The 115,343-nt window shown below is 54.9% G+C and carries 107 protein-coding genes, 3 tRNA genes and 4 rRNA genes (1 of these 114 cut by a window edge); 56 read left to right on the plus strand and 58 right to left on the minus strand.

The genetic code is table 11. From position 1 onward, the window contains the following. Window positions 1-62: 62 nt before the first annotated feature. Window positions 63-689 (minus strand): 23S rRNA (uridine(2552)-2'-O)-methyltransferase RlmE, encoded by a 627-nt coding sequence (rlmE, locus tag NB069_RS19410; RefSeq protein WP_103177173.1) that lies wholly within the window; start codon window positions 687-689, stop codon window positions 63-65. Window positions 690-811: 122 nt separating this feature from the next. Between rlmE and yhbY the strand changes: the two genes are divergently transcribed. Continuing rightward, window positions 812-1,105: a ribosome assembly RNA-binding protein YhbY gene (gene yhbY / locus NB069_RS19415; protein WP_032614629.1), complete on the plus strand. Its 294-nt coding sequence runs from the start codon at window positions 812-814 to the stop codon at window positions 1,103-1,105. Between the two features lie 152 nt (window positions 1,106-1,257). Here yhbY and greA read toward each other — a convergent pair whose 3' ends face one another. After that, window positions 1,258-1,734, minus strand: a complete 477-nt coding sequence (greA, locus tag NB069_RS19420) for a transcription elongation factor GreA (protein ID WP_103177174.1) — start codon at window positions 1,732-1,734, stop codon at window positions 1,258-1,260. Between the two features lie 246 nt (window positions 1,735-1,980). Here greA and dacB point away from each other — a divergent pair, with 246 nt between their 5' ends. From dacB to pmrB, 3 genes are read left to right on the plus strand one after another with little or no spacing between them, the layout of a single operon-like run. Then, entirely contained in the window at window positions 1,981-3,414 is a 1,434-nt protein-coding gene (dacB, locus tag NB069_RS19425) for a serine-type D-Ala-D-Ala carboxypeptidase (protein ID WP_250586237.1), read from the plus strand. Between the two features lie 2 nt (window positions 3,415-3,416). Beyond that, a complete protein-coding gene (gene pmrA, locus NB069_RS19430) occupies window positions 3,417-4,079 on the plus strand; it encodes a two-component system response regulator PmrA (protein WP_039031643.1) in 663 nt (220 codons plus the stop codon). Next, window positions 4,076-5,119, plus strand: a complete 1,044-nt coding sequence (gene pmrB, locus NB069_RS19435) for a two-component system sensor histidine kinase PmrB (RefSeq protein ID WP_250586239.1) — start codon at window positions 4,076-4,078, stop codon at window positions 5,117-5,119. Before pmrA ends, pmrB begins: the two co-directional genes overlap by 4 nt. 34 nt (window positions 5,120-5,153) lie before the next feature. On the opposite strand, the gene cgtA is transcribed toward pmrB, so the two are convergent. From cgtA to rplU, 4 genes are all read right to left on the minus strand, one after another. Then, entirely contained in the window at window positions 5,154-6,329 is a 1,176-nt protein-coding gene (gene cgtA, locus NB069_RS19440; RefSeq protein ID WP_250586241.1) for an Obg family GTPase CgtA, read from the minus strand. Beyond that, window positions 6,326-7,309 carry a DMT family transporter gene (locus NB069_RS19445; RefSeq protein ID WP_250586243.1) on the minus strand — a complete coding sequence of 328 codons (984 nt, stop codon included), beginning with the start codon at window positions 7,307-7,309 and terminating at the stop codon, window positions 6,326-6,328. The genes cgtA and NB069_RS19445 overlap by 4 nt, the downstream gene beginning before the upstream one ends. A 96-nt stretch (window positions 7,310-7,405) precedes the next feature. Continuing rightward, the gene (rpmA, locus tag NB069_RS19450; protein ID WP_007673187.1) at window positions 7,406-7,663 is read right to left on the minus strand and encodes a 50S ribosomal protein L27; all 258 of its coding nucleotides are present in this window, start codon (window positions 7,661-7,663) and stop codon (window positions 7,406-7,408) included. A gap of 19 nt (window positions 7,664-7,682) precedes the next feature. Further along, window positions 7,683-7,994 (minus strand): 50S ribosomal protein L21, encoded by a 312-nt coding sequence (rplU, locus tag NB069_RS19455; RefSeq protein ID WP_003025032.1) that lies wholly within the window; start codon window positions 7,992-7,994, stop codon window positions 7,683-7,685. A gap of 256 nt (window positions 7,995-8,250) precedes the next feature. Between rplU and ispB the strand changes: the two genes are divergently transcribed. After that, window positions 8,251-9,222 carry an octaprenyl diphosphate synthase gene (ispB, locus tag NB069_RS19460; RefSeq protein ID WP_250586245.1) on the plus strand — a complete coding sequence of 324 codons (972 nt, stop codon included), beginning with the start codon at window positions 8,251-8,253 and terminating at the stop codon, window positions 9,220-9,222. Window positions 9,223-9,452: 230 nt separating this feature from the next. Then, window positions 9,453-9,740: a DNA-binding transcriptional regulator SfsB gene (gene sfsB / locus NB069_RS19465; protein ID WP_250586247.1), complete on the plus strand. Its 288-nt coding sequence runs from the start codon at window positions 9,453-9,455 to the stop codon at window positions 9,738-9,740. Between the two features lie 60 nt (window positions 9,741-9,800). Here the strand turns inward: sfsB and murA are convergent, their stop codons facing one another. The 7 genes from murA to mlaF form a co-directional block, all read right to left on the minus strand. Next, window positions 9,801-11,060 carry a UDP-N-acetylglucosamine 1-carboxyvinyltransferase gene (murA, locus tag NB069_RS19470; protein WP_250586249.1) on the minus strand — a complete coding sequence of 420 codons (1,260 nt, stop codon included), beginning with the start codon at window positions 11,058-11,060 and terminating at the stop codon, window positions 9,801-9,803. 52 nt (window positions 11,061-11,112) lie between these two features. Then, complete coding sequence (gene ibaG / locus NB069_RS19475; RefSeq protein ID WP_032614457.1) at window positions 11,113-11,367, minus strand: BolA family iron metabolism protein IbaG; 255 nt, start codon at window positions 11,365-11,367, stop codon at window positions 11,113-11,115. Between the two features lie 126 nt (window positions 11,368-11,493). Continuing rightward, window positions 11,494-11,784: a lipid asymmetry maintenance protein MlaB gene (gene mlaB, locus NB069_RS19480; protein WP_250586251.1), complete on the minus strand. Its 291-nt coding sequence runs from the start codon at window positions 11,782-11,784 to the stop codon at window positions 11,494-11,496. 1 nt (window position 11,785) lies between these two features. Further along, window positions 11,786-12,421, minus strand: a complete 636-nt coding sequence (gene mlaC, locus NB069_RS19485; RefSeq protein WP_250586253.1) for a phospholipid-binding protein MlaC — start codon at window positions 12,419-12,421, stop codon at window positions 11,786-11,788. 3 nt (window positions 12,422-12,424) lie between these two features. Continuing rightward, a complete protein-coding gene (gene mlaD / locus NB069_RS19490; protein ID WP_106994830.1) occupies window positions 12,425-12,985 on the minus strand; it encodes an outer membrane lipid asymmetry maintenance protein MlaD in 561 nt (186 codons plus the stop codon). A gap of 4 nt (window positions 12,986-12,989) precedes the next feature. Beyond that, on the minus strand, window positions 12,990-13,772 hold the full coding sequence (gene mlaE / locus NB069_RS19495; RefSeq protein WP_103824932.1) for a lipid asymmetry maintenance ABC transporter permease subunit MlaE: 783 nt from the start codon (window positions 13,770-13,772) through the stop codon (window positions 12,990-12,992). Window positions 13,773-13,779: 7 nt separating this feature from the next. Continuing rightward, the gene (gene mlaF / locus NB069_RS19500) at window positions 13,780-14,592 is read right to left on the minus strand and encodes a phospholipid ABC transporter ATP-binding protein MlaF (RefSeq protein ID WP_250586255.1); all 813 of its coding nucleotides are present in this window, start codon (window positions 14,590-14,592) and stop codon (window positions 13,780-13,782) included. Window positions 14,593-14,821: 229 nt separating this feature from the next. On the opposite strand from mlaF, the gene NB069_RS19505 reads away from it, so the two are divergent. From NB069_RS19505 to npr, 11 genes are all read left to right on the plus strand, one after another. Then, window positions 14,822-15,799: a calcium/sodium antiporter gene (locus NB069_RS19505; protein WP_250586257.1), complete on the plus strand. Its 978-nt coding sequence runs from the start codon at window positions 14,822-14,824 to the stop codon at window positions 15,797-15,799. 13 nt (window positions 15,800-15,812) lie between these two features. Then, window positions 15,813-16,799 (plus strand): arabinose-5-phosphate isomerase KdsD, encoded by a 987-nt coding sequence (gene kdsD / locus NB069_RS19510; protein ID WP_250586259.1) that lies wholly within the window; start codon window positions 15,813-15,815, stop codon window positions 16,797-16,799. A 14-nt stretch (window positions 16,800-16,813) separates the two neighbouring features. Next, window positions 16,814-17,380 carry a 3-deoxy-manno-octulosonate-8-phosphatase KdsC gene (gene kdsC, locus NB069_RS19515; RefSeq protein ID WP_250589546.1) on the plus strand — a complete coding sequence of 189 codons (567 nt, stop codon included), beginning with the start codon at window positions 16,814-16,816 and terminating at the stop codon, window positions 17,378-17,380. After that, window positions 17,377-17,952 (plus strand): LPS export ABC transporter periplasmic protein LptC, encoded by a 576-nt coding sequence (gene lptC / locus NB069_RS19520; RefSeq protein WP_250586261.1) that lies wholly within the window; start codon window positions 17,377-17,379, stop codon window positions 17,950-17,952. Before kdsC ends, lptC begins: the two co-directional genes overlap by 4 nt. Continuing rightward, window positions 17,921-18,475: a lipopolysaccharide ABC transporter substrate-binding protein LptA gene (gene lptA, locus NB069_RS19525; protein ID WP_250586263.1), complete on the plus strand. Its 555-nt coding sequence runs from the start codon at window positions 17,921-17,923 to the stop codon at window positions 18,473-18,475. The genes lptC and lptA overlap by 32 nt, the downstream gene beginning before the upstream one ends. Before the next feature lie 6 nt (window positions 18,476-18,481). Then, window positions 18,482-19,207 (plus strand): LPS export ABC transporter ATP-binding protein, encoded by a 726-nt coding sequence (lptB, locus tag NB069_RS19530; protein WP_250586265.1) that lies wholly within the window; start codon window positions 18,482-18,484, stop codon window positions 19,205-19,207. A 47-nt stretch (window positions 19,208-19,254) separates the two neighbouring features. Continuing rightward, the gene (gene rpoN / locus NB069_RS19535; RefSeq protein ID WP_250586267.1) at window positions 19,255-20,688 is read left to right on the plus strand and encodes an RNA polymerase factor sigma-54; all 1,434 of its coding nucleotides are present in this window, start codon (window positions 19,255-19,257) and stop codon (window positions 20,686-20,688) included. A 22-nt stretch (window positions 20,689-20,710) separates the two neighbouring features. Further along, window positions 20,711-20,998 (plus strand): ribosome hibernation promoting factor, encoded by a 288-nt coding sequence (gene hpf, locus NB069_RS19540; RefSeq protein WP_039031626.1) that lies wholly within the window; start codon window positions 20,711-20,713, stop codon window positions 20,996-20,998. 82 nt (window positions 20,999-21,080) lie between these two features. Next, a complete protein-coding gene (ptsN, locus tag NB069_RS19545; protein ID WP_032614485.1) occupies window positions 21,081-21,572 on the plus strand; it encodes a PTS IIA-like nitrogen regulatory protein PtsN in 492 nt (163 codons plus the stop codon). Between the two features lie 45 nt (window positions 21,573-21,617). After that, a complete protein-coding gene (rapZ, locus tag NB069_RS19550) occupies window positions 21,618-22,472 on the plus strand; it encodes an RNase adapter RapZ (RefSeq protein WP_250586269.1) in 855 nt (284 codons plus the stop codon). Beyond that, the gene (npr, locus tag NB069_RS19555) at window positions 22,469-22,741 is read left to right on the plus strand and encodes a PTS phosphocarrier protein NPr (protein ID WP_032614489.1); all 273 of its coding nucleotides are present in this window, start codon (window positions 22,469-22,471) and stop codon (window positions 22,739-22,741) included. The genes rapZ and npr overlap by 4 nt, the downstream gene beginning before the upstream one ends. On the opposite strand, the gene mtgA is transcribed toward npr, so the two are convergent. From mtgA to lptF, 5 genes are all read right to left on the minus strand, one after another. Continuing rightward, complete coding sequence (mtgA, locus tag NB069_RS19560) at window positions 22,738-23,463, minus strand: monofunctional biosynthetic peptidoglycan transglycosylase (RefSeq protein WP_250586271.1); 726 nt, start codon at window positions 23,461-23,463, stop codon at window positions 22,738-22,740. The two genes, npr and mtgA, sit on opposite strands and share 4 nt — an antisense overlap. Beyond that, entirely contained in the window at window positions 23,460-24,113 is a 654-nt protein-coding gene (gene elbB / locus NB069_RS19565; RefSeq protein WP_250589547.1) for an isoprenoid biosynthesis glyoxalase ElbB, read from the minus strand. Before elbB ends, mtgA begins: the two co-directional genes overlap by 4 nt. A 233-nt stretch (window positions 24,114-24,346) precedes the next feature. Next, window positions 24,347-26,680, minus strand: a complete 2,334-nt coding sequence (arcB, locus tag NB069_RS19570) for an aerobic respiration two-component sensor histidine kinase ArcB (protein WP_250586273.1) — start codon at window positions 26,678-26,680, stop codon at window positions 24,347-24,349. 134 nt (window positions 26,681-26,814) lie between these two features. Continuing rightward, a complete protein-coding gene (lptG, locus tag NB069_RS19575; protein ID WP_250586274.1) occupies window positions 26,815-27,897 on the minus strand; it encodes an LPS export ABC transporter permease LptG in 1,083 nt (360 codons plus the stop codon). Next, the gene (gene lptF, locus NB069_RS19580; RefSeq protein WP_250586276.1) at window positions 27,897-28,997 is read right to left on the minus strand and encodes an LPS export ABC transporter permease LptF; all 1,101 of its coding nucleotides are present in this window, start codon (window positions 28,995-28,997) and stop codon (window positions 27,897-27,899) included. Before lptF ends, lptG begins: the two co-directional genes overlap by 1 nt. Window positions 28,998-29,263: 266 nt before the next feature. Between lptF and pepA the strand changes: the two genes are divergently transcribed. The 5 genes from pepA to ahr all read left to right on the plus strand — a co-directional run bounded on the left by pepA (window position 29,264) and on the right by ahr (window position 35,812). Continuing rightward, a complete protein-coding gene (gene pepA, locus NB069_RS19585; RefSeq protein WP_250586278.1) occupies window positions 29,264-30,775 on the plus strand; it encodes a leucyl aminopeptidase in 1,512 nt (503 codons plus the stop codon). Between the two features lie 120 nt (window positions 30,776-30,895). Beyond that, window positions 30,896-31,339, plus strand: a complete 444-nt coding sequence (gene holC, locus NB069_RS19590; RefSeq protein WP_250586280.1) for a DNA polymerase III subunit chi — start codon at window positions 30,896-30,898, stop codon at window positions 31,337-31,339. Then, window positions 31,339-34,194: a valine--tRNA ligase gene (locus tag NB069_RS19595; RefSeq protein ID WP_250586282.1), complete on the plus strand. Its 2,856-nt coding sequence runs from the start codon at window positions 31,339-31,341 to the stop codon at window positions 34,192-34,194. Before holC ends, NB069_RS19595 begins: the two co-directional genes overlap by 1 nt. A gap of 11 nt (window positions 34,195-34,205) precedes the next feature. Next, on the plus strand, window positions 34,206-34,709 hold the full coding sequence (locus NB069_RS19600; protein ID WP_434543593.1) for a GNAT family N-acetyltransferase: 504 nt from the start codon (window positions 34,206-34,208) through the stop codon (window positions 34,707-34,709). Window positions 34,710-34,792: 83 nt separating this feature from the next. Continuing rightward, a complete protein-coding gene (gene ahr, locus NB069_RS19605) occupies window positions 34,793-35,812 on the plus strand; it encodes an NADPH-dependent aldehyde reductase Ahr (protein ID WP_250586286.1) in 1,020 nt (339 codons plus the stop codon). A 78-nt stretch (window positions 35,813-35,890) separates the two neighbouring features. Here the strand turns inward: ahr and NB069_RS19610 are convergent, their stop codons facing one another. Beyond that, a complete protein-coding gene (locus NB069_RS19610; RefSeq protein WP_250586288.1) occupies window positions 35,891-37,528 on the minus strand; it encodes a dihydroxyacetone kinase subunit DhaK in 1,638 nt (545 codons plus the stop codon). A 137-nt stretch (window positions 37,529-37,665) separates the two neighbouring features. Here NB069_RS19610 and NB069_RS19615 point away from each other — a divergent pair, with 137 nt between their 5' ends. After that, window positions 37,666-39,168: a helicase HerA-like C-terminal domain-containing protein gene (locus NB069_RS19615; protein ID WP_250586290.1), complete on the plus strand. Its 1,503-nt coding sequence runs from the start codon at window positions 37,666-37,668 to the stop codon at window positions 39,166-39,168. On the opposite strand, the gene NB069_RS19620 is transcribed toward NB069_RS19615, so the two are convergent. Beyond that, window positions 39,145-40,089 (minus strand): TIGR01212 family radical SAM protein, encoded by a 945-nt coding sequence (locus NB069_RS19620; RefSeq protein ID WP_250586292.1) that lies wholly within the window; start codon window positions 40,087-40,089, stop codon window positions 39,145-39,147. The genes NB069_RS19615 and NB069_RS19620 overlap by 24 nt on opposite strands. Window positions 40,090-40,770: 681 nt before the next feature. On the opposite strand from NB069_RS19620, the gene gltB reads away from it, so the two are divergent. Then, window positions 40,771-45,231, plus strand: a complete 4,461-nt coding sequence (gene gltB, locus NB069_RS19625) for a glutamate synthase large subunit (protein ID WP_250586294.1) — start codon at window positions 40,771-40,773, stop codon at window positions 45,229-45,231. 9 nt (window positions 45,232-45,240) lie between these two features. Then, window positions 45,241-46,659, plus strand: coding sequence for a glutamate synthase subunit GltD (gltD, locus tag NB069_RS19630; protein WP_250586296.1), 1,419 nt, complete (start codon window positions 45,241-45,243; stop codon window positions 46,657-46,659). A gap of 61 nt (window positions 46,660-46,720) precedes the next feature. Here the strand turns inward: gltD and NB069_RS19635 are convergent, their stop codons facing one another. The 10 genes from NB069_RS19635 to zapE all read right to left on the minus strand — a co-directional run bounded on the left by NB069_RS19635 (window position 46,721) and on the right by zapE (window position 56,061). After that, on the minus strand, window positions 46,721-47,422 hold the full coding sequence (locus NB069_RS19635; protein ID WP_250586298.1) for a DUF1120 domain-containing protein: 702 nt from the start codon (window positions 47,420-47,422) through the stop codon (window positions 46,721-46,723). Beyond that, entirely contained in the window at window positions 47,419-47,949 is a 531-nt protein-coding gene (locus NB069_RS19640; RefSeq protein WP_250586300.1) for a hypothetical protein, read from the minus strand. Before NB069_RS19640 ends, NB069_RS19635 begins: the two co-directional genes overlap by 4 nt. Then, entirely contained in the window at window positions 47,946-50,294 is a 2,349-nt protein-coding gene (locus NB069_RS19645) for a fimbrial biogenesis usher protein (protein WP_250586302.1), read from the minus strand. Before NB069_RS19645 ends, NB069_RS19640 begins: the two co-directional genes overlap by 4 nt. Window positions 50,295-50,344: 50 nt before the next feature. Then, window positions 50,345-51,016: a fimbria/pilus chaperone family protein gene (locus NB069_RS19650; protein WP_250586304.1), complete on the minus strand. Its 672-nt coding sequence runs from the start codon at window positions 51,014-51,016 to the stop codon at window positions 50,345-50,347. A gap of 153 nt (window positions 51,017-51,169) precedes the next feature. Continuing rightward, window positions 51,170-51,883, minus strand: a complete 714-nt coding sequence (locus NB069_RS19655; protein WP_250586306.1) for a DUF1120 domain-containing protein — start codon at window positions 51,881-51,883, stop codon at window positions 51,170-51,172. A 430-nt stretch (window positions 51,884-52,313) separates the two neighbouring features. Next, window positions 52,314-52,805 carry a ClpXP protease specificity-enhancing factor gene (gene sspB, locus NB069_RS19660; RefSeq protein ID WP_250589548.1) on the minus strand — a complete coding sequence of 164 codons (492 nt, stop codon included), beginning with the start codon at window positions 52,803-52,805 and terminating at the stop codon, window positions 52,314-52,316. Window positions 52,806-52,810: 5 nt separating this feature from the next. Beyond that, the gene (gene sspA / locus NB069_RS19665; protein WP_250586308.1) at window positions 52,811-53,449 is read right to left on the minus strand and encodes a stringent starvation protein SspA; all 639 of its coding nucleotides are present in this window, start codon (window positions 53,447-53,449) and stop codon (window positions 52,811-52,813) included. Window positions 53,450-53,761: 312 nt separating this feature from the next. Then, a complete protein-coding gene (rpsI, locus tag NB069_RS19670; protein WP_003025138.1) occupies window positions 53,762-54,154 on the minus strand; it encodes a 30S ribosomal protein S9 in 393 nt (130 codons plus the stop codon). Window positions 54,155-54,169: 15 nt separating this feature from the next. After that, window positions 54,170-54,598, minus strand: a complete 429-nt coding sequence (rplM, locus tag NB069_RS19675; protein ID WP_024551131.1) for a 50S ribosomal protein L13 — start codon at window positions 54,596-54,598, stop codon at window positions 54,170-54,172. A gap of 338 nt (window positions 54,599-54,936) precedes the next feature. After that, entirely contained in the window at window positions 54,937-56,061 is a 1,125-nt protein-coding gene (gene zapE, locus NB069_RS19680; protein ID WP_250586310.1) for a cell division protein ZapE, read from the minus strand. A gap of 190 nt (window positions 56,062-56,251) precedes the next feature. Between zapE and zapG the strand changes: the two genes are divergently transcribed. The 3 genes from zapG (at window position 56,252) to degS (ending at window position 59,341) form a co-directional block, all read left to right on the plus strand. Continuing rightward, entirely contained in the window at window positions 56,252-56,650 is a 399-nt protein-coding gene (gene zapG / locus NB069_RS19685) for a Z-ring associated protein ZapG (protein WP_250586312.1), read from the plus strand. A 170-nt stretch (window positions 56,651-56,820) separates the two neighbouring features. Next, window positions 56,821-58,185 (plus strand): serine endoprotease DegQ, encoded by a 1,365-nt coding sequence (degQ, locus tag NB069_RS19690; RefSeq protein WP_250586314.1) that lies wholly within the window; start codon window positions 56,821-56,823, stop codon window positions 58,183-58,185. 88 nt (window positions 58,186-58,273) lie between these two features. After that, window positions 58,274-59,341, plus strand: coding sequence for an outer membrane-stress sensor serine endopeptidase DegS (gene degS, locus NB069_RS19695; protein ID WP_250586316.1), 1,068 nt, complete (start codon window positions 58,274-58,276; stop codon window positions 59,339-59,341). 68 nt (window positions 59,342-59,409) lie between these two features. On the opposite strand, the gene mdh is transcribed toward degS, so the two are convergent. Then, window positions 59,410-60,348 (minus strand): malate dehydrogenase, encoded by a 939-nt coding sequence (gene mdh, locus NB069_RS19700; RefSeq protein ID WP_103177218.1) that lies wholly within the window; start codon window positions 60,346-60,348, stop codon window positions 59,410-59,412. A 404-nt stretch (window positions 60,349-60,752) separates the two neighbouring features. Here mdh and argR point away from each other — a divergent pair, with 404 nt between their 5' ends. The 3 genes from argR (at window position 60,753) to yhcN (NB069_RS19715) (ending at window position 62,241) form a co-directional block, all read left to right on the plus strand. Further along, entirely contained in the window at window positions 60,753-61,223 is a 471-nt protein-coding gene (gene argR / locus NB069_RS19705; protein WP_032614540.1) for a transcriptional regulator ArgR, read from the plus strand. A 377-nt stretch (window positions 61,224-61,600) separates the two neighbouring features. Further along, a complete protein-coding gene (gene yhcN / locus NB069_RS19710) occupies window positions 61,601-61,864 on the plus strand; it encodes a peroxide/acid stress response protein YhcN (RefSeq protein ID WP_250586318.1) in 264 nt (87 codons plus the stop codon). A 113-nt stretch (window positions 61,865-61,977) separates the two neighbouring features. Further along, window positions 61,978-62,241 carry a peroxide/acid stress response protein YhcN gene (gene yhcN / locus NB069_RS19715; RefSeq protein WP_250586320.1) on the plus strand — a complete coding sequence of 88 codons (264 nt, stop codon included), beginning with the start codon at window positions 61,978-61,980 and terminating at the stop codon, window positions 62,239-62,241. Between the two features lie 60 nt (window positions 62,242-62,301). Here yhcN (NB069_RS19715) and NB069_RS19720 read toward each other — a convergent pair whose 3' ends face one another. From NB069_RS19720 to aaeX, 5 genes are all read right to left on the minus strand, one after another. Beyond that, a complete protein-coding gene (locus NB069_RS19720) occupies window positions 62,302-62,571 on the minus strand; it encodes a barstar family protein (protein WP_250586322.1) in 270 nt (89 codons plus the stop codon). Window positions 62,572-62,616: 45 nt separating this feature from the next. After that, window positions 62,617-64,071, minus strand: a complete 1,455-nt coding sequence (locus NB069_RS19725) for an NAD-dependent succinate-semialdehyde dehydrogenase (protein ID WP_250586323.1) — start codon at window positions 64,069-64,071, stop codon at window positions 62,617-62,619. Between the two features lie 87 nt (window positions 64,072-64,158). Beyond that, on the minus strand, window positions 64,159-66,126 hold the full coding sequence (gene aaeB, locus NB069_RS19730) for a p-hydroxybenzoic acid efflux pump subunit AaeB (protein ID WP_250586325.1): 1,968 nt from the start codon (window positions 66,124-66,126) through the stop codon (window positions 64,159-64,161). A 5-nt stretch (window positions 66,127-66,131) separates the two neighbouring features. Continuing rightward, the gene (gene aaeA / locus NB069_RS19735; RefSeq protein ID WP_250586327.1) at window positions 66,132-67,064 is read right to left on the minus strand and encodes a p-hydroxybenzoic acid efflux pump subunit AaeA; all 933 of its coding nucleotides are present in this window, start codon (window positions 67,062-67,064) and stop codon (window positions 66,132-66,134) included. Between the two features lie 7 nt (window positions 67,065-67,071). Then, window positions 67,072-67,275, minus strand: a complete 204-nt coding sequence (gene aaeX / locus NB069_RS19740) for a p-hydroxybenzoic acid efflux pump operon protein AaeX (protein ID WP_032614553.1) — start codon at window positions 67,273-67,275, stop codon at window positions 67,072-67,074. Between the two features lie 177 nt (window positions 67,276-67,452). On the opposite strand from aaeX, the gene aaeR reads away from it, so the two are divergent. Then, a complete protein-coding gene (gene aaeR, locus NB069_RS19745) occupies window positions 67,453-68,376 on the plus strand; it encodes an HTH-type transcriptional activator AaeR (protein WP_250586329.1) in 924 nt (307 codons plus the stop codon). A 42-nt stretch (window positions 68,377-68,418) separates the two neighbouring features. Here aaeR and tldD read toward each other — a convergent pair whose 3' ends face one another. From tldD to csrD, 8 genes are all read right to left on the minus strand, one after another. Next, window positions 68,419-69,864, minus strand: coding sequence for a metalloprotease TldD (gene tldD, locus NB069_RS19750; protein ID WP_250586331.1), 1,446 nt, complete (start codon window positions 69,862-69,864; stop codon window positions 68,419-68,421). A gap of 86 nt (window positions 69,865-69,950) precedes the next feature. Further along, window positions 69,951-73,748: an AsmA2 domain-containing protein YhdP gene (gene yhdP, locus NB069_RS19755; protein ID WP_250586333.1), complete on the minus strand. Its 3,798-nt coding sequence runs from the start codon at window positions 73,746-73,748 to the stop codon at window positions 69,951-69,953. A gap of 41 nt (window positions 73,749-73,789) precedes the next feature. Next, complete coding sequence (gene rng, locus NB069_RS19760; RefSeq protein WP_039030638.1) at window positions 73,790-75,259, minus strand: ribonuclease G; 1,470 nt, start codon at window positions 75,257-75,259, stop codon at window positions 73,790-73,792. Beyond that, the gene (locus NB069_RS19765; protein ID WP_250586335.1) at window positions 75,249-75,842 is read right to left on the minus strand and encodes a Maf family protein; all 594 of its coding nucleotides are present in this window, start codon (window positions 75,840-75,842) and stop codon (window positions 75,249-75,251) included. The genes rng and NB069_RS19765 overlap by 11 nt, the downstream gene beginning before the upstream one ends. A gap of 9 nt (window positions 75,843-75,851) precedes the next feature. Continuing rightward, window positions 75,852-76,340: a rod shape-determining protein MreD gene (gene mreD / locus NB069_RS19770; RefSeq protein ID WP_250586337.1), complete on the minus strand. Its 489-nt coding sequence runs from the start codon at window positions 76,338-76,340 to the stop codon at window positions 75,852-75,854. Then, window positions 76,340-77,356 carry a rod shape-determining protein MreC gene (mreC, locus tag NB069_RS19775; protein ID WP_250586339.1) on the minus strand — a complete coding sequence of 339 codons (1,017 nt, stop codon included), beginning with the start codon at window positions 77,354-77,356 and terminating at the stop codon, window positions 76,340-76,342. The genes mreD and mreC overlap by 1 nt, the downstream gene beginning before the upstream one ends. Window positions 77,357-77,418: 62 nt before the next feature. Further along, the gene (gene mreB, locus NB069_RS19780) at window positions 77,419-78,462 is read right to left on the minus strand and encodes a rod shape-determining protein MreB (RefSeq protein WP_000913396.1); all 1,044 of its coding nucleotides are present in this window, start codon (window positions 78,460-78,462) and stop codon (window positions 77,419-77,421) included. A 279-nt stretch (window positions 78,463-78,741) separates the two neighbouring features. Next, window positions 78,742-80,682, minus strand: a complete 1,941-nt coding sequence (csrD, locus tag NB069_RS19785; protein WP_250586341.1) for an RNase E specificity factor CsrD — start codon at window positions 80,680-80,682, stop codon at window positions 78,742-78,744. A 184-nt stretch (window positions 80,683-80,866) separates the two neighbouring features. On the opposite strand from csrD, the gene acuI reads away from it, so the two are divergent. The 13 genes from acuI to NB069_RS19850 all read left to right on the plus strand — a co-directional run bounded on the left by acuI (window position 80,867) and on the right by NB069_RS19850 (window position 92,984). Continuing rightward, complete coding sequence (acuI, locus tag NB069_RS19790; protein ID WP_250586343.1) at window positions 80,867-81,841, plus strand: acrylyl-CoA reductase (NADPH); 975 nt, start codon at window positions 80,867-80,869, stop codon at window positions 81,839-81,841. A 77-nt stretch (window positions 81,842-81,918) separates the two neighbouring features. Further along, a complete protein-coding gene (gene msrP, locus NB069_RS19795; protein ID WP_250586345.1) occupies window positions 81,919-82,920 on the plus strand; it encodes a protein-methionine-sulfoxide reductase catalytic subunit MsrP in 1,002 nt (333 codons plus the stop codon). Then, window positions 82,921-83,520: a protein-methionine-sulfoxide reductase heme-binding subunit MsrQ gene (gene msrQ, locus NB069_RS19800; RefSeq protein WP_250586347.1), complete on the plus strand. Its 600-nt coding sequence runs from the start codon at window positions 82,921-82,923 to the stop codon at window positions 83,518-83,520. Window positions 83,521-83,753: 233 nt separating this feature from the next. Continuing rightward, a complete protein-coding gene (aroQ, locus tag NB069_RS19805) occupies window positions 83,754-84,206 on the plus strand; it encodes a type II 3-dehydroquinate dehydratase (protein ID WP_250586349.1) in 453 nt (150 codons plus the stop codon). Window positions 84,207-84,228: 22 nt separating this feature from the next. Then, on the plus strand, window positions 84,229-84,699 hold the full coding sequence (accB, locus tag NB069_RS19810; protein WP_142487299.1) for an acetyl-CoA carboxylase biotin carboxyl carrier protein: 471 nt from the start codon (window positions 84,229-84,231) through the stop codon (window positions 84,697-84,699). Window positions 84,700-84,709: 10 nt separating this feature from the next. After that, window positions 84,710-86,059, plus strand: coding sequence for an acetyl-CoA carboxylase biotin carboxylase subunit (gene accC, locus NB069_RS19815; protein WP_250586351.1), 1,350 nt, complete (start codon window positions 84,710-84,712; stop codon window positions 86,057-86,059). 108 nt (window positions 86,060-86,167) lie between these two features. Then, window positions 86,168-86,413, plus strand: coding sequence for a YhdT family protein (locus NB069_RS19820; RefSeq protein WP_250586353.1), 246 nt, complete (start codon window positions 86,168-86,170; stop codon window positions 86,411-86,413). Next, the gene (gene panF, locus NB069_RS19825) at window positions 86,403-87,854 is read left to right on the plus strand and encodes a sodium/pantothenate symporter (RefSeq protein WP_250586355.1); all 1,452 of its coding nucleotides are present in this window, start codon (window positions 86,403-86,405) and stop codon (window positions 87,852-87,854) included. The genes NB069_RS19820 and panF overlap by 11 nt, the downstream gene beginning before the upstream one ends. 11 nt (window positions 87,855-87,865) lie before the next feature. Further along, window positions 87,866-88,747, plus strand: a complete 882-nt coding sequence (gene prmA / locus NB069_RS19830; RefSeq protein WP_250586357.1) for a 50S ribosomal protein L11 methyltransferase — start codon at window positions 87,866-87,868, stop codon at window positions 88,745-88,747. Between the two features lie 377 nt (window positions 88,748-89,124). Beyond that, entirely contained in the window at window positions 89,125-90,090 is a 966-nt protein-coding gene (dusB, locus tag NB069_RS19835) for a tRNA dihydrouridine synthase DusB (protein ID WP_250586359.1), read from the plus strand. Between the two features lie 23 nt (window positions 90,091-90,113). Further along, the gene (gene fis, locus NB069_RS19840; protein ID WP_000462905.1) at window positions 90,114-90,410 is read left to right on the plus strand and encodes a DNA-binding transcriptional regulator Fis; all 297 of its coding nucleotides are present in this window, start codon (window positions 90,114-90,116) and stop codon (window positions 90,408-90,410) included. Window positions 90,411-90,610: 200 nt separating this feature from the next. Beyond that, window positions 90,611-90,775, plus strand: coding sequence for a DUF2556 family protein (locus tag NB069_RS19845; protein WP_250586361.1), 165 nt, complete (start codon window positions 90,611-90,613; stop codon window positions 90,773-90,775). A gap of 127 nt (window positions 90,776-90,902) precedes the next feature. After that, window positions 90,903-92,984: a putative bifunctional diguanylate cyclase/phosphodiesterase gene (locus NB069_RS19850; RefSeq protein WP_250586362.1), complete on the plus strand. Its 2,082-nt coding sequence runs from the start codon at window positions 90,903-90,905 to the stop codon at window positions 92,982-92,984. Between the two features lie 10 nt (window positions 92,985-92,994). Here the strand turns inward: NB069_RS19850 and envR are convergent, their stop codons facing one another. Next, window positions 92,995-93,642 carry an acrEF/envCD operon transcriptional regulator gene (gene envR, locus NB069_RS19855; RefSeq protein ID WP_250586363.1) on the minus strand — a complete coding sequence of 216 codons (648 nt, stop codon included), beginning with the start codon at window positions 93,640-93,642 and terminating at the stop codon, window positions 92,995-92,997. A gap of 391 nt (window positions 93,643-94,033) precedes the next feature. Between envR and NB069_RS19860 the strand changes: the two genes are divergently transcribed. The 7 genes from NB069_RS19860 (at window position 94,034) to NB069_RS19890 (ending at window position 103,368) form a co-directional block, all read left to right on the plus strand. Beyond that, window positions 94,034-95,173 (plus strand): efflux RND transporter periplasmic adaptor subunit, encoded by a 1,140-nt coding sequence (locus tag NB069_RS19860; protein ID WP_250586364.1) that lies wholly within the window; start codon window positions 94,034-94,036, stop codon window positions 95,171-95,173. 10 nt (window positions 95,174-95,183) lie between these two features. Then, a complete protein-coding gene (locus NB069_RS19865) occupies window positions 95,184-98,297 on the plus strand; it encodes an efflux RND transporter permease subunit (protein WP_250586365.1) in 3,114 nt (1,037 codons plus the stop codon). A 319-nt stretch (window positions 98,298-98,616) separates the two neighbouring features. Then, a complete protein-coding gene (locus tag NB069_RS19870; RefSeq protein ID WP_039030657.1) occupies window positions 98,617-98,838 on the plus strand; it encodes a lipoprotein in 222 nt (73 codons plus the stop codon). 375 nt (window positions 98,839-99,213) lie between these two features. Further along, a complete protein-coding gene (locus NB069_RS19875; RefSeq protein ID WP_250586366.1) occupies window positions 99,214-100,239 on the plus strand; it encodes an amino acid ABC transporter substrate-binding protein in 1,026 nt (341 codons plus the stop codon). A 68-nt stretch (window positions 100,240-100,307) separates the two neighbouring features. Next, window positions 100,308-101,489 carry an amino acid ABC transporter permease gene (locus NB069_RS19880; protein ID WP_250586367.1) on the plus strand — a complete coding sequence of 394 codons (1,182 nt, stop codon included), beginning with the start codon at window positions 100,308-100,310 and terminating at the stop codon, window positions 101,487-101,489. A gap of 9 nt (window positions 101,490-101,498) precedes the next feature. Beyond that, on the plus strand, window positions 101,499-102,602 hold the full coding sequence (locus NB069_RS19885) for an amino acid ABC transporter permease (RefSeq protein ID WP_250586368.1): 1,104 nt from the start codon (window positions 101,499-101,501) through the stop codon (window positions 102,600-102,602). A gap of 7 nt (window positions 102,603-102,609) precedes the next feature. Continuing rightward, window positions 102,610-103,368 carry an amino acid ABC transporter ATP-binding protein gene (locus NB069_RS19890; protein ID WP_250586369.1) on the plus strand — a complete coding sequence of 253 codons (759 nt, stop codon included), beginning with the start codon at window positions 102,610-102,612 and terminating at the stop codon, window positions 103,366-103,368. A 101-nt stretch (window positions 103,369-103,469) separates the two neighbouring features. On the opposite strand, the gene rrf (NB069_RS19895) is transcribed toward NB069_RS19890, so the two are convergent. The 7 genes from rrf (NB069_RS19895) to NB069_RS19925 form a co-directional block, all read right to left on the minus strand. Continuing rightward, window positions 103,470-103,585 (minus strand): 5S ribosomal RNA (gene rrf / locus NB069_RS19895). A 43-nt stretch (window positions 103,586-103,628) separates the two neighbouring features. After that, window positions 103,629-103,704 (minus strand) — tRNA-Thr (locus NB069_RS19900). Between the two features lie 14 nt (window positions 103,705-103,718). Then, window positions 103,719-103,834: ribosomal RNA gene (gene rrf / locus NB069_RS19905) — 5S ribosomal RNA — on the minus strand. Between the two features lie 66 nt (window positions 103,835-103,900). Further along, window positions 103,901-106,805 (minus strand): 23S ribosomal RNA (locus NB069_RS19910). A 206-nt stretch (window positions 106,806-107,011) separates the two neighbouring features. Further along, window positions 107,012-107,087: transfer RNA gene (locus NB069_RS19915), tRNA-Ala, on the minus strand. A 36-nt stretch (window positions 107,088-107,123) separates the two neighbouring features. After that, a tRNA-Ile gene (locus NB069_RS19920) sits at window positions 107,124-107,200 on the minus strand. 69 nt (window positions 107,201-107,269) lie between these two features. Further along, window positions 107,270-108,809 (minus strand): 16S ribosomal RNA (locus tag NB069_RS19925). The 16S, 23S and 5S rRNA genes sit together here with 3 tRNA genes alongside, the layout of an rRNA operon. A 472-nt stretch (window positions 108,810-109,281) precedes the next feature. On the opposite strand from NB069_RS19925, the gene NB069_RS19930 reads away from it, so the two are divergent. After that, window positions 109,282-109,836, plus strand: a complete 555-nt coding sequence (locus tag NB069_RS19930) for a gamma carbonic anhydrase family protein (protein ID WP_250586370.1) — start codon at window positions 109,282-109,284, stop codon at window positions 109,834-109,836. Here NB069_RS19930 and NB069_RS19935 read toward each other — a convergent pair. Genes NB069_RS19935 through dprA form a run of 6 tightly spaced genes read right to left on the minus strand, consistent with a single transcriptional unit; the run spans window position 109,812 to window position 113,595 of the window. Further along, the gene (locus NB069_RS19935) at window positions 109,812-110,060 is read right to left on the minus strand and encodes a DUF1488 domain-containing protein (RefSeq protein WP_250586371.1); all 249 of its coding nucleotides are present in this window, start codon (window positions 110,058-110,060) and stop codon (window positions 109,812-109,814) included. The genes NB069_RS19930 and NB069_RS19935 overlap by 25 nt on opposite strands. Continuing rightward, complete coding sequence (gene aroE, locus NB069_RS19940; RefSeq protein WP_250586372.1) at window positions 110,057-110,875, minus strand: shikimate dehydrogenase; 819 nt, start codon at window positions 110,873-110,875, stop codon at window positions 110,057-110,059. The genes NB069_RS19935 and aroE overlap by 4 nt, the downstream gene beginning before the upstream one ends. A 4-nt stretch (window positions 110,876-110,879) precedes the next feature. Then, window positions 110,880-111,452 (minus strand): L-threonylcarbamoyladenylate synthase type 1 TsaC, encoded by a 573-nt coding sequence (gene tsaC, locus NB069_RS19945; protein ID WP_250586373.1) that lies wholly within the window; start codon window positions 111,450-111,452, stop codon window positions 110,880-110,882. Window positions 111,453-111,456: 4 nt separating this feature from the next. Further along, window positions 111,457-111,999 carry a DNA topoisomerase family protein gene (locus NB069_RS19950; protein WP_250586374.1) on the minus strand — a complete coding sequence of 181 codons (543 nt, stop codon included), beginning with the start codon at window positions 111,997-111,999 and terminating at the stop codon, window positions 111,457-111,459. 26 nt (window positions 112,000-112,025) lie between these two features. Then, entirely contained in the window at window positions 112,026-112,499 is a 474-nt protein-coding gene (gene smg, locus NB069_RS19955) for a DUF494 family protein Smg (protein ID WP_039032055.1), read from the minus strand. Beyond that, complete coding sequence (gene dprA, locus NB069_RS19960) at window positions 112,471-113,595, minus strand: DNA-protecting protein DprA (RefSeq protein WP_250586375.1); 1,125 nt, start codon at window positions 113,593-113,595, stop codon at window positions 112,471-112,473. The genes smg and dprA overlap by 29 nt, the downstream gene beginning before the upstream one ends. Before the next feature lie 127 nt (window positions 113,596-113,722). On the opposite strand from dprA, the gene def reads away from it, so the two are divergent. The 3 genes in view from def to rsmB are tightly spaced (at most 52 nt apart) and all read left to right on the plus strand, a layout consistent with a single transcriptional unit that may run on beyond the window. Then, window positions 113,723-114,232 carry a peptide deformylase gene (gene def, locus NB069_RS19965; protein ID WP_250586376.1) on the plus strand — a complete coding sequence of 170 codons (510 nt, stop codon included), beginning with the start codon at window positions 113,723-113,725 and terminating at the stop codon, window positions 114,230-114,232. Window positions 114,233-114,264: 32 nt separating this feature from the next. Beyond that, window positions 114,265-115,212: a methionyl-tRNA formyltransferase gene (gene fmt, locus NB069_RS19970; protein WP_250586377.1), complete on the plus strand. Its 948-nt coding sequence runs from the start codon at window positions 114,265-114,267 to the stop codon at window positions 115,210-115,212. A 52-nt stretch (window positions 115,213-115,264) separates the two neighbouring features. Then, window positions 115,265-115,343 carry the start of a 16S rRNA (cytosine(967)-C(5))-methyltransferase RsmB gene (gene rsmB, locus NB069_RS19975; RefSeq protein ID WP_250586378.1) on the plus strand. It continues 1,208 nt past the right edge of the window, so 79 of the gene's 1,287 nt are visible here — the first part of the coding sequence; its start codon is at window positions 115,265-115,267; its stop codon lies off the right edge, out of view.

A 115,343-nucleotide genomic window follows, 5' to 3' on the forward strand; every position in this document is an offset into this window, starting at 1 on the left:
AACAGCGTCAGGATACTCTGTATCCGATTTATTTCAAACTTTCGCCTGAAATTCACCGGCTATCATTTTCGCCCGGTCGCTACAATATACACTTCACGTGAACGCGCACGCGAAGAGTCCGGCTTACGAACTTTGACCTTCGTAAACAGGGAGCGAATTTCCTTCAGATACTCTTCGAAACCTTCGCCCTGGAACACCTTCACTAAAAAACTACCACCCGGCGCTAATACATCACGACACATTTCTAACGCCAGTTCTACCAGATACATGGAGCGGGGGATATCCACCGCCGGTGTTCCGCACATATTTGGCGCCATATCGGACATGACAACCTGAACTTTACTGTCACCAACCCGTTCAAGTAACGCTTTCAGTACTAATTCATCACGAAAATCGCCCTGAAGGAAGTCCACACCAACGATGGGATCCATAGGTAAAAGATCGCAGGCGATAATTCGGCCCGTTCCGCCGATTTGTGTTACCGCATACTGCGACCATCCACCGGGCGCTGCACCGAGGTCGACAACCGTCATCCCCGGCTTAAAGAGTTTGTCACTTTGCTGTATTTCATCAAGTTTAAACCAGGCACGGGAACGTAACCCCTTTTTCTGTGCCTGTTGAACATATTTATCGCTAAAGTGTTCCTGGAGCCAGCGGCTCGAGCTAGCAGAACGCTTTTTACCTGTCATTTAACTTTCCGTCCTGGTTCATCGTAGCCTGTGGTGTAAATTTCCACTCAGCAATTTGGCGATATTAGGGAGATGGCGGTAGAATGAACCGTTTTCAATCCCAACGTAAGCAAAAATATACGATGAATCTGAGTACTAAACAAAAACAGCACCTTAAAGGTCTGGCACATCCGCTCAAGCCTGTAGTTATGCTTGGCAACAATGGTTTGACCGAAGGGGTACTGGCCGAGATTGAACAAGCGCTGGAGCACCACGAATTAATCAAGGTGAAAATCGCCTCTGAAGACAGAGACACCAAGACCTTGATCGTGGAAGCAATCGTGCGCGAGACCGGCGCCTGTAATGTACAGGTCATCGGTAAAACGCTGGTGCTCTACCGCCCTTCTAAAGAGCGTAAAATCTCGCTGCCACGCTAAGATTATCCTGAATTGAACACATTTACTGTGTAAAACGAGGGGTTTTTCGTTAGCAGGTGAGCAAAATGCCATGCTCCTTGAGTTGATAAAAGGCCGCTATGCGGCCTTTTTCCTATCTTTACAATGTATCAACATCCGCCCGGAGATGCGAATTACAGGTAATCAACCTTAGTAATTTCGAATTCCACTTCGCCGCCTGGCGTACGGATGGTGACAACATCGTCCTGCTCTTTACCTACCAGACCGCGTGCGATTGGCGAGTTTACTGAGATCAGATTCTGCTTAAAGTCAGCTTCGTCATCGCCAACGATGCGGTAGGAGACCTCTTCATCGGTATCCAGATTGATCACGGTGACGGTTGAGCCAAAAATCACACGCCCGTTATTTGGCATTTTTGTGATATCAATCACCTGCGCATTCGACAGCTTGGCTTCGATATCTTTAATTCGCCCTTCGCAGAACCCCTGCTGCTCACGCGCGGCGTGATACTCAGCATTCTCTTTCAGATCGCCATGCTCACGCGCCTCAGCGATCGCAGCAATGATTTCAGGGCGGCGAACAGACTTCAGAAAATCCAGCTCTTCACGCAGTTTTTCAGCGCCACGTAAGGTCATCGGAATAGCTTGCATTTGTTATACCTCTTTGACATTCCTGTTGGGTACGGGTAACCGACCCGACGACTGGCCCCGCAGGCATCACAGCCTGGCACAGGTCAGAAGCAAAAGAAAACTGACCCGGAAGCAAAGTTCCAGGTCAGCAGCAATTTTTCAATTTGATACGTATTTTACCGCGAAGTTCAGTATGGGTCATCGTTTACTTTACAGGGCGTTGGGCCGTAGTATGACGGTTTGTTTCCGGGTTGTTAGCGCGAGATTATGCGATTTTCCAGATTTATCATCGGATTGACCACCACTATTGCGTTCACTGTCCAGGCAGCGAACGTTGACGAGTACATTAATCAACTGCCCGATGGCGCCAATCTTGCCCTGGTCGTGCAAAAGGTAGGCGCCCAGGCGCCTGAGATTGATTATCACAGCCAGCAGATGGCCCTGCCTGCCAGTACGCAAAAGGTGATTACGGCGCTGGCTGCCCTGCTGCAGCTGGGTCCAGATTTTCGTTTTACGACCACGCTTGAAAGCAAAGGCAACATTGAGAGTGGCGTACTGAAGGGCGATCTTATCGCCCGCTTTGGCGGCGATCCGACGTTTAAACGTCAGGATATACGCAACATGGTCGCCGTGCTAAAGAAGTCTGGCGTACAGCGTATTGAAGGTAATGTGCTCATTGATACGTCCATTTTCGCCAGTCATGATAAAGCGCCCGGCTGGCCGTGGAACGACATGACCCAATGCTTCAGCGCCCCGCCTGCGGCAGCGATCGTCGATCGCAACTGCTTCTCCATTTCGTTATACAGCGCACCAAAACCCAATGATTTAGCTTTTATTCGGGTGGCGTCTTACTATCCGGTCAACATGTTCAGCCAGGTGCGTACGCTGGCGAAAGGTTCTCCGGAAGCGCAGTACTGCGAGCTGGATGTGGTGCCGGGCGATCTGAACCGCTTTACCCTGACCGGTTGCCTGACGCAACGGGCCGATCCGCTGCCGCTGGCCTTCGCCATTCAGGACGGGGCAAGCTACGCCGGCGCGATCCTCAAAGATGAGCTGAAGCAGGCCAACATTACCTACAGTGGTACCCTGCTGCGCCAGACGCAGAGCAACGAGCCCGGCACCGTGATTGCCAGTAAGCAATCGGCGCCGCTGCACGATCTGCTGAAGATCATGCTGAAAAAATCGGACAACATGATCGCCGATACCGTATTTCGCATGATTGGCCATGCCCGCTTCGGCGTACCGGGCACCTGGCGCGCCGGTTCAGATGCGGTGCGTCAGATCCTCCGCCAACAGGCCGGCATCGATCTCGGCAATACCATCGCGGTGGATGGTTCTGGTCTGTCGCGTCATAATCTGATCTCCCCTGCCACTATGATGCAGGTGCTACAGTACATTGCTCAGCACGACACTGAACTAAACTTCATTTCAATGCTGCCGCTCGCCGGTTATGACGGCTCACTGCAGTACCGTGCGGGCCTGCACGCAGCGGGCGTCGATGGCAAAGTCTCCGCCAAAACGGGGTCTTTGCAGGGTGTCTATAACCTTGCCGGGTTTATCACTACTGCCAGCGGACAGCGAATGGCATTTGTACAGTACCTTTCTGGCTATGCGGTTGAACCTGCTGACCAACGTAACCGCCGTATCCCGCTGGTGCGCTTTGAGAGCCGGCTTTACAAGGACATTTATCAGAATAACTAGCGATGAAATTACTCATTGTTGAAGACGATCTGCTGCTGCAGGAAGGGCTGGCTCTGGCGCTCTCAGCCGAGGGTTATACCCTTGATTGCGCGGGTACCGCCGCCGAGGCTGATGGCCTCATCCAGAGCGGCGAGTACAGCCTGGTGATCCTCGATCTTGGCCTGCCGGATAAAGACGGTGCCACCCTGCTGAGCCAGTGGCGCCGCCGGGGATTCGATAATCCGGTACTGATCCTGACCGCCCGCGACGCGCTGGAAGACCGGATTAACGGCCTGGACTCCGGCGCCGACGACTATCTGGTTAAGCCTTTTGCGCTGGCTGAGCTCCAGGCGCGCGCCAGAGCCTTGATACGTCGCTATCAGGGGCACAGTGATAACCTGCTCAGCGACGGCGATCTCACGCTGAACCTGCAAACGCAGCAGGTTTTACAGCACTCCCGGCCAGTCGAAGTTACCCCTAAAGAGTTCGCCCTGCTAACGCGGCTGATCATGCGTACCGGACAGACCGTCCACCGGGAAACCTTGCAGCAGGATATCTACTCCTGGCAAGACGATCCGGGCTCCAACACGCTGGAAGTTCATATCCATAATCTGCGGCGTAAGCTGGGTAAAGACCGGATCAAAACGGTGCGCGGCGTGGGATATCGCCTTGAGAGTCAAAAATGAACAGTATGCGCCGTCGTCTGATGGTGCTGTTGGCAGTTATTCTGCTGTTCTTTCAACTGGTTAGCGTCATCTGGCTCTGGCATGAGAGCCGGGAGCAGATCGGCTTTCTGGTGAACGAGACGCTCTCCGCAAAAGCCCGTAACCAGCACGTAGAGAAAGAGATCCGGGAGGCGATCGCCTCGTTACTGGTCCCTTCGCTGGTGATGGTCGGGTTTACGCTGCTGTTCTCCTTCTGGGCCGTCAGTTGGATCACCCGTCCGCTCAATCAGCTCCGCTCCAGCCTGGCGAATCGTTCTGCCGATAATCTCACTCCGCTGCCGATGTTCTCCGATATGGAAGAGATTGGCGCCGTCACCACTGCACTCAATCAGCTTCTTGCCAGACTGGATCAAACCATACAGCAGGAGCGCCTGTTCACCGCCGATGCCGCACACGAGCTCCGTACGCCGCTGGCGGGTATTCGCCTGCATCTGGAGCTGATGGCGCAGTCAGGCTCGCCCCAGGCGACGACGCTGGTTGCCCGCATCGATCAGCTAATGCATACGGTAGAACAACTGCTGATGCTGGCCCGCGCAGGTCAGGCTCTGGCCAGTGGCCACTACGATACGGTTAACTGGAGCGAGGCAATTTTTGCGCCGCTGGCGCTGGAGAATGAGACAAAAAGCCATACCCTCATCTGGCCGCAGGCGGGCCCGCAGAGCGTACAGGGTGACGCCACCTTGCTACGACTGATGCTGCGTAATTTGCTGGAAAATGCGGTGCGATACAGCCCGGCAGGAACCACCGTTGAAGTCGGAATGCAGGAGGTCGATGGCGGTACGTGGGTGAGCGTCTGCGATCAGGGGCCAGGCATTGATGAAGCCCATCGCCAGTCAATTACCGAGCCGTTTCGCCGTATCGATCAACGCTATGGCGGGAGCGGGCTGGGATTAAGCATCGTTCAGCGTATTGTACAGCTACATCGCGGTAAGCTTACGCTGGAGAACCGCCCTGAAGGGGGATTGGTAGTCGCCTGCTGGCTGCCTGAAAAACTGAATTAAAAAAGCCCCCTTGATAAGGGGGCTCCTGAGGGTCTTAACGCTTATAGATGAACTCGACGCCTTCTTCGTCGTCTTCATCCCAGTCGTCATCCCAGTCTTCGTCGTCTTCTTCTTCCGCCTGCTCTTCGAGCTGCTGACGGTGGTAGTCATCCCACATGAATTCGACTTTTTCAGGCTGTTTCGCTTCTTCTGCCTGCGTAACCGGATTCTCGATAATAAAGGTCATCACATCCCAGCACAGGTCTTTCACGCCCATCTGGCTGGCTGCAGAGATGAGATAATACTTATCTTCCCAGCCCATCGCTTCAGCGATGGCTTTCGCCTTCGCTTCGGCTTCAGCTTTGTCCATCAGGTCGATCTTGTTAAAGACCAGCCAGCGCGGCTTGGCAGCCAGTTTGTCGCTGTACTTTTCCAGCTCGCCAATAATGATACGGGCGTTTTCTACCGGATCGGAACCGTCGATCGGATCGATATCGATGAGATGCAGCAGAACGCGGCAACGCTCAAGGTGCTTCAGGAAGCGAATACCTAAGCCCGCGCCTTCGGCAGCGCCTTCGATCAGGCCCGGGATGTCGGCCACCACGAAGCTCTTCTCGTTATCCATACGCACCACGCCGAGGCTTGGTACCAGGGTTGTAAACGGATAGTCAGCCACTTTTGGTTTGGCTGCAGAGACGGCACGGATGAAGGTAGATTTACCGGCATTCGGCATCCCCAGCATACCGACGTCAGCCAGCAGCATCAGCTCCAGCTGCAGATCGCGCTTATCACCCGGCGTACCCATCGTTTTCTGACGCGGAGTACGGTTAACGGAAGATTTGAAGCGGGTATTGCCCAGACCATGCCAGCCGCCTTTAGCCACCATCAGGCGCTGACCGTGTTTGGTCATGTCGCCCATGGTTTCGCCAGTGCCCTGATCGACGACACGCGTCCCGACAGGAACTTTAACCGTGACGTCTTTACCACGTTTGCCGGTACAGTCACGACTCTGGCCGTTCTGGCCCCGCTCAGCACGGAAAGATTTTTCAAAACGGTAGTCGATCAGGGTGTTGAGGTTCTCGTCAGCTTCAAGCCATACGTCACCGCCGTCACCGCCGTCACCGCCGTCAGGGCCGCCTCTCGGGATATATTTTTCGCGGCGGAAGCTAACGCAACCATTACCGCCATCACCTGCCACGACCAGGATCGTTGCTTCATCAACAAACTTCATTTTACTCTCCGTAAATCATTCGCCTGAGCGGGGGACACTACTACCGCTTCACTTTTGCGCCAACGTCCCCAAAGACGATGACCAATGGCGGAATACATCGCGCCCGCAACCACGACAAACGCACCGAGATAAGCCAACAGGTTTAACATCGGTTTGACGAAGAAATCGGGCCAGGCCATTGATAATAAATCTGAAAATAACAGTGTAAAAAGTGGCGTCAGGGTTATCAGCGCGCTCACCTGCGCTGCCTGCCAGCGCGCCATCGCTTCTGCCAAGGCACCATAGCCCACCAACGTGTTCAGACCACAAAAGATCAGACACGCCAGCTGCCAGTCGCTAAGCTGGGTAATTACGCCCGGCTTCGCCAGCGGCAACAGTGCAATAGTACATAAAGTGTACAGCAAAAACAGGATCTGCTGTGACGCCAGACGGCGCAATAACACCTTTTGCGCGACGCCATAACTCACCCACACCGCCGCCGCACCCACGCCGAAAATCACACCCCAGGTGTAATCCGTCAGGCGGGTAAAAATCTCTATCAGACTGGTATTGAAGAACAACACCAGACCGCAGAGAAGCATCAGCGCCCCGATAATCTGCGTGCCGCGCATCTTCTCTTTCAGGATGAAGACGCTGGCAACCATCATGCCTACCGGTGAAAGCTGGCCAATAACCTGCGAGGCCGTGGGACTGAGGTACTGCAGGGAAGAACTGAACAAAATAAAGTTGCCGAACAGGCCACCTGTCGCAATCGCCAGCAATACCAGCCAGCGCGGTTTACGAAAGATGCGCAAAGGGGGAAGCTTGCCTTTTATCGCCAGGATAGTCCCTAACCCAATACCGGCCATCAGGAAGCGGTAGAACACCACCGTTGGCGGCTCCATCACTTCCAGTACCTGCTTCATTGCAATTGGCAGCGCACCCCAGCACATTGCGGTAGTGAGCGCCAAAAGAATACCAATGCCGGCCTGCTGCTTCATGCCCGTTTTCCCTACAGAAAAAATTACCGGGTTTCCAATGTAAAAAGCCCCGCAACACGTTGCGGGGCTTTAATCCGTTACCGGACCGAGAAAACCTTACTCAGCAACAATGCTGATGTATTTACGGTTGTTCGGGCCTTTAACTTCAAATTTCACTTTACCGTCTGCTTTAGCAAACAGAGTGTGGTCACGACCGCAACCTACGTTGTTACCAGCGTGGAATTTGGTGCCACGCTGACGAACGATGATGCTACCCGCCAGAACGGTTTCGCCACCGAAACGCTTAACGCCAAGGCGTTTAGCTTCTGAATCGCGACCGTTACGTGTGGAGCCGCCAGCCTTTTTATGTGCCATTTAAATCTCTCCTCAGGTCTTAGGCGCTGATGCCAGTAATTTTCACATCAGTGAACCACTGACGGTGGCCCTGCTGCTTACGGTAGTGTTTACGACGACGAAACTTAACGATTTTAACTTTCTCGCCACGACCATGAGCAACAACTTCAGCTTTGATAACGCCGCCATCAACGAAAGGAACGCCGATTTTGACTTCTTCACCGTTTGCGATCATCAGAACTTCAGCGAATTCAACAGATTCGCCAGTTGCGATGTCCAGCTTTTCCAGGCGAACGGTCTGACCTTCGCTTACTCGGTGTTGTTTACCACCACTTTGGAAAACCGCGTACATATAAACTCCGCTTCCGCGCACATCCTCGTGTGATTCAGAGTGCGCTATAAATATTCACAATAGGGCGCGAATATTACGCAAAACGCGAGCCTTTGACAAGTGCTACAGTCAATACATGAAGAAAAAAAACACAACGCGTACGGTAACGTTTATCTGCCGCGTTTTTTCAGTACAATCAGCGCTACTATTGATAAACCGAACCCTTCGTTAGCCCATTTGATATGTGGTAAACAGGACTACAAGCCCGGCTTTTGCGATGAATTTAGAAAAAATCAATGAGTTAACCGCGCAAGATATGGCGGGTGTGAATGCAGCAATCCTGGAACAGCTCGATTCTGACGTTTCCCTAATCAATCAGTTGGGTTATTACATCGTCAGCGGCGGGGGCAAACGCATCCGTCCGATGATCGCTGTGCTGGCCGCTCGCGCGGTCGGCTATCAGGACAATGCCCACGTCACGATCGCGGCGCTAATCGAATTTATTCATACCGCCACGTTGCTGCATGATGACGTCGTCGATGAGTCCGACATGCGTCGAGGCAAGGCGACCGCCAACGCCGCGTTTGGTAATGCCGCCAGCGTGCTGGTAGGCGATTTTATCTATACGCGCGCCTTCCAGATGATGACCAGCCTGGGATCCCTGAAGATCCTTGAAGTGATGTCCAAAGCGGTGAACGTCATCGCAGAAGGCGAAGTTCTGCAGTTGATGAACGTCAACGATCCGGACATCACCGAAGAGAACTACATGCGGGTGATCTACAGCAAAACCGCGCGTCTGTTCGAGGCCGCTGCGCAGTGCTCCGGGATTCTTGCTGGCTGTACCGACGAGCAGGAACGCGGGCTGCAGGATTACGGGCGCTACCTTGGCACCGCCTTCCAGCTGATTGACGATCTGCTCGACTACAGCGCCGATGGCGAGACGCTCGGCAAAAACGTTGGTGATGACCTCAACGAAGGCAAACCGACGCTGCCGTTGCTGCACGCCATGCGTAACGGCAACCCTGAGCAGGCAAAGCTGATCCGCGAAGCCATTGAGCAAGGAAACGGTCGACATCTTCTGGAACCGGTACTGGAAGCAATGGCAACCTGTGGTTCTCTGGAGTGGACGCGCCAGCGTGCGGAGGAAGAGGCTGATAAAGCTATCGCCGCCCTTCAGGTTATCCCTGACAGCCCATGGCGAGATGCCCTGATTGGCCTGGCACATATCGCCGTTCAGCGCGATCGATAACGTCAAACGGACTCTCTTTTTTATAAAAAGAGAGTTCTCATAAGTTCCAATTCTTAATCCAGTAAATTGTTAAATAATTCGCTTACAGGCCGCATGAATAAAGCCCTGGCATAATCCGAATGTGGCTTCGTGTAATGCGAACTTTTTAGAACCGATGTTCGAAGAAGGTATAGTAACACTGTCATTTAAGAGGAAATGACATACTCATACCAGAACAGAGGGATTGCTGAATGGATAAGAAATTTACCGACTGGCACTCGGCTGACATTATCGCCGCGCTGCGTAAAAAGGGAACATCACTGGCTGCAGAATCCCGCCGAAATGGTCTTAGCTCTTCTACCCTGGCAAATGCGCTGACGCGTCCCTGGCCGAAGGGAGAGTTGATCATTGCAACGGCGCTCGGAACCGACCCCTGGATCATTTGGCCATCACGCTACCACGACCCTATCACCCACGAATTTGTCGACAGAACGCGCATGATGCGCCAGAAAAGACAAGGAGAAGAGCCTCAGGAATGACGCTCTGTTAAACGGGAATAGCAACCCCCCGGTCGATGCGGCAGGGGGCTGCCAGGTCGATTACTCGCCCTTTACACGCTCAATATTTGCACCCAGTGCACGCAGTTTATCTTCGATGCGCTCATAGCCGCGATCGATGTGATAAATACGATCCACCAGCGTAGTCCCTTCCGCAATACAACCCGCCAGCACCAGGCTCGCAGACGCACGCAGATCCGTTGCCATTACCTGAGCACCGGACAGTTTTTCCACGCCGTGACAGATCACGGTATTGCTTTCGATTTCAGCGTGCGCGCCCATACGAATCAGTTCCGGCACGTGCATAAAGCGGTTTTCGAAGATGGTTTCGGTGATCACGCCCGTCCCTTCTGCAACCAGGTTCAGCAGCGTGAATTGCGCCTGCATGTCGGTCGGGAATGCCGGATGCGGGGAAGTGCGCACGTTGACCGCCTTCGGACGCTTACCATGCATGTCCAGGCTGATCCAGTCTTCGCCGGTTTCGACGTCGGCACCCGCTTCACGCAGCTTGGCCAGAACCGCATCCAGAGTATCAGGCTGGGCGTTACGGCAGACAATTTTACCGCCGGAGATCGCCGCTGCGACCAGGAAGGTCCCGGTTTCGATACGGTCAGGCAGCACGCGATATACGCCGCCGCCCAGGCGCGCGACGCCTTCAATGGTGATACGGTCGGTACCCTGGCCGGTGATCTTCGCGCCGAGCGTATTCAGGAAGTTCGCGGTATCCACGATTTCCGGCTCGCGCGCGGCGTTCTCGATGATGGTGGTACCTTCAGCCAGCGTGGCCGCAGACATGATGGTGACAGTAGCGCCAACGCTAACCTTGTCCATCACAATGTGCGCACCCTTCAGACGACCATTGACGGAGGCTTTGACGTAACCCTCTTCCAGCTTAATTTCTGCGCCCAGCTTCTCCAGGCCAAAAATATGCAGGTCGACCGGACGCGCGCCAATCGCGCAACCGCCCGGCAGAGAGACCTGACCCTGACCAAAACGTGCTACCAGTGGACCCAGGGCCCAGATAGAGGCGCGCATGGTCTTCACCAGGTCGTACGGTGCAGAGAAGTTGTTCACATTGCTGGCATCGATCCACACGGATCCGTTACGCTCAACCTTGGTACCCAGCTGGCCGAGCAGCTTCATAGTGGTATCAATGTCTTTCAGCCTGGGGACGTTCTGGATCTCTACCGGCTCTTCCGCAAGCAGTGCGGCGAAGAGGATTGGCAGCGCGGCGTTTTTAGCGCCGGAAATTGTGACTTCGCCCTGGAGACGCGTAGGCCCCTGTACACGAAATTTGTCCATGTGATTACTCTCTGTATGAATTCAACCGTGCTGCGGGCAAACCACCCTCAGCTCAAAAACCGTTTAGTTTGCGATCGCGTGCCCACTCAGTTGGGGTAAACGCCTTGATCGACAGGGCATGGATACGATTATCCGCGATATATTCCATCAGCGGCGCATAGACAGCCTGCTGCTTCTTAACGCGGCTCATGCCGTCAAAAATCTCACCCACAGCAATAACCTGAAAGTGGCTGCCGTCGCCGGAGACGTGGGCTTCCTGAAGGGCGAGTGCGTTCATCAGCACTGTCTGGATTTCATGATTTTCCATGGGTTCTATATCATCTGGTAGTGAAAACAAGCCCAACATCTTAGAGCAAAGTGACGCGGTCTTAAACAAGCAAAAAGCCCCGACGATGAAACTGTCAGGGCTTTTGATAGTAACGTACTGAAAAAATTAGCGAGGCAATACGTCTGCCGGCAGATTATAGAGCTGGGCCAGCGTGGCGACGTTATCGCTGACGCCTGAAAGCGTCACCTGTGCGCCCTGCCGCTTGCCCGTAGACACCAGGTGTACCAGCAGCGCCACACCCGCCGTATCCACGCGAGAGATACCGCTCAGGTCGATACAGGAGACTCCCTTCATAGCTTCTTCACGCGCATCCCACAGAGGATTCAGATAATCCTGATCCAACTCGCCTGAGAGTAATAACGTCTCACCCTCACGGGTCCAGCTCAGCTGCGACATATTACTTGTTCCCTTCCAGGGTAATTTTCTGACGTGAGATACTGTTCAGCTGCGCAGTCAGACCATCAATACCTTTAGTACGCAACAGATCGCTCCATTCGTTCTGCTTGGTGGTAATCATGCTGACGCCTTCTGCAATCATGTCGTAAGCCTGCCAGTTACCGGTCTGGGTGTTCTTACGCCACTGGAAATCCAGACGCACTGGCGGGCGACCGTTCGGATCGACGATGGTCACGCGGATAGGCAGGATGGTGGCGGAACCTAACGGCTGTTCTGGTGCAATCTGATACGTCTGGCCGTGGTACATCGCCAGAGCCTGACCGTAGGCCTGCTTCAGATATTCACGGAACGCAGTGAAATAGGCTTCACGCTGCGCTGGTGTCGCGTCTTTGTAGTAACGGCCCAGCACCAGAGCACCGGCATATTTCACCTGTACATACGGCAGCAGCTCCTGATCAACCACATCACGCAGGTAATCGGGGTTGGAGCGGATCTTCGGCTGCTCGTTTTTGAGGCGATCGAAGGTTTTCTTTGCTGCCTCATTCATCTGTTGATAAGGATTGCTCTGATCGGCTGCGTTAGCTGCAGTCAGAGGGGCAATCATCAGCATGGCAACCATTAACAGTCGTTTAATCATGAATTACTTCTCCTGAGATGAATTCGTCGTGCCAACAGGCGGCGTAATGTCACTCTGCGCAGGGGTTTGCGCAGCCTGATTCTCGTCACCCCCTTTACTGTTACTGTTGTAAAGGAACTGACCAATCATATCTTCCAGCACCATGGCTGATTTCGTATCCTGAATTACACCACCGTCTTTCAGGATAGTCGTTCCCAGCTCAGGATCTTCAAAACCGATGTTCAGGGCCAGATATTGTTCACCTAACAGGCCGGATGTACGGATAGAAAGGGAGCTGGTGTCCGGGATGTGGTTGTAGCGCTCTTCAATATCCAGCGCGACGCGCGGCAGATAGGTTTTCTCATCCAGCGTGATATCGGCAACGCGTCCGACTACCACCCCACCAATACGCACCGGTGAGCGGCTTTTCAGGCCACCGATGTTATCGAAAGTGGCATAAATGCGGTATGTCGGCTCGGTACGTATGGTCGTCACATCGGCCACTTTAAAGCTTAAAAACAGCGCTGCCAGCAGTGCCAGCAACACAAATACGCCTACCCAAATTTCTACTTTTTTCGTTTGCATGAACTCATTTCCCAAACATCAGTGCGGTGAGCACAAAATCCAGAGCCAGTATGGCCAGCGACGAGTGAACAACGGTGCGTGTGGTTGCACGGCTGATACCGGCAGACGTCGGGATCGCATCGTAACCATTGAACAGCGCAATCCAGGTAATCGTCACGGCAAATACCGCACTTTTAATCAGGCAGTTAACCAGATCCAGACGCCAGTCAACGGCGCCTTGCATTGCTGACCAGAAGAAACCGGCATCGATCCCTTTCCACTGAACGCCCACCATCGAGCCGCCCCAGATCCCGACAGCCACAAACAGGATAGTCAGCAACGGCAGCGAAATCATACCCGCCCAGAAGCGCGGAGAAATAACCCGGCGCAGCGGATCCACGGCCATCATCTCCATACTGGAGAGCTGCTCGGTGGCCCGCATCAGGCCGATTTCCGCCGTCAGCGCAGAACCAGCGCGCCCTGCGAACAACAGCGCAGCGACCACCGGCCCCAACTCACGAAGAAGGGAGAGCGCCACCAGCATACCGAGGCTGGTTTCCGCGCTGTAGGTGGTGAGAACCAGATACCCCTGCAGCCCCAGCACCATCCCGATGAACACCCCGGAAACAATGATAATGAGCATCGACAGCACGCCGACATTATACAGCTGGCGTACCAGCAAAGGGGCATGTTTACGGAATTCCGGTTTCCCGACCAGCGCATTGAATAACATCAACCCGGCACGCCCGAACGTCCTGATGGTTTTTATGCCACGGTGTCCGAGAGCGGCCAACGCATTTAACAGCATGAGTGGCTTAACTCCCTATTCCCAATAAATCTTTATGATAATCACCCGCCGGATAACGGAACGGCACGGGGCCATCTGCAATGCCGTCAAGGAACTGACGGACGCGTGCATCGCTGTTGGTCTGCAATGACTGGGCGCTACCGTGCGCCACAATTTTCTTGTCCGCTACGATATAGGCGTAGTCGGCAATGCTCAGCACCTCGGGTACGTCGTGAGAGACCACAATACAGGTTACACCCAGCGCGCTGTTCAGCTCAGAAATCAGTTTTACCAGCACCCCCATCGTGATGGGATCCTGCCCGACGAACGGCTCGTCAAACATAATTAAATCGGGTTCCAGCGCAATGGCACGCGCCAGGGCGGCACGGCGGGCCATACCGCCAGAGAGTTCGGAAGGCATCAGTTTCGCCGCGCCCCGCAGACCAACGGCTTCAAGCTTCATCATGACGGTGCTTTTTAACAGCTCCGGCGGCAGGTGCGTATGCTCACGCAGCGGGTAGGCGACATTATCGAAGACGTTCATGTCAGTAAATAGCGCCCCGGACTGAAACAGCATGCTCATGCGTTTACGTACGGTATACAGGCGCGAGCGTGACATCGCCGGGATGTTTTCGCCATCAAAGAGTATTTCGCCCTCGGATGGCGGGATCTGACCACCAATCAGGCGCAATAATGTCGTTTTACCAATGCCGGAGGGGCCCATGATGGCGGTGATTTTACCGCGCGGCACGGTGAGAGAGATGTTGTCAAAAATGACCCGGCTGCTGCGCGTGAAGCTGACGCCACGGACATCGACTAAATTCGCCTCATTCAGGCTCATGTACATTTCCTTTCTGTTGCCGGTTCAGGATCGGCTTGATGCCTGATTTCGCTGCAAACCCAACATTTTTACAGAATATTACCTCTGGGGGTAAGCGAAAGCTGGCATTTGTTTTACTTTTACAGCGCATAAAGTCAAAATTAGGAATTCGTTACGCCCACAGACAGTATGCAGCGGCAGAGATTTTTTCTCGGTGGACCGGCGAGTATACCTGAAGAAAGGACTTTTGATGCTTCTTGCAACGGCACTGTTAATAATTGGTTTACTTTTGGTGGTCTACAGTGCCGACCGTCTGGTGTTCTCCGCATCAATCCTCTGTCGTTTATTGGGTATTCCCCCGCTAATTATTGGGATGACGGTGGTCAGCGTCGGCACCTCCCTGCCCGAGATCATCGTCTCTGTTGCCGCCTCGATGCACGATCAGGTCGATCTTGCCGTAGGAACGGCCATTGGCTCCAATATCGTCAACATTTTGCTCATCCTGGGCCTTGCTGCGCTACTGCATTCATTTCGCGTGCATTCTGATGTTCTGCGGCGTGAATTACCGCTAATGTTAATTGTCAGCCTGCTGGCGGGTTACGTGTTATATGACGGGCAGTTAACTCTCAGCGACGGCATCTTCCTGCTGGCGCTGGCGATCGTCTGGCTGGTCTATATCGTCAAGCTTGCCCGGGCCGCAGAAAAACAGGGCTGCGACACGTTAACCCAGGAACAGGTGGCAGAGCTACCGCGTGAGGGAAACTTACCTGTCGCGCTGCTTTGGCTGGGTGTGGCGTTAATCATTATGCCCATGGCGACGCAGATGATTGTCGATAACGCCACGGTGCTGGCCAACTATTTCGCCATGAGCGAATTGACTATCGGCCTGACGGTGATTGCCATTGGTACCAGCCTGCCCGAACTTGCCACGGCTATCGCCGGGGCGCGTAAAGGTGAAGATGACATCGCGATTGGTAACATCATCGGTGCCAATATTTTCAACATTGCTATTGTGCTGGGCCTGCCTGCCCTGATCGCCCCTGGCGCGTTCAATCCGCTCGCGTTCAGCCGTGACTACGGGGTGATGGTGGTCGTCAGCGCAATATTCGCCCTGCTCTGCTGGCGGCGAAAAAGGCAGATTGGTCAGGGTGCTGGCGCGCTGCTGACGGTGGGATTTGTCGTATGGATGGCGATGCTGTACTGGCTCTCGCCGCTTCTCTCTGGGTAAACGGAAACGCATTATGTCGCAAATAGAATTGCAGCCGGGTTTTGACTTTCAGAAAGCAGGAAAACAGGTTCTGGAGATTGAACGTGAAGGTCTGGCGCAGTTAGATCAATATATCAATCAGGATTTTAGCCTGGCGTGTGAGAAACTTTTCCACTGCACCGGCAAAGTCGTGGTGATGGGGATGGGCAAATCCGGCCACATTGGCCGTAAAATGGCCGCCACCTTCGCCAGTACCGGTACGACTGCGTTTTTCGTCCATCCCGGCGAAGCGGCGCATGGCGACCTGGGTATGGTTTCATCGCAGGATATCGTTATTGCGTTATCCAACTCCGGTGAATCGAATGAGATCCTGGCGCTGATCCCGGTGCTGAAGCGTCTGCAGGTTCCGCTCATCTGCATCACCAGCCGTCCGGAAAGCAGCATGGCGCGCGCCGCGGATATCCATCTTTGCGTCAAGGTGCCAAAAGAAGCCTGTCCTCTGGGGCTGGCACCCACCTCCAGCACCACTGCCGCACTGGTGATGGGTGATGCACTGGCCGTCGCCCTGCTTGAAGCGCGCGGCTTTACCGCTGAAGATTTCGCCCTCTCCCACCCGGGCGGTGCGCTGGGACGTAAATTGCTGCTGCGCGTGAATGACATCATGCATACTGGCGATGAAATTCCACACGTCAGTAAAGACGCCTCCCTGCGCGATGCGTTGCTGGAAATTACCCGTAAAAATTTGGGCATGACCGTCATCTGTAATGACCAGTGGAAGATTGACGGGATCTTCACCGACGGGGATTTGCGTCGCGTATTTGATATGGGTGTCGATGTCCGCAAGTTGGGTATCGCCGATGTCATGACCACAGGCGGTATTCGGGTGCGTTCCGGCACGCTTGCCGTCGAGGTCCTGAACCTGATGCAGTCCCGCCATATCACCTCCGTTATGGTTGCCGATGGCGACCAGTTGCTGGGTGTGGTACATATGCATGATCTTCTGCGCGCAGGCGTAGTGTAATGAAGGATAAGACAATGATGAATGCGGGTGCATCCCTTGCAACCTGTTATGGCCCGGTAAGTGCGCAAATGATGTCGCAGGCTGAAAAGATTCGCCTGCTGATCCTGGATGTGGATGGCGTACTGTCTGATGGCCTGATTTATATGGGCAACAACGGCGAAGAGCTGAAAGCGTTCAACGTGCGTGATGGCTACGGTATTCGCTGTGCCCTGACTTCTGGCATAGAAGTTGCCATCATTACCGGACGTAAGGCTAAACTGGTAGAAGATCGGTGCGAAACGCTGGGCATTACGCATCTCTATCAGGGGCAATCAGATAAGATGGTCGCTTTCAGGGACTTACTTGGTAAACTTGCCATCGATCCGGAAAACGTCGCCTATGTCGGAGACGATCTTATTGACTGGCCAGTGATGGCAGAAGTGGGACTCAGCATCGCCGTGGCCGATGCCCATCCGCTTTTGATCCCGCGCGCTGACTATGTCACCCGTATTAACGGTGGCCGTGGCGCAGTACGAGAAGTCTGCGACCTGTTGCTGCTGGCGCAAGGTAAGCTTGATGAGGCCAAAGGGCAATCGATATGAGTAAAACCAGACGTTGGGTTATTATTCTGCTAACGCTTGTCGCACTGGTACTGATTGGCGTGAATCTCGCTGACCGGGACGACGAACAAGCGCCGACGGTCAACACGAACGATCCGACATATAAAAGCGATCACAGCGATACCGTCGTTTACAGCCCCGAAGGGGCGCTGAACTATCGCCTTATCGCTCAGCACGTTGAGTATTTTTCCGAACAGGGCGTTTCATGGTTTACCCAACCGGTGATGACCACGTTTGATACCGATAAAATTCCAACATGGTCGATTAAATCAGACCGGGCAAAACTGACGAATGACCGTATGCTTTATCTGTATGGTCACGTTGAAGTGAACGCGCTGACCGCCGATTCGCAGCTGCGCAAAATCACAACCGATAACGCACAGATAAACCTTGTGACGCAGGACGTAACCTCGCAGGATCTGGTTACGTTATACGGCACAACATTTAATTCCAGCGGTCTGAGAATGCGCGGGAACTTACGCAGCAAGAACGCAGAGCTGATTGAAAAGGTTAGAACCTCCTATGAAATTCCAAGCAAACAAACTCAGCCTTAATGGTGTAATAGCCGGCGCGCTGCTGGCCCTTAGCCTGCCTGCGCTTGCTGTGACGGGTGATACCGAGCAGCCGATCCATATCGAATCTGATACGCAATCACTCGATATGCAGGGCAACGTCGTGACCTTTACCGGCAATGTGGTTGTGACTCAGGGCACCATCAAAATCAACGCGGATAAAGTCGTGGTGACGCGTCCGGGCGGCGAAGACGGGAAAGAGATTATCGATGGCTACGGCAATCCGGCCACCTTCTACCAGATGCAGGATAACGGCAAGCCGGTTAAAGGCCACGCCTCCCAGATGCACTATGAGCTGGCGAAAGATTTTGTAGTCCTGACCGGTAATGCGTTCCTGGAGCAGCTCGACAGCAACATTAAGGGCGACAAGATCACCTACCTGGTCAAAGAGCAAAAAATGCAGGCCTTCAGCGAAAAAGGCAAACGCGTGACCACCGTACTGGTTCCATCGCAGCTGCAGGACAAAAATAGCACTCAGGCCCCGGCACAGAAAAAGAGTAACTAATTCGTTATGGCAACATTAACTGCAAAGAATCTCGCCAAAGCCTATAAGGGCCGCCGCGTAGTGGAAGATGTCAGTTTGACCGTTAACTCCGGCGAGATTGTCGGTTTGTTGGGTCCTAACGGTGCGGGTAAAACCACCACATTTTACATGGTCGTGGGCATTGTCCCGCGCGATGCGGGTAACATCATTATTGATGATGAAGATATCAGCCTGCTGCCTCTGCACGCCCGTGCCCGCCGCGGCATCGGCTATCTGCCGCAGGAAGCCTCGATTTTTCGCCGTCTGAGCGTTTTCGACAACCTGATGGCTGTGCTGCAGATCCGCGATGATTTGACCTCTGAGCAGCGTCAGGATCGCGCCAACGAGCTGATGGAAGAGTTCCATATCGAACACCTGCGCGACAGCCTGGGTCAGGCCCTTTCCGGTGGTGAACGTCGCCGCGTGGAAATTGCCCGTGCGCTGGCCGCGAATCCAAAATTTATCCTGCTTGATGAACCTTTTGCGGGCGTTGACCCTATTTCGGTCATTGATATCAAACGTATTATTGAGCATCTGCGCGACAGTGGCCTTGGGGTTCTCATCACTGACCACAACGTCCGTGAGACGCTGGCGGTGTGTGAGCGTGCCTATATCGTCAGCCAGGGCCATCTTATCGCCCATGGTACCCCGCAGCAGATCCTCGAAGACGAGCATGTTAAGCGCGTGTATCTTGGGGAAGACTTCAGACTCTGATAGGGTAGAAGTTAAGTCTCGCCTAAACGGAGAAAAATGCTCTGAACATGAAGCAAGGTTTGCAATTAAGGCTCAGCCAACAGCTGGCAATGACGCCGCAGTTACAACAGGCCATTCGCCTGTTGCAGCTGTCGACGCTGGAACTTCAGCAGGAGCTCCAGCAAGCGCTGGACAGTAACCCCCTGCTTGAGCAAACCGATCTTCACGATGAGGTAGAAACTCAGCAAACCCAGGATAACGAAACCCTCGACACGGTTGATGCGTTAGAGCAGAAAGAGATGCCTGACGAGCTACCGCTCGATGCCAGCTGGGATGAGATCTACACCGCCGGAACGCCATCCGGCACGCGGGCTGACTATCAGGATGACGAGTTACCGGTGTATCAGGGTGAAACCACCCAGTCGCTGCAGGATTACCTGATGTGGCAGGTGGAGCTGACGCCGTTTTCCGATACCGATCGCGCCATCGCCACCTCCATTGTGGATGCCGTCGATGAGACCGGCTATTTGACCGTGTCGCTGGACGACATCCTGGAGAGCATCGGCGATGATGAGATTGAGCCTGAAGAGGTCGAAGCGGTTCTGAAGCGCGTTCAGCGTTTCGACCCGATCGGCGTCGCGGCGCGCGATTTACGCGACTGCCTGCTTATACAGCTTTCGCAGTTTGTGAAAGAGACTCCGTGGCTGGAAGAGGCCCGGCTTATCATCAGCGAACATCTGGATCTGCTGGCCAACCACGACTTCCGTACGTTGATGCGTGTGACGCGACTGAAAGAAGAGGTCCTGAAAGAAGCGGTCAATCTGATTCAGTCGCTGGATCCGCGCCCGGGCCAGTCCATCCAGACCAGTGAGCCTGAGTACGTCATTCCTGATGTGCTGGTGCGCAAGCATAACGGTCTGTGGACCGTGGAGCTGAATTCCGACAGCATTCCACGCCTGCAAATCAATCAGCAATACGCCTCAATGTGCACCAGTTCCCGCAACGACTCGGATAACCAGTTTATCCGCAGCAATCTGCAGGAAGCGCGCTGGTTGATCAAAAGCCTTGAGAGCCGCAATGATACACTGCTGCGCGTCAGCCGCTGCATCGTCGAGCAGCAGCAGGCGTTTTTTGAGCAGGGTGAAGAGTTCATGAAGCCGATGGTGCTGGCCGATATCGCCCAGGCCGTCGAGATGCACGAGTCGACAATTTCTCGCGTGACGACGCAGAAGTATCTGCACAGCCCGCGCGGTATTTTTGAGCTTAAATATTTTTTCTCCAGCCATGTCAACACCGAAGGCGGCGGCGAAGCCTCGTCGACGGCGATCAGGGCGCTGGTGAAAAAATTAATCGCCGCGGAAAACCCCGCGAAACCGCTGAGCGACAGTAAGTTAACCACCATGCTGTCCGAACAAGGTATCATGGTGGCACGCCGCACTGTTGCGAAGTATCGAGAGTCTTTATCCATTCCGCCGTCAAACCAGCGTAAACAACTGGTCTGACACAACCGATAAGGAAGACACTATGCAGCTCAACATCACTGGACATAACGTCGAGATCACTGAGGCCCTGCGCGATTTTGTGAATACTAAATTCGCCAAGCTCGAGCAGTATTTCGAGAGGATCAATCAGGTCTACGTTGTGTTAAAAGTGGAAAAAGTGACTCATATCTCGGATGCCACCCTGCACGTTAATGGGGGCGAAATCCATGCCAGTGCGGAAGGGCAGGACATGTACGCGGCTATCGACGGCTTGATCGACAAGCTGGCACGACAGCTAAACAAACATAAAGATAAACTGAAACAACACTAATTGTCCGGGCAGTTAACGGGTGCAGGATGGCCTGTTGTGAAACACAACGGGCCCTTTGTACAGTTAGCGCTTAGGTGAAATTATGATGAATAACGATTCCACTCTACAACTGAGCAGTGTCCTTAATCAGGAATGTACCCGCAGTGCCGTTCACTGCCAGAGCAAAAAACGTGCGCTGGAGATCATCAGTGAACTGGCCGCAAAACAGCTGAGCCTGCCGCCACAAGTGGTCTTTGAAGCGATCCTGACCCGCGAAAAGATGGGCAGTACCGGCATCGGCAACGGCATCGCCATTCCCCATGGCAAACTGGAAGAGGATACTCTGCGTGCTGTAGGGGTGTTTGTTCAACTGGAAACACCTATCGCCTTTGATGCCATTGATAACCAGCCTGTCGATCTGCTGTTTGCCCTGCTGGTGCCAGCCGATCAGACTAAAACGCATCTGCATACGCTCTCGCTGGTGGCTAAACGTCTGGCGGATAAAACCATCTGTCGCCGTTTGCGTGCGGCGCAGAGCGACGAAGAGCTCTATCAAATTATTACGGAAACGGAAGGCAGTCAGGATGATGCGTAATCGGGTGATGGCTTTGACATCTGCAGTCCTGAGGAGAAACGGTACATGGTGCTGATGATCGTCAGCGGGCGTTCGGGATCCGGGAAATCGGTCGCCCTGCGTGCGCTGGAAGATATGGGCTTTTACTGCGTGGATAACCTGCCGGTGGTGCTGCTGCCCGAGCTGGCGCGTTCGCTGGCGGATCGGCAGATTTCTGCCGCGGTCAGCATCGATGTGCGTAACATGCCTGAATCACCGGAGATCTTTGAGCAGGCGATGAGCAGCTTGCCGGAAGCATTTTCACCTCAGCTTCTGTTCCTCGACGCCGATCGTAACACGCTGATCCGTCGCTACAGCGATACCCGTCGTCTGCATCCGCTCTCGAGTAAAAACCTTTCGCTGGAAAGCGCTATCGACCAGGAGAGCGATCTGCTGGAGCCGCTGCGTTCCCGCGCCGATCTCATCGTCGATACCTCAGAAATGTCCGTCCATGAACTGGCGGAGATGCTGCGTACCCGCCTGCTGGGCAAACGCGAGCGCGAGCTGACGATGGTCTTTGAATCCTTCGGCTTTAAGCACGGCATTCCAATCGATGCAGACTACGTGTTCGACGTGCGCTTCTTACCGAACCCGCACTGGGATCCGAAGCTGCGTCCGATGACCGGCCTCGATAAGCCCGTCGCCGCGTTCCTTGACAGACATACGGAAGTGCATAACTTTATCTATCAGACGCGCAGCTACCTTGAACTTTGGTTGCCGATGCTGGAGACAAACAATCGCAGCTACTTAACGGTGGCGATTGGCTGTACCGGGGGCAAACACCGTTCGGTCTATATTGCTGAGCAACTGGCTGACTATTTCCGCTCACGCGGTAAAAACGTGCAGTCCCGTCATCGTACGCTGGAAAAACGTAAAACATGACCGTAAAGCAGACCGTTGAAATCACCAATAAGCTGGGCATGCACGCACGCCCGGCGATGAAGTTATTTGAACTGATGCAGGGGTTTGACGCGGAAGTTCTGCTGCGTAATGACGAAGGCACCGAAGCCGAAGCCAACAGCGTGATTGCTCTGCTGATGCTGGATTCGGCGAAGGGCCGACAGATCGAAATCGAAGCTACCGGCCCACAGGAAGTTGAGGCGCTGGCAGCGGTGATTGCGCTGTTCAACGCCGGATTTGATGAAGATTAATGCAGCTTATGGGCCTGCATAAAGCCTTCGCCACCCAACTGGCGCATCTGGCGCAGGATCCACGCCTGACGGCTGCGTACATAGCCTGATGGCGCGCTGGCCTTAAAGCGTATCGGATTCGGTAATACGGCCGCCAGCAGCGCCGCCTCTGCTGCCGTCAGACGGCTGGCTGGTTTGTTGAAATAGCGCTGCGACGCGGCTTCAACCCCAAACACCCCCTCGCCAAACTCCGCGATATTCAGATAGACCGTCAGGATCCGTTTTTTACTCCACACCGTTTCGATACCCAGCGTCAGCCCGGCTTCAAAGCCCTTTCTCATCCAGCTGCGCCCATCCCATAAAAACAGGTTTTTCGCCGTCTGCTGTGAAAGCGTGGATGCCCCGCGGATGCGGCTCTCGTTGCGTTCGTTATGCGCCAGCGCCTTCTCTATCGCCCCGACGTCGAATCCCCAGTGTTCCGGGAATTTTTGATCTTCGGCGGCGATAACGGCCAGCCCCATCCAGGGGGAGATCTCATCCATACTCACCCAGTCAGAATGGGCGACATAGCTGAAATCGCCGCCCAGCCAGTGACTTAACTGACGTTCTACCATTACCGCTGAAAACGGCACCGGCAGGAAGCTGAACAGGGCAATACCCCCGCCCCAGAAGACCGCCATGACCAGCAGAATGCGAATGACGATCCGTCTTAACCAGCCAGCTTTGGGACGTCTGAACCTCATTCAGCGAGCACCAGCACGCGCGTGACCAGCTTCTCGATACCCGTCGCGGCTTCCGCGATTGTTTGCGCCAGCATGTAAGCGGGCGTGGTAACGATCCTGTTCTCCTCGTCGACCACGATATCGTCCACCGGACAAGGGATATGCTCACCGCCCATATCCTCAATGGCCTCGGCGGTATCGATATCTGTCCCGATGGTCAGGCGTAGCGGTATATCAAAAATGGCAGGCAGCATCGCGGGAGCGATACAGATAAAGCCCAGCGGCTTGCCTGCCTCATGCAGCTGTAGCGCCAGCGCTTTTAAATCACTGTCTACCCGGCAGGCATTTCCCTGAAGGGCAAAATCACTCAGATTCTTTGCCGCACCAAAACCGCCAGGCACGATCAGCGCATCCAGTTCTGCGGCCTGTGCCTCGCTGAGGGGACGAACCTCTCCACGCGCGATCCGCGCTGCCTCAACGAGTACGTTACGGCTTTCGGTCATCGCTTCGCCGGTCAGGTGGTTGATCACGTCTGACTGAGCTTTGTCCGGTGCAAAACAGACCGCCTCGGCGCCGTTACGCGCCAGAGCCAGCAGCGTCAAAACGGCTTCATGGATTTCAGAACCATCGTAAACACCGCAGCCGCTCAGTACTACACCCACCTTTTTCATCATGCGATCCCTCTCGAAAAATGTTAAATGTGAATTAAAAATTCTGATTAAAACGGTGTGCTTCACACATTTAACTGATTCATGTAACAAAGTATTTAAGATTTGCTATCTTAACTGCGTGCGGCCTAAATTTTCCGGCTACGCCATTCACTATAAAAACATATGACTCTTCAGGCGCAGCCAAGATTTCCCTGGTGTTGGCGCAGTATTCGCGCACCCCGGTTTAGCCGGGGTCATTTTTTTCTGCTCTCCACCCAGGCTTTCAGCACGGCCACATCGTTCTGCCACTCCTGTTTCATCTCTTCAACCCATTCACCAACATTGTCTTCCCACGCTGGTAAATCCGGGGACTGAATCTGTTGACCGAGCTGTTGCAGATGACGCAAGCCCACGGATCCGGCCGCACCTTTGATCTTATGGCCTTCTTCCACGATGCCTTTCTGATCCCGCGCCGTCAGGTTCGACTCCAGCACGTTCAAATAGCCCGGCATCATCTTCTCGAAGATCGCCAGACCGTCGGTGATCAACTTCGGACCAACCAGATCGATGTACTGCTCAAGCATGTCGATATCCAGCAAAGACGTTGCTTTCTCTGTATCTACCGTCGTCATGGTGCTCTCCTCTTCGTCACAGGTGTCCCAGAACTTCTTGATCATGGCGGTTAAGGCAGGTACCGCCAGCGGTTTGCTCAGTACGTCGTCCATACCGGCATCGAGATACTCTTTTTTGTCTTTCAGCACGTTAGCGGTGAGCGCCACCAGCGGCGGCAGTTCATCGCTGGCATAACGGCTCGTCAGCTCTCGCGAGATATCCAGCCCGGTCATGTCCGGCAGCTGAATGTCCAGCAGCACCAGGTCGTACTCGCCCGGCGTGAACATCTCCAGCGCGGCTTTACCGGTCATGGCAACGTCGACGCTGCTGCCAAGTTTCTCCAGCACCGAGCGCGCCACAATCACGTTCAACTCGATATCTTCCACCAGCAGCACGTGCAGAGCGGGCAACGGCATATCGTCGCGGGCAAAGGTATCTTCAACCTCTTCCGCCACGGCCGGGGCACGTACGCTCAGTTTAAACACGGAGCCATGGCCCGGGTTGCTGGACACCGTAATGTCGCCCCCCATGCTCTTCGCCAGCCGGCGCGATACCGCCAGGCCAATGCCGGTGCCGGTGGCAGGCTTGCCCCCCTGGCTGTCTTTAACCTGATAATACATGGCGAAGATTTTGTCCTGCTCCTCCTGGGGAATACCGATCCCGGAATCTTCCACCTCGAAATGCAGCATTTCGCCCTCGCCGTAGCGCACGCGAACCGCCACCTGACCGTTCTGGGTAAATTTGACCGCGTTACTGATCAGGTTCCACAGGATCTGACGCAGGCGCGTGCCGTCGGTGATCACCTTATGCGGCAGCGGCAAGGTCGGCTCCAGCACAAAGCGTAGCCCTTTCTGCTGCGCCTGCAGGCCGGAAAGGTTCTCCAGATCGGCGAGGAAGCTGGTGAAGTCCACCGGCTGGTTATCCAGCTGGACTTTACGTCGCTCCATCTTATCCATATCAATAATATCGTTGAAGATATTGCCGAGCGTCACCGCTGAAACATGGATGGTTTTAAGATATTTCTCCTGCTCGCTGGTCAGCTCGGTGTCGAGCAGAATGCGGCTTAACCCTACGATGCCGTTAAGCGGCGTACGCAGCTCATGGCTGATGGTGGAGATAAAGGTGGTTTTATCCCGGCTGGCGCGCTCCAGCGCATCCTGATAGCGCTTACGCTCGGTGATATCACGCCCAAAGCCCATCAGCCCGTGGCGCTTTCCGACGCGGTCGTAGTACGGCACTTTACGGATTTCGAAGCAGGCTTTACGCCCGTCCGGGTAGTCAAGCCACTGTTCATAGGTCAGAGAGACGTTATGGCGAAACACCTTCTCATCGGTTTCGATAACTTTGGCCGCCGCTTCGGGGGAGTAGACGTCCTGCGGGCGCAGGCTGACCAGCTGTTTTTCACTTTTGCCGGTCAGGAGCTCCATCGCCCGGTTACAGCCGGAGAACTCTTTGTCTTCATTGCGATAGAAGACCAGATCCGGCGAGGCATCAAGGAAAGAACGCAGGAACGAGGATTGCTGCTCGAGCTGGATTTGCGTCTGTTCGCGCTCTTTCATCTCAATTTTAAGCTGTTCCAGCGTGGTCTGGCGCTCGGCCTCGGCTTTTACACGATCTGAGATCTCCTGGTTCAGCTGGGCAATGTTATCTTTAAGCTGCACGTTGAGCTTAAGATCGCGCTCACGCATCTCCTCCAGCTTTTCCACTACCCGGGTCAGCCGCTGACGGGACTCCTCAAGTTGCTCAACCACCACCGAGAGGAAATAGACCGCCCATGGCGTAATAAGCAGGCCAAAGAAGATGGAACGAATAAGGTCGATGCTTTCTACCTGGCCGTGCAGCACCATGGTAATGGCCATCTGTACCACAATCGCCAGCACCACCAGCGCCAGCGCCAGCAGCAGGGAGAAGCGCACCAGGCCAAGCTTCATCATCAGATCGACATAGTATTGCGCCAGTAACCGAATTTGCTTCATAGGGGATCTCTTCACGACGTCATCGCACAATAATACTCAAATTCCAGGCAAGACGTTGAAGGTTGTGCAAAAAAGTGAGGGGTAAAACAGGCGATGCGCCTCACTTCCCGGGCGGGGAAGCGAGGCGAGAGAGGTCAGGAGCGCTTCAGCAGCAGCCAGAGGCTGATCAGGAAGAAAGAGGCGCTCGGCAGCAGGGCACCGATCACTGGCGGTATGCCATACACCAGAGTCAGCGGACCGAAAATCTGATCCAGTACGTAGAAGACAAAGCCGAAGCTGATACCCGTCACGACCCGCACGCCCATAGGAACGCTACGCAGTGGGCCGAAGATGAACGACAGGGCCATCAGCATCATTACCGCCACCGAGAGCGGCTGGAAGACCTTGCTCCACATGTTGAGCTGATAACGCCCTGCGTCCTGGCCACTCGACTTCAGGTACTTCACGTAGTTGTGCAGACCGCTGATAGAGAGCGCATCCGGATCCAGCGCCACCACGCCGAGCTTGTCAGGGGTCAGGTTGGTTTTCCAGGTGCCGGAGACGGTTTGCGAACCGGCGATCTGTTTTGGATCCTGCAGGTTTGACTCATCGACCTGCGACAGACGCCAGACCTTTTTATCGGCATCAAAGGTTGCCGTGGCGGCGTAACGCACCGCCTGCAGACGACGCTGGTCGTTAAAGCTGTAGATGCTCACGCCGCCAAGAGAGTTGTCGCCCGTGACGCGTTCGATATAGACAAAGTTATTCCCGTCTTTCGCCCACAGCCCCTGCTGGGTGGAGAGCAGCGAGCCGCCGTACATCTGCTGCGCGCGGTAGTTACGCGCCATCTGCTCGCCCTGCGGCGCAACCCACTCCCCCATCGCCATGGTCAACAGCACCAGCGGGATCGCGGTTTTCATGACGGACAGCGCCACCTGCATGCGGGTAAAGCCGGAGGCCTGCATCACCACCAGCTCGCTGCGCTGCGCCAGCATCCCCAGCCCGAGCAGCGCGCCTAACAGCGCCGCCATCGGGAAGAAGATCTGTACATCTTTTGGAATGCTGAGCAGGGTGTACATGCCCGCGCCCATTGCGTCGTAGCTCCCCTGCCCGGCCTTTTTCAGCTGGTCGACAAACTTAATGATGCCGGAGAGCGACACCAGCATGAACAACGTCATCATGATGGTGGTAAAAATGGTTTTACCGATATAGCGGTCAAGAACGCCAAACGCCTGCATTACACCGCTCCTTTACGCATAAACCGGGCCCGCACACGGCGCATCGGCACGGTGTCCCACATGTTGAGGGCAACGGCCAACAGCAGGTAGAGTCCGTTAATCACCCAGGTCCAGATCATCGGGTCAATTTTCCCTTTACCGCCGTTCGATTTAATCGAGGTTTGCAGCAGGAAGAACACCAGATAAAGCAGCATCGCCGGGAGCATGGAGAGCACGCGGCCCTGACGTGGGTTCACCACGCTGAGGGGCACCACCATCAACGCCATCATAAAGACGGTGAATACCAGCGTGATGCGCCAGTGCAGCTCCGCACGGGCACGATTGGTATCGGTGTTGATGAGGGTACGCATGTCCATCTGCTCGGTATCAGTCGGATCAAGCGCAACCGCCTGATGACCAATAATCGCCTGATAGTTCTGGAAATCGGTGATGCGGAAATCACGCAGCATCGCCGTACCTTCAAAGCGGGTGCCTTTATTGAGGGTAACAATCTGCGAGCCGTCTTTACCCTGCGCAAGCTGACCGGAATCGGCCACCACAACCGACGGCCGGGCATTGCCCTTAGGGCGGATTTGCGCGAGGAACACATCGTTAAAGCGGCTGCCATCCACGCTTTCGATAAACAGCACGGAGTTACCGTCAGTGGCCTGCTGGAACTGCCCCTGCGCCAGTGCGGCCATGCCGGGGTTGGCTTTCGCTTCGGCCAGCACTTCATCCTGATGACGAGAAGAGACGGGCCCGGCCCACATGACGTTCACGGCGGCCACTATGCCGGTAAACAGCGCCAGGATCATGGCGGCTTTAACCAGCACCGCTTTGCTCAGACCGCAGGCGTGCATAACGGTGATTTCGCTTTCGGTATAGAGTTTACCGAGCGTCATCAGCAGTCCAAGGAAAAGGCTTAACGGCAGGATAAGCTGCGCCATTTCAGGCACGCCCAGCCCTAACAGGGAAAGCACCAGATTTGTGGGAATTTCGCCATCAACAGCCGCGCCGAGGATCCTCACCAGTTTCTGACAGAAAAAGATCAGAAGCAGGATGAAGAGTATCGCCAGCTGGCTTTTAAGCGTCTCCCGCACCAGATATCTTATGATTATCACATTAAATACGCCCGTAAAAACCCGTCTCTTTGCAGGAAAATCGCTTGTTTCATGGCTTAAACGTCATTTATTCTCTTGAGTCGTCGAAATCATCGCTAAGATTAGAACACCCGACGGATTCGCGCTTCAGGAGTTATTATGACGTGCCGAAACCGTAATAACGTAAGATTAACACGAAGTCACCGCAACAGCGGGTACGAGTTACGAAAGGTTTCAATTCTATCCGTAGCTGCCGCTGTTGTCTTTAAGATTCAGGAGCGTAGTTCATGGAGTTCAGTGTAAAAAGCGGTAGCCCGGAGAAACAGCGGAGTGCCTGCATCGTTGTCGGCGTGTTTGAACCCCGCAGACTCTCTCCGATCGCCGAACAACTCGATAAAATCAGTGACGGCTACATCAGCGCCCTGCTGCGCCGCGGCGAGCTGGAAGGCAAGCCGGGTCAGACGTTGCTGCTGCATCATGTACCTAACGTCCTCTCCGAGCGCATCCTGCTGATTGGCTGTGGCAAAGAGCGCGAGCTGGACGAGCGCCAGTACAAACAGGTTATTCAGAAAACGATTAATACGCTGAATGATACTGGCTCAATGGAGGCCGTGTGCTTCCTGACCGAACTGCACGTAAAAGGCCGCAACACCTACTGGAAAGTACGCCAGGCGGTAGAGACAGCCAAAGAGACCCTTTACAGCTTCGATCAGCTGAAAACCACCAAAAGCGAGCCGCGTCGCCCGCTGCGTAAAATGGTCTTTAACGTCCCGACCCGTCGTGAGCTGACCAGCGGCGAACGCGCTATTCAGCATGGTCTGGCTATTGCCGCCGGTATCAAGGCCGCGAAAGATCTGGGTAACATGCCGCCAAACATCTGTAATGCAGGCTACCTTGCGTCACAGGCGCGCCAGCTGGCTGACTCTTACAGCAAAAACGTCGTTACCCGCGTGATTGGCGAACAGCAGATGAAAGAGCTGGGGATGCACTCCTACCTGGCCGTCGGGAACGGTTCACAAAACGAATCCCTGATGTCGGTCATTGAGTACAAAGGCAACCCGGCCGAAGACGCCCGTCCGATTGTGCTGGTGGGTAAAGGTCTGACCTTCGACTCCGGCGGTATCTCTATCAAGCCTGCCGAAGGCATGGACGAGATGAAGTACGACATGTGCGGCGCGGCAGCGGTTTACGGCGTGATGCGCATGGTGGCCGAACTGCAGCTGCCGATCAACGTCATTGGCGTGCTGGCGGGCTGTGAAAACATGCCGGGTGGCCGCGCCTATCGTCCGGGCGATGTCCTCACCACCATGTCAGGCCAGACCGTTGAAGTGCTGAACACCGACGCCGAAGGCCGTCTGGTGCTGTGCGACGTGCTGACCTATGTTGAGCGCTTCGATCCGGAGGCCGTCATCGACGTGGCCACGCTGACCGGCGCCTGCGTGATTGCCCTTGGCCATCACATCACCGGCCTGATGTCGAACCACAACCCGCTGGCGCACGAGCTGATTGGCGCGTCCGAACAGGCGGGTGACCGCGCATGGCGTCTGCCAATGGCCGATGAATTCCAGGAGCAGCTGGAGTCTAACTTCGCGGATATGGCTAATATCGGTGGGCGTCCGGGTGGGGCTATCACCGCGGGTTGCTTCCTGGCCCGCTTTACCCGCAAGTACAACTGGGCTCACCTGGATATCGCGGGCACCGCATGGCGCTCCGGTAAAGCCAAAGGCGCAACCGGCCGTCCTGTTGCCATGCTGTCGCAGTTCCTGCTGAATCGCGCCGGTTTTAACGGCGAAGAGTGATGGTAAATGCCGGGTGGCGGCTTCGCCTTACCCGGCCTACAAACGGCAGTAAACCGTAGGCCCGGTAAGCGTAGCGCCACCGGGCTTAAGCATTTAAAGTCACCACAAGAAACCCCATATATGAAAAACGCAACGTTCTATCTTCTGGATAATGACACCCAACAGGATGGCTTAAGCGCCGTTGAACAACTGGTGTGTGAAATTGCCGCAGAACGTTGGCGCGCGGGTCTTCGCGTGCTGATTGCCTGCGAAGATGAGCAGCAGGCCATCCGTCTGGATGAAGCGCTGTGGGCTCGACCGGCGGAAAGTTTTGTTCCGCATAATCTGGCGGGAGAAGGGCCGCGCGGCGGTGCCCCGGTGGAGATCGCCTGGCCGCAAAAGCGTAACAGCAGCCCGCGCGATATTCTGATTAGCCTGCGTACCGGCTTTGCAGATTTTGCCACCGCTTTCACAGAAGTGGTAGACTTTGTCCCTCACGAAGACTCCCTGAAACAACTGGCGCGCGAACGCTATAAAGCGTACCGCCTGGCTGGTTTTAACCTGAATACGGCAACCTGGAAATAATGGAAAAGACATACAACCCACGCGATATCGAACAGCCGCTTTACGAGCACTGGGAACAGCAGGGCTATTTCAAGCCTAACGGCGATGAAAGCAAAGAGTCCTTCTGCATCATGATCCCGCCGCCGAACGTCACCGGCAGTTTGCATATGGGACATGCCTTCCAGCAGACCATCATGGATACCATGATCCGTTACCAGCGCATGCAGGGCAAAAACACCCTGTGGCAGGCCGGTACTGACCACGCGGGTATCGCTACCCAGATGGTGGTTGAACGTAAGATTGCCGCTGAAGAAGGTAAAACCCGTCACGACTACGGCCGCGACGCCTTTATCGACAAAATCTGGCAGTGGAAAGCAGAATCTGGCGGCACCATTACCCGTCAGATGCGCCGTCTTGGCAACTCCGTGGACTGGGAGCGCGAGCGCTTCACCATGGACGAAGGTCTTTCCAACGCCGTTAAAGAAGTCTTCGTCCGCCTGTATAAAGAAGACCTGATTTACCGTGGCAAGCGCCTGGTAAACTGGGATCCGAAACTGCGTACCGCCATCTCAGACCTGGAAGTGGAAAACCGCGAGTCTAAAGGCTCCATGTGGCACATCCGCTATCCGCTGGCCGACGGCGCGAAAACCGCAGAGGGTAAAGATTACCTGGTTGTCGCCACCACCCGTCCGGAAACCCTGCTGGGTGATACCGGCGTGGCCGTTAACCCGGAAGATCCACGTTATAAAGATCTGATTGGCAAATTTGTGGTGCTGCCGCTGGTGAACCGCCGCATTCCGATTGTGGGGGACGAACACGCCGACATGGAAAAAGGCACCGGCTGCGTGAAGATCACCCCGGCACACGACTTTAACGACTACGAAGTGGGTCGTCGCCACGCCCTGCCAATGATTAACATTCTGACCTTTGACGGCGATATCCGTGAAAGCGCTGAAGTCTACGACACCAAAGGCGAAGAGTCTGACGTTTACTCAAGCGATATCCCGGCGGAGTTCCAGAAGCTGGAGCGTTTTGCCGCGCGTAAAGCGGTAGTCGCCGCTGTCGACGCCCTGGGCCTGCTGGACGAAATCAAACCGCACGACCTGACGGTTCCTTATGGCGACCGTGGCGGCGTGGTGATCGAGCCGATGCTGACCGACCAGTGGTACGTCCGCGCCGACGTGCTGGCGAAGCCTGCGGTTGAAGCGGTAGAGAACGGCAGCATCCAGTTCGTACCGAAGCAGTACGAAAACATGTACTTCTCCTGGATGCGCGATATTCAGGACTGGTGTATCTCCCGTCAGCTGTGGTGGGGTCACCGTATCCCGGCATGGTATGACAACGAAGGCAACGTCTACGTTGGCCGTACGGAAGACGAAGTGCGCCAGGAAAACAGCCTGAGCGCAGATATCGCGCTGCGTCAGGACGAAGACGTGCTGGACACCTGGTTCTCCTCCGCGCTGTGGACCTTCTCCACCCTCGGCTGGCCAGAAAACACCGACGCGCTGCGTCAGTTCCACCCAACCAGCGTGATGGTGTCCGGCTTCGACATTATCTTCTTCTGGATCGCCCGCATGATCATGATGACCATGCACTTCATCAAAGATGAAAACGGCAAGCCGCAGGTTCCGTTCCATACCGTCTACATGACCGGTCTGATTCGTGACGACGAAGGCCAGAAGATGTCCAAATCCAAGGGTAACGTGATTGACCCACTGGACATGGTTGACGGTATCTCCCTGGAAGATCTGCTGGAGAAACGTACCGGCAACATGATGCAGCCGCAGTTGGCTGAGAAGATCCGCAAGCGCACCGAGAAGCAGTTCCCGGACGGCATCGAGCCGCACGGCACCGACGCCCTGCGTTTCACCCTGGCAGCACTGGCCTCAACCGGTCGTGACATCAACTGGGACATGAAACGTCTGGAAGGTTACCGCAACTTCTGTAACAAGCTGTGGAACGCCAGCCGCTTTGTGCTGATGAATACCGAAGACCAGGATTGCGGCTTTAACGGCGGCGAAATGACTCTGTCCCTGGCAGACCGCTGGATCCTGGCTGAATTCAACCAGACCACCAAAGCGTTCCGCGAGGCGCTGGATAACTATCGCTTCGATATCGCGGCAGGCATCCTGTATGAATTCACCTGGAACCAGTTCTGCGACTGGTATCTGGAGCTGACCAAGCCGGTCATGAACGGCGGTACTGAAGCGGAACTGCGCGGCACGCGTAATACCCTGATCACCGTTCTGGAAGGTCTGCTGCGCCTGGCGCACCCGATCATCCCGTTCATCACCGAAACCATCTGGCAGCGCGTGAAGGTCATCGCGGGCATCAACGCCGACACCATCATGCTGCAGCCATTCCCGGCATTCGACGCCGCACAGATTGACGAAGCCGCTGCATCCGATACCGAATGGCTGAAGCAGGCGATCGTTGCCGTGCGTAACATCCGTGCCGAAATGAACATCGCCCCGGGCAAACCGCTGGCGCTGTTGCTGCGCGGCTGCAGCGAAGCGGCACAGCGTCGCGTGAGCGAGAACAGCACCTTCCTGCAGACTATGGCGCGTCTGGAGAGCATCACCGTGCTGCCAGCTGATGATAAAGGTCCGGTCTCCGTAACCAAGATCATCGACGGTGCCGAGCTGCTGATCCCGATGGCTGGCCTGATCGACAAAGATGCTGAGCTGGCGCGTCTGGCGAAAGAAGTGGCTAAAGTTGAGGATGAGATTGGCCGCATCGAAAACAAACTGTCCAACGAAGGCTTCGTTGCCCGTGCGCCGGAAGCGGTGATCGCCAAAGAGCGTGAAAAGCTGAACGGTTACGCGGAAGCGAAAGCGAAGCTGATTGAGCAGCAGGCCATTATCAGTGCGCTGTAATGAGTGAAGCAATGCGTGTAAATGCTCCTGTAACGGCGCGCCTGCGCCGTATCACCGCCAAGGATAACCCGGCCATTGCCGGCGTTATCCGCCGGGTATCAGCCGAATACGGCCTCACGGCTGATAAAGGTTATACCGTTGCGGATCCGAATCTCGACGAGCTGTACGCCCTGTACAGTCAGCCGGGGCATGCCTATTGGGTTGTAGAGCAGAACGGGCAAGTTGTGGGCGGTGGCGGCATAGCGCCGCTCGCCTGCAGCGAGCCGGACATCTGTGAACTGCAAAAAATGTATTTCCTCCCCATCGTACGTGGCCAGGGCCTGGCTAAAAAACTGGCATTACAGGCGCTGGAACATGCCCGCGCTCAGGGGTTTAAACGCTGCTACCTCGAAACCACGGCCTTCCTGACCGAAGCCATCAGGCTATATGAGCATCTCGGCTTTGAACACATCGACCAGCCGCTGGGGTGTACCGGCCACGTTGATTGCGAAGTGCGGATGTTGAAAACTCTGTAATCTCTCTTCCTGCCCCCTTCTGTTAAGCGGTTGTAAACTGAATGCTCTACACTCTCAGTTCAACACCACGAGGGGGAAAACTGATGTCAAAGATAAAAAGCTACGCCGCACCGCAGGCGGGTGCAGAACTTGAGCTGTACGAATACGATGCGGGCGAGCTGAAAGCAGAAGACGTCGAAGTGCAGGTAGATTATTGCGGGATTTGCCATTCCGATCTGTCGATGATCGATAACGAGTGGGGCTTCTCACAATATCCGCTGGTCGCCGGCCACGAAGTTATCGGTCGCGTTGTTGCGCTGGGCGATGCCGCGCAGGATAAAGGCCTGAAGATTGGTCAGCGCGTGGGTATCGGCTGGACCGCCCGTAGCTGTGGCCACTGTGACGCCTGTATCAGCGGCAATCAAATCAACTGTCTGGAAGGCTCAACCCCTACCATTCTGAATAAAGGCGGTTTCGCCGATAAGCTCCGCGCCGACTGGCAATGGGTCATTCCGCTTCCGGAACAGATGGATATTGAATCTGCCGGTCCGTTACTCTGCGGCGGGATCACCGTCTTTAAACCGCTGCTGATGCACCATATCACCGCCACCAGCCGTGTGGGCGTGATTGGTATCGGCGGTCTGGGCCATATTGCCATTAAACTCCTGCATGCGATGGGCTGTGAAGTTACCGCATTTAGCTCAAACCCTGCCAAAGAGAAAGAAGTGCTGGCGATGGGTGCGGATAAAGTGGTGAACAGCCGCGATCCTGAAGCGCTGACCGCGCTGGCAGGGCAATTCGATCTGATCATCAACACGGTGAACGTCGATCTCGACTGGCAGCCATACTTTGAAGCGCTGGCCTACGGCGGAAACTTCCATACCGTCGGTGCGGTACTGAAGCCGCTGCCGGTTCCTGCCTTTACGCTGATCGGTGGCGATCGCAGCATCTCCGGTTCCGCAACGGGTACCCCGTACGAGCTGCGTAAGCTGATGAAGTTTGCTGGCCGCACCGGCGTCGCGCCGACCATTGAAATGTACCCGATGTCGAAAATCAACGAAGCCATTCAGCACGTTCGTGACGGCAAGGCCCGTTACCGTGTGGTGTTAAAAGCGGATTTCTGAGCCGCTGATGCCCGGTGGCGCTACGCTTACCGGGCCTACATAACCCAGGCCCGGTAAGGCGAAACTGCCATCCGGCACCTACCGCACAACTGCCGCAAACACCTCAGCCACCGCAACCGCGCCGGGATCGGCCACGCCCTGCAGATTCTCTTTATTCACATAGGATGAACGCCCTGCCCCGGCTTTGCCCATACTCATCGTGGCATCAGCCCCCTGCTGTGCCGCCCGGGCGGCAGCCTGAAGTCCCTCTTTCTGCCATGCTTCAAGCGCAGGCTGGAGCGCGTCGATCAAGGTACGATCGCCGAGATCGGCCCCACCGTAGTGCTTCATTTGCGCAAGCCCGATCATCAAGGCATCCGGCAACGGATTGCCGCTACGTAGCGCCTGCCCGGCAGCGGTAAAGAAGATCGACATTAATACGCCGCTCGACCCGCCCATTACCGTCGCCAGCCGCTCCCCTACGACCAGCAGCAGCTGCGGCAGATCGTTTAGCGGCAGGCGCTCCTCCTCCAGCCATTGCGCAATATCCCGCGCCCCTTGCGCAAAGGTCGAGCCGGTATCGCCGTCCCCGACTTTTGCATCCAGGGCGTTAAGGCGATTCTCCAGTGCGATTAACCGCTCCGTCACTGCAGCGACGTGCTGCGCCACCCGCGCATTCGCCGACGGGGTAAATTCCACGCTGTCGTGCAGCGGCGTGTGCGTCAGCGTACGCAGCGGCGCAAAGGCCACCGGCTTTTGCCAGCCCTGCGTCTCTACCGGTGCGTTAAGCGCCTGCTCAAACGTCTTGTTCAGCTTCAGCAGGGATAGCGAGAAACCTTTCATATCCAGCGAGCTCACCAGCGGCGCCGGGCCAATCAAATATGCAATCTGATCCTTCAGGGCGGAATGTGCCAGCTCTTTAGTCAGCAGCGCCATCTCCAGGGCCGACACGCCGCCAAGGTTATTGATCAGCACCGCCAGCCGCCCCTCGCCCGCCTGCGCCAGCAGCGGTTGCACCAGGGTATCGATAATCTCCCTGCTGTTTTGCGTATCCACCACCGAGGCCCCGGGCTCGCCGTGAATACCCAGCCCCAGTTCAACATGGCCTTTTTTGATGCGTCCCTCTTCATCATCGCTGCCCGGCAGGTTGCAGGTCTGCATCGCCACGCCCAGACTCCAGAGGTTGTCGCAAGCCTCCCGGGCCATATCGCGAACCTCTTTTAGTGACTTACCCTGTTCGGCGGCATACCCGGCGACCTTATGCACCAGCGCGGTACCGGCGATGCCGCGCGGCTGCTTGTTATCCGGCAGGGCGATATCATCCGCCACAATCACCATCTCCACTTTGAGCCCGTAGCGCTTGGCTTTTTCTGCCGCGAGGCCAAAGTTGAGACGATCCCCGGTGTAATTTTTGACAATCAGCAGACAGCCACGATCCCCTGTGACGGCCACAATAGCGCTGAGCACCGCCTCAACGCTCGGTGACGCGAAGAGATCGCCGCAGACGGCTGCGGTCAGCATTCCTTTACCAACAAAACCTGCATGTGCCGGTTCATGGCCGGAGCCGCCGCCGGAAATAACCGCCACGCGACTTTTATCCCAGTCGGCACGCACCACCACGCGAATAGCCGGATCGATATCCAGCCTGGCGAGATTGCCGTGCGGGGCGGAGATCAGCATACCTTCAATGGCATCATTAACCAGCTGTTTGCGGTCGTTAAAGAAGAATCTGGACATAGCTTTCCAATATGTTGTTAACCGTATGCAAAAGCATAGCCCGCGTTGCGTAATGCGCTGCAAAGTAAGAAATTGACACATTCACTTTGCCGTCAGGTTGCCTATACTCCACGCAGGATTCCACGAGGATGCGCATCATGAGTACACCCCTGCTGATTGCCCGGACGCCGGATACTGAGCTGTTTTTACTGCCCGCGATGGCGAACCGTCATGGCCTGATCACAGGCGCAACGGGTACGGGTAAAACGGTGACGTTGCAAAAGCTGGCCGAGTCACTGTCCAGTATTGGCGTGCCGGTTTTTATGGCTGACGTAAAAGGCGATCTCAGCGGCGTTGCGCGAGAGGGCATCGCATCGGATAAGTTACTCGAACGGCTAAAGAATATCGGCGTTACCGACTGGCAGCCGGAAAGCAATCCGGTTGTGGCGTGGGATATTTTTGGCGAGAAGGGGCACCCGGTACGGGCGACCGTTTCCGACCTCGGCCCGCTGCTGCTGGCGCGTCTGCTCGATCTGAACGAAGTGCAGTCGGGTGTGCTGAACATTATCTTCCGCATTGCCGACGACCAGGGGCTGCTGCTGCTCGATTTCAAAGACTTGCGGGCCATTACGCAGTACATCGGCGATAACGCCAAAGCCTTCCAGACGCAGTACGGCAATATCAGCGCCGCCTCCATCGGCGCCATCCAGCGTGGATTGCTCTCTCTTGAGCAGCAGGGTGCTGAGCACTTCTTTGGCGAGCCGATGCTGGATATCAAGGACTGGATGCGCACCGACAGCAACGGCAAAGGCATCATCAATATCCTGAGTGCGGAAAAGCTCTACCAGATGCCGAAGCTCTACGCGGCCAGCCTGCTGTGGATGCTCTCTGAGCTCTTTGAACAGCTGCCGGAAGCAGGCGATCTGGAAAAACCCAGACTGGTCTTCTTCTTTGACGAAGCCCATCTCCTGTTCAGCGATGCGCCGCAGGTGCTGCTGGATAAGATCGAACAGGTGATCCGCCTGATCCGCTCTAAAGGCGTGGGCGTCTGGTTCGTTTCACAGAATCCGGCTGATATTCCTGATAACGTCCTGGGGCAGTTGGGCAATCGCGTTCAGCATGCCCTGCGCGCCTTTACGCCTAAAGATCAGAAAGCCGTGAAAGCCGCAGCCCAGACCATGCGTGCCAACCCGGCGTTTGATACTGAAGCGGCCATCCAGGCGCTGGGTACCGGTGAAGCGCTGATTTCGTTTCTGGATGCCAAAGGCAGTCCATCCATGGTGCAGCGTGCAATGGTCATTGCTCCCAGTTCCAGAATGGGGCCGGTCAGCGACGACGAGCGTCACAGCCTGATTAACCACTCTCCGGTTTACGGTAAGTACGAAGATGAGGTGGATCGGGAGTCGGCGTTTGAGATGCTGCAAAAAGGCGTGCAGGCCACCACGGAACAGCAGCAGGCGCCTGCCGCTAAAGGCCAGCCCCTGGCGGTCGATGACGGGATTCTCGGCGGCTTAAAAGACATTCTGTTTGGCAGCACCGGGCCGCGCGGCGGCAAACGCGATGGTGTTGTGCAAACTATGGCGAAAAGCGCGGCGCGTCAGGTGACGAATCAGATAATACGCGGTGTGTTGGGTAGCTTATTGGGCGGACGTCGCCGCTAACGTTGGCACCCAGGGTGTACCCAGCGCTGAGCCCTGGACACCCTGCCCGTTCAGATAGCGATCCAGCTCAACCATCCCCGTCCAGCGGTTCTCGCACCAAAGCGGTGCCAGCAGCGTTGGGCGGCGGGCGCTGGCGGAAATGCGGTGATACACCACCTCCGGCGGCGTGTGACGAATCATCTCCCCGGCCGTGACAACATACTCGTCCAGCTCAATACCGCTCAGTCGCCCGGCTTCCCACGCTTTCGCCATAATGCTGCCCGTGACGATATGCAGCGGATGCAGCTTGATGCCGTCCACCCCGGTCTCCACCACCTTGTGCAGGGTTTCCAGGGCGTGATGCTGGCCTTCTCCCGGCAGGCCGACAATCAGATGGGTGCAGACCTTCAGTCCACGCTCGCGAGCCAGCCGGGTAGTACGTTGATAGCAGGCAAAGTCGTGGCCACGATTGATGCGATGCAGCGTTTTATCGTGCGCGGTCTGCAACCCCAGCTCCAGCCAGATCTCGTACCCTTGCTCTTTATACTCACTGAGCAGATCGAGTACCGCCTCCGGCACGCAGTCCGGGCGTGTGCCGACGCAGAGGCCGACGATATTCGCCTGGCCCACTGCCTGCTGATACATCGAGCGCAGCACCTGCACTTCAGCCCAGGTGCTGGTATAGGCCTGGAAATAGGCCAGATACCGCTTCGCACGGTTAACCAGCGCGGACTGATGAGCAAGCTGGGCGGCAATAGACTGATGCTGCTGCGCTTCGTCGGCAAAGGAGGCCACATTACAGAAGGTGCAGCCGCCGCGTCCGATAGTGCCGTCGCGATTCGGGCAGCTAAATCCCCCGTGAAGCGACAGCTTATGGACCTTTTGCCCGTACCGGCGTGAAAGATCCCCACCAAACATATTGACTAATTTCTGTAACTGCATAATCTGTTAGACCGCCCCGTTGAAAGGGGACAAGCCTGCCATTTTTAACCGCCGTCGGCGATGACCTGGATCAATCGCCCCGGTGCGCTTTTATCTTTTGAATAATTAACCAGGATAACTGCAATTTCATTCATCGCCTGCTTAATTACTTTTCCTTATGTTCTGATGGTTTTTTTCATTTATATCGCCCACGCTGAAAAACAGTGACATCATGCGGGTTATTCGCTCATGACGGTATTAAATTCTGCCTAAATCGCACTATTCAGCATGCTACAGCGATAATACCGCTTTCATATAGTGAGTCAGATCACACTCCCCCAAAGCCCACAGCAAGGTTACAGGGATGTGAAACTGGTTAAATATCTAATTAAATCAAATTGATATTCCACCTTTAGCACATTTTTGGATAAATAAGATTGCCATTTGACCTGTGTACAGATTCCCGATAAGTTGGAAATCCGCTGGAAGCTTTCTGGATGAGCAGCCTGCTCATCATATTTATGCAGTAATTGAGATTCCCTCTGAAGCAAGTCCTCAAACTTGTTTACCTGCGCGAAAAGGATATTAAGAGGGCGAATGCGAGGTACGCGTATGAAACGCAAACCCCGTCGCCATGCTCTTTCTGTGCCTGTGCGCCACGGTTCAGTGGGAAGCCCGACGAGCCTGGGGAGGTTCACTGATATGTTGTACGATAAATCCCTTGAGAAGGATAACTGTGGTTTCGGCCTGATCGCCCACATAGAAGGCGAACCTAGCCACAAGGTAGTGCGTACCGCTATACACGCACTGGCCCGTATGCAGCACCGTGGCGCTATCCTCGCGGATGGTAAAACCGGCGACGGTTGCGGTCTGCTGCTGCAAAAACCGGATCGTTTCTTCCGTATCGTGGCGGAAGAGCGCGGCTGGCGTTTAGCGAAAAACTACGCCGTCGGCATGCTTTTCCTTAATCAGGACGCTGAAAAAGCAGCCGTATCACGCCGCATCGTCGAAGAAGAACTTCAACGCGAAACCCTGTCTATTGTCGGCTGGCGCGATGTGCCAACCAACGAAGGGGTACTCGGTGAAATCGCCCTCTCCTCGCTGCCTCGTATCGAGCAAATTTTTGTCAACGCGCCTGCGGGCTGGCGTCCGCGTGATATGGAACGCCGCCTGTTCATTGCCCGTCGCCGCATTGAAAAACGTCTTCAGGACGATAAAGAGTTCTACGTTTGTAGCCTCTCGAACCTGGTGAACATCTATAAAGGTCTGTGTATGCCGGCTGACCTGCCGCGCTTCTACCTGGACCTGGCGGACCTGCGTCTGGAATCGGCCATTTGCCTGTTCCACCAGCGCTTCTCCACCAATACCGTACCACGCTGGCCACTGGCTCAGCCGTTCCGCTACCTTGCTCACAACGGCGAAATTAACACCATCACCGGTAACCGCCAGTGGGCACGCGCCCGTACCTATAAATTCCAGACCCCGCTGATCCCGGATCTGCACGATGCCGCGCCGTTCGTGAACGAAACCGGCTCAGACTCCAGCTCCATGGATAACATGCTGGAACTGCTGCTCGCAGGCGGGATGGATATCGTCCGCGCCATGCGCCTGCTTGTTCCGCCAGCCTGGCAGAACAACCCGGATATGGATCCGGAGCTGCGCGCCTTCTTCGACTTTAACTCCATGCACATGGAGCCGTGGGATGGCCCGGCGGGCATCGTCATGTCCGACGGTCGCTTTGCCGCCTGTAACCTGGACCGTAACGGCCTGCGTCCGGCGCGCTACGTCATCACCAAAGACAAGCTGATTACCTGTGCCTCTGAAGTGGGTATCTGGGATTACCAGCCTGACGAAGTGGTGGAAAAAGGCCGTGTAGGGCCTGGCGAGCTGATGGTTATCGATACCCGTGGCGGTCGCATTCTGCACTCCGCCGAAACCGATAACGATCTGAAAAGCCGTCATCCGTATAAAGAGTGGATGGAGAAAAACGTCCGCCGTCTGGTGCCGTTCGAAGATCTGTCAGATCGGGACGTGGGCAGCCGCGAGCTGGACGACGACACCCTCGCCAGCTACCAGAAACAGTTTAACTACAGCGCGGAAGAGCTGGACTCTGTCATCCGCGTGTTAGGTGAAAATGGCCAGGAAGCGGTCGGCTCCATGGGTGATGACACTCCATTCGCCGTGCTTTCCAGCCAGCCGCGTATCATTTACGACTACTTCCGTCAGCAGTTTGCGCAGGTCACCAACCCGCCAATCGATCCGCTGCGTGAAGCGCACGTCATGTCGCTGGCCACCAGCATCGGTCGTGAGATGAACGTCTTCTGCGAAGCCGAAGGCCAGGCCCACCGTCTGACCTTTAAATCGCCGATCCTGCTCTACTCCGATTTCACCCAGCTGACCACCATGAAAGAGGAACACTATCGCGCCGACACGCTCGATATTACCTTTGACGTGACCGAAACCAGTCTCGAAGAGACGGTGAAAGCGCTGTGTGATAAGGCTGAACAGATGGTGCGTACCGGTACCGTTCTGCTGGTCCTGTCCGACCGTAACATTGCGAAGAACCGTCTGCCGGTTCCGGCGCCAATGGCGGTGGGGGCGATTCAGACCCGCCTGGTGGATAAGAGCCTGCGCTGCGACGCCAATATCATTGTTGAAACCGCAAGCGCCCGCGACCCGCACCACTTTGCCGTACTGCTGGGCTTTGGTGCGACGGCGATCTACCCGTACCTTGCCTACGAAACCCTGGCAAAACTGGTCGACACCAACGCCATCGAAAAAGATTACCGTACCGTGATGCTGAACTACCGTAACGGCATCAACAAAGGTCTGTACAAGATCATGTCCAAAATGGGCATCTCGACCATCGCCTCTTACCGCTGCTCGAAGCTGTTCGAAGCCGTGGGTCTGCATGATGATGTCGCCGGGCTGTGCTTCCAGGGCGTGATCAGCCGCATCGGCGGAGCGGACTTCAGTGACTTCCAGCAGGATCTGCTGAACCTCTCCAAACGTGCCTGGCTGGCGCGTAAGCCGCTGGATCAGGGCGGACAGCTGAAGTACGTGCACGGCGGCGAATACCATGCCTATAACCCGGACGTGGTGCGTACCCTGCAGCAGGCCGTTCAGAGCGGCGAGTACAGCGATTATCAGCAGTATGCTGAGCTGGTAAACAACCGTCCGGCAGCCACGCTGCGCGATCTGCTGGCCCTGAACCCGGGCGATACCGCTGTCAGCATTAACGACGTTGAACCGGCTACTGAGCTGTTCAAGCGCTTTGATACCGCCGCGATGTCTATCGGCGCGTTAAGTCCGGAAGCCCACGAGGCGCTGGCAGAAGCGATGAACAGTATCGGCGGGAACTCCAACTCCGGCGAAGGCGGTGAGGATCCTGCGCGCTACGGCACCAATAAAGTGTCGCGCATTAAGCAGGTTGCTTCCGGTCGCTTCGGTGTGACGCCTGCGTATCTGGTCAATGCCGATGTTATTCAGATTAAAGTCGCTCAGGGTGCAAAACCGGGCGAAGGCGGACAGTTGCCGGGTGACAAAGTGACCCCGTACATCGCCAAACTGCGCTACTCGGTACCGGGCGTGACGCTGATCTCCCCGCCGCCGCACCACGATATTTACTCTATCGAGGATCTGGCGCAGCTGATTTTCGACCTGAAACAGGTCAACCCGAAAGCGATGATCTCCGTGAAGCTGGTTTCCGAGCCGGGCGTGGGTACTATCGCTACCGGCGTGGCGAAAGCCTATGCCGACCTGATTACCATCGCCGGTTACGACGGTGGTACCGGTGCAAGCCCGCTCTCCTCCGTGAAATATGCGGGCTGTCCGTGGGAGCTGGGTCTGGTTGAAACCCAGCAGGCACTGGTGGCTAACGGTCTGCGTCACAAGATCCGCCTGCAGGTGGACGGTGGCCTGAAAACCGGCCTCGATATCATTAAAGCGGCGATTCTGGGTGCCGAGAGCTTCGGTTTCGGTACCGGTCCGATGGTCGCGCTGGGCTGTAAATACCTGCGTATTTGCCACCTGAACAACTGCGCAACCGGTGTTGCAACCCAGGACGAGAAGCTGCGTAAGAACCACTATCATGGTCTGCCGTTCAAAGTGACGAACTACTTTGATTTCATCGCCCGCGAAACCCGCGAGCTGATGGCGCAGCTGGGCGTGACGCGTCTGGTGGATTTGATTGGCCGTACCGACCTGCTGAAAGAGCTGGACGGGTTCACCGCCAAACAGCAGAACCTGAAGCTGTCTCGCCTGCTGGAAACGGCTGAGCCTAAGGCGGGCAAAGCGGTGTACTGCACCGAGAACAACCCGCCGTTCGACAACGGCGTGCTGAACGCCCAGCTGTTGCAGCAGGCGAAGCCGTTTGTGGATGAGAAGCAGAGCAAAACCTTCTGGTTTGATATCCGCAACACCGACCGTTCCGTGGGTGCAAGCCTGTCGGGTTACATCGCACAGACGCACGGCGACCAGGGTCTGGCTGCCGATCCTATTACCGCGCACTTCAGCGGCACCGCAGGCCAGAGCTTCGGCGTCTGGAACGCAGGCGGCGTTGAGCTTTACCTGACCGGCGATGCCAACGACTACGTCGGCAAAGGCATGGCGGGTGGTCTGCTGGCGGTACGTCCTCCGGTGGGTTCTGCCTTCCGCAGCTGTGACGCCAGCATCATCGGCAACACCTGTCTGTACGGTGCAACCGGCGGTCGTCTGTTTGCCGCAGGGCGTGCGGGTGAGCGTTTCGCGGTGCGTAACTCCGGTGCCATCACCGTGGTGGAAGGTATCGGCGATAACGGCTGTGAATACATGACCGGTGGGATTGTCTGCGTGCTAGGTAAAACGGGCGTTAACTTCGGTGCAGGTATGACCGGTGGTTTCGCCTATGTCCTGGATGAAAGCGGTGATTTCCGTAAACGCGTGAACCCGGAGCTGGTGGAAGTGCTGGATGTTGAAAGCCTGGCGATCCACGAGGAGCACCTGCGTGGTTTGATTACCGAGCACGTGCATCATACCGGTTCCGTGCGTGGCGAAGAGATCCTGGCAAACTGGCCGGCATTCTCTGCGAAATTCGCGCTGGTTAAACCGAAGTCCAGCGATGTTAAAGCCCTGTTGGGTCACCGTAGTCGTAGCGCAGCAGAGCTGCGTGTGCAGGCGCAGTAAGGAATTCAGATGAGCCAGAATGTTTACCAGTTTATCGACTTGCAGCGCGTTGATCCGCCGAAGAAGCCGCTGAAGATCCGTAAAATTGAATTTGTTGAAATTTACGAGCCGTTTTCCGAAGGCCAGGCCAAAGCACAGGCAGACCGCTGCCTGTCCTGCGGCAACCCGTACTGCGAGTGGAAATGTCCGGTCCATAACTACATCCCGAACTGGCTGAAGCTGGCCAACGAAGGACGTATTTTTGAGGCAGCCGAGCTGTCTCACCAGACTAACACCCTGCCGGAAGTCTGCGGCCGCGTATGTCCCCAGGACCGTCTGTGCGAAGGTTCCTGTACCCTGAACGACGAGTTCGGTGCGGTAACCATCGGTAACATTGAGCGCTACATCAACGATAAAGCGTTCGAGATGGGCTGGCGCCCGGATATGACCGGCGTGCGTCAGACCGACAAACGCGTGGCGATTATCGGTGCCGGTCCGGCAGGCCTGGCCTGCGCCGACGTGCTGACCCGCAATGGCGTGAAAGCGGTGGTGTTTGACCGTCACCCGGAGATCGGCGGTCTGCTGACCTTCGGCATCCCAGCCTTCAAGCTGGAAAAAGAGGTGATGACCCGCCGCCGTGAAATCTTCACCGGTATGGGCATTGAGTTCAAACTCAACACCGAAGTGGGCCGCGACGTACAGCTCGACGATCTGCTGAAGGATTACGACGCCGTGTTCCTGGGCGTGGGGACTTATCAGTCGATGCGCGGTGGGCTGGAAAACGAGGACGCGTCGGGCGTATATGACGCGCTGCCGTTCCTGATTGCCAACACCAAGCAGATGATGGGTTACGGCGAAACGGCTGATGAGCCCTATGTCAGCATGGAAGGCAAACGCGTGGTGGTACTGGGCGGTGGTGATACCGCAATGGACTGCGTGCGTACCTCCATTCGCCAGAATGCGGCGCACGTTATCTGTGCCTATCGTCGCGACGAAGAGAACATGCCGGGCTCAAAACGCGAAGTGAAAAACGCGCGTGAAGAGGGCGTGGAGTTCCAGTTCAACATCCAGCCTCTGGGTATTGAAGTGAATGCCAACGGCAAGGTCAGCGGCGTGAAGATGGCGCGTACTGAGATGGGCGCACCGGATGCGAAAGGCCGTCGCCGGGCGGAGATTGTTGCCGGTTCCGAGTACGTGATCCCGGCTGATGCGGTGGTAATGGCGTTTGGTTTCCGCCCTCACAGCATGGAATGGCTGGCGAAGCACAGCGTTGAGCTGGACTCTCAGGGCCGCATCATCGCCCCGGAAGGCAGTGATAACGCATTCCAGACCAGCAACCCGAAGATCTTCGCCGGTGGCGATATCGTTCGCGGTTCTGACCTGGTCGTCACCGCCATTGCCGAAGGCCGTAAAGCGGCAGACGGCATCATGAACTTCCTCGAAGTCTAAACACCACGGCCCGGTGGGATCCGCTCCCGCCGGGCCGTGTTACTGTTCCTGCCTTTCGCGCTTATAAATACGCAATACTAATCACCGCCTCGCCGTCCAGCGAGATCTGCTGACTGCTGCCGAGCTTGTTCGCCACCGAAACGCTGACATGCAGCGGTACGTTCACGGAACTCACCGGCTGGGGAACCAGCGTTCCTTTCTTCACGAAGGTATAAAAATAGTTATCGGTTGACGGAAGGAGATTGTGATCCTCTTTTGCCCAGGGGCCACTTTTACTTTCCGATCCGGCCATATCCACGCTGACATTCTGGCTCCCATCCTGGGCAACAATGTTGTTGGCGTTAATCAGAATTGCATAGCTGCCGATAGGCGTTTTCTCCGCCGTCAGGCCCAGGCCGAACAGCCTTGAAGCATGCGCCACATTCAGACCACCGTTGACGCTAAAGCGTGGGCCGGTGGTGCCGGTGGAATCTTCTCCTGTCCTTACCGACGACGTACGGGTATCACGCGAGGTGATCGCCAGCGCCGTGGATGATTCGCAGGTGATGGTTAAGGTTAACTCTCGCGTACCCAGTTGGGTAAAAGCGTTGGCAGACAAGCTGCCGGCGTGGCGGGTACCAAAATCAGCGATACCATTATTGCTCAGAGTGGGCGTGCAGGCTGCTGCATCGGCTGTCAGCTCAAAATCGATGCCGAGGGTATCACTCGCCGGGGCAGAGACGGTTGTTAAAGCCACCAACAGCAGAAAAATTTGTCGCATCATTGCACATCCATTTTTATTCTCAGATTTCCGCGCCAGGTTACTCTCTCCGTTATGGCGCCGGGTTTTATCGTTGGCATCACGTTGAACAGGACTGTCGCGGTTTTCCCGTAAGCCTCGTTGCCATCGATAAATGCCATCCCCTGATTGAGCGTGATGTCCAGCGTCTCACTTCCTCCGGGCACAGGGATCGCTTCTGAAGCATTGACCGCCCTCAGACGCACAGGTTTATCATCGACACGCGCACGGGAGGCGACAATACGCATCTCGCCGTCAGGACCGAGGGAAAACGTTCCGTTTTGCGGCCGATCGCTTCCCACAAACAGACGAATGCGCTGCGGTTCGCTGCATACCACCTGAACCTGAATTTGCTTTTCCGGCAGCGAGATCGCCTCTCCGTTAGCGTGCTGCCTTTCCGCTGCGCTGAGTCTGCCCCAGGTGACTTTTTGCTGGCTGGAGAAAATCTGACATTCAGCCCAGCTGAATGCCGGGACCGCGAACAGGGCGATCGTCAGTAAGTGACGTTTCATTGGCATACTCCTTGCGCCGTTTCATAGAAAACGTCCGCCTCTGCCTTTTCGGGCAACACCAGCGTAATACGGCAGCTTTCATTTCCATTTTGTATTACCAGCGTTTGCCGGGCGGTGACGTTATTCAGGAACACAACGCCATCATCAACCGACGTGGTAAGGTAATTGCCTTTTTCATCGGTAATAGCGAGGTTTTTAGGCAGTTTTTTACCGTCAGCCATGGTTACATGCAGTAAAACCCGTCGTTGAGTAAGGGTATTAAACTGCACCTTTCCCACCGAACCTCGTCCCTGGGTCATCATGCGCGTCCCGTTACCGATATCCATATTTTTTGGCAAGGTTGTCGTATTGATCTCAATGCGCGACTTTTGCCAGGCGTTCAACGACGGCAAAGCGGCAAATCCGCGACTATCCGTCCAGACGGGGCCCGTCGGGGTATCAATTTTCACACCTGAGACCGGTTCAGCCAGCGATGCGATACCGAATGTTTCGCGCACCGGCAGTGGCGAAAAGGTGATGCCATCAGCATGCGCCACCACACCGCCCTGCAATGAGCCCGAATAGCTACGTTGATGTTCGCTCGCGACGCTGCCATTCAGCATCAGCTGAGAATAGTGCAGATTGCTGCTCAAGCCTGCGCTAACGCTCCGGTAGTTCTCTTCCCTGCCCATTTCAGCGCCCAGCATATAGGCGTTATCATCATTAATATTGCCGTTGAGCGTCGAGCCGTACCGGGTTCTGCCGTTGTCGCGATGAGCATAGGTGCTCAGATTGTTTCGGCCTAACGGAACGGTGACATTCAGGTAGATCATATCTTCGTTTTTCTCATCACCCTTGCCGCCGCTTAACTGACGCTGCCAGTTAGCTGAGATATACGCAGAATAGAAATTGCCGCCCCAGCCAGCGGTAATGAAACGTCTTTTCCCCTCTTTCCCACGGGTTTTCGTTTCGTACAGGCTGGTATTAAACGCACCCATTCCCCTGATCTGCCACTGTAGCCCAACCGAATAGTCATACTGCTTTGTCGAGACGTAATTTTTGTCGATAAACTCCGAGAACTCGCGGTAGTCCGGAGAATAGTAGGTGGATGATGCCGTAATGCTCACGCCCAGTTTCGTTGCGAGGGTAGCCTCTGCGCGATAGCTCTGGCCTTGTAACGATTTCGAGTGGTCAAACGACTGCTTTGCCTTAAAACTGAGCAAGGTTGTTGACCATAGCATGGTATCGAGGCTCCCCCCGGCGGCGGCAAAGTCTTTGGCAAGGATGATGCCAAGGCCGACGTTGGTCTCCGGCCGTAAGCGCCAGCCGCCCGACGCGCTGATGACCGCCGGCTTTTTATCGTATTCATCGCTTACCTGCCCGACCGATAAATAAAGGCCGGACGGCTGCGTCATTCTCTGCATATACAAAGATGAGGGGACAATATAGCTGTGTTGACTGCCATCAGTTTCAACGACGGTTACGTTCAAATCGCTGTTGTAATTGCGCAAAGGCACTTCGGTAAGCACAAACGGCCCAACCGGAACCAGGGTCGAATAGACCATAACCCCCTGCTGACGTACTTCTACGCGCGCCTGGGGTGTGTTAGCTATTCCGCTTACCTTCACTAACCCTTCCGGAGTTTCAAGCGCAACTTCCGGCTCCAGGGTGAGACCATACAACCCGGTTCCATCTAACAGCATATTGTTCATATTTACTTCACCCATTCTGGCCGTGGTGTGTAAATCGACAAACGTGTGCTGTAAATAAGTCTGACCGTTTTCACTATTAAACTGCCCATCGCTCTGGCTAAATAACTGCTGGCTACGCAATAACCAACTGGCGACATTAATGCCGCCTTCGAGTTGAGCCTGAGAATAGGTGGAAGTGCCGTTGAGATACTCGTTGCGGGAAGACATCGCATTGTAATTAAGCATCGCGCCAGAACCGTCCATATTAAAATCCGTCATGTCTAAACGTTGACGATTGATTTCATCAGGCGGCACCATCAGCTCAACCAGTTCCTGGCCGGGGATCGCATTGACAACAGCTTCTGGAAAGGCTTTAAGGTAGTCGTAACACCCTTCTTTATAATCACCGGGAATACGCAAGCTTGCCTGTTCCATCAACGTACGATCGAAACAAAGCTCACCGTTCTGATTAAAATGGGCGACGATATTGCCTTTATCAATGCCATTTACCGTCAGGTTGACAGCAGTATTTCCCGGCATAAAACGCGCCTTTTTAGCAAAATATTCTGATACGTTAGGATCGATACCCAACGATTTCAGTGTTTCGCCATCAAACTCAATGAGGCTGGGATCTAACTCAGCGGCATTGCCTTGCCTTGAGTAAAGTAAACTCATTGCGCATACCAGAAGCGTTCTTTTGAACATCCTTGTCTTCCTTGAATAGCTTATTGAAGCGGTGCGGTATGACGCTCCCCTTTATAGCCATAACGACTTGCAGGATAAAACTCTACCTGAGTATCAGTGGTAGCAGGCACCTCAACAGTCATACTGGAGTGAGGAAGCAGATAAGTATTTTTCAACGCGCCTTGCTTGCCTGAAGGGAGTAATTTGAAGGCGGTTGTCATCCTAACCACATAATCCGATGGATTTTTGACGATGAGGGCATTTCCGCTTTTAATCCACTGCAGATGTTTCCAGGGGGTTTTATCATCCTTAAGACCGGCAGGATGGATTATTACCGGTAAATCCTGCCTGATAGTCACAGCCAGCCTTTCCTGCCCTTTTACTTTTGGAGGAATACCTTCAAAAGTGACTCTTTTTAACTCTTCATGAGTTAATGGCTCACTCATCTGCAACATAAAACGTATACGCTGTATTTTACCCGACTCTACCCGCACAACCGGCTGGGATGGAATCAGACGAATAGCTTTATTACTTTCAGGCAAATCAACGATATTGGTATACAGCAGAGCAGGTGTCGAATCCGTATTAGTAATATTCATACTGGCTTCACCTTTCTCAGCATCAACAAGTAAAACCGAGGTTTCAGGCACCATGCCAGTGGCGCCAGCTTGCACAGAAAGAAGTAATAGTGAAAAGAGAGCAATACGCTTCATAATAATCTCAAAATCTTAATCATGATAAGGAAGGGTGAATCCAGAAGGTATTGAGAATCAATATATAAAAGGCTAATGCTAATAATATTAATATTTAGAATGCGTGCGGCATTTTTATATACCAGACGTATTACACCGCACGCATTATTATTTTTAGAGGTAAACCAGGCTTACTGTTGCGTTACCATCAAGAATAACTTCATCGCCGCCCAGAACTGAAGAAGGCTGTACTGCCGCAGAAACTTTCAGAGGCAGAGAGGCTTCTTTAAACATCATAGGCTGAGTAGAAGATTCTTCAGCAAAAGTGGCAACACGCTCAGCATTATTAAGCTGACGAGCGTTTTTACCTGAACGCCATGTTGAACCTGCATTATCAGAAATAATGACGTCAGCTTCTTCGCCATCAGCGACTGCAAGCGCGACATTAAGTGAAACACTGTAAGCACCAATCTTGGCGTTGTTGCTTGCCAGACCCAGACCAAAGCCGAAGTAAGCTTGATCGGCGGAGGTGGAGCCTGGGAACACTGGATCGATAAAGGTAGTGGCGTTCAGAGCAACAGCGGAGCTGGCGCGGTTATCAACCATATTAAATCCAACTGCGGTCTTCGCTTCACAAGAGATGCTTAGCACAACATCTTTTGAACCCAGCTGTACCAGAGAGTTACCTGAAGGAGCGTTTTCAATAGCGGATGCAGCAATTGTTCCAAATGACACTTCGCCATCGCTGCTCAGCGTTGGAGTACAAGCAGCAGGAACGATGTTACCAACCACTTTCAGGGTAGCGTCGTTAGCAGCATTTGCCTGAGCAGCCATCATCAGAGCTGCACAAACCCCTAAAGAGGATAACGTTTTTTTAAACTGAGTCATTTTTGTTCCTTAAATTTTTTCGACCAACAATAATACAGGCTGGCCGTGTCCTTAACGGTGTAATACGGGTTACTATGAAATATGTCAGACATAGGCTATTGGTAATAAATAGCGACGTAAGGTTACAGGACTATTTTTTTAATATCATTTAAGTTAACTAAAACCACTATTAACAACATTTAATCTGATAACTTATTATTATCTATTTCATCAACAAGATAAGATTAACTCGCCTTTAACTGTCTAAAAACTCGCAAATTCATATGATCTACATTATGTGTAAGTGCCTTTTTTAGCTATCAAATTATATTCAAATATTTAAATGAAAAATAAACAAACATTAATAATTATTATCCGCTAACTTTAAATATTGATTGATCATATAGGCTGTTATTTGAGGGTATAAAAAAAGGGCCAGAGGCCCTTTTTATTATTTCACTACGCGTAGTGCCGGACGGCCGCCACGCGGTGGGGGTGTATCATCAGGATCATCATCGTGATCCGGCTTATCGCCGTCGATAATCGACATGACCGGTTCGCTTTCGCCCTCGGTCGCGCCATGCTCGTCATTGAGGCTGGAAACGTCTTCATCATAAGCCGCTTCCGGCTCAAACATGGTGCCTGCCCCGTTTTCACGGGCATAGATAGCCAGTACGGCAGCCAGCGGCACGGAAACCTGACGCGGAACGCCGCCAAAGCGGGCATTAAAGCGCACTTCGTCGTTCGCCAGTTCAAGACCGCCCACCGCGCGTGGCGCGATGTTCAGCACAATTTGCCCGTCACGTGCGTATTCCATAGGAACCTGCACGCCCGGTAATGTCACATCCACTACCAGGTGCGGCGTGAGCTGGTTATCCAGCAGCCATTCATAGAAGGCACGCAGCAGATACGGACGGCGCGGAGACAGCTGTGACATTTCCACAATCATTAGCCCCGGCCGAGACGCATTTCACGTTCAGCTTCAGTCAGAGAAGCCAGGAAAGAGTCGCGTTCAAATACGCGCGTCATGTAGCCTTTCAGCTCTTTCGCGCCCGGACCGCTGAATTCAACGCCCATCGTTGGCAAACGCCACAGCAGCGGAGCCAGGTAGCAGTCCACCAGGCTGAACTCGTCGCTCAGGAAGAATGGCCGCTGACCGAATACCGGTGCAATAGCCAGCAGCTCTTCACGCAGCTGTTTACGTGCAGCATCGGCTTCTGAAGAAGAACCGTTAGTAATAACGTTCATCAGCGTATACCAGTCTTTCTCGATACGCTGCATGTACAGACGGCTTTCCCCACGCGCAACCGGATAGACCGGCATCAGCGGCGGATGCGGGAAACGCTCATCCAGGTATTCCATAATGATACGGGATTCCCACAGGGTCAGCTCACGATCCACCAGCGTCGGCACGCTCTGGCTTGGATTGAGATCGATCAGATCCTGAGGCGGGTTATCCTTTTCCACATGCTCGATCTCAAAACTGACACCCTTCTCGGCCAGCACGATACGAACCTGATGGCTATAAATGTCAGTAGGACCAGAAAACAGCGTCATTACCGAACGTTTGTTGGCAGCGACAGCCATGAAAACCTCCAGGTATATTCAGAATTTTTACTGCTACCAGCCATACAGGCCAGCCAGATGTTTTATTGCCCATCCCAGGGAATTCTTACTCTTGTTCAAAAAGAGAACAAAAATCGAGCATTCACCGTTATTTGGGCAGAAAAGTGGATGATAGTTTACCAGATTTTGCGACCTTTGTGGTGAGGGGATTCTGGAAATGCGGAAAAAGAGGTCAGAAAGGAAGTCTGCATGTGGATAAGCCAGGCGTTATCCATAAAAAAACCCGCCGAAGCGGGTTTTTCGCAAATTGTTGTCTGCCGAAGCAGAAACCAATTAACGTTTGGAGAACTGTGGACGACGACGTGCTTTACGCAGACCGACTTTCTTACGTTCAACCTGACGAGCATCACGAGTAACGAAGCCAGCTTTACGCAGTTCGCCACGCAGGGACTCATCGTACTCCATCAGAGCGCGGGTGATACCGTGACGGATCGCACCAGCCTGACCAGAGATACCACCACCTTTAACGGTGATGTACAGATCCAGTTTCTCAACCATGTCGACCAGTTCCAGCGGCTGACGAACTACCATGCGGGCAGTTTCACGACCGAAGTACTGTTCCAGAGAACGTTGGTTGATAACGATTTTACCACTGCCCGGTTTGATGAACACGCGAGCGGCGGAGCTTTTGCGGCGACCAGTGCCGTAGTATTGATTTTCAGCCATTGCCTATAATCCCGATTAGATGTCAAGAACTTGCGGTTGCTGTGCCGCGTGGTTGTGCTCGTTACCTGCGTAAACTTTCAGTTTACGGTACATAGCACGACCCAGCGGGCCTTTTGGCAGCATGCCTTTAACCGCGATTTCAATCACACGCTCAGGACGGCGGGCAATCATCTCTTCAAAGGTCGCTTGTTTGATACCGCCGATGTGGCCGGTGTGGTGATAGTACACTTTGTCAGTACGCTTGTTGCCGGTTACAGCAACTTTGTCAGCGTTCAGAACGATGATGTAATCACCGGTATCTACGTGCGGAGTGTATTCCGCTTTGTGCTTACCGCGCAGGCGACGAGCCAGTTCGGTAGCCAGACGGCCCAGAGTTTTACCGGTCGCGTCAACAACATACCAGTCGCGTTTTACGGTTTCTGGTTTAGCTGTAAAAGTTTTCATTAAAAGCTTACCCAAATAAATAAGTTACACGTTGGTGAACACCCAAACGTTTAGTAGTTGAGGTTCACACGACATTGTCCAGCAAACCTACCCCTTCGAATAGCCTATGCCGGCGCAGAGAAAGTTTTGGGAAAAAAACCTTCTTGTAACGTGGGGTCGCAAGATTATAGAGAAGTCAGGGGTAAAGATCGACCCCTAATTGTGATTTGAAGCGGGTTTTTCCGGGGTAAGGAAAGTGCGGTCTGGTGCCCTCACCCCCATCCCCTCTCCCACGGAAAACAGTGCGGTCTGATACCCTCACCCCCAGCCCCTCTCCCACAGGGAGAGGGTGGCTATTATTAAGGCATGTGTTCGCGCTTCAGGTACTCTTCGCTCTGCATCTCCTGCAGGCGTGACAGGCAACGCTGGAATTCAAACTTCAGCCGCTCCCCCTGATAAACCTCATATAAAGGCACGGCGGCGCTCACCACCAGCTTGACGTGGCGTTCGTAAAACTCATCCACCAGCGCGATAAAGCGTCGGGCTTCGCTCTCCATCAGCGTGGACATCACCGGCACATCGAACAGCATCACCGTATGGAACAGGCGCGAGAGTGCAATGTAGTCATGCTGGCTGCGGGCATCAACACAGAGGGTGGCAAACGACACGGCGAGGGTCTGGTTGACGACGCCCAGCGTTTGCAGCGGACGATGGTTTACCTCCAGCACCGGGGCATTACCCCGTTCCGCCCCGGCCAGCGCCAGCCACAGCTTATCCATCTGCTGCTGCGTCTCATCGTTTAACGGCGAAATCCACAGATGGGCCTGGGTCAGGGTGCGCAGACGATAGTCGACGCCGGCATCGACGTTCATGATGTCGCAATGCTCTTTAATCGCCGTGATAGCGGGCAGGAAACGGGCGCGTTGCAGTCCGTTACGGTAGAGTTCGTCCGGCGGAATGTTCGAGGTTGCCACCAGGGTAATCCCGCGGGCAAACAGCGCTTTCATTAATCCACCCAGCAGCATGGCGTCGGTAATGTCCGAGACAAAAAACTCATCGAAGCACAGCACGTCGGTCTCGGCTTTGAAGCGTTCGGCGACGATGTCCAGCGGATCGCTCTGTCCCTGCAGGGCGGTCAGCTCTTCGTGCACCCGCAGCATAAAGCGGTGAAAGTGCAGGCGCTGCTTACGCGTGCCCGGCAGGCTCTGATAAAACAGATCCATCAGCCAGGTTTTACCGCGTCCGACGCCTCCCCACATATATAAGCCGCGCACCGGCGTGACGCGCTGGGGCTCTTTTTTGCCCAGCAGCCGTCCAAATGCGGCTTTTAACCCACCAGAAGGGGCTGCTTCGGCTGGCGCGGTCGTCAGCGCATGCCAGATGCTGTCGAGACGACTTACCGCTTCACGCTGCACGTTATCTGGCTGATGGGAGCCCTCGCTTAAGGCCTCCTGGTAACGCGATGTTGGGGAGAGGTTCTGCATGATCTTATTGTTATTCCTTCAATTAATACCCGTCAGACTGCTCGGTTGACGAAAAAAAGGCCGTTCTACAGTACGCGATGATGCGGCGGGATTCCACTTCTAAGGAAATAGCGGTTATAGTGGCATAATCAGGCCCTGGCATGGAGCCGAGCCAATACCCTACGGAACCACAAGACAACGGGAGAAGTTCATGACCTGGGAATATGCGCTAATTGGTTTAGTCGTCGGCATCGCTATCGGCGCCGTGGCCATGCGTTTTGGAAATCGCAAATTGCGCCAGCAACAGGCGTTGCAGTACGAACTGGAAAAGAACAAGGCTGAACTGGAAGAGTATCGTGAAGAGCTGGTAAACCACTTTGCTCAGAGCGCCGAGTTGCTGGACAACATGGCTCATGATTATCGTCAGCTTTATCAGCACATGGCGAAAAGCTCCAGCAGCCTGCTGCCGGAGATGAGCGCGGAAAACAATCCGTTCCGCAACCGTCTGGCGGAATCTGAAGCCGGTAACGATCAGGCCCCGGTCCAGATGCCACGTGACTACTCCGAAGGCGCATCCGGCCTGCTGCGCGGTGGCGCAAAGCGCGATTAATCGCACATCGAAAATAAATTTTACGGGCGCAGCCCTTGCGCCCGTCCTTTCTTCCTGACCCCAGCTATTATTTAGTCAAACACCTCATTGTTCAGCGTTTTAAAATTCAATAACATCAGACTGTTTTAGGGCCGTTATTCCTTCATTCCAGGTTGCGAGAGCCAGCATAAATGAACAAAAAAAATCAGCTGTTGAGCGCGTTAGCATTGAGTATCGGGTTATCCCTGTCAGCCTCTTATCCGCTGGCCGCCGCACTCCCTACGCAGGTTCCGGGTCAGGCAGCGCTGCCGAGCCTGGCGCCGATGCTGGAAAAAGTCCTTCCCGCCGTAGTGAGCGTGCAGGTCGAAGGCACCGCCGTGCAGAGCCAGCGCATTCCGGAAGAGCTGAAAAAGTATTTTGGTGATGAAGCCCCTGACCAGGCGCAGCCTTTTGAAGGGCTGGGCTCGGGCGTGGTGATTGACGCCGCGAAGGGCTATGTCCTGACCAATAATCACGTCATCAGCCATGCCGATAAAATCAGCGTGCTGATGAATGATGGCCGGGAGTTCGATGCGAAATTGATCGGCGGTGACGATCAGAGCGACATCGCCCTGCTGCAGCTGCAGAACCCCACCGGCCTGACGCAAATTGCTATTGCTGACTCCGATAAACTGCGCGTGGGTGATTTCGCGGTGGCGGTGGGTAACCCCTTCGGCCTGGGCCAGACGGCCACCTCCGGCATCGTCTCTGCCCTGGGCCGCAGTGGTCTGAATCTCGAAGGGCTGGAGAACTTTATCCAGACCGACGCCTCCATTAACCGGGGTAACTCCGGCGGCGCGCTGCTGAATCTCAACGGCGAGCTGATTGGTATTAACACCGCTATTCTCGCCCCGGGCGGCGGCAGCGTCGGGATTGGCTTTGCCATCCCCAGCAATATGGCCCGCACCCTGGCACAGCAGCTGATTGAGTTTGGCGAAGTGAAACGCGGCCTGCTGGGCATTAAAGGCACGGAAATGAGCGCGGATATCGCAAAAGCCTTCAACCTGAACGTGCAGCGCGGTGCCTTTGTCAGCGAAGTGTTGCCGAATTCCGGCTCTGCAAAAGCGGGCGTGAAATCCGGGGACGTCATCGTCAGTCTGAACGATAAACCGTTGAGCAGCTTTGCCGAGCTGCGCTCGCGCATTGCCACCACAGAGCCTGGCGCCACGGTTAAGCTCGGCATTTTGCGTGACGGAAAACCGTTGGATCTGCAGGTCACGCTGGATAAAAGCACCTCGTCCTCGGCCAGCGCAGAGATGATTGCGCCTGCGCTTCAGGGGGCGACCTTGAGTGACGGGCAGTTAAAAGACGGCACCAAAGGTATCACTCTTGATAGCGTTGAAAAGAGCAGCCCTGCCGCGCAGGCGGGTCTGCATGAGAATGATGTAATTATCGGGGTTAACCGCGTTCGCGTGCAGTCTATCGCCGAAATGCGCAAAGTGCTGGAAAGTAAACCCGGCGTAATTGCCCTGCAGATCGTGCGCGGCAACGACACGCTCTACATTCTGCTGCGCTAAGCCTGCACCTGTCCGGACATCGCCCCGTGTGATGTCCGGATAAGTCATGTTATGCTGCTTGCGTTCTCCCTTTAACGACGCCCGTATCATGGTTTTGAAGCTAATTCGTTCGGTCGCCATCGGCCTGGTTGTAGGTGGCCTGTTACTGGCCGCAATGCCCTCTTTACGTCAGTTCAATCAGCTGGCTGCGCCGCAGTTCGACAGCGCTGATGAAACACCTGCCAGCTACAATCAGGCAGTACGCCGTGCCGCTCCTGCGGTGGTTAACGTCTATAACCGCGGGCTGAACAGCACCAGCCATAATCAGCTGGAGATCCGCACCCTCGGCTCCGGGGTGATCATGGATGAACGCGGCTACATTATTACCAACAAACATGTTATCAACGATGCCGATCAGATCATCGTTGCGCTGCAGGATGGCCGCGTCTTTGAAGCCCTGCTTGTTGGCTCGGACAGCCTGACGGATCTGGCGGTTCTCAAGATTAACGCCACGGGCGGCCTGCCGGTAATCCCCATCAATCGTAAACGGACGCCGCATATCGGCGACGTAGTCCTGGCCATTGGTAACCCCTACAACCTTGGGCAAACCATTACCCAGGGGATTATCAGCGCCACCGGGCGTATCGGCCTGAACCCGTCCGGACGACAGAACTTCCTGCAAACCGATGCCTCCATCAACCACGGCAACTCCGGCGGCGCGCTGGTGAACTCGCTGGGCGAGCTGATGGGCATCAACACCCTGTCGTTTGATAAAAGCAACGACGGCGAAACCCCCGAGGGTATCGGCTTCGCGATCCCGTTCCAGCTGGCCAACAAGATTATGGACAAGCTGATTCGCGACGGGCGTGTGATCCGCGGCTACATTGGCATCGGCGGGCGTGAGATTGCTCCACTGCATGCACAGGGTGGCGGCATCGATCAGATTCAGGGGATCGTGGTTAACGAAGTCACCGCGGGCGGCCCGGCGGCGGAAGCAGGTATTAAGGTCAACGATGTAATCGTCTCGGTGAACGGTAAACCGGCGCTGTCAGCGCTGGAAACCATGGACCAGGTGGCGGAGATCAGACCTGGCTCTATCATCCCGGTGGAAGTGATGCGTGATGATAAGAAACTGACCCTGCAGGTGACCATTCAGGAATACCCGGCCACCAACTGAGTCAGCAGGCAATAAAAAAACCGGAGTCTATGCTCCGGTTTTTTATTGCCCCGAGGGGAGTGCGTCGCTTACTTGTTAACGAACTCTTCGCCCAGAACGATATCGTTCTTCAGGGTCTCCAGCATACCGGCCATCGCCTGCTGCTCAAACGCGCTCAGGGTGCCGATAGATTTACGCTCTTCGATACCGTTTTTACCCAGCAGCAGCGGCTGAGAGAAGAAACGTGCGTGCTCGCCGTCACCTTCAACGTAAGCGCATTCCACCACGCCTTGCTCGCCCTGCAGGGCACGTACCAGAGACAGACCGAAACGTGCCGCAGCCTGGCCCATAGACAGGGTTGCAGAACCGCCACCCGCCTTCGCTTCCACCACTTCGGTGCCAGCGTTCTGGATACGTTTGGTCAGATCAGCCACTTCCTGCTCGGTGAAGCTCACGCCTGGGATCTGGGACAGCAGTGGCAGAATGGTCACGCCAGAGTGGCCGCCGATAACCGGAACCTCGAGTTCGGTTGGCTGCTTGCCTTTCAGTTCCGCAACAAAGGTGTTGGAGCGGATGATGTCCAGCGTGGTCACGCCAAACAGTTTGTTCTTGTCATACACGCCCGCTTTTTTCAGCACTTCTGCTGCGATAGCAACAGTCGTGTTAACCGGGTTAGTGATGATACCAATGCACGCTTTCGGACAGGTTGTCGCTACCTGTTGAATCAGGTTCTTAACGATACCCGCGTTCACGTTGAACAGGTCGGAACGATCCATACCTGGCTTACGCGCTACGCCTGCGGAGATCAGCACCACGTCCGCGCCTTCGAGGGCCGGGCGAGCATCTTCACCGGAGAAGCCTTTGATTTTAACAGCCGTCGGGATGTGGCTGAGGTCAACCGCCACACCAGGGGTTACCGGGGCGATATCATACAGAGAGAGTTCTGAGCCTGCAGGCAGCTGAGTTTTCAGTAGTAGGGCAAGCGCCTGGCCGATACCGCCAGCAGCGCCGAGGACTGCGACTTTCATCCTAAACTCCTTATTATGGTGAGCTAACTTTCTGTTACTCCGTCGCGGCGACCTTAATTCAGCAGATCAATAATTACAATCGTGGTGTTCCAGGAATTAGGGGTCACGCGCTTTTCGCATCTGCCTGAAAGCTATCGGGCGTTATGCGGTAACTAAGCAACGAATTAAGAGGTGGTTACAATACACCCTCGCAAGCCACCAAAACAACATCAATTTGATAACATTTAATTTACTTTTAAGCTTATTTGCGAGGCGTGACGCAGGCATGTTCCTTGATAACGAATTTTGATAAAATCACTCCCTTTCATAACATTATTTCAGCCTAAGATTGGGCAGATTATTTGCATAAAAATTCATCCATGTGCATAATAATGTTGTTTCTACCGCTATATTTCGGGTGATTTATGCGAATCTCTTCTAAACAAGAAGAATTGGTTAAAGCGTTTAAGGCGCTGCTTAAAGAAGAAAAATTTAGTTCTCAGGGTGAGATTGTCCAGGCCCTGCAGGAAGAGGGTTTCGAAAACATCAACCAGTCGAAAGTCTCCCGCATGTTAACCAAATTTGGCGCGGTGCGTACCCGCAACGCCAAAATGGAGATGGTCTACTGTCTGCCTGCCGAACTAGGGGTTCCGACAACCTCGAGCCCGCTGAAGAACCTGGTGCTGGACATCGACTATAACGATGCCGTGGTGGTGATCCACACGAGCCCTGGGGCTGCTCAACTGATTGCGCGCCTGCTCGACTCTTTGGGTAAAGCGGAAGGTATCCTCGGCACCATCGCCGGTGACGATACTATCTTCACGACCCCGGCTAACGGTTTCTCGGTGAAAGACCTCTACGAAGCCATCCTGGTGCTGTTCGAACAAGAACTCTGATCCCCTTCCCTGCTGCCTTCGGCAGCGGGGAACCTTCTGCTCCCGCCGCGTTTTTCCCTACAATCTGTTATCTGTAATTTAACAAATAGTGCGATTTTCTGCCCAAATACATTCATGCAGTGAATGATAGACTCCCGGATCGCACGAATAATCAAAGTATCGCATCCCATTAATTTAATTAGAAATAACAGGATAACACCCACCTGAACCTCGATTTTTTATTCCCTGTGGTTATAAAAACGCTTGTTCTTAACACGTGATTACACAAGAAACAATTAGCATGGTATTAATTTTTGCCGTTATTAGTGTATACTCGATTTTGTGATGAGGGTCACGAAACGAAGACCCCAGTAAAGAATATGACGAGGAAAAGAATCATGAAAATCAAAACTACCGTAGCCACTCTAAGCATTCTGTCAGTTCTGTCTTTCGGTGCTTTTGCCGCCGATGCGATCAACGCCGATCAGGCTCAGTCTCGTGAATCTATCGGTACCGTTTCAATCGGTGCAATCGGTACTTCGCCGATGGACATGAACCAGATGCTGAACAAAAAAGCACAAGAGCAGGGTGCCTCTTCCTACCGCGTGATCGAAGCGCGTACCGGTGACCACTGGCATGCTACTGCTGAGCTGTACAAATAAGTCGTACCGAGCATTACCCGAACTACCCGATATCTCTGTTCAACGGCACCAGGTATAAAAATAGCAGCACAACCCTTCTTGCCGTTGAGCTTGCCCAGTAAGGAGTAAAGACTATGAACACTAAATTAATCATCGCCGCAGGTTTAGCTTCCGTTCTCTCATTTGGTGCCAGCGCGGCTGTGCATCAGGTTAACGCGGAACAGGCACAAGGCCTGCAATCCCTCGGTAGCGTAGGCGTTACCGAAGTTGCTGGTTCGCCAATGGACGTGCGCCAGGCCCTGGCAGCAAAAGCGGAAAAAGCGGGTGCCAGTAGCTATCGCATTACCGAACTGAATACAGGCGACCACTGGCATGCCACGGCCGAGCTGTACAAATAAACCCTCGTCGTATTGATTTACGACTTGCCCCTGCTCCGCAGGGGCTTTTTTATGCCTGCACTAACGTACGTTAAAGCGAATCTGCCCTTCCAGCTCCTCTTCCGCCTCATCAAACAGCAGGATCAGCGCGCCAAAACGCCTGCGCAGCTTCTCCGGCAAATGGATAAATTCGATTTCAAGCGGTAGCGGCAACTGGCTGCTGGTCACGATTTCCCACAGGGAGTCCAGATCCGTCACGCTCTCCTGTGCCATACCAAAGGTTCGTGAAAATTCACGGTAGAAGTCTTCCTGACTGTCGATTTCGTCAAAATCAAACGTATAGATATTCATTCCCAGCCACCCTGTCCAGGTGGGCGGCTTATGCCGCCCCGCCGATTATAATCCCCCGATATGCAGGGTTTTCACTTCCAGGAACTCCTCCAGTCCCAGTACTGACCCTTCGCGGCCCAGCCCCGACTCTTTCACCCCGCCAAAAGGCCCCAGTTCTGTGGAAACGGCGCATTCGTTAATCCCAATCATGCCGCTCTCAATGGCCTGAGAAACGCGGAACACCCGCTGCAGATTCTGAGTATAGAAATAGGCGGCCAGGCCATATGGCGTATTGTTGGCGCGCTGAATGACCTCCTCTTCCGAGGTAAAGCGGAAGCAGGCCGCCACGGGTCCGAAGGTCTCTTCGCTGGCAAGCGCCATCCCTTCATGACAATCCCCCAGTACCGTCGGCTGCCAGAAATTTCCCCCCAAGGAATGAGCCTTGCCGCCCGCCAGTACTCTGGCCCCTTTAGCAACCGCATCCTCAACGTGCTCGCGCACTTTTTTTACCGCGGCAGCTTCAATCAGCGGCCCGACAACGGTGCCCTCTTCCAGACCATCCCCCACTTTTAAGTCGTTAACGGCCGCGGCGAGTTTGCTGACGAACTCGTCGTACACCGATTCCTGAATATAGAAACGGTTAACGCTGACGCAAACCTGACCCGCATTGCGGAATTTGTTGGCAATGGCCCCTTTCACCGCGGCATCAATATCGGCGTCGTCAAAGACGATATACGGCGCGTTACCGCCCAACTCCATCGAGACTTTTTTCATGGTCCCGGCAGCGTTGCGCATCAGGGTTTTGCCGACCGCCGTCGAACCGGTAAAGGAGATTTTGCGCACCTCAGGGCTGGACATGATCGCGTCGCTAATCTCAGCGGTATTGCCCGCGACGGCGTTAAGCACGCCGTCCGGTACGCCCGCTTTTTTAGCCAGCGTCAGCAGCGCAAAAGCACTCAGCGGCGTGTTATTGGCCGGTTTTATGACGCCGGTACAGCCGGCCGCCAGCGCCGGGCCCAGCTTGCGGGTCAGCATAGCCATGGGGAAGTTCCACGGAGTGATGGCTGCCACCACGCCAACAGGTTCGCGGGTGGCAAGAATGCGGGAGCCGGGTTTAACGGGTGGGATGATTTCGCCGTTAGCGCGTTTGGCCTCCTCGGCAAACCACTGGATAAAGCTCGCCGCGTACTCCACTTCCCCTTCCGCCTCTTTCAGCGGTTTGCCCTGCTCGGTGGTCATCAGTTGGCCAAGCCACTGCTTGTTTTCAATGATGAGTTCATACCAGCGGTAGAGTATGGCCGAACGCTCTTTTGCGGTTCTGGCACGCCAGGCCGGGAAGGCACGGCTCGCGGCGGCGATGGCCTCTTCGGTCTCTGTTTTACCTGCTTTTGCCACCTGAGCGATCACAGCCCCGGTAGACGGATTAAGTACATCGAATGTTGTATCGAGCGTTTTCCATACGCCATCGACTAAATATCCGGTCTGAAATAGCGCACTGTCCTGAAGAGCCTGGGTAGCCATGTATCCTCCCAATTCGGGTTTAAGTACTTGTCCGAATAAGTATAGCCATAAAAAAACCGACGCTTATGGCGTCGGTTTTCAGGAGGATCAGCTGTCGGTCAGGGCATTCTGGTAACGATGCAGCATGCCCACCAGCCGCTGCACCGGTTCGGTCACCTGGCGCGGTGCCTCCCAGATGCGCAGTTTTTCCTGGTAGATCTCCAGCTCCCCCAGCAGTTGCGTAAAGTAGCGTCGGCGCTTGTCGTCGCTGGAAGCAGAGATCACATGATCCGCAGTACGCCGCAGCTGGCGGTGGAACGCCGAGAGGTCATCATTCACCGGTATCGGCGCATTACGCAGACGCTGGTGAGCGATGATCAGCGTCAGGGCCAGGCGGAACTTAGCGATATCTCCCGGGAACTTGGTCAGCAATAAAAAGAGCTGCTGATAGAGCGCAGGCAGGTGATTCTCTTTACGCCGGGCGGTATTGGTGGTCATCGCCGAGACGGCAGCAGAGACAAACTGGTTTAACAGCACGCGTCCGGTTCGGGCCTGTGAATTATCGCGCACCAGCAGGATCACCATCATCGCCATGAAGCAGCCGACAATCTGCCCCAGCGCGCTGTCGAGAAACTGGCTGAAGTGGAAGGTCATCGGGTTATCCAGCACCAGAATATTGATGGTACTGGCCAGCGCCCCCAGCGAACCCAGGCGTCGCTTCTGCACCTCGATACCAATAAAGAAGGCCATGACGGCAAGGCTGATACAGAGCAGCAGCATGCTTTGCTGGGTGGACGGGAGGATCACCAGGAAATAGAAGGCGCCAAGCGGCAGCGCTGCCAGGGTGCCGTACAGAAAATCGAGCGCCACCATCCGGGGATTGGGCAGACGCATCGCCAGAGAAGTGACCACCGCAATCATCACCATCGCGCCGCTGCCGGAGGTCCAGCCGGTCCATAGCCAGAACAGCGTCCCGAGCATACAGGCGAGCGTGGTGCGCCAGAAGTTCACCATCGCATGATGACGTTCCGCCGACTCGGCCTTGACCACCACTTCGCCCTGCAGCACCTCCTCTTCGGTGGCGCTGATTTTGGTATTGCCTATCACTCCGCGTTTGAGCAACAGGTAGCGCGTCGCCGCCCCGACCCAGGTGTAAATGGTCACCGGCGTATCGCGTTCACCGGTCCAGGCAATCACCCGACGCATACGTTTCAGCTGTTTATGCACATCCTGAACGGTAGTAACGGGTGTGGCAAACTGCTCCCGGAAGGTATCGGTGATCGCCTCGGGACGGGTGTTCTGGATCAGGTAGGTTTCACAGGCCTGAGTGATCAGCGTCAGGGAGACGGTATTGAGCGCCTTCAGGCGGCGGTTAGCCCGCGACCAGCGGGACGACTCCATATTAAGGTTGCTGCGCATCCCTTCCAGGGCGGTGGTACGACGCACCAGCGCGCTCCAGGCGTTATCCACCTCTTCACTGTCGCCGTGCTTAATGCACAGCTGCATCAGCTGATACTGGGCGACGATCAGCGCATCCAGCTCACGATCCACTTCCTGTTTGATCGAGCGCGGGGAGAACAGTAGATCCGCCACGATCGCACAGACGATCCCCATGACGATCTCACTGCAACGTTCCACGGCAAACTGCGGTGCCAGCAGGGGGTTAGTCTGGATGGTGATAATAATGATTAACGCCGTATAGCCGGAAAGCCCCCAGGCGTAGGAATTCTCCACCCGCACCAGGGAGGAGATCCAGGTACAAAAACCGGCCCAGATACAGCACACCATCAGCATCAGCAGCGGAGTGCGGATCATCAGGATAACGATAGTCAGCGCGGCGATACAGCCGATGAAGGTGCCGACGATACGCAGCATCCCGCGATAGCGAATGGCGCCGGAGTAGGGTTCACCGCCCGCCGCAAACGCCGGGCCAGCAGCGACAATCGCCGCCGTCAGCACCGCCCAGCGGGGCGTTTCCAGCTGAAAGTGGAAGCCGACAAACAGCGCCAGCACGATGGCGAAGGCCAGCTTAACCGCGAAGCGCAGGTGCTGGTTGGCGATGGAGAAAATACCCATGGCGATTAACCAAACTCACGCAGGCGGTGGGCAATTTTGCGGAACAGCGAGTCGTGGCTGGCATCCCGGTCTTTCTCACCGGTGATCACTACCGTTGCCGTTGTTCCTGCAGGCCACAGGTCGCCCTGCTGTTCATCCAGACGAATGCGTACCGGCACACGCTGGGCCAGGCGCACCCACTCCAGATTGGAATCGACCGTCGCCATCCCTTTGCTGTCGCGGGTGGCGCTGGAGTTGGTCACCCCTGCCGACACGCTGTCGACGGTGCCCTTCAGCACACGGTTACTGCCAAGGGGGGTGATCTCCGCCCGGTAACCTGGGCGGACGTTTTCCAGCTTGGTCTCTTCCATATAGGCGAGCACGTAGAAGGAGTGCTGTTTGACCAGCGCCACGGCGGTAGAGCCGCGGGTAATAAATTCGCCGGTATAGACGTTAAGGTTGGTCACCCAGCCGTCGGACGGCGCGCGGATGACGGTACGCTCGAGATCGAGCTTCGCCAGATCGCGGGTCGCTTCGGCCTTCGCCTGTTGATGCAGAACGGTTTGCAGCACGTTATTGGACTGGTCTATCTCCTCCCGGGACATCGCCTGCACGCCCAGTTTATTACGGCGTCCGGCTTCACGACGTTTTTCCGCCGCCAGCGCCTGGTAGTAGGAGACATCCGCTTCGGCCTGTTCCAGCGCTTTCTGGTAACGAGGCTGGTCGATGGTGAACAGCACCTGATCCTTTTTGACCAGCTGGTTGTCGTGCACGTTAACGGCGGTGATGAGCCCCGCCACGTCCGGGGCGATGGCCACGATGTCGGCGCTAAAGCGTGCATCACGGGTCCACGGCGACTCGGTGTAATAGACCCACGCGCGGAAAATAGCGATGAACGCGAGGATGACGAGTGCCAGCGTAATGGCGGTACGGGAGATTTTTCTTGTTAGCGTTTTCACATCTACCTCAAACAAACAGGCGCGATACCAGATAGAACAGGCAGCAATACAGCGCGGAATTGAACAATGCAGGGTGCCAGACGAAATCATAGATCCCGGTTGGAGCCAGCACCTTTCGCACCAGCCAAAAAATCGCCAGTGATAAAAGTAGTTCGAAGAATATCGGTGGGAACGACAATCCGAACACCACGATAACGGGAAACAGACTCATGTTGACCTTGATTAGAGCGAGCAGGCGAAAGAATTATTCAGCGTACGGCACCGCAGAAGTGGCCAGAAAAGCCGGGCGAGAGTGGCGTAGCTATAATGTATTAATAATATATTAGCGTAACTGTTATGCTGTTATCTATCATATGTGATCTAAATCACTTTTAACTCAGAGTGAATAATGGAACGTCTTAAACGGATGTCAGTTTTTGCCAAAGTCGTTGAGCTGGGCTCTTTTACCGCCGCGGCCAGGCAACTTCAGATGAGCGTCTCGTCGATCAGCCAGACCGTTGCCAAACTGGAAGATGACCTCCAGGTGAAGCTGCTCAACCGCAGCACCCGCAGCCTCGGCCTGACGGAAGCCGGCAAAATTTATTATCAGGGCTGTCGGCGCATGTTGTATGAAGCCCAGTCGGTGCATGAGCAACTCTACGCCTTCAACAACACCCCCATCGGCACGCTGCGTATCGGCTGTTCTTCAACTATGGCACAAAATGTCCTGGCCGAAATGACCGCGGATATGTTGCAGGAGTATCCGGGGCTGACGGTGAATCTGGTCACCGGTATCCCCGCCCCGGATCTGATTGCCGATGGGCTGGACGTGGTGATCCGCGTGGGCGCCCTGCAGGACTCCAGCCTCTTTTCGCGTCGTCTGGGCAGTATGCCAATGGTGGTGTGCGCGTCCAAAAAGTACCTCGCCAGAGCGGGGATCCCGGAAAAACCGGCAGACCTCAGCAATCACGCCTGGCTTGAGTACAGCGTGCGCCCGGACAACGAGTTCGAGCTGGTCGCGCCAGAGGGGCTCTCGACAAAACTGCTGCCCCAGGGGCGCTTTGTGACCAACGATCCGATGACCATCTCCCGCTGGCTGGTGGCGGGCGCCGGGATCGCCTATGTGCCGTTGATGTGGGTGATCAACGAGATCAACAGCGGTGAGCTGGAGATCCTCTTCCCGCGTTATCAGTCGGATCCACGTCCGGTGTATGCGGTCTATACCGAAAAGGACAAGCTGCCGCTGAAGGTGCAGGTGTGCATTAACTATCTGACGGACTATTTTGTGAAGGTGGCGGCGCTGTTTCAGGAGATGCGGGGAAGGAAAGAGTGAGGAGAGTCCCCTCTCCCTTTCAGGGAGAGGGTTAAGGTAAAATTAAGCGGTACCGCCGACGGTCAGGTTATCTACCTTCAGGGTTGGCTGGCCGACACCGACCGGCAGGCTCTGCCCCTCTTTGCCGCAGACACCAACGCCGTTGTCCAGCTTCAGATCGTTACCGACCATGGAGATCTGCTGCATCGCTTCGATACCAGAACCAATCAGGGTGGCGCCTTTCACCGCTTTGGTCACTTTGCCCTTCTCGATCAGATAGGCCTCTGAGGTGGAGAAGACAAATTTACCGGAGGTGATATCCACCTGGCCACCGCCGAAGTTCGGCGCAAAGATCCCGTAATCAACGGATTCGATAATTTCCTGCGGCGTGGATTTACCCGCCAGCATATAGGTGTTGGTCATACGCGGCATCGGCAGGTGCGCATAAGATTCACGGCGACCGTTACCGGTTGGCGCAACGCCCATCAGGCGCGCATTCAGTTTGTCCTGCATGTAGCCTTTCAGGATGCCATTTTCGATCAGCACGTTGTACTGACCCGGGATGCCTTCATCGTCGATGGAGATTGAGCCACGACGATCGAGCATCGTCCCGTCGTCCACCACTGTACAAAGTTCAGAAGCCACCAGCTCGCCAACCTGACCGCTGAATACGGAGGTGCCGCGACGGTTAAAATCACCTTCCAGACCGTGGCCTACCGCTTCGTGCAGCAGCACGCCAGGCCAGCCCGCACCCAGCACCACCGGCAGCGTACCCGCAGGTGCCGCAACGGCAGAGAGATTAACCAGCGCCATGCGCACTGCCTCTTTTGCCCACGCGTCGGCGCGTACTTCACCCTCCACCGGGTTCAGGAACCATTCATAACCGAAACGTCCGCCGCCGCCGCTGGAGCCGCGCTCACGTTTGCCGTCCTCTTCCACCAGCACGCTGACGGAGAGACGCACCAGCGGACGCACGTCGGCGGCCAGCGTGCCGTCCGTCGCCGCCACCAGAATTAGCTCATACACGCCGCTCAGGCTGGCAGAGACTTCCTGCACGCGCTTGTCTTCCGCGCGGGCCACTTTGTCCACCCGACGCAGGATATCCAGCTTCTCTTCACGGCTCATGCTTTGCAGCGGATCGACGCTGGTATAGAGCGCAGAGTGCTGCACTTCGCCCAGCGTTTTCACCCGGCCATCGCCATTTTCGCGCACGATAGTGCGAGCCGCCTGGGCGCTCTGCTCCAGGGCTGCCAGGCTTACCTGGTCCGCATAGGCAAAACCGGTTTTCTCACCGCTGACGGCACGCACGCCGACGCCCTGATCGATGTTGTAAGAGCCATCTTTAATGATGCTGTCTTCTAAAACCCAGGATTCGTGATAGCTCGACTGAAAGTAGAGATCGCCGTAGTCGAGACGGCGTTCGGTCAGTTGACCAAGAATGGAAAACAGGTCCTGATGGCTCAGGCCGTTCGCTGCCAGCAGATGTTCACTTACCAGGTTCAGACTCATCGTTTTGCTACTCGTTCGTTGCCGTCCACAGGACGTATCTAAGATCTTATCTATTGAGAGTGAGGCAATTAATTGCCCGCGTCAAATCATTGCTGTGCATCTTTGCGTGGCTGACGCAGCACTTCATTAATCTGTGGTTTATCCACCGGGCCAGTGATGTGATAGCGCAGAATGGAGACTTTGCTCCACAGCGGCCCCAGCACTTTACTGGCGGCAAACACCGCCGCGCCGACAATCGGGTTAACGGCAAAGGCCGCCGCCACGCCCACGGTCGCCGAAATCTCCGGTGCCACCACGGCTTCCATATCCAGTTCACGGCGCACCAGATTGACGGAGCCTTTCATGGCGATATCCGCTTCCAGCCCGTCAACCAGCGTATCGTCGGTGTGCAGAACGCCGTCTTTGATCCACGCGGTGCTGCGAATGGAGTCGAAGTAGAAGCCTTCATTAAAGGTATCGCTGAAGTCAAAGCGCAGCTTACGCAGCAGGGCGTCGAAACTGAGTAAACGCAGCAGCTGCCCGGCATGGCCGGTACTGAGATCGGCGATTTCACCTTTCCCCAGTTGTACTTTAAGAATGCCGTTCAGCGAGGCTTCGTCAGGCTTCCACGGCATGTCGCGCCAGTGCAGATCGTAATCCACGTCAAATGAGGAACCGCGAACCGGTGTCGTAACGCCGAAATAGTTTGCGGCCGCATCCAGCTTTCTCCCCTTAACTTGCCCCTTCAGAGAGGTGCGCTGCTCGCGGGTGCCGTTAACCCACTCGCCGTTGGCGGTCAGGCGTCCGAAGCCGGTATCAATCAGCCCGCCTGCCAGACTCAGGGTATCGCCCTTAATGGTGAAGTCGCCATTAATACGGCCATACTTCTGCCCCCACAGCCAGCACTCGGCACAGCGCAGCTGTAAGTCAGGCCAGCCGCTAAAGTTGATTCGCGTGGTGCTGGCTAACGGCGAGACGTTATTCCCTTTTCCACCAGTGACGGTGGCCGGGTTGTAATAGAGATAGCGGATATCTGTCTGCCAGGGCGCATTATCACGCATCAGCAGGCTGGCGTTGATCTCCCGCCCCTGGGCCTCAACTTTTGAACCGTTAATGGTGGGCTGCGAGACGATGCTCAGGTTATTCCACTGCTGGCCACCCAGCGTCAGGGCTGGCGTGCGTACCGTGATGTGCTGCGGGAACTGCGCCGCATCATCCACATTTTGCCCCACTCCGCGCTGGAAAAGCGCCAGCCATTCTGCCCCGTCCATCGGCGGAAGATTGAGCTCCACGCCCGCCTGTTCTGGCAGCGGCGGCAGCGTACGGCTGTCGGTGGTCCAGATAGCGCGGTCCAGCGTCAGCTTGCGGTTCAGCAGCCAGCGGCTGTTAAAGTGATTTTTTCCGCCGGCGTTGCCGGTCAGAATGAAGCTGTTGAGATCCCCGTCGACGTTCAGCTTCACCGGCAGCGGCTCGCCCGCGCTCTTGTTCAGCGGGGAAGGCAGATCGCTGCTGACGCTCTTCAGGTCGCTACTGATATCCACCTTGTAATGCGGGTTGCCACGGTAAGGCAGATCGATCGCCACTTTGCCGTTCCACGGCACGCGGCCTTCAAGGGACTGGCTGACCACTTTTGGCAGCACGTCCATCCGCGCGGGCTGCCAGCTGGCATCCATATTGACGGCCACCTGGTAGGCTTTCTCGCCTTCGGTAGTTGAGAAATCGATATTCACCGGCTGGCTAAACCAGTTCGCGGTCAGCGGTCCACTTTTCAGATCGCCGTTCACAAAGCTGAACTGGCCGGTCAGATTTTTTAGCGTGCTGTTCAGCGGCTTAATGAACAGGCTGTTGTTTTTCAGCCTGACGTCGCCTTCAGCGGTGGTCATGGTGCCGTCCAGCGGGATGTCGAGATGTAAGCGAGCATTCACATCACCATCAAGCTGGAGTTGCTGGAGCGTGGCGCCCAGTGAGTCGTCTAACGGCGTCTCTTCGAAGTACGGGCCAACCGCTTTACCGGGCCCGTTGATATCGGCGTCGATCAGCAGTTTTTCTTTGGAGTAGTCGGGGATCACCGCGGTCAAATTGCTGGCCTTCACGCCGCCCAGCGCCACGCCGTCGGTTTTCATCCACAAGCCGTCGTTGATGAAATTAAGCTCAATATCGAGGTTTTTCAGCGCCGGCCAGTCAGGCTGGAAGGCATAGGTGGCGTTACGTAGCGGCACCAGCACCTGGAACTGACCTTCGTTGTGCTTATAGGGGAACAGATGCGGGTTGCCGCCATAGGCCAGGGTCGCGCTGTCCGCCTGACCGCCCTGAATGGCGCCGCTCAGGTAGTCCACCAGCGCTTTGCCCATCAGGTTTTCAGGAAAATAGCGCCAGGCCTGGGAGCCGTCATCGGTGCTGATGCCCGCCAGGATCCCCAGCCAGGGTTCATCCCCCGCCGGCTGCAGATAGCGGAAATCGCCCCGGGCGTGCACCGCTTTCGCTTTTACGTCGATGTCGCGCCCGTCGAGCTGGAACCCTTTCTCATTCTTCAGCCAGTGAAGGGTCGCCGTGCCTTTTTCGATCTCCAGCGGGGCGCGGAAGACGGTTTCATACGGCATTTTCGCATCGTTCATCTGGGCCACAAGGCGGCCATCTTCCATGCTGCCCTCCAGGGTGCCGCTGAAATGCTCGGCCCCCGGCAGCATCTGCCACTGCTTCCAGGCGAGATCGGTCCAGGCGATGTTAAAGCGGGTCTTTTCCGTTGCCTGCAGCGGGATATCCAGCGCCAGGGCGTTAATTGCCCCAACCGGCTGAGTAGCCTGCCAGACTTCACCCAGCGCCGGAGAGAGTTTCGCCGCAAGGGTCCGCAGCCCGTCGAGACCAGACAGCTCCAGATTGCTGGCGCGAATGCGCAGTTCATCGCTGCGTTTGCTGTTGGTTCCGCCCACGTCCTGCTCAGGGATCCAGGCGAGCGACAGCGCTCCGCGCGGCCATGCTTTATCGTCCAGCGTAATGCGGGTATCCGGAATGGCAAACTGCCAGCCCTCTTTCTCGCGAGTCACGTGCGCGGTGAGGTTATCAACAGAGAGCGCATGCTGGCGCGTTTTACCCGGCCAGGTGGCGCCTCCCTGCTTCAGCCAGAGATCGCCGCTGGCGAACTGGCCGTTGGTGAGGGTCATCCAGCCTTCAATGCTGAAGCGCGCGGTTTCGAGCTGCATGTTCTGCTGCAGCCACTCCCCCAGCCAGGGTTTGACGTCAACGTCGTCGGCCTGCATCCAGACTTTGCCGTTATTCAGCAGGCCGTTGTCGTCACGCAGATCCATGCGCACCTGCATCACGCCGTGCTGTCCGTTCAGGCTGGAGAGACTCACCTGGCCTTCGGCACGATGGCGCTCTTTGCCGTTAAGCCAGGTTAACTGGGGGATCGCCAGTTCGGCGCGCTGCCCTGAAAGGGTGATAAAGCTGATACGGCTGTCGCGCAGATCAAAATGATCGAACTGGCGCAGGAACAGATCGCTGACGCGGCTTGCTTCGAAGCCCTCGCCCTGTTCGTTGCTGCGCAACGGGGAATTGGTCAGAAACTGCAGCTGATAGAAGGTTAGATCGCGAAACTGCCAGCGCAGGTGCAGCAGGCTTTGCCATACGTCCAGCGCCAGGGTCAAACGACTGATTTTAAGGTGGCCGCCGTCTTTCAGCTGCGCGTTGATATCGCGCACTTCAAGGGTCGGGCCAAAATTCTGCCAGCTTGCGTTAAGCTGGCCTGCCGTAATGGGTAAGCCGGTTGCGGACTCTATCTTTGCCAGCAGCTGCGGGCGCCAGTTGTCCAGATGCGGCAATGCGAGACGCAGCCCGCTTACGAGCAGCGCGACAATCACTATCAGCGTTGCCCCTGTAAGCAGTAAAATCCCCGGCAGTCGCCTCACGCCTCTCTCCTTGTCAGCCGTTTCTCGCAGCACGCTGCGTTTTACATCATCACCACGTCAAACTGCTCCGGGTTATAGAGCGGTTCGATTTGCACTTTTACCTGTTTGCCGACAAAGATTTCCACTTCCGCAAGGGCATGTGACTCTTCCCCTTTCAGGGCTTCCGCCACCGAAGGAGAAGCATAGACCAGGAAACGGTCGGAGTCGTAGGCGTGATGCACGCGGACGATCTCACGCATGATCTCATAGCAGACCGTTTCAACCGTCTTCACCGTGCCGCGGCCATGGCAGGTCGGGCACTCGTTGCACAGCACATGCTCCACGCTTTCGCGGGTGCGCTTGCGGGTCATTTCCACCAGCCCAAGCTGGGAGAAGCCGTTTATGCTGGTTTTGACGCGATCTTTACTCAGCGCCTGCTCCAGCGAATGCAGCACGCGGCGGCGGTGGTCTTCATTACTCATATCGATAAAGTCGATGATGATGATGCCGCCCAGATTGCGCAGACGAAGCTGGCGCGCAATGGCCTGCGTCGCTTCAATGTTGGTATTGAAAATGGTGTCGTCCAGATTGCGATGCCCGACAAACGCCCCGGTGTTGATATCCACTGTGGTCATCGCTTCGGTCTGGTCGATAATCAGATAGCCGCCGGATTTAAGCTCAACCTTACGCTCCAGCGCGCGCTGGATTTCGTTCTCGACGTCGTACAGATCGAAAATCGGCTGGCGCCCGGTGTAGTGCTCCAGCAGGCCCGGCATTTCAGGAATGTACTCGGCGGTGAACTCGAGCAGCGCGTCATAGGTCAGACGGGAGTCAACGCGGATGCGGTCCAGCTGGGCATCGGCAAAATCGCGCAGGACGCGCTGGGCCAGCGCCAGCTCACCGTACAGCTGATAGCGAGTCTGGTTGCGTTTTTTACGCTCCATCACTTTGGTCCAGACACGTTTCAGGTAGGCGGCATCCGAGGCCAGATCTTCTTCGCTGATCCCCTCTGCGGCGGTGCGAATAATAAACCCGCCCTGCTCGTCGCAGTAAGCGCCTACGACTTTTTTCAGCCGCTCGCGCTCGCTTTCGCTCTCAATACGCTGAGACACGCCAACATGTGAAGCGCCAGGCATAAAGACCAGATAACGGGAGGGTAAAGTGATGTCGGTGGTCAGGCGTGCGCCTTTGGTGCCCAGGGGATCTTTCACTACCTGCACCATCAGATCCTGGCCCTGACGCACCAGCTCGGAGATATCACGGACGGTGAACTGCTTTTGCTCTTCTCCTGCCACACATTCGGTGTGCGGCATGATATCCGAGGCATGCAGAAAGGCCGCTTTATCGAGTCCAATATCTACAAATGCCGCCTGCATACCCGGTAGTACACGACTGACACGACCTTTGTAGATATTGCCTACGATTCCGCGTCGCGCTTCACGCTCAATATGGATTTCCTGAAGAATGCCGCCATCAATGTAGGCCACACGGGTTTCCGATGGCGTTACGTTTACCAACAATTCAGCCGTCATAATTATCCCTTCCCTCACGCAGTGAGTTAAAATTGCCCAGCAACTCATACGTTTCCACCAGCGGTAAGCCGACTACGGCGTGATAGCTGCCATTGATCTTCCTGACAAAACAGCCACCCAACCCTTGAATACCGTATGCACCTGCTTTATCCATAGGTTCACCGCTGGCGATATAGCCGGCGATATCCTCATCAGTGAGTACTCTGAACGTGACATCAGTGACAACCAGACAGTCCAGTACATGCTGACTGTCTGCCAGCGCGACGGCGGTCATCACCTGATGCGTTTGTCCGGACAATTTGCGCAGCATTTTGAACGCTTGCTCGCTGTCGTGCGGTTTCTCGAGGACTTCACCGTTGAGGATCACGATGGTATCTGCGCCCAGCACCGGTAAATCACGCGGCACCTGCGCCAAGCCTGCCTGCGCTTTCTCCCGCGCGAGGCGGGAAACGTACTGTTGCGCGCTTTCGCCCTCAGCACGTTTTTCTTCAATGCCGGTAACGATACGTTCGAAAGCGATACCCAGTTGAGTGAGTAACTCCTGACGACGCGGGGAGCCGGAAGCGAGATACAAAGACGTCATAGAAACCTTTTATTGCACGGCAAATTGCTGGCGGATCTTACGCATCAGCAGGAATAACCATGGCCAGAGCACACCGTTAACTACACTACTCCAGAACACTTCCGGACGGAAAGAGACGTTGATCACTAAAAACTCTGCCCAGAAAACAATGATATCCGCGGCCATGGATAACAACATCACCACCAGCGCCTGTTGCCAGAGCGCCAGATTACGAAAGAGCTGGAATTTCAGTGCGACCAGGTATGCGATGATACTCATGGACAGCGCGCGTACACCAAGCGTCGAGCCACTGATCAGATCCAGTATGGCACCCATCACAAAACCTGTGCCCACATTTACGCGGTGCGGTAAGGCGAGGATCCAGTAGAGCAAAATCAGCAGCACCCAGTTTGGCCGGAAAACGAGAAGGTCATCCGGCCAGGGCATGACTTGCAGCAACAGCGCGATCAAAAACGAGAGCCAGATAACCCAGCGTCCCTGGCTACGGTAGCTTGCCACTATTGCCCTCCCGGGGAGAGTTGCGGTGGCGGCGGCGCATCAGGCGGTGGCTGGGTCAGCCCTGTTGCCGGCGCAGGAACTGGCGCTGGCGGCCCCATTGAGTTTGGCGCAGGCAAAACCTGCGGCATCATCTGCATCAGGCGTTCGTTCGCCACGCGATGTACATCTTCCGGCGTCATGGGATTGCTGCCGTTACGATCGGCCCCCCACAGCAACAGCAGATAGCGCAAGCGCTGCAGGCCTGCCGTAGGACGTGCCTGAATCACGGTGTAGGCACGCTGGGTGTCCAGCTTCACGGAGGAGACCACCCCAACCGGATAGCCTTCCGGGAAACGCCCACCGAGACCGGACGTTACCAGTACATCGCCAACGCGAATATCGGTATTCGCCGGCAGATGCTCCAGCTGCAGATCGTCGGTACAGCCGTTACCGGCTGCGATCACGCGGATGTCGTTGCGCAGAACCTGTATCGGCAGCGCATGGGTCGCATCGCAAATCAGCAATACGCGGCTGGTGAGCTTGGCAACGGCCACCACCTGGCCGACGACGCCTTTATCGCTGATAACGGGTTGGCCTTCGTACACGCCATTGACGCTGCCCTTGTCGATGACCACCTGATCGCTGTAAGGATCGTTAACGGTGGAGATCACCTGGGTCACCATCTTCTGCTCATCCTGACGCAGCGGGGAGCCCAGGAGTTCGCGCAGGCGGGCATTCTCCTGCTTATACTGGCCCAGCATCAGCAGTTCGCTGTTTTTCAGCAGCAGTTCCTGACGTAACGCGCGGTTTTCAAGTTCGAGTTGATCGCGTGAGGACAGGGTTTGTGAAACGCTGTCGAGTAATTCACGGGGACCATTTGATACAAAGTAGAAAGGACTGACGGCGGTATCCATGTATGTTCTGATCTGGCTGAACATACCGAGGCGGCTATCGGCAATAATGACACCAAGCGCTACCAACACCCCAAGGATCAGGCGAAACTGTAGCGACGGGCCACGGCTAAAAATTGGCTTCATAGGCTATGCGTACTCTCGCGTCAGAGAGAAAGGGTAGCCATCCGCTACCCTTTCACACCTGACTACTCTTCGCTGAACAAGTCGCCGCCGTGCATGTCGATCATTTCCAGCGCCTTGCCGCCGCCACGGGCTACGCAAGTCAGTGGATCTTCAGCAACTACGACAGGAATACCTGTCTCTTCCATCAACAGGCGGTCGAGGTTACGCAGCAGCGCACCACCACCGGTCAGAACCATACCGCGTTCGGAGATATCGGAAGCCAGTTCCGGCGGGCACTGCTCGAGGGCAACCATGACGGCGCTGACGATACCGGTTAACGGCTCCTGCAGCGCTTCAAGGATCTCGTTGGAATTCAGGGTAAAGCCACGCGGAACGCCTTCCGCCAGGTTACGGCCGCGAACTTCGATCTCGCGCACTTCGTCACCCGGGTAAGCAGAACCGATTTCGTGCTTAATACGCTCTGCGGTGGCTTCACCGATCAGAGAGCCGTAGTTACGGCGAACGTAGTTGATGATCGCTTCGTCGAAGCGGTCGCCGCCGATACGTACGGAAGAGGAATAAACCACGCCGTTCAAGGAGATAACGGCCACTTCTGTGGTACCGCCACCGATATCCACAACCATAGAACCGGTCGCTTCGGAAACCGGCAGGCCGGCACCGATTGCTGCAGCCATTGGCTCTTCAATCAGGAAAACTTCACGCGCACCAGCGCCCTGAGCGGATTCACGAATAGCACGACGTTCAACCTGAGTAGCGCCAACCGGCACACAAACCAGAACACGTGGGCTCGGACGCATAAAGCTGTTGCTGTGCACTTGCTTGATAAAGTGCTGAAGCATTTTCTCGGTCACGAAGAAGTCAGCGATAACGCCGTCTTTCATCGGACGGATGGCAGCGATATTACCCGGCGTACGGCCAAGCATCTGCTTAGCGTCATGGCCTACAGCCGCTACGCTTTTCGGTGAACCAGCACGATCCTGACGAATGGCCACAACGGAAGGCTCATTCAGTACGATGCCTTGTCCTTTTACATAAATGAGGGTATTCGCGGTACCCAGGTCAATGGACAGGTCATTGGAAAACATGCCACGAAATTTTTTCAACATACTAAGGGATAATCCTGAAAGCTGGGGCGGAAAACAAAATCCGCTTACTTTACCAACCACACGCAGCAGCGACAAGGCGCAAAAATCGCCTGCTACGGTGAAAATTTGTGCAGCACGTTTCCTTTGTTACAAATCGTCGCCTGACTCCCTCAGGGCTGAGAAAAAACAGCGTTCCTCACGTTCATTTGTAATCCGTTAAAGGTCGTTCACTGTCATTTTGCTCGTCATACATCACGCTACAGGCGCGATATTCTACGTGAAAACTCACCAAACGGCAGGTTAAACAGAGTATCTTTGCGAATATTTTTTCACATTGCTGTCAAGAGGCTGAGAGGCTGCAAAAAAATCCCCCTGACCCCCTGCCACGCCGCGCTCTGTCAACGTCTGCCATTCCGTTCGCGACCGTACGCCTGTAGCAAATACACGTGTTTGCGTTCCCTTGCACGCTTCCACCAGACTCTGCACCAGCAGCTGGTTTTCCGTGCGTTTTTCGATATTCCTTACCAGCCCCGGATGCAGCTTGAGTAACTCCACCTCCAGCGCCTTGATCCAGCTGGTGCTGACCAGCGTTAAACCCGCCTGCGTAACCGCCACGCGCGCGCCCAATGCATTCATCAACCGAACGACCGGCTGTAACCGACTGATGTGTTGACCAACATCCGCCTCTGCAAGTTCAAAAATAATCCGTTTACGCTGCGATTTTTCACACTGCATCAGCACATCTCGTAGCCAGCGCTGGAACCGCGGGCGGATCAAAGACTCTACCGTTACCTGCAGGGCCAGGTGCTCTTCAGGCCAGAAGGATAAGAATGGTATCAATCTGGAAATTTGCTGGCGGTCATACTCTTCGGACAGGCCAAACTGCAGTACCATCGGCAGATACTCCGCTGATATCACCTCTTCGTTACCGTCGAAGATCCGACAGAGCAGCTCCCGGTGATGGACCTGGCCGCTGGTCAGCACCGCCGGTTTTTGATAAATCCGCGGCCCGCCGCGGCTGAGCATCTGTTCTATTAAGGTTCGCCAGCGCACGTTGCCGCGCCCTTTTTCGGGCAGGGAGTCATCATAAACCGCCCAGCCGTTTGCCCCCTGCAACACCGCGTTGCGGGTGGCGGCTTCGGCATGCTCCATCACCTGTTCAGTTGACTGGCCGCCGCGCCAGGCGCAAATGCCGATATGCACCATGTCATCACGGTCGAGCATTTTGCTCGGCGGCAGCGCATCCACCGATTTCAACAGCAGGCCGGCAATGCTTTCAGACTCTTTCAGAGTGCGGTGCGGCAGCAACACGGCGTAATCACTGCGGTGATAGCGCGCCAGCAGTGCGCCAGGGTAGCGCATAATAAAGGTGGAGAGCATATTGATGAGCGTAAACAGGTGCTCCTCGGCAACCGCCCGCCCCCAGTTATCTTTTAGCAGATCGAAGTCCGGCAGACGGACAATCATCACCACTCCGTGCGTACCCACGTTCTCCTGATCTTCCAGCAACGTCCCCAGCTGATTATCAAAGAACAGGCGATTATTGAGGCCGGTTTTGTTGTCCTGGGCGGCATAGGAGCGGATAAGCGTATCAATGCGGCTACGCTGGTCGCTGGCAAACTGAATTTCGGACAGCAGGACGTCCAGCGCACTGCTGGTGCGTGATGGCCATTCATAAACTGAGCCACGCACCTGCGCGCCGCGCTCCCCGTTGAGGATCCGCGCTGACCGCGACTCCAGTAGCTCCTGCCCGGAGAGCTGACGCCGCAGCCAGCGCACCGCCAGGAAGATCAACACCACTACGAAGAATACCGCCAGGGTGAGCGGTGCGGTGGTCATCATTGAACGAAAATAGGTGGTCATTGGGTCCTGATAGACCAGGCTTATTGTCAGGCCGGGGTTTTTCAGGGAGGGAACGGTGAGCTCGAGGGTCTGGGGAGGAGAACCTGCCTGGCGGTAAGATGTTTGCCCGGTATGTCTTAACAGGATGTGATCGCCCTGCTTAATCTCCACCCGCGTGATATCCACCGGGGCCATCAGCTCATCCAGTTCACGGGAAAGTTCCGGAAAGGGTGTGCTGACAAGGCGGGCATCAATCACCGACGCCACGGAATGAACGCGGTTCGCCAGCTTCCCCTGGATCGCATTATAGAAACTGAGCGAGCAGCCGATGAAGGTGACAAAAATGGTCACCCCGGTAAGCAAGGAGATAAAAGCGGAGAACTTCGTCGATAATCGCATCCTTGAGATTACTCCGTGAGTTGGTGAGGACAGCAAGTGAGCACTAACTTGCAATACGGCATCGGCATACTACCAAATCCGGTGTATCTGGCAATTTATTGCGTTAAATCGGCATCGCATGTCATTGAGCGAGTATAGTCTTCAAAAATTTTTTTCCAATCATCATCCCAGGTAAGGAATTCGTATGCAGGCTTTGATCTTAGAACAGCAGGAAGGCAAAACTCTTGCATCAGTGCAATCTATTGAGGAGAGCCGTCTGCCTGAAGGTGCCGTGACCGTTGACATCGACTGGTCCAGCCTTAATTACAAAGACGCCCTCGCCATCACGGGTACGGGCAAAATCATCCGTAATTTCCCAATGGTTCCAGGTATCGATTTTGCCGGGCGCGTACACGCAAGTGAAGATCCGCGTTTTCACGTTGGCCAGCAGGTGCTACTGACCGGCTGGGGCGTGGGTGAGAATCACTGGGGCGGGCTGGCGGTACAGGCGCGCGTCAATGGCGACTGGCTGGTGCCAATGCCTGACGGGCTCGATGGCCGTAAAGCGATGATCATCGGCACCGCCGGTTTTACCGCGATGCTGTGCGTGATGGCGCTGGAAGAGGCCGGCGTACGTCCTGAATCCGGTGAAGTGGTGGTGACAGGTGCCAGCGGCGGCGTCGGCAGTACGGCGGTCGCGCTGCTGCATAAGCTGGGCTATCAGGTGGCGGCGGTGTCCGGCCGTGAAAGTACCCATGACTACCTGCGCACCCTCGGCGCCAGCCGTATTCTCGGCCGGGATGAGTTCAATGACACCCGTCCGCTGGAAAAACAGATCTGGGCCGGGGCCGTTGATACCGTGGGCGACAAAGTGCTGGCGAAAGTGCTGGCGCAGATGAACTACGGCGGCTGTGTGGCGGCCTGCGGTCTGGCGGGCGGCTTTGCCCTGCCGACCACGGTGATGCCGTTTATTCTGCGCAACGTCCGTTTGCAGGGGGTGGATTCAGTGATGACTCCGCCAGCGCGCCGCGCCCAGGCCTGGGAACGACTGGTTCGCGACCTGCCAGCCGCCTTCTACGACCAAAGCGCCACCCAGATTAGCCTTGAACAGGCACCGGAGTACGCCGCGAAGATCATCAATAACCAGATCCAGGGCCGTACCCTGGTGAAGCTGGCTTAATCTTCAAATTTTCGTGACATATTCGCTTTAACCCCGCTCCTCCGTCATGCTTAGAAAAATGCATGACGGAGGAAGCCATGAAAGTGAAACCCCTGACGGAAGCCGATATCACCGCGGAATCCGTTTTTATGCTCAAGCGCCGCCAGATCCTGAAGATGCTGGGGATTGGTGCCGGTGCGCTGACGCTCTCGCCCCTCGCCCAGGCCGATCTGCTGGACTGGTTTAAGGGCAACGATCGTCCAAAAGCGCCCCCCGGCAAGCCCCTCACCTTTACCCAGCCCGCACAGTGGCAAAGCCAGCTTGCGAAGACCCCTGAAGAGAAAGTGACGGGCTATAACAACTTTTATGAGTTTGGTCTGGATAAAGCCGACCCTGCGGCCAACGCCGGAAGCCTGAAAACTAACCCCTGGACGCTAAAAATCGACGGCGAAGTGGCAAAACCGCTAACCCTGGATTATGACGATTTAACCACCCGCTTCCCGCTGGAAGAGCGCATCTACCGCATGCGCTGCGTCGAAGCCTGGTCGATGGTGGTGCCGTGGATTGGTTTTCCGCTGCACAAACTGCTGGCCCTGGTGGAACCCACCAGCGATGCGAAATACGTTGCCTTCCAGACCCTGTACGCGCCGGAAATCATGCCGGGCCAGAAAGACCGGTTTATTGGCGGCGGGCTCGATTACCCGTACGTGGAAGGGCTGCGTATTGATGAGGCAATGCATCCTCTCACGCTGCTCACCGTCGGCGTGTATGGTAAAGCGCTCCCACCGCAAAACGGCGCCCCTGTTCGCCTGACTGTACCCTGGAAGTATGGCTTCAAAGGGATTAAATCCATCGTCAGTATCAAGCTGACCCGCGAGCGTCCGCCAACCACCTGGAACCTTGCCGCACCGAACGAATACGGTTTTTACGCTAACGTGAACCCGCATGTCGATCACCCGCGCTGGTCGCAGGCCACGGAGCGCTTTATTGGCTCAGGCGGTGCGCTGGACGTGAAGCGCCAGCCTACACTGCTGTTTAACGGCTATGCCGACCAGGTCGCGTCACTCTATCGCGGCCTCGACTTAAAGGAGTTTTTCTAAGTGCGTCTGACGGCAAAACAGATTACCTGGCTGAAAGTGGCCCTGCATCTTGCAGGGTTGCTTCCTTTTATATGGCTGTTCTGGGCTGCCAGCCATGGCGGTTTCAGCGCCGATCCGGCAAAGGACATCCAGCATTTTACCGGCAGAACCGCGCTGAAGTTTTTACTGGCGACTCTGCTGGTTTCGCCGCTGGCGCGCTACGCTAAACAGCCTCTGCTGATCCGCACCCGCCGCCTGTTAGGCCTGTGGTGCTTTGCCTGGGCAACGTTACATCTCACCAGCTATGCGTTGCTGGAGCTGGGCATTAATAATCTGGCCCTGCTGGGGAGCGAACTGGTGACCCGTCCCTACCTGACGCTCGGGATTATCAGCTGGATAATTTTGCTGGCATTAACCCTCACCTCCACGCAATACGCCCAGCGAAAATTGGGAAGGCGCTGGCAACTTCTGCATAATTTTGTCTACCTTGTCGCGATCCTCGCCCCTGTCCACTACCTTTGGTCAGTGAAAATTCTCTCGCCACAGCCGATCGTCTACGCCGTGCTGGCTGGCCTCCTTCTGGCATGGCGTTACAAGAAGTTTCGCCAGTGGTGGCGATAAGGAGCGAAAACGTGCGTATTCCCGCAGATCTTTTACCCATCCCGGGTATTTATCCGAATGCTGTTGATAATCTTCCCTGATAAGACCAGTATTTAGCTGCCAAATGCTACGAAATCGTTATAATGTGCCACTTTGGTTTCCCCGACGGGTTTTTCATAGCCTGAGAGGGTGACAATCGCGCATCGAAGGTATATTTTGTTTTTTACCGTAGATTCGCAGGAGATAGCGGCACAATGGCTGACAAGTTTCACATCTTAGTTTTGAACGGACCGAACCTGAATATGCTCGGCACCCGTGAACCCGAGAAGTACGGCACGCTGACGTTAACCGAGATTGTTAAACGTCTGGGTAGCGAAGCAGCGGCGCTTAATGTGGAACTTGACCATTTTCAGTCAAACGCGGAGTACGCACTCATCGACCGAATTCATCAGGCTAAAGACACCACGGACTATATCCTGATCAATCCGGCCGCGTTTACGCACACCAGTGTTGCTATTCGCGACGCGCTGCTGGCAGTGAGTATCCCATTTATTGAGATCCACCTCAGCAACGTGCATGCGCGGGAGCCGTTCCGCCACCACTCCTACCTGTCGGATATCGCCGCTGGCGTCATCTGTGGTTTGGGGGCTGACGGTTATTCATTCGCTTTACAGACAGCGGTAAAACGCCTGTCACAATCACACTAAACAAAGAGTACGGAACCCACTCATGGATATTCGTAAGATTAAAAAACTGATCGAGCTGGTTGAAGAATCAGGCATCTCCGAACTGGAAATTTCTGAAGGCGAAGAGTCTGTACGCATCAGCCGTGCAGCGCCAAACGCAGGCTTCCCGGTTATGCAACAAGCTTACGCTGCACCAATGATGCAGCAGCCAGCTCTGTCTAACGCTGTCGCGCCAGCGGCTACTCCAGCAATGGAAGCGCCAGCAGCAGCGGAAATCAGTGGTCACATCGTACGTTCCCCAATGGTTGGTACTTTCTACCGCACCCCGAGCCCGGACGCTAAAGCGTTCATCGAAGTGGGCCAGAAAGTTAACGCGGGCGATACCCTGTGCATCGTTGAAGCCATGAAAATGATGAACCAGATCGAAGCTGACAAGTCAGGTACTGTGAAAGCGATTCTGGTCGAAAGTGGTCAGCCGGTTGAATTTGACGAGCCGCTGGTCGTCATCGAGTAACGAGGCGAACATGCTGGATAAAATTGTCATCGCCAACCGCGGCGAGATTGCCCTGCGAATCCTTCGTGCCTGTAAAGAACTGGGCATCAAGACTGTCGCTGTGCACTCAAGCGCGGATCGCGATCTGAAACACGTATTACTGGCGGATGAGACGGTCTGTATTGGCCCGGCTCCGTCCGTAAAAAGCTATCTGAATATCCCGGCAATCATCAGCGCCGCTGAAATCACCGGTGCGGTGGCTATTCACCCGGGTTACGGCTTCCTCTCTGAGAATGCCAACTTTGCTGAACAGGTAGAGCGTTCCGGCTTTATCTTCATCGGCCCGAAAGCTGACACCATTCGCCTGATGGGCGACAAAGTGTCTGCGATCACCGCTATGAAGAAAGCAGGCGTCCCTACCGTACCCGGTTCCGACGGCCCACTGGGCGACGATATGGATGCTAACCGCGCCCATGCAAAACGCATTGGCTACCCGGTAATCATCAAAGCGTCCGGCGGCGGCGGCGGTCGTGGTATGCGCGTTGTGCGCAGCGACGCTGAACTGGCCCAGTCCATCTCCATGACCAAAGCGGAAGCAAAAGCAGCTTTCAGCAATGACATGGTGTACATGGAAAAATACCTCGAAAACCCACGCCACATCGAAATTCAGGTGCTGGCAGACGGTCAGGGTAACGCTATCTATCTGGCAGAACGTGACTGCTCCATGCAGCGTCGTCACCAGAAAGTGGTCGAAGAGGCACCAGCACCGGGCATCACCCCGGAACTGCGTCGCTACATCGGCGAGCGTTGCGCGAAAGCCTGTGTGGATATCGGCTATCGCGGGGCAGGTACTTTCGAGTTCCTGTTTGAAAACGGCGAGTTCTACTTCATCGAGATGAACACCCGTATTCAGGTTGAACACCCGGTTACCGAAATGATCACCGGCGTTGACCTGATCAAAGAGCAGCTGCGTATCGCTGCGGGTCAGCCGCTGTCCATCAAGCAGGAAGAAGTGATTGTCAAAGGCCATGCGGTGGAATGCCGTATCAACGCCGAAGACCCGAACACCTTCCTGCCAAGCCCGGGTAAAATCACGCGTTTCCACGCGCCGGGTGGTTTTGGCGTGCGCTGGGAGTCTCATATCTACGCCGGTTACACCGTACCGCCGTACTATGACTCAATGATCGGCAAGCTGATCTGCTATGGCGAATCCCGTGACGTGGCGATTGCCCGCATGAAGAACGCCCTGCAGGAGCTGATCATCGACGGCATCAAAACCAACGTCGATCTGCAGATGCGTATTATGACTGACGAGAACTTCCAGCATGGTGGCACCAACATCCACTATCTGGAGAAGAAACTCGGTCTTTACGAAAAATAAGCATAAATAAGCAGCAAAAGGCCGGATAATCCGGCCTTTTTTATTTCTGGGGGTTGCGAAGCTCCATAAGGTACAATCCCCGCTTTCTTTTTCCACAAGGGACAAAAAATGGACAAGCGTTTTGTTCAGGCCCATAAAGAAGCGCGATGGGCGCTGTGGTTAACCCTTCTTTATCTTGCTGCATGGTTAGTGGCCGCTTACTTACCTGGCTCTGCAATAGGTATCACCGGTCTGCCCCACTGGTTTGAGATGGCCTGCCTGCTCATCCCGCTGGTGTTTATTGTGCTCTGCTGGGCGATGGTGAAATTCATCTATCGCGATATTCCGCTGGAGGATGACGATAATGCAGCTTGAAGTGATCCTGCCGCTCGTCGCGTATCTGATTATTGTTTTTGGCCTGTCCGTCTACGCTATGCGTAAACGCACAACGGGCACGTTCCTGAACGAGTATTTCCTGGGTAGCCGATCAATGGGCGGCATTGTGCTGGCGATGACCCTGACCGCCACCTATATCAGCGCCAGCTCCTTTATTGGCGGCCCGGGTGCGGCCTATAAATATGGCCTGGGCTGGGTGCTGCTGGCGATGATCCAGCTGCCCGCCATCTGGCTCTCGCTGGGTATTCTGGGCAAAAAATTCGCCATTCTGGCGCGTCGCTATAACGCGGTGACCCTCAACGACATGCTGTTTGCCCGCTATCAGAGTCGCCTGCTGGTCTGGCTGGCCAGCCTGAGCCTGCTGGTGGCCTTCGTGGGTGCCATGACCGTGCAGTTCATTGGCGGCGCGCGCCTGCTTGAAACCGCAGCCGGTATTCCCTATGAAACGGGGCTGCTGATTTTTGGTATCAGTATTGCGCTGTACACCGCCTTTGGCGGCTTCCGCGCCAGCGTGCTCAACGACACGTTGCAGGGCATGGTGATGCTGATAGGTACCATCGTGCTGCTGGTGGGTGTGGTCCATGCGGCTGGGGGGTTAACCCACGCGGTGGAGACCCTGCAGACGATCGACCCGAAACTGGTTTCACCGCAGGGTGCGGACGACATTCTTTCCCCGACCTTTATGACCTCCTTCTGGGTGCTGGTCTGTTTCGGGGTGATCGGCTTACCGCACACCGCCGTGCGCTGTATCTCCTATAAAGACAGCAAAGCGGTGCACCGCGGAATTATTATCGGCACTATCGTGGTGGCGATCCTGATGTTCGGTATGCACCTTGCGGGAGCCCTTGGCCGGGCGGTGATCCCGGACTTAACCGTGCCGGATCTGGTTATCCCCACCCTGATGGTTAAAGTGCTGCCGCCCTTTGCTGCCGGGATCTTCCTTGCCGCGCCGATGGCTGCGATCATGTCGACAATTAATGCCCAACTGCTGCAAAGTTCCGCTACGATCATTAAAGATCTCTACCTGAACATGCGCCCCGAACAGATGAATAACGAGCGCCGCCTGAAGCGCATGTCCGCTGCAATCACCCTGATTCTGGGCATGTTGCTGCTGCTGGCCGCCTGGCGACCGCCAGAGATGATCATCTGGCTGAATCTACTGGCGTTTGGCGGCCTGGAAGCCGTGTTCCTCTGGCCGCTGGTACTGGGCCTTTACTGGGAGCGCGCCAATGCTGCCGGCGCGCTGAGCGCGATGATCGTCGGGGGTGTGCTGTATGCCGCGCTCGCCTCCTTTAAGATCCAGTACCTGGGCTTTCATCCGATTGTGCCTTCGTTACTGCTAAGTTTGCTGGCGTTTGTGGTGGGGAACCGTTTCGGTCAACCCACTCCGCAGGCGGCCGTCATTTCTACTGATAAATAAAGAGTTTTGCCATGCCGTGGATCCAACTGAAACTGAATACAACTGGCGCTAATGCCGAAGAGATGAGCGATGCGCTGATGGAGGCCGGTGCGGTCTCAATCACCTTCCAGGACACGCATGATACGCCGGTGTTTGAACCGCTGCCGGGGGAAACGCGCCTGTGGGGCGATACCGACGTTATCGGTCTGTTTGATGCTGAAACCGACATGGCCGAAGTTGTTGCCATCCTCGAAAACCATCCGCTGCTGGGCGCAGGCTTTGCGCATAAGATCGAGCAGCTGGAAGACAAAGACTGGGAACGCGAGTGGATGGATAACTTCCACCCAATGCAGTTCGGCAAGCGTCTGTGGATCTGTCCGAGCTGGCGCGACGTGCCGGATGAAAATGCGGTAAACGTAATGCTCGATCCGGGCCTCGCGTTTGGCACCGGCACGCACCCGACCACCTCTCTGTGCCTGCAGTGGCTGGACGGTCTGGATCTGGACGGTAAAACGGTGATCGACTTTGGCTGTGGCTCCGGTATTCTCGCCATCGCCGCCCTCAAACTGGGTGCAGCAAAAGCCATCGGGATCGACATCGATCCGCAGGCGATTCAGGCCAGCCGCGATAACGCCGAACGCAACGGCGTCTCCGATCGTCTTGAACTCTACCTGCCGAATGACCAGCCACAGGCCATGAAAGCCGATGTGGTGGTCGCTAACATTCTGGCTGGCCCTTTACGTGAACTGGCACCGTTAATCAGCGTCCTGCCTGTTGAGGGCGGTCTGTTAGGCCTTTCCGGTATCCTTGCCAGCCAGGCTGACAGTGTATGCGAGGCGTATGCCGACCTCTTCACGCTCGATCCGGTCATGGAGAAAGAGGAGTGGTGCCGCATAACCGGTCGTAAAAAATAGAGCGTGACAGGTTTGCCTGTTTTTTAAACCCCTCCTATGGTTAAAGACCAGGCAACCTATTGATAAAGATCATGTTCTAAAATGCGACGCAGATCGCAAAGAAGCAGGAAAATCTGCTGTTAAAAACAGCAGATTATTCGGCTTAGGGTTTCATTATTTGAGAAAAAACGAGAAGTTTTAGGAAATTGTAAGCGACCACAAAATCACCACTTCTATTTAAGTGAATGATTTATATCGCATATAATTTTGGCTGTTGTGCTTTGTCCCTGATTCCATGATCTGTAACAGGGGATTGTTCAAAGTTTGGCCTTTCATCTCGTGCAAAAAATGCGTAAGATACGCCGCCTTGCAGTCACAGTATGGTCATTTCTTAACTCATGCGCATCGGAAACCACCAGCTCAGAAATCGCCTGATCGCAGCACCTATGGCAGGTATTACCGACCGACCATTCAGGACGCTGTGCTATGAGATGGGAGCAGGCTTAACCGTTTCAGAGATGATGTCGTCTAACCCGCAGGTTTGGGAGAGCGATAAATCCCGTCTTCGGATGGTGCACATTGACGAACCAGGTATCCGCACCGTGCAAATCGCCGGGAGCGTGCCTGAAGAGATGGCAGACGCCGCGCGTATCAACGTGGAGAGTGGTGCCCAGATTATTGATATCAATATGGGTTGCCCGGCCAAAAAAGTGAATCGCAAGCTTGCAGGTTCAGCCCTTCTGCAATACCCCGACCAGGTGAAGTCAATCCTGACGGCGGTTGTCAGCGCAGTGGACGTTCCTGTTACGTTAAAGATTCGCACGGGTTGGTCGCCGGATCACCGTAACTGTGTAGAGATTGCCCAACTGGCCGAAGACTGTGGCATTCAGGCCCTGACCATACATGGACGCACCCGCGCCTGTTTGTTCAACGGTGAAGCTGAATACGACAGCATTCGGGCAGTTAAGCAGAACGTTTCCATTCCGATTATCGCGAATGGCGACATTACTGACCCGCTTAAAGCCAGAGCTGTGCTCGACTATACAGGGGCTGATGCTCTGATGATAGGACGTGCGGCTCAGGGAAGACCCTGGATCTTTCGGGAAATCCAGCATTATCTGGACACTGGGGAGCTGCTTGCCCCGCTGCCGCTGGCAGAGGTTAAGCACTTGCTATGCGCACATATTCGGGAACTGCACGACTTTTATGGTCAGGCTAAAGGGTACCGAATCGCGCGTAAACACGTATCCTGGTATCTCCAGGAACACGCTCCGGATGACCAGTTTCGGCGCACATTCAACGCCATAGAGGATGCCAGCGAACAGCTGGAGGCGTTGGAGGCATACTTCGAAAATCTTGCGTAATGAAATAAAGAGCTGACAGAACTATGTTCGAACAACGCGTAAATTCTGACGTACTGACCGTTTCCACCGTTAACTCTCAGGACCAGGTAACTCAAAAGCCCCTGCGTGACTCGGTTAAACAGGCACTGAAGAACTATTTTGCTCAACTGAATGGTCAGGACGTCAACGACCTGTATGAGCTGGTACTGGCTGAAGTTGAACAGCCCCTGTTGGACATGGTGATGCAATACACCCGTGGTAACCAGACCCGTGCTGCTCTGATGATGGGCATCAACCGTGGTACACTGCGTAAGAAACTGAAAAAGTACGGCATGAACTAATTTCGATTAGCTAAATGCTTGTTTAAAAAGGCGCTACTCGGCATGGGGACGCGCCTTTTTTTATGCCCCGCTTACCTGCGTTTTTTACCCCCCTTCACGCCGTTATCCCCTGAAACGTAAACATCCGTCTGCCCACTTCTCAGCCGCTCATTTTCGTGTATATTTCCTGCACTCTTGTCAATCGTCCCCGGAATTCCCGAATGATCCGTAAGTATTGGTGGTTAGTCGTCTTCGCGATTAGCGTTTTCCTTTTCGATGCGCTGTTAATGCAGTGGATTGAGTTGATCTCTACGGAAACGGACCAATGCCGCAACATGAATTCGGTTAATCCACTCAAGCTGGTCAATTGCTCAGATCTGGATTAAGCACCCGATTTTCCTCGAAAATTGTGCGGGTTTAAAACCCTTTGAGGCATTTCCATTGGATGATAATGTCTCAGCCCGTCTCACCCGGTATCACGTAATACCCCACTGTGTATGAGTTGATGAGATCATGCTGGTTAGCCAATACGACCAACTTCTTGTGGTTATCTCCTTTGTAGTCGCGATCCTTGCATCCTACACCGCACTGAATATGGCAGGACGGGTTGCCGGCAGTACCGGCGTTGCGGCCCACGTCTGGCTGACTGGCGGAGGTATCGCCATGGGGATCGGGATCTGGGCCATGCACTTTATCGGCATGCTGGCGATGGATATCTCCATGCGCATGAACTACGACCTGCTGAAAACTGCCCTCTCCATGCTGATTGCCATCGGCGCCTCGCTGTTCGCCCTCTGGCTGGTGAGCCGCGACCATTTACGCAGGCGGCGCTTGTTTACCGGCGCGGTGATCCTGGGCGCAGGCATTGTCGCGATGCACTACACCGGCATGGCGGCGTTACAGGTTGAGCCTGCTATCGTCTGGGATATGCGCTGGGTTGCGCTGTCGGTGGCTATCGCCCTCTTCGCCTCGCTGGCTGCCCTTTGGCTGACGTTTCGTCTGCGTCGCGATGCCGCCCAGGTCGCGCTGATGCGCGCGGGCGCCGCCGTGTTGATGGGCGTTGCCATAGCCGGCATGCACTACACCGGCATGAAGGCCGCCCAGTTTCCGGTACAAATGCACATGCATCATCAGGGGGTCAACGGCAGTTGGCTGGCGGTGCTGGTGAGCGTCGTCGCGCTCTCTATTCTGGGTATTACGCTGCTGGTCTCAATGTTTGATGCCCGACTGCAGGCCCGCACCTCCCTGCTCGCCTCATCGCTGGCGGAAGCCAACCGCGAGCTGGCACAACTGGCACTGCACGATACGCTGACGCGCCTGCCGAATCGCGTGCTGCTGGAAGACCGTCTCGATCAGGCGATCAACAAAGCCGATCGTGAAGGGAAGCTGTTTGCCCTGCTGTTTATGGACCTTGATGGCTTCAAAGCCGTCAACGATGCCTACGGGCATGATACGGGTGACAAGCTGCTGGTAGCGGTGACGGAGCGTCTGGAACAGCCGCTGAAGGGCCAGTACACCCTCGCCCGTATTGGCGGCGATGAGTTTGTGCTGCTCGCCGAGATCGACACGCCGAACGATGCCGCCACGCTTGCCAGTTCGCTGGTGCATGTCATCGATCAGCCCTTCAGCCTTGAGCTGTATGATCTGATGGTAACCCTCAGCGTGGGCATTGCCATCTATCCCCACGATGGCAAAAACCAGCGTGAGCTGATGTTTAATGCCGATGCGGCGATGTATCACACCAAGCATATGGGACGTAACGGCTACCACTTTTTCCAGCCGTCGATGAATACCCTGGCGCAAACGCAGCTGCAGCTGATGAACGATTTGTGGCTGGCGCTGGAGCGTAATGAACTGCATCTGGTTTATCAGCCAAAGTTTCAGGCACCGGTTGGCCCCATTGTCGGCTTTGAAGCCCTGCTGCGCTGGCAGCATCCTGCGCAGGGTCTGTTATCTCCCGAGCAGTTCCTGCCCCTGGCGGAAAAGAGCGGGCTGATCATTCCTATCGGCAACTGGGTGATTGATGAGGCCTGCCGCCAGCTGCGCGCCTGGCATCTTGAAGGCCACACCGAATGGTCGATGGCGGTGAACCTCTCCACGCTGCAGTTTGAGCAGCCCCAGCTGGTTGAGACGGTTATGGGCAGCCTGGCACGGCACCGTATTCCGCCGCATACCCTGATTCTGGAAGTGACCGAAACCACGGCCATGAACAATCCCGATGAGAGCGTGCGGGTGCTGACGGAACTGACGCAGGCAGGCGTAAAAGCCTCTATCGATGATTTTGGTACTGGCTATTCCAGCCTGCTGTACCTGAAAAAGTTGCCCGCCTGCGAGCTGAAAATCGATCGGGCATTTGTGAAAGATCTCAACGGCGCGGGTGACGATGCGACTATCGTATCTGCCATTGTGGCGCTGGCGAAGACGCTTAATCTGAAGGTGGTTGCCGAAGGGGTAGAAACCGAAGAACAGCAAAACTTTTTGACCGAACTGGGATGCAGCACGCTGCAGGGCTACCTGCTGGGTAAACCTGTCCCGGCGCAGACCATCAACGCCCTGAGCCACGATCCGCAGGCGATGCTGGCACAGCAAATATAATGCGATGCCGCTATGATGCGGCGTCGTATACCCTGTGTGCCCGGTGGACAACCGGTAACGTCGAGAGAATGTTATCCACCAGTTCCGGTGCCTGCTGATACAGATCCACTCGTTCCGGGCTCATTAACCAGTTTTTAATGAGTCCGCAAAAAAAGCCATGAAAAACAATTAACGTTGTGTCGATATTGATCTGGGCAGAGACGCTGCCAAGGACAATACATCTTTGCAATATTTCGCGAACGTTTTCATCATTGAAGCCAATCCTTTCGCAGATGTGATTTTCTGAAATCATATCCTGAACGAATTCACATTTGTGATACAGGATCTGCAATAAGCTACGCTGGCGACGATCCTGGGCAATATATTGTAAAGCAGTAACAAACTGCTCACGCAAAATTAATAATGGATCGCTTTTTTCAGCCTGTGATAGCTGACAGCGAATAATGTCGTGCAGCGGTCGTTGCTCCTGCCAGATAGCATCAAAGAGTTCGGCTTTGCTGGCGAAGTGCCAGTATACGGCCCCCCGGGTCAGGCAGGCGGCATCGGCAATATCAGACAGCGTGGTGCTGGCGACGCCTCGCGCGGCAAACTGCTCTATCGCTGCCTCAATCAATAACTGGCGTGTCTTCTGTGCCTCGGCCTTGGTTTTGCGCGCCATAGAAAATCACTCATTTAACAGGTTAATGACTTTTATAAAACAACGGCAATGACCGTCAGAGCGCGAATTATCCATCAGTCAGAAAAATAATGATGAACAAAAAACGTTAATTCACTTAATTTATAAACCGCACTGATATTTACACGATGTTTAATTCATAAAATACATGAATGCATCTCATACAAACTCTCCGGCAAGCATAGCCAGACGTTTTATATTCTTGTTTATTATGCCTCCGGGCCACTTTTTTTATCCTCATTCCATTCTCAGCACTTATAAATCAAAAACCCGCCCGGCCATTCTTTATTATGGCGCCCGCCGTTTTCTCTTTCCCCCTCCTTAACGCTTAACCCAGTCGGTTATGCGGATTGATGATTTTGAAGGAATAGTCATGACGCCTAATTTCAGGTTTTTACCCTTATCCGGTTTTATCATCGGTGCCGCATTGCTCGTGGGTTGTGACGACCATGCCGGGCAGGCACAGCTTCCGCCAACGCCGCAGGTGATGGTCCATGTGGTGAAAAGCGCGCCCCTGGAGGTGACCACCGAGCTGCCTGGCCGGACCGATGCGTACCGCGTTGCCGAAGTTCGCCCGCAGGTCAGCGGCATTGTGCTGAAGCGCAACTTCACGGAAGGCAGCGATGTGAAAGCCGGTGAATCGTTATATCAGATCGATCCGGCTTCCTATCAGGCGGCATTTGACAGTGCTTCAGGTGAGCTGGCTAAAGCTCAGGCCGCCGCCAGCATTGCTCACCTGACGGTAAAACGCTATTTACCCCTGGTCGGAACGCAGTACGTCAGCAAGCAGGAGTACGATCAGTCCGTGGCTAACGCCCGCCAGGCTGATGCCTCGGTGATGGCGGCCCGGGCAGCCGTCGAGACCGCGCGCATTAATCTTGCTTATACCAAAGTGACGTCCCCCATTGGCGGACGCATTGGTAAATCCAGCATCACCGAGGGGGCGCTGGTCTCTAACGGACAGGCCACGGCGCTGGCTACGGTCCAGCAGCTCGATCCGATTTATGTCGATGTCACGCAATCCAGCAACGATTTTATGCGGCTCAAGCAGTCCAGTTTGCAGGCGGGCGAAGGCACCCGCAGCGTGCAGCTGCTGATGGAGAATGGTCAGCCGTATCCGCTGAAAGGCTCGCTGCAATTCTCGGATGTCACCGTGGATGAGAGCACCGGCTCTATTACTCTGCGGGCGATTTTCCCCAATCCGCAACACATCCTGCTGCCCGGCATGTTTGTCCGCGCGCGTATTGATGAAGGCACCCAGCCGCACGCGATTCTGGTTCCACAGCAGGGCGTCACCCGCACCCCGCGCGGAGAGGCCAGCGTGATGGTGGTGAACGGTAAAAACCAGGTCGAGGCCCGTAACGTTGTCGCTCCTCAGGCTATCGGCGATCAATGGCTGGTCACCGACGGCTTGCACGAAGGCGATCGGGTAATTATTAGCGGGCTGCAAAAAGTGCGTCCTGGCGTCACGGTGGTGGCGACCCCGGATACCGCCGCGCAGAAAGCGGGATAAGGATCAGAGCATGGCTAACTTCTTTATTCAGCGCCCGATCTTTGCGTGGGTGCTTGCTATCATTCTGATGATGGCGGGTGGGCTTGCGATCCTGAAGCTGCCCGTGGCGCAGTATCCCACCATTGCGCCCCCTGCCGTGGCTATTTCGGCCACCTATCCCGGCGCGGATGCGCAGACGGTGCAGGATACGGTAACCCAGGTTATCGAACAGAACATGAACGGCATCGATAACCTGATGTACATGTCCTCCACCAGCGATTCATCGGGCAGCGTGACCATTACCCTCACCTTCCAGTCCGGTACCGACCCGGATATTGCCCAGGTGCAGGTACAGAACAAACTTCAGCTGGCCATGCCGCTATTGCCGCAGGAAGTGCAGCAGCAAGGGATTGGCGTGGAGAAGTCGAGCAGCAGCTTCCTGCTGGTGGCCGGTTTTGTCTCGGACAATAAAAACCTGAGCCAGGACGATATCTCTGACTATGTGGCCTCTAACGTCAAAGATGCGATCAGCCGCACCTCCGGGGTGGGCGATGTCCAGCTGTTTGGCGCCCAGTATGCGATGCGTATCTGGCTGGATGCCAACAAGCTGAATGCCTATCAGCTGACGCCACTGGACGTCATTAACCAGTTAAAAACCCAGAATAACCAGATTGCAGCGGGTCAGCTTGGCGGTACGCCGTCATTGCCGGGACAGCAGCTCAATGCCTCGATCATCGCCCAGACGCGCCTGAAAACCGCCGAGGAGTTCGGCAACATCACCCTGAAGGTCAACCAGGACGGGTCGATGGTGCACCTGAAAGATGTCGCCCGCATTGCCCCCGGTGGTGAAAACTACAACATGGTGACCAAAATCAATGGTCAGGCGGCAACCGGGCTCGGTATCAAGCTCGCGACCGGCGCCAATGCGCTGGATACCGCCGCGGCCATTAAAACCAAGCTGGCGCAGCTGCAGACCTTCTTCCCTCAAGGGCTGAAGGTGGTCTATCCCTATGACACCACGCCCTTTGTGAAGATCTCTATTCATGAAGTGGTGAAGACGCTGTTTGAAGCCATCATCCTCGTGTTCCTGGTGATGTACCTGTTCCTGCAAAACCTGCGCGCCACGCTCATTCCGACCATTGCCGTGCCGGTGGTCCTGCTGGGAACGTTTGCGGTGCTGGCAGCGTTTGGCTTCTCGATCAACACCCTGACCATGTTCGGCATGGTGCTGGCGATAGGCTTGCTGGTGGATGATGCCATCGTGGTGGTGGAGAACGTCGAGCGCGTAATGGTGGAGGATAAGCTCCCGCCGAAAGAGGCGACGCAAAAATCGATGTCGCAGATTCAGGGTGCGCTGGTGGGGATTGCCATGGTGCTGTCGGCGGTATTTATCCCGATGGCCTTTTTCGGCGGTTCCACCGGGGCGATCTATCGCCAGTTCTCTCTGACCATCGTCTCGGCAATGGCGCTTTCGGTACTGGTGGCGCTGATCCTCACGCCCGCCCTCTGTGCCACTCTGCTTAAGGCGCCCGACGAGCATCATGGGAGCAAAGGGGGCTTCTTCGGCTGGTTTAATGCCCTGTTTGACAGGAGCGTGGCGCATTACAGCAACAGTGTCAGCCATATTTTGCGTAAAACGGGCCGCTACCTGGTGGTCTATGTTCTGATTGTCGGCGGCATGGCGGTGCTGTTCCTGCGCCTGCCTACCTCGTTCCTGCCGGAAGAGGATCAGGGCGTGTTTATGACGATGGTGCAACTCCCGGCGGGCGCCACCCAAACCCGTACTCAGCAGGTGCTGGATCAGGTCGAGCACTATTACCTTACCAATGAAAAAGCCAACGTGGCGTCGGTCTTTACCGTCAACGGCTTTAGCTTCAGCGGCCAGGGCCAGAATGCCGGGGTGGCGTTTATCAGCCTTAAGCCCTGGGAGGCGCGTCCCGGTGCCGAAAACAGCGTCGGCGCTATCGTCAGCCGGGCAACACGGGCCTTCAGTCAGATTAAAGATGGGCTGGTCTTCCCGTTCAACCTGCCCGCCATTATCGAACTGGGCACCGCAACGGGCTTCGATTTTGAACTGATCGACCAGGCCAACCTCGGCCATAACCAGCTGACCCAGGCCCGAAACCAGCTGCTGGGTATGATTAAAGGGCATCCCGATATGCTCGTTCGCGTGCGACCCAATGGACTGGAAGATACGCCGCAGTTCAAACTGGATATCGATCAGGAAAAAGCGCAGGCGCTGGGCGTCAGCGTGTCGGACATCAACCAGACCATCTCCACCGCATTAGGGGGGACTTACGTCAACGACTATATTGACCGTGGTCGGGTGAAGAAAGTGTATGTCCAGGCGGATGCCCGTTTCAGGATGCTGCCGGAGGATATCAATCGCCTGTATGTCCGCAGCGCCAACGGTCAAATGGTGCCGCTCTCCGCATTCAGCCAGTCGCACTGGATCTACGGTTCTCCGCGCCTGGAGCGCTATAACGGCACCCCTTCGATGGAGATCCTCGGCGAAGCTGCACCCGGCAAGAGTACCGGCGAAGCCATGGTGTTAATGGAAAAACTGGCGGCGAAACTGCCGACGGGGATCGGTTATGACTGGACCGGCATGTCTTATCAGGAGCGGCTCTCCGGCAACCAGGCGCCTGCCCTGTATGCCATCTCGCTGGTGGTGGTATTCCTCTGCCTGGCGGCATTGTATGAGAGCTGGTCGATTCCGTTCTCGGTAATGCTGGTAGTGCCATTAGGCGTGGTGGGTGCTCTGCTGGCCGCTTCCCTGCGCGGGCTGAATAATGATGTCTATTTCCAGGTGGGGCTGCTCACCACTATCGGCCTGTCGGCCAAGAACGCCATCCTGATTGTCGAGTTTGCTAAAGACCTGATGGAGAAGGAGGGAAGAGGCATTATTGAAGCCACGCTGGAGGCGTCACGTATGCGCCTTCGTCCCATCCTGATGACCTCTCTGGCGTTTATCCTCGGCGTGATGCCGCTGGTTATCAGCCACGGTGCGGGCAGTGGCGCGCAAAACGCCGTGGGTACCGGGGTGATGGGCGGGATGCTTTCGGCTACCCTGCTGGCGATATTCTTTGTGCCGGTCTTTTTTGTGGTGGTGCGAAGACGCTTTACGCGTCATCATGAGCAATAACAGATAAAGGCGCTTCGGCGCCTTTTCTTATGATTATAAACAGAAAGTTAGACTCACTTATTTATTTAACTTATTAATTAGCGGTACAATGAATTGGTTGCTTATGGCGTTAAGACGCATCCTTTTACTCCGCAGTCCTCCTCATTTTCTCCATTATTGCCCTGGACCAGTCAGGTTTCTCCATATTTTTTACAATCCAAATAATTTGAGATTATTCACTCTACATAGCGAATTTGCAGTGGTGGTAAAATAGCCACCAGCTTTGCAGAAGATTTTCCTGACTATATCGCAAAGTTAGATTTCATTTTGAGGTAACACCATGAAAAGATTCATTTCGGTTGCACTCCTTGCTGCGTTGCTTGCTGGTTGCGCACATGATTCTCCGTGCGTACCGGTATACGACGATCAGGGAAGACTGGTTCACACCAATACCTGCATGAAAGGTACCACGCAGGATAACTGGGAAACCGCAGGGGCGATCGCAGGTGGCGCGGCAGCCATTGCAGGCCTGACACTGGGTATCATTGCCGTGTCTAAGTAATCCCGAAAGCGCGGCACCGTCCGCGCTTTTGCTTTCATGGTGCAGGTGAATAAGTAAACCTTATTTTACTCACATCTTTTTCCGGCATTATTTTCACTCCCCTCGCTGGCTTGTTTTTATTCACACCTTCTTTACTTTCTCTATTTACGATTTGCTCCGATTTGTGGCGCAGATTGTCATTTCGCACCATTTCAGGGCGCTCATTTTAATTATCCTTGTCTGCATTCAGCTTTACGCGCTGCGTAATCGCTTCTTACGTTAAATACAAAAACTGGCATTACGTTTGCTTTATTAACGTCGGCCACAGCCACAGACAGGTTAAAGCGTTTATAAACGCCTCACTATAACGATAATTTTCGCCACACAGGATGCATTATGAAAAAGATGATGATGGCCAGCCTCGCCGCTGCAGGTGTGCTCGTTGCAATTTCCGGCCAGGCTCAGGCGGGCGCCACTCTGGACGCCGTAAAGCAAAAAGGTTTTGTGCAGTGCGGCATCAGTGACGGCCTGCCCGGTTTTTCTTACGCAGACGCCAACGGTAAGTTCTCCGGTATTGATGTCGACGTATGCCGTGGCGTTGCCGCTGCAGTATTCGGCGATGACACTAAGGTGAAATATACCCCGCTGACGGCTAAAGAGCGCTTTACCGCCCTGCAATCCGGCGAAGTGGATATGCTTTCACGTAATACCACCTGGACCTCATCACGTGATACCGGAATGGGCATGTCCTTTACCGGCGTGACCTATTATGACGGCATTGGTTTCCTGACGCACAATAAAGCAGGCCTGAAGAGTGCGAAAGAACTGGATGGTGCGACCGTCTGTATTCAGGCCGGCACTGACACAGAGCTGAATGTCGCCGATTATTTCAAAGCCAACAATATGAAATATACGCCAGTCACCTTCGACCGCTCTGACGAATCGGCCAAAGCGCTGGAATCGGGCCGTTGCGATACCCTGGCGTCGGATCAGTCTCAGCTGTATGCGCTGCGGATCAAACTGAGCAATCCGGCGGAATGGATTGTGCTGCCGGAAGTCATCTCCAAAGAGCCGCTGGGCCCGGTAGTCCGCCGCGGTGATGATGAATGGAACTCAGTGGTGCGCTGGACGCTGTTCGCCATGCTCAATGCCGAAGAGATGGGCGTCAACTCGAAGAACGTCGATGAGAAAGCTGCGAACCCGACCACCCCTGATATGGCCCACCTGCTGGGTAAAGAAGGCGATTACGGCAAGGATCTGAAGCTGGATAACAAGTGGGCGTACAACATCATCAAAAAAGTGGGTAACTACGCTGAGATCTTCGAGCGCAACGTGGGTTCTGAAAGCGCGCTGAAGATCAGCCGTGGGCAGAACAACCTCTGGAACAATGGCGGTATTCAGTACGCACCGCCAGTACGCTAAGCATCGTGCTGTAACGGGCACTGCCAGCGCGGTGCCCAGTCCAGAGTCATGGTTACCCGAGGTTTTATATGTCCCAACGCCGCTCACCCCTGAAAGGAGCCCTCTCCTTTTCTCACCCTGCGGTTCGCGCCTGGCTGTTTCAGAGCCTCGCTGTTCTCGCTGTTCTGGCCGTCGCGATCTCCCTGTTCCACAACACTGTTACCAACCTGAGCACACGCGGCATTACTTCGGGCTTTGCCTTTCTTGACCGTAGCGCAGGGTTTGGCATCGTTCAGCATCTGATTGATTACAGTGAAGGTGACACCTATGGCCGCGTATTCCTTGTCGGCCTGATGAATACCCTGCTGGTTTCAGCGCTATGTATTATGTTTGCTTCCCTGCTGGGCTTTTTCCTTGGGCTCGCTCGTCTCTCTGATAACTGGCTGCTGCGTAAGCTTTCCACCCTTTATATTGAGACGTTCCGTAATATCCCGCCGCTGCTGCAGATCTTCTTCTGGTATTTCGCCGTACTGCGCAACCTGCCGGGCCCTCGTCAGGCAGTAGATGCGTTCGATCTGGCCTTTTTAAGCAACCGCGGCTTATACCTACCGGCGCCGCAAATTGCCGAAGGGATGTTGCCATTGCTGGCCGCGCTGGCGTGCACGAGCGCGGTGTCGGTTGCGCTGTTTCGCTATAACCGCATGCATCAGATTAAAACCGGGCAACTCCGGCGCACATGGCCTGTCACACTGGCCTTGCTGGCGATCCTGCCGTGGCTGGCACAGATGCTATTCGGCCCGGCGATTCACTGGGATGTTCCGCAGCTGAAAGGATTTAACTTCCGCGGCGGCATGGTATTGATCCCCGAGCTGGCCGCTCTGACGCTGGCGCTCTCGATCTATACTTCGGCCTTTATCGCAGAAATCATTCGCGCCGGTATCCAGGCCGTTCCGCATGGTCAGCATGAGGCGGCACGCTCGCTTGGGCTTCCCAACCCCGTCACCCTGCGCCAGGTCATCATCCCCCAGGCGATGAGGGTGATCATTCCGCCGCTGACCAGTCAGTATCTCAATATCGTGAAAAACTCCTCCCTCGCGGCTGCGATTGGCTATCCCGATATGGTCTCGCTGTTTGCCGGAACCGTGCTGAACCAGACCGGGCAAGCCATCGAAACCATCGCCATTACCATGTCGGTTTACCTGATTATCAGCCTGACCATTTCATTGTTGATGAATATCTACAACCGTCGCATTGCTCTGGTTGAACGCTAAGGAACCATGATGACAAAAGCTGTCTTGTCTCACCCTGCGCGTCCGGCCACGACCGGCAACGGACGCGCCATTACCTGGGCTCGTAAAAATCTGTTTTCCAGTTGGAGTAATAGCTTACTGACTCTGCTGTGCTTCTGGCTGATGTGGGAACTCATTCCGCCGCTTATCAACTGGGCATTTTTGCAGGCTAACTGGGTCGGTACCACCCGTGCCGACTGCACGAAAGAGGGAGCCTGCTGGGTCTTTATTCACCAGCGCTTCGGCCAGTTTATGTATGGGCTCTACCCGCACGACCAGCGCTGGCGCATCAATCTCGCGCTGCTTGTCGGGCTTCTCTCCATCATCCCCATGTTCTGGAAGGGGTTACCGCAGCGAGGGCGTTACATCGCCTGCTGGGCGGTGCTCTACCCCCTGATCGTCTGGGGACTGTTGTATGGCGGCGTACTGGGGCTGGATCGCGTTGAAACCCGCCAGTGGGGCGGCCTGACGCTGACGCTGATTATCGCTTCGGTGGGGATCGCCGGCGCACTGCCGTTAGGGATTTTGCTGGCGCTGGGACGCCGTTCAACCATGCCGGTCGTGCGCGTCCTCTCGGTCATATTCATCGAGTTCTGGCGCGGCGTGCCGCTTATCACCGTGCTGTTTATGTCTTCGGTGATGCTGCCACTGTTTATGGCGGAAGGCACCACTATCGACAAACTGATCCGGGCCCTGGTTGGTGTCATTCTGTTCCAGTCTGCCTATGTCGCTGAGGTTGTCCGCGGCGGGTTGCAGGCGCTGCCAAAGGGCCAGTACGAAGCCGCCGAATCGCTGGCGCTGGGTTACTGGAAAACACAGGGGCTGGTGATCCTGCCTCAGGCGCTGAAACTGGTGATCCCAGGTCTGGTGAACACCATCATTGCGCTGTTCAAGGATACCAGTCTGGTGATCATCATTGGATTATTCGATCTGTTCAGTAGCGTGCAGCAGGCTACTGTCGATCCGGCCTGGCTGGGTATGTCGACAGAAGGCTATGTTTTTGCAGCACTTATTTACTGGATTTTCTGTTTTAGCATGTCGCGCTACAGCCAGCATCTGGAAAAGCGCTTTAACACCGGGCGGACACCGCACTGAGGAACCTATGAGCCAGATAACTATTACCCCCGCTGACGCGATGATTACGCTGGATAATGTGAATAAGTGGTACGGGCAATTTCACGTTCTGAAAGACATTAACCTGAAGGTGAAACAAGGCGAGCGTATCGTCCTTTGTGGGCCTTCAGGCTCGGGTAAATCTACAACCATCCGCTGCATCAATCATCTGGAAGAGCATCAGCAAGGTCGGATTGTGGTGGATGGCATTGAGCTGAACGACGATATTCGCAACGTTGAGCGTGTCCGCCAGGAAGTGGGCATGGTGTTCCAGCATTTTAATTTATTCCCCCATCTCACCGTTCTGCAGAACTGTACTCTGGCCCCCATCTGGGTGCGTAAGATGCCGAAAAAGGAGGCTGAAGCGCTTGCCATGCACTATCTGGAGCGGGTACGCATTGCAGAACATGCCCACAAGTTTCCGGGGCAGATCTCGGGTGGACAGCAGCAGCGCGTGGCCATCGCCCGCTCTCTGTGCATGAAACCTAAAATCATGTTGTTTGATGAACCCACCTCAGCGCTCGATCCGGAGATGGTTAAAGAGGTTCTGGATACGATGATAGGGCTCGCGCAATCGGGAATGACCATGCTCTGCGTCACGCATGAGATGGGTTTCGCCAGAACCGTCGCGGACCGTGTGATCTTCATGGATCGTGGGGAGATTGTTGAGCAGGCGCCGCCAGAGGAGTTTTTCTCCAACCCTAAATCAGAACGTACTCGGGCATTTTTATCGCAGGTTATCCACTAATAGCGTCTGGCCCGGTGGCGCATACGCCCCGGGCCAGACGTTTTTATGGCGCAGAAATGCAAAAAGGCCATCCTTTCGGATGGCCTTTTCACTTAATTGATGTCTGGCAGTTCCCTACTCTCGCATGGGGAGGCCCCACACTACCATCGGCGCTACGGCGTTTCACTTCTGAGTTCGGCATGGGGTCAGGTGGGACCACCGCGCTACAGCCGCCAGACAAATTCTTTTACTTCTTGCCGAACTTTAACCTAAGTATAAAGTGGTGCTGATACCCAGATTCGAACTGGGGACCTCACCCTTACCAAGGGTGCGCTCTACCAACTGAGCCATATCAGCACGCTAAATTTGATGCCTGGCAGTTCCCTACTCTCGCATGGGGAGACCCCACACTACCATCGGCGCTACGGCGTTTCACTTCTGAGTTCGGCATGGGGTCAGGTGGGACCACCGCGCTACAGCCGCCAGGCAAATTCTGTTATCTGTATCAGGCTGAAAATCGTCTCAAATCACACCGAAACAGCTTCGGCGTTGTAAGGTTAAGCCTCACGGTTCATTAGTACCGGTTAGCTCAACGCATCGCTGCGCTTACACACCCGGCCTATCAACGTCGTCGTCTTCAACGTTCCTTCAGGACCCTTAAAGGGTCAGGGAGAACTCATCTCGGGGCAAGTTTCGTGCTTAGATGCTTTCAGCACTTATCTCTTCCGCATTTAGCTACCGGGCAGTGCCATTGGCATGACAACCCGAACACCAGTGATGCGTCCACTCCGGTCCTCTCGTACTAGGAGCAGCCCCCCTCAATTCTCCAGCGCCCACGGCAGATAGGGACCGAACTGTCTCACGACGTTCTAAACCCAGCTCGCGTACCACTTTAAATGGCGAACAGCCATACCCTTGGGACCTACTTCAGCCCCAGGATGTGATGAGCCGACATCGAGGTGCCAAACACCGCCGTCGATATGAACTCTTGGGCGGTATCAGCCTGTTATCCCCGGAGTACCTTTTATCCGTTGAGCGATGGCCCTTCCATACAGAACCACCGGATCACTATGACCTGCTTTCGCACCTGCTCGAGCCGTCACTCTCGCAGTCAAGCTAGCTTATGCCATTGCACTAACCTCCTGATGTCCGACCAGGATTAGCTAACCTTCGTGCTCCTCCGTTACTCTTTAGGAGGAGACCGCCCCAGTCAAACTACCCACCAGACACTGTCCGCAACCCGGGTAACGGGTCTACGTTAGAACACCAGCCATTAAAGGGTGGTATTTCAAGGATGGCTCCACGCAGACTGGCGTCCACGCTTCAAAGCCTCCCACCTATCCTACACATCAAGGACCAGTGTTCAGTGTCAAGCTATAGTAAAGGTTCACGGGGTCTTTCCGTCTTGCCGCGGGTACACTGCATCTTCACAGCGATTTCAATTTCACTGAGTCTCGGGTGGAGACAGCCTGGCCATCATTACGCCATTCGTGCAGGTCGGAACTTACCCGACAAGGAATTTCGCTACCTTAGGACCGTTATAGTTACGGCCGCCGTTTACCGGGGCTTCGATCAAGAGCTTCGCGTTGCCGCTAACCCCATCAATTAACCTTCCGGCACCGGGCAGGCGTCACACCGTATACGTCCACTTTCGTGTTTGCACAGTGCTGTGTTTTTAATAAACAGTTGCAGCCAGCTGGTATCTTCGACTGATTTCAGCTCCACCCGCAGGGGCTTCACCTACATATCAGCGTGCCTTCTCCCGAAGTTACGGCACCATTTTGCCTAGTTCCTTCACCCGAGTTCTCTCAAGCGCCTTGGTATTCTCTACCTGACCACCTGTGTCGGTTTGGGGTACGATTCGTTGTTACCTGATGCTTAGAGGCTTTTCCTGGAAGCAGGGCATTTGTTACTTCAGCACCGTAGTGCCTCGTCATCACACCTCAGCGTTAAAAAGGTACCGGATTTACCTGGAACCTCCGCCTACATGCTTAAACCGGGACAACCGTCGCCCGGCCAACATAGCCTTCTCCGTCCCCCCTTCGCAGTAACACCGAGTACAGGAATATTAACCTGTTTCCCATCGACTACGCCTTTCGGCCTCGCCTTAGGGGTCGACTCACCCTGCCCCGATTAACGTTGGACAGGAACCCTTGGTCTTCCGGCGAGCGGGCTTTTCACCCGCTTTATCGTTACTTATGTCAGCATTCGCACTTCTGATACCTCCAGCAAACCTCACAGTTCACCTTCAACGGCTTACAGAACGCTCCCCTACCCAACAACACATAGTGTCGCTGCCGCAGCTTCGGTGCATGGTTTAGCCCCGTTACATCTTCCGCGCAGGCCGACTCGACCAGTGAGCTATTACGCTTTCTTTAAATGATGGCTGCTTCTAAGCCAACATCCTGGCTGTCTGTGCCTTCCCACATCGTTTCCCACTTAACCATGACTTTGGGACCTTAGCTGGCGGTCTGGGTTGTTTCCCTCTTCACGACGGACGTTAGCACCCGCCGTGTGTCTCCCGTGATAACATTCTCCGGTATTCGCAGTTTGCATCGGGTTGGTAAGCCGGGATGGCCCCCTAGCCGAAACAGTGCTCTACCCCCGGAGATGAGTTCACGAGGCGCTACCTAAATAGCTTTCGGGGAGAACCAGCTATCTCCCGGTTTGATTGGCCTTTCACCCCCAGCCACAAGTCATCCGCTAATTTTTCAACATTAGTCGGTTCGGTCCTCCAGTTAGTGTTACCCAACCTTCAACCTGCCCATGGCTAGATCACCGGGTTTCGGGTCTATACCCTGCAACTTAACGCCCAGTTAAGACTCGGTTTCCCTTCGGCTCCCCTATACGGTTAACCTTGCTACAGAATATAAGTCGCTGACCCATTATACAAAAGGTACGCAGTCACACCACGAAGGTGCTCCCACTGCTTGTACGTACACGGTTTCAGGTTCTTTTTCACTCCCCTCGCCGGGGTTCTTTTCGCCTTTCCCTCACGGTACTGGTTCACTATCGGTCAGTCAGGAGTATTTAGCCTTGGAGGATGGTCCCCCCATATTCAGACAGGATACCACGTGTCCCGCCCTACTCTTCGAGTTCACAGCAAGTGTGCTTTCATGTACGGGACTATCACCCTGTACCGTCGGACTTTCCAGACCGTTCCACTAACACACAAGCTGATTCAGACTCCGGGCTGCTCCCCGTTCGCTCGCCGCTACTGGGGGAATCTCGGTTGATTTCTTTTCCTCGGGGTACTTAGATGTTTCAGTTCCCCCGGTTCGCCTCGTTAACCTATGTATTCAGTTAACGATAGTGCAACGGATTGCACTGGGTTTCCCCATTCGGACATCGCCGGGTCAAAGGTTCATATCACCTCGCCGGCGCTTTTCGCAGATTAGCACGTCCTTCATCGCCTCTGACTGCCAGGGCATCCACCGTGTACGCTTAGTCGCTTAACCTCACAACCCGAAGATGTTTCATTCGATTCATCATCGCGATTGTGAAAATTTGAGAGACTCGAACACACCTGATTCTGTTCTTATTACGGAGAACAGACACGGTGTGTCGTTTCAATTTTCAGCTTGATCCAGATTTTTAAAGAGCAAAACTTCGCAGCGCACCTTTTCAGGTACACTCTGAAGTTTTCATGTTGTCGCAGTAAAGATGGTGGAGCTATGCGGGATCGAACCGCAGACCTCCTGCGTGCAAGGCAGGCGCTCTCCCAGCTGAGCTATAGCCCCATCGTGGTCAATCTCCTCAAATTTGCTGCGCAAATTTGGTAGGCCTGAGTGGACTTGAACCACCGACCTCACCCTTATCAGGGGTGCGCTCTAACCACCTGAGCTACAAGCCTGCAGAGATTTTTACTGCTAATTTTCATCAGACAATCTGTGTGAGCACTACAAAGGCAGGTTCTTTAAGGTAAGGAGGTGATCCAACCGCAGGTTCCCCTACGGTTACCTTGTTACGACTTCACCCCAGTCATGAATCACAAAGTGGTAAGCGCCCTCCCGAAGGTTAAGCTACCTACTTCTTTTGCAACCCACTCCCATGGTGTGACGGGCGGTGTGTACAAGGCCCGGGAACGTATTCACCGTAGCATTCTGATCTACGATTACTAGCGATTCCGACTTCATGGAGTCGAGTTGCAGACTCCAATCCGGACTACGACGCACTTTATGAGGTCCGCTTGCTCTCGCGAGGTCGCTTCTCTTTGTATGCGCCATTGTAGCACGTGTGTAGCCCTACTCGTAAGGGCCATGATGACTTGACGTCATCCCCACCTTCCTCCAGTTTATCACTGGCAGTCTCCTTTGAGTTCCCGGCCTAACCGCTGGCAACAAAGGATAAGGGTTGCGCTCGTTGCGGGACTTAACCCAACATTTCACAACACGAGCTGACGACAGCCATGCAGCACCTGTCTCAGAGTTCCCGAAGGCACCAATCCATCTCTGGAAAGTTCTCTGGATGTCAAGAGTAGGTAAGGTTCTTCGCGTTGCATCGAATTAAACCACATGCTCCACCGCTTGTGCGGGCCCCCGTCAATTCATTTGAGTTTTAACCTTGCGGCCGTACTCCCCAGGCGGTCGACTTAACGCGTTAGCTCCGGAAGCCACGCCTCAAGGGCACAGCCTCCAAGTCGACATCGTTTACGGCGTGGACTACCAGGGTATCTAATCCTGTTTGCTCCCCACGCTTTCGCACCTGAGCGTCAGTCTTTGTCCAGGGGGCCGCCTTCGCCACCGGTATTCCTCCAGATCTCTACGCATTTCACCGCTACACCTGGAATTCTACCCCCCTCTACAAGACTCTAGCCTGCCAGTTTCGAATGCAGTTCCCAGGTTGAGCCCGGGGATTTCACATCCGACTTGACAGACCGCCTGCGTGCGCTTTACGCCCAGTAATTCCGATTAACGCTTGCACCCTCCGTATTACCGCGGCTGCTGGCACGGAGTTAGCCGGTGCTTCTTCTGCGAGTAACGTCAATCACTGTGGTTATTAACCACAATGCCTTCCTCCTCGCTGAAAGTACTTTACAACCCGAAGGCCTTCTTCATACACGCGGCATGGCTGCATCAGGCTTGCGCCCATTGTGCAATATTCCCCACTGCTGCCTCCCGTAGGAGTCTGGACCGTGTCTCAGTTCCAGTGTGGCTGGTCATCCTCTCAGACCAGCTAGGGATCGTCGCCTAGGTGAGCCGTTACCCCACCTACTAGCTAATCCCATCTGGGCACATCTGATGGCAAGAGGCCCGAAGGTCCCCCTCTTTGGTCTTGCGACGTTATGCGGTATTAGCTACCGTTTCCAGTAGTTATCCCCCTCCATCAGGCAGTTTCCCAGACATTACTCACCCGTCCGCCACTCGTCACCCGAGAGCAAGCTCTCTGTGCTACCGTTCGACTTGCATGTGTTAGGCCTGCCGCCAGCGTTCAATCTGAGCCATGATCAAACTCTTCAATTTAAGTTTGATGCTCGTGAATTAAACTTCGTAATGAATTACGTATGTTCACTCAGAGACTTGGTATTCATTTATTGTCCGAAGACATTAAGAATCCATGTCACTTTGAGTGCCCACACAGATTGTCTGATAAATTGTTAAAGAGCAGTGCAACGCGGCTTTCGCTCACCGTTGCGAGGTGGCGTATATTACGCTTTCCTCTTTCAGAGTCAAGCGATTATTTCACGCTTTTCTCTTCAACCAACCCGGCTGTTTGTGTGAAGTGATTCACATCCGCCGTGTCGATGGAGGCGCATTATAGGGATCCCAGTTTTTAGCACAAGCATTTTTTCGATCTTTTCTTCCGACTGTTCTTTTTTCGTTCTTTTCGCCGAAATCCCGTCCGATATGCTCAAATAATGACGTAAATGCCCCTTGATCAAGGCGAGTAATAGGATCAAAGTTTCCTGTAAAACGCACATCAGTCGAGGTTGATATGTCTGCAGTAATCCGTCCCTACAAAGATCTTTTCCCAAAACAAGGCGATCGCGTCATGATCGACAGCAGCAGCGTAGTCATTGGCGATGTCCGGCTGGGTGATGATGTCAGTATCTGGCCGCTGGTCGTCATTCGTGGTGACGTTAACTATGTCGCTATCGGCGCACGAACCAATATTCAGGATGGCAGCGTACTGCATGTCACCCATAAATCCTCTTATAACCCTGAAGGTAATCCGCTCATCGTGGGTGAGGATGTTACCGTCGGTCATAAAGTGATGTTGCACGGCTGCACGATCGGCAATCGCGTACTGGTTGGTATGGGATCTATTTTGCTGGATGGGGTGGTAGTAGAAGATAACGTGATGATTGGTGCCGGCAGCCTGGTGCCGCAAAACAAGCGGCTCGAAAGTGGCTTTCTCTATTTAGGAAGTCCGGTGAAACAGATCCGCCCCCTGACGGAAGCGGAAACAGAAGGTTTGCAGTACTCGGCCAATAACTACGTTAAATGGAAGAACGACTATCTGGATCAGGAAAGCCAGAACCATCCCTGATCGTCCTCATCACCGTTACGGATCGCATCGCTGGCTTCTTCTTCCAGATCCCAGCGATGTTCACGAAACGTATCAAGGGGAAGGCCATCGCCAAAACGATGGGTCAGCGTTACCCCTGCAATGGCACACATCACTTGCATACCATTAACCAGCGCCGGGAAACAGACGGCCAGCTTTTCTTCATCCCAGCTTTCTCGATCCGGGAACTGGATCGCCTGGTTCATGCCGATAGCTCCTGTTTAAGTTTTTCAATGACAGGCTTCACTTCTGGCAGCACACCATGCCAGAGCATCACCGCATGCGCGGCCTGCCCCACCAGCATCCCTAACCCATCAGCGAGATGTTTTGCGCCTAGCTGTTCGCACCAGTTAAGAAAAGGGGTTTTTCCTTTCTGATAGAACATGTCATAGCAATAAACATGTTCACTGATTAATGAGGCGGGGATTGCGGGGATCTCACCGCCAATACCGCTTGAAGTCGCATTGATGATCAGGTCGAATTCATGGTCGCTCAACGCGTCCATGGCTACAGCATGAATACTGCCAGTGTGGGTGAAAAGCGCGGCTAACTCTTCTGCCCTGGACCAGGTACGGTTTGTTATGGTCACTGCGCAATCCAGCGAGAGCAGCGGTAATATTACCCCCCGGGCCGCGCCGCCTGCGCCAATCAGCAGGATCCGCGCGCCGGGTTTAATAAATGACAAACGCTCCAGATCGCTCAACAGACCAATACCATCTGTGTTGTCCCCCAAAATTCGGCCGTCTTCAAGGCGCTTGAGAGTATTCACGGCTCCCGCAAGGGAAGCCCGCTCTGTTAACTCATCGGCGCGTCCGAATGCCTCTTCTTTAAAAGGCACCGTGACATTGGCCCCTTTTCCGCCACCAGCAAAAAAAGCCTCCAGCGTCGTTACAAAGGCATCAACGGGCGCAAGCACACGCCCATAAGGATGCTCAATATGAAGCTGTTGCGCGAACTGCTGATGAATAAATGGCGACTTGCTATGCGCAATTGGATTACCAAAAACGGCGTACGTTTCCATCTGATTACCCCTGGCGAAAACGCTCGCCGGTCAACGCATCACGAATTTCTGACGGATTCTGGCGGCCACCGGTCTCACCGATAACCACAGGGAAATCACTGCCAAACTGCGCTACCACCTCCTCTGAGGTGCGGCAAGGAGGCAATCCCGTCAGGTTGGCACTGGTTGAAACCAGCGGCTTACCAAAATGATTACACAATTCGATTACCAGCGGATGGTCTGTCACGCGCACGGCAAGGGAGTCAAAACGCCCCGTCAGCCATCGCGGCGTTGTCGGCAACGCTGGAAACACGAAGGTTACCGGCCCCGGCCAGGCTGAAAAAATGGTTTCACGCTGCGCTGACGTCAACATGGAATCATCGATATAAGGTTTAAGCTGTTCAAAACTGGCAGCAATTAAAATCAGGCCTTTTTCAACCGGACGCTGCTTCAGCGTTAATAAACGCGTTACGGCTAATTCGCTGTCGGGATCGCATCCCACCCCAAAAACAGCTTCTGTTGGATAAGCGATGACTTCTTCATTATTCAGCACGTCCACTGCATGCGCAACGGAGCCTGGTTGCAGGTTATTGTTCACTTTTTTATTCCGCCGAAACCGGCTTTCCACATTGTTTACTGGCGCAGAAGCGCTTCACACCTTGCGCCGTTTTTTTCTCGATAAGTAGCGGGTAATGACACTCAGGGCAGCTCCCCGCTACCGGTTTGAAATTGGTTACGAACTGACATTCAGGATAACGATCGCAGGAGTGGAATGTCTTACCATAGCGTGAGCGGCGTTGGACGAGGTGGCCGCTGTCACATTGTGGACAGGCTAAAGCTGTTTCGTCAGGTTTATCGATTTGTTCGGTGTGATCGCATTCGGGATAGCGGCTACAGCCGATAAACATGCCAAAACGTCCCTGGCGCAGCACAAGATCGCCGCCACATTGCGGGCATGCCTGTCCCTCCAGAACCTTAACAATATGCCCGTCCGCCTGGTTTTTCAGGGGACGGACATAATCACATTCTGGATAGTGTGAACAACCGAGAAACGGCCCGTGTTTACCGGACCGGATAACAAGTTCTGCCCCACACTGCGGGCAGGACTCATGTTTACGCACCGTAAATAGTGCTGATTTGGCCATAACAACTCTTGGTGCTGCACGATGAATTAATGCAGCATACCTTCATTCACTTCAAAGAGTAATTCTTCCATTTGCTGATAGGCATTTTCACACCCTGGAATATTGAACAGAACCATCAGGATGACCCATTTCAGATCTTCCAGCTCAAATTCTGCCGTATCCAGCGCCATGACGCGCTCTATCACCATTTCTCGCGTTTCGAGGTTCAGCACCTGAATCTGCTCCAGGAATAAGATAAATCCCCGGCAACTGGCATCCAGCCTTTCACACTCTTCAGCCGTATAGATGCGTACAGACAGTGGATCGGAAACTAACTGCATCGGTTCGGCAAGGCCTTCCTGATAATCAGCCAGTTTTTCCAGCCATATTAACGCGTTGTAAATATCTTCCCGTTCGAAACCTGCATCGGTGAGATCGCGTGTGAGTTTGTCCTGATCCACGCGTGCTTCAGCTTCGTTATGGATGTAAGTCTCAAACAAATACATGAGTACGTCGAACATGGCTTGCCCTCCTTAATCGGACATAGCCGCCGGGTACAGCTGCGATCCATCCTGCTAACTCCAGTTCCAGTAGCTGTGCTACCGTTACTGGCACAGGTTGGCCGGCACGTTCAGCGACAACGTCAACAGGTGTTACCTCATCTCCTACGTTAGCCAGGAGCTCAGGAAATGGCAATGCTACCTGGTCCTGATCTGATGAATAAAGCCAATTTTTGGGATCTTCTGGCAACCAGTTCAGCCCTGATTGCAAACTTTCCAGAATATCTTCTACCGCCGTCACGGGCGTCGCGCCTTGCTTTATTAACCAGTGAGGACCTTCACTACCTGGGTTTCCTATTGCTCCCGGTAATGCGAAGACTTCACGACCCTGTTCAAGCGCACATTTGGCAGTCACCAGCGAGCCACTTCTTATCAGCGCTTCTATAACGAACACCCCCTGACTGAGTCCGCTAATAATGCGGTTACGCCGGGGAAAATTACCCGGCCATGGAGGCGTCACAAGTGAAAACTCAGAAACAACAGCCCCGCCACTCTCAACAAGTTGTGAAGCCAACGACTTATGGCGACGCGGATAGACATCTGCCAAACCATTTCCCAGAACCGCAACGCTTTTACCTTTGACGCTAAGTGCAGCGCGATGCGCGATACCATCGATGCCACAGGCGAGGCCGCTGGTGATCGTAAGACCCATCTGAGCCAGCTGCTCACAAAGAATCTTTCCCCAGCGCTCCCCATACCAGGAGTGAGTACGGCTGCCAACGACGGCCAGTTGCAGGCTCGACAGCACCGAGGGGTTTCCCCTGACAAACAAAGCGTCCGGATAATCGGTAATAGCACGTAGCTGCTCTGGATAAAGGGCGCTATCCGCACATATCAGGTGATGCCCTTGCTTTGACAGCCACTCCATGCTGTGCTCGAGAGCATGAGGTGAAACGGATAAAAACGCCTCCTTTTGCTTATGGGTGAGCCCCATTTCCACCAGGGTAGCAGCATCAATATGGGGCTCGCGCTGCAGCCGCTGCGCCATCGTCACCATCTTGTCGCCGTACAATTCTCCCGTGCTTACCAGGCGTAGCCAAATCTCTGTGGATGTCATCCTTTCCCCTGCCACAAGCCGCTATAGCAATCTTTGCGATTGGTCACTGATGCTGTCAATCAGAGGGGGTTTTGTCTAGAATAGAGGTTATATTCTTATCAACTCCTGAATACGACTCTGGAAATATATGGCAGTTTTGCAAGTGTTACATATCCCGGACGAGCGCCTTCGCAAAGTCGCCGAGCCGGTTAAAGAAGTGAATGCAGAAACTCAACGTATCATTGATGATATGTTCGATACGATGTACGCCGAAGAAGGCATTGGTCTCGCGGCTACGCAGGTGGACATTCACCAGCGCATCATCGTCATCGACGTTTCTGAAAACCGCGACGGACGCCTGGTGTTAATCAACCCGGAGCTCCTGGAACAAAGCGGTGAAACGGGCATTGAAGAAGGCTGTCTCTCTATTCCTGAACAGAGAGCGTTGGTACCACGTGCAGAAAAAGTCAAAATCCGCGCGCTCGACCGCGACGGTAAGCCGTTTGAACTGGAAGCGGATGATCTGCTGGCCATCTGCATTCAGCATGAGATGGATCATCTGGTCGGTAAACTCTTTATCGATTATCTCTCTCCACTGAAACAGCAGCGTATTCGTCAGAAAGTAGAGAAACTGGATCGCATGCGCGCTCGCGCTTAACGTTTAATGTGACCCCGGATACAAGGAATAACGTGTCTACATCACTACGTATCATCTTTGCAGGTACACCTGACTTTGCAGCGCGTCATCTGGACGCGCTGTTGTCGTCTGGTCATCAGGTTGTTGGCGTATTTACCCAACCCGATCGTCCGGCAGGCCGTGGTAAAAAACTGATGCCGAGCCCGGTTAAGGTGCTGGCAGAAGAGCATGGTTTACCGGTGTTTCAGCCCGCGTCGTTACGCCCACAGGAAAATCAACAGCTGGTTGCTCAGTTAAACGCAGATGTCATGGTGGTTGTGGCGTATGGCCTCATCCTGCCAAAAGCAGTGCTTGATATGCCGCGTCTGGGCTGCATTAATGTTCACGGTTCACTGCTTCCTCGCTGGCGTGGCGCAGCCCCTATCCAGCGTTCGTTGTGGGCCGGCGATGCCGAAACGGGCGTAACGATCATGCAGATGGACGTAGGTCTGGATACCGGCGACATGCTGTATAAGCTCTCATGCCCTATTACTGACGAAGACACCAGTGGCACCTTGTATGACAAACTTGCTGAGCTTGGGCCTGAAGGCCTGATTGATACTCTGCGACAGTTAGCAGAGAATCGGGCCCAACCAGAAGTCCAGGACGAAGCGTTAGTGACCCACGCTGAAAAGCTCAGTAAAGAAGAGGCTCGCCTCGACTGGTCTCTTTCTGCTACTCAGCTTGAACGCTGCATACGGGCGTTCAATCCGTGGCCGATGAGCTGGCTGGAAATAGACGGGCAGCCTGTAAAAGTCTGGAAGGCTTCCGTGATTGATGGCAACACCAACGCTGCACCTGGAACTATTATCGAAGCCAGTAAGCAGGGCATTCAGGTCGCGACAGTTGAAGGGATCCTTAATCTGGAATCCTTACAACCTGCAGGAAAAAAAGCCATGAGCGCGCAGGACCTTCTGAACTCACGCCGCGAATGGTTTACACCCGGCAACAGTCTCGCCTGAGATCATCTCAAATTAAGGCCCGGTGTTTCCGGGCATTTTTATTTTTGCGGTTATGAAAAAACAAAATTTACGCAGCCTGGCAGCACAGGCGATTGAGCAAGTGGTCGAACAGGGCCAGTCACTGAGCAATG

This window comes from Leclercia adecarboxylata (genome assembly GCF_023639785.1).
In the GTDB taxonomy this organism is placed as follows: Bacteria; Pseudomonadota; Gammaproteobacteria; order Enterobacterales; family Enterobacteriaceae; genus Enterobacter; species Enterobacter adecarboxylatus_D.

Excerpts from the sequence above, each read along its gene's own strand:
- rlmE (WP_103177173.1), bottom strand. The coding sequence starts at position 689 with ATGACAGGTAAAAAGCGTTCTGCTAGCTCGAGCCGCTGGCTCCAGGAA.
- yhbY (WP_032614629.1), top strand. The coding sequence starts at position 812 with ATGAATCTGAGTACTAAACAAAAACAGCACCTTAAAGGTCTGGCACAT.
- greA (WP_103177174.1), bottom strand. The coding sequence starts at position 1,734 with ATGCAAGCTATTCCGATGACCTTACGTGGCGCTGAAAAACTGCGTGAA.
- dacB (WP_250586237.1), top strand. The coding sequence starts at position 1,981 with ATGCGATTTTCCAGATTTATCATCGGATTGACCACCACTATTGCGTTC.
- pmrA (WP_039031643.1), top strand. The coding sequence starts at position 3,417 with ATGAAATTACTCATTGTTGAAGACGATCTGCTGCTGCAGGAAGGGCTG.
- pmrB (WP_250586239.1), top strand. The coding sequence starts at position 4,076 with ATGAACAGTATGCGCCGTCGTCTGATGGTGCTGTTGGCAGTTATTCTG.
- cgtA (WP_250586241.1), bottom strand. The coding sequence starts at position 6,329 with ATGAAGTTTGTTGATGAAGCAACGATCCTGGTCGTGGCAGGTGATGGC.
- NB069_RS19445 (WP_250586243.1), bottom strand. The coding sequence starts at position 7,309 with ATGAAGCAGCAGGCCGGCATTGGTATTCTTTTGGCGCTCACTACCGCA.
- rpmA (WP_007673187.1), bottom strand. The coding sequence starts at position 7,663 with ATGGCACATAAAAAGGCTGGCGGCTCCACACGTAACGGTCGCGATTCA.
- rplU (WP_003025032.1), bottom strand. The coding sequence starts at position 7,994 with ATGTACGCGGTTTTCCAAAGTGGTGGTAAACAACACCGAGTAAGCGAA.
- ispB (WP_250586245.1), top strand. The coding sequence starts at position 8,251 with ATGAATTTAGAAAAAATCAATGAGTTAACCGCGCAAGATATGGCGGGT.
- sfsB (WP_250586247.1), top strand. The coding sequence starts at position 9,453 with ATGGATAAGAAATTTACCGACTGGCACTCGGCTGACATTATCGCCGCG.
- murA (WP_250586249.1), bottom strand. The coding sequence starts at position 11,060 with ATGGACAAATTTCGTGTACAGGGGCCTACGCGTCTCCAGGGCGAAGTC.
- ibaG (WP_032614457.1), bottom strand. The coding sequence starts at position 11,367 with ATGGAAAATCATGAAATCCAGACAGTGCTGATGAACGCACTCGCCCTT.
- mlaB (WP_250586251.1), bottom strand. The coding sequence starts at position 11,784 with ATGTCGCAGCTGAGCTGGACCCGTGAGGGTGAGACGTTATTACTCTCA.
- mlaC (WP_250586253.1), bottom strand. The coding sequence starts at position 12,421 with ATGATTAAACGACTGTTAATGGTTGCCATGCTGATGATTGCCCCTCTG.
- mlaD (WP_106994830.1), bottom strand. The coding sequence starts at position 12,985 with ATGCAAACGAAAAAAGTAGAAATTTGGGTAGGCGTATTTGTGTTGCTG.
- mlaE (WP_103824932.1), bottom strand. The coding sequence starts at position 13,772 with ATGCTGTTAAATGCGTTGGCCGCTCTCGGACACCGTGGCATAAAAACC.
- mlaF (WP_250586255.1), bottom strand. The coding sequence starts at position 14,592 with ATGAGCCTGAATGAGGCGAATTTAGTCGATGTCCGTGGCGTCAGCTTC.
- NB069_RS19505 (WP_250586257.1), top strand. The coding sequence starts at position 14,822 with ATGCTTCTTGCAACGGCACTGTTAATAATTGGTTTACTTTTGGTGGTC.
- kdsD (WP_250586259.1), top strand. The coding sequence starts at position 15,813 with ATGTCGCAAATAGAATTGCAGCCGGGTTTTGACTTTCAGAAAGCAGGA.
- kdsC (WP_250589546.1), top strand. The coding sequence starts at position 16,814 with ATGATGAATGCGGGTGCATCCCTTGCAACCTGTTATGGCCCGGTAAGT.
- lptC (WP_250586261.1), top strand. The coding sequence starts at position 17,377 with ATGAGTAAAACCAGACGTTGGGTTATTATTCTGCTAACGCTTGTCGCA.
- lptA (WP_250586263.1), top strand. The coding sequence starts at position 17,921 with ATGAAATTCCAAGCAAACAAACTCAGCCTTAATGGTGTAATAGCCGGC.
- lptB (WP_250586265.1), top strand. The coding sequence starts at position 18,482 with ATGGCAACATTAACTGCAAAGAATCTCGCCAAAGCCTATAAGGGCCGC.
- rpoN (WP_250586267.1), top strand. The coding sequence starts at position 19,255 with ATGAAGCAAGGTTTGCAATTAAGGCTCAGCCAACAGCTGGCAATGACG.
- hpf (WP_039031626.1), top strand. The coding sequence starts at position 20,711 with ATGCAGCTCAACATCACTGGACATAACGTCGAGATCACTGAGGCCCTG.
- ptsN (WP_032614485.1), top strand. The coding sequence starts at position 21,081 with ATGATGAATAACGATTCCACTCTACAACTGAGCAGTGTCCTTAATCAG.
- rapZ (WP_250586269.1), top strand. The coding sequence starts at position 21,618 with ATGGTGCTGATGATCGTCAGCGGGCGTTCGGGATCCGGGAAATCGGTC.
- npr (WP_032614489.1), top strand. The coding sequence starts at position 22,469 with ATGACCGTAAAGCAGACCGTTGAAATCACCAATAAGCTGGGCATGCAC.
- mtgA (WP_250586271.1), bottom strand. The coding sequence starts at position 23,463 with ATGAGGTTCAGACGTCCCAAAGCTGGCTGGTTAAGACGGATCGTCATT.
- elbB (WP_250589547.1), bottom strand. The coding sequence starts at position 24,113 with ATGAAAAAGGTGGGTGTAGTACTGAGCGGCTGCGGTGTTTACGATGGT.
- arcB (WP_250586273.1), bottom strand. The coding sequence starts at position 26,680 with ATGAAGCAAATTCGGTTACTGGCGCAATACTATGTCGATCTGATGATG.
- lptG (WP_250586274.1), bottom strand. The coding sequence starts at position 27,897 with ATGCAGGCGTTTGGCGTTCTTGACCGCTATATCGGTAAAACCATTTTT.
- pepA (WP_250586278.1), top strand. The coding sequence starts at position 29,264 with ATGGAGTTCAGTGTAAAAAGCGGTAGCCCGGAGAAACAGCGGAGTGCC.
- holC (WP_250586280.1), top strand. The coding sequence starts at position 30,896 with ATGAAAAACGCAACGTTCTATCTTCTGGATAATGACACCCAACAGGAT.
- NB069_RS19595 (WP_250586282.1), top strand. The coding sequence starts at position 31,339 with ATGGAAAAGACATACAACCCACGCGATATCGAACAGCCGCTTTACGAG.
- NB069_RS19600 (WP_434543593.1), top strand. The coding sequence starts at position 34,206 with ATGCGTGTAAATGCTCCTGTAACGGCGCGCCTGCGCCGTATCACCGCC.
- ahr (WP_250586286.1), top strand. The coding sequence starts at position 34,793 with ATGTCAAAGATAAAAAGCTACGCCGCACCGCAGGCGGGTGCAGAACTT.
- NB069_RS19610 (WP_250586288.1), bottom strand. The coding sequence starts at position 37,528 with ATGTCCAGATTCTTCTTTAACGACCGCAAACAGCTGGTTAATGATGCC.
- NB069_RS19615 (WP_250586290.1), top strand. The coding sequence starts at position 37,666 with ATGAGTACACCCCTGCTGATTGCCCGGACGCCGGATACTGAGCTGTTT.
- NB069_RS19620 (WP_250586292.1), bottom strand. The coding sequence starts at position 40,089 with ATGCAGTTACAGAAATTAGTCAATATGTTTGGTGGGGATCTTTCACGC.
- gltB (WP_250586294.1), top strand. The coding sequence starts at position 40,771 with ATGTTGTACGATAAATCCCTTGAGAAGGATAACTGTGGTTTCGGCCTG.
- gltD (WP_250586296.1), top strand. The coding sequence starts at position 45,241 with ATGAGCCAGAATGTTTACCAGTTTATCGACTTGCAGCGCGTTGATCCG.
- NB069_RS19635 (WP_250586298.1), bottom strand. The coding sequence starts at position 47,422 with ATGATGCGACAAATTTTTCTGCTGTTGGTGGCTTTAACAACCGTCTCT.
- NB069_RS19640 (WP_250586300.1), bottom strand. The coding sequence starts at position 47,949 with ATGAAACGTCACTTACTGACGATCGCCCTGTTCGCGGTCCCGGCATTC.
- NB069_RS19645 (WP_250586302.1), bottom strand. The coding sequence starts at position 50,294 with ATGAGTTTACTTTACTCAAGGCAAGGCAATGCCGCTGAGTTAGATCCC.
- NB069_RS19650 (WP_250586304.1), bottom strand. The coding sequence starts at position 51,016 with ATGAAGCGTATTGCTCTCTTTTCACTATTACTTCTTTCTGTGCAAGCT.
- NB069_RS19655 (WP_250586306.1), bottom strand. The coding sequence starts at position 51,883 with ATGACTCAGTTTAAAAAAACGTTATCCTCTTTAGGGGTTTGTGCAGCT.
- sspA (WP_250586308.1), bottom strand. The coding sequence starts at position 53,449 with ATGGCTGTCGCTGCCAACAAACGTTCGGTAATGACGCTGTTTTCTGGT.
- rpsI (WP_003025138.1), bottom strand. The coding sequence starts at position 54,154 with ATGGCTGAAAATCAATACTACGGCACTGGTCGCCGCAAAAGCTCCGCC.
- rplM (WP_024551131.1), bottom strand. The coding sequence starts at position 54,598 with ATGAAAACTTTTACAGCTAAACCAGAAACCGTAAAACGCGACTGGTAT.
- zapE (WP_250586310.1), bottom strand. The coding sequence starts at position 56,061 with ATGCAGAACCTCTCCCCAACATCGCGTTACCAGGAGGCCTTAAGCGAG.
- zapG (WP_250586312.1), top strand. The coding sequence starts at position 56,252 with ATGACCTGGGAATATGCGCTAATTGGTTTAGTCGTCGGCATCGCTATC.
- degQ (WP_250586314.1), top strand. The coding sequence starts at position 56,821 with ATGAACAAAAAAAATCAGCTGTTGAGCGCGTTAGCATTGAGTATCGGG.
- degS (WP_250586316.1), top strand. The coding sequence starts at position 58,274 with ATGGTTTTGAAGCTAATTCGTTCGGTCGCCATCGGCCTGGTTGTAGGT.
- mdh (WP_103177218.1), bottom strand. The coding sequence starts at position 60,348 with ATGAAAGTCGCAGTCCTCGGCGCTGCTGGCGGTATCGGCCAGGCGCTT.
- argR (WP_032614540.1), top strand. The coding sequence starts at position 60,753 with ATGCGAATCTCTTCTAAACAAGAAGAATTGGTTAAAGCGTTTAAGGCG.
- yhcN (WP_250586318.1), top strand. The coding sequence starts at position 61,601 with ATGAAAATCAAAACTACCGTAGCCACTCTAAGCATTCTGTCAGTTCTG.
- yhcN (WP_250586320.1), top strand. The coding sequence starts at position 61,978 with ATGAACACTAAATTAATCATCGCCGCAGGTTTAGCTTCCGTTCTCTCA.
- NB069_RS19720 (WP_250586322.1), bottom strand. The coding sequence starts at position 62,571 with ATGAATATCTATACGTTTGATTTTGACGAAATCGACAGTCAGGAAGAC.
- NB069_RS19725 (WP_250586323.1), bottom strand. The coding sequence starts at position 64,071 with ATGGCTACCCAGGCTCTTCAGGACAGTGCGCTATTTCAGACCGGATAT.
- aaeB (WP_250586325.1), bottom strand. The coding sequence starts at position 66,126 with ATGGGTATTTTCTCCATCGCCAACCAGCACCTGCGCTTCGCGGTTAAG.
- aaeX (WP_032614553.1), bottom strand. The coding sequence starts at position 67,275 with ATGAGTCTGTTTCCCGTTATCGTGGTGTTCGGATTGTCGTTCCCACCG.
- aaeR (WP_250586329.1), top strand. The coding sequence starts at position 67,453 with ATGGAACGTCTTAAACGGATGTCAGTTTTTGCCAAAGTCGTTGAGCTG.
- tldD (WP_250586331.1), bottom strand. The coding sequence starts at position 69,864 with ATGAGTCTGAACCTGGTAAGTGAACATCTGCTGGCAGCGAACGGCCTG.
- rng (WP_039030638.1), bottom strand. The coding sequence starts at position 75,259 with ATGACGGCTGAATTGTTGGTAAACGTAACGCCATCGGAAACCCGTGTG.
- NB069_RS19765 (WP_250586335.1), bottom strand. The coding sequence starts at position 75,842 with ATGACGTCTTTGTATCTCGCTTCCGGCTCCCCGCGTCGTCAGGAGTTA.
- mreC (WP_250586339.1), bottom strand. The coding sequence starts at position 77,356 with ATGAAGCCAATTTTTAGCCGTGGCCCGTCGCTACAGTTTCGCCTGATC.
- mreB (WP_000913396.1), bottom strand. The coding sequence starts at position 78,462 with ATGTTGAAAAAATTTCGTGGCATGTTTTCCAATGACCTGTCCATTGAC.
- csrD (WP_250586341.1), bottom strand. The coding sequence starts at position 80,682 with ATGCGATTATCGACGAAGTTCTCCGCTTTTATCTCCTTGCTTACCGGG.
- acuI (WP_250586343.1), top strand. The coding sequence starts at position 80,867 with ATGCAGGCTTTGATCTTAGAACAGCAGGAAGGCAAAACTCTTGCATCA.
- msrP (WP_250586345.1), top strand. The coding sequence starts at position 81,919 with ATGAAAGTGAAACCCCTGACGGAAGCCGATATCACCGCGGAATCCGTT.
- aroQ (WP_250586349.1), top strand. The coding sequence starts at position 83,754 with ATGGCTGACAAGTTTCACATCTTAGTTTTGAACGGACCGAACCTGAAT.
- accB (WP_142487299.1), top strand. The coding sequence starts at position 84,229 with ATGGATATTCGTAAGATTAAAAAACTGATCGAGCTGGTTGAAGAATCA.
- accC (WP_250586351.1), top strand. The coding sequence starts at position 84,710 with ATGCTGGATAAAATTGTCATCGCCAACCGCGGCGAGATTGCCCTGCGA.
- NB069_RS19820 (WP_250586353.1), top strand. The coding sequence starts at position 86,168 with ATGGACAAGCGTTTTGTTCAGGCCCATAAAGAAGCGCGATGGGCGCTG.
- panF (WP_250586355.1), top strand. The coding sequence starts at position 86,403 with ATGCAGCTTGAAGTGATCCTGCCGCTCGTCGCGTATCTGATTATTGTT.
- prmA (WP_250586357.1), top strand. The coding sequence starts at position 87,866 with ATGCCGTGGATCCAACTGAAACTGAATACAACTGGCGCTAATGCCGAA.
- dusB (WP_250586359.1), top strand. The coding sequence starts at position 89,125 with ATGCGCATCGGAAACCACCAGCTCAGAAATCGCCTGATCGCAGCACCT.
- fis (WP_000462905.1), top strand. The coding sequence starts at position 90,114 with ATGTTCGAACAACGCGTAAATTCTGACGTACTGACCGTTTCCACCGTT.
- NB069_RS19845 (WP_250586361.1), top strand. The coding sequence starts at position 90,611 with ATGATCCGTAAGTATTGGTGGTTAGTCGTCTTCGCGATTAGCGTTTTC.
- NB069_RS19850 (WP_250586362.1), top strand. The coding sequence starts at position 90,903 with ATGCTGGTTAGCCAATACGACCAACTTCTTGTGGTTATCTCCTTTGTA.
- envR (WP_250586363.1), bottom strand. The coding sequence starts at position 93,642 with ATGGCGCGCAAAACCAAGGCCGAGGCACAGAAGACACGCCAGTTATTG.
- NB069_RS19860 (WP_250586364.1), top strand. The coding sequence starts at position 94,034 with ATGACGCCTAATTTCAGGTTTTTACCCTTATCCGGTTTTATCATCGGT.
- NB069_RS19865 (WP_250586365.1), top strand. The coding sequence starts at position 95,184 with ATGGCTAACTTCTTTATTCAGCGCCCGATCTTTGCGTGGGTGCTTGCT.
- NB069_RS19870 (WP_039030657.1), top strand. The coding sequence starts at position 98,617 with ATGAAAAGATTCATTTCGGTTGCACTCCTTGCTGCGTTGCTTGCTGGT.
- NB069_RS19875 (WP_250586366.1), top strand. The coding sequence starts at position 99,214 with ATGAAAAAGATGATGATGGCCAGCCTCGCCGCTGCAGGTGTGCTCGTT.
- NB069_RS19880 (WP_250586367.1), top strand. The coding sequence starts at position 100,308 with ATGTCCCAACGCCGCTCACCCCTGAAAGGAGCCCTCTCCTTTTCTCAC.
- NB069_RS19885 (WP_250586368.1), top strand. The coding sequence starts at position 101,499 with ATGACAAAAGCTGTCTTGTCTCACCCTGCGCGTCCGGCCACGACCGGC.
- NB069_RS19890 (WP_250586369.1), top strand. The coding sequence starts at position 102,610 with ATGAGCCAGATAACTATTACCCCCGCTGACGCGATGATTACGCTGGAT.
- NB069_RS19930 (WP_250586370.1), top strand. The coding sequence starts at position 109,282 with ATGTCTGCAGTAATCCGTCCCTACAAAGATCTTTTCCCAAAACAAGGC.
- NB069_RS19935 (WP_250586371.1), bottom strand. The coding sequence starts at position 110,060 with ATGAACCAGGCGATCCAGTTCCCGGATCGAGAAAGCTGGGATGAAGAA.
- aroE (WP_250586372.1), bottom strand. The coding sequence starts at position 110,875 with ATGGAAACGTACGCCGTTTTTGGTAATCCAATTGCGCATAGCAAGTCG.
- NB069_RS19950 (WP_250586374.1), bottom strand. The coding sequence starts at position 111,999 with ATGGCCAAATCAGCACTATTTACGGTGCGTAAACATGAGTCCTGCCCG.
- smg (WP_039032055.1), bottom strand. The coding sequence starts at position 112,499 with ATGTTCGACGTACTCATGTATTTGTTTGAGACTTACATCCATAACGAA.
- dprA (WP_250586375.1), bottom strand. The coding sequence starts at position 113,595 with ATGACATCCACAGAGATTTGGCTACGCCTGGTAAGCACGGGAGAATTG.
- def (WP_250586376.1), top strand. The coding sequence starts at position 113,723 with ATGGCAGTTTTGCAAGTGTTACATATCCCGGACGAGCGCCTTCGCAAA.